Annotated in this window: 99 protein-coding genes and 1 riboswitch (1 of these 100 cut by a window edge); of the genes, 25 read left to right on the top strand and 74 right to left on the bottom strand. The window is 72.6% G+C overall.

Annotation, left to right across the window (positions count from 1 at the left end):
* Positions 1–1778, bottom strand: partial view of a nitrate- and nitrite sensing domain-containing protein gene (locus ACH4C6_RS24810; protein WP_398110773.1) — the 5' portion only. 1129 nt of this gene lie to the left of the window's left edge; 1778 of the gene's 2907 nt are visible here — the first part of the coding sequence; the start codon lies at positions 1776–1778; its stop codon lies beyond the left edge, outside the window.
* 418 nt (positions 1779–2196) lie between these two features.
* On the opposite strand from ACH4C6_RS24810, the gene ACH4C6_RS24805 reads away from it, so the two are divergent.
* Positions 2197–2763, top strand: a complete 567-nt coding sequence (locus tag ACH4C6_RS24805; RefSeq protein WP_398110772.1) for a hypothetical protein — start codon at positions 2197–2199, stop codon at positions 2761–2763.
* A 105-nt stretch (positions 2764–2868) separates the two neighbouring features.
* Here the strand turns inward: ACH4C6_RS24805 and ACH4C6_RS24800 are convergent, their stop codons facing one another.
* From ACH4C6_RS24800 to ACH4C6_RS24785, 4 genes are all read right to left on the bottom strand, one after another.
* Positions 2869–7506: a hypothetical protein gene (locus ACH4C6_RS24800; RefSeq protein WP_398110771.1), complete on the bottom strand. Its 4638-nt coding sequence runs from the start codon at positions 7504–7506 to the stop codon at positions 2869–2871.
* A 43-nt stretch (positions 7507–7549) separates the two neighbouring features.
* Positions 7550–8431 carry a hypothetical protein gene (locus tag ACH4C6_RS24795; protein WP_398110770.1) on the bottom strand — a complete coding sequence of 294 codons (882 nt, stop codon included), beginning with the start codon at positions 8429–8431 and terminating at the stop codon, positions 7550–7552.
* Positions 8432–8537: 106 nt separating this feature from the next.
* Positions 8538–10064 (bottom strand): hypothetical protein, encoded by a 1527-nt coding sequence (locus ACH4C6_RS24790; RefSeq protein ID WP_398110769.1) that lies wholly within the window; start codon positions 10062–10064, stop codon positions 8538–8540.
* A 78-nt stretch (positions 10065–10142) separates the two neighbouring features.
* Positions 10143–10838, bottom strand: coding sequence for a GntR family transcriptional regulator (locus ACH4C6_RS24785; RefSeq protein WP_398110768.1), 696 nt, complete (start codon positions 10836–10838; stop codon positions 10143–10145).
* A 170-nt stretch (positions 10839–11008) separates the two neighbouring features.
* Between ACH4C6_RS24785 and ACH4C6_RS24780 the strand changes: the two genes are divergently transcribed.
* From ACH4C6_RS24780 to ACH4C6_RS24760, 5 genes are read left to right on the top strand one after another with little or no spacing between them, the layout of a single operon-like run.
* Positions 11009–12310, top strand: a complete 1302-nt coding sequence (locus ACH4C6_RS24780) for an MFS transporter (protein WP_398110767.1) — start codon at positions 11009–11011, stop codon at positions 12308–12310.
* The gene (locus tag ACH4C6_RS24775) at positions 12307–13134 is read left to right on the top strand and encodes a putative hydro-lyase (RefSeq protein ID WP_398110766.1); all 828 of its coding nucleotides are present in this window, start codon (positions 12307–12309) and stop codon (positions 13132–13134) included. The genes ACH4C6_RS24780 and ACH4C6_RS24775 overlap by 4 nt, the downstream gene beginning before the upstream one ends.
* Positions 13135–13151: 17 nt before the next feature.
* Positions 13152–13910: a LamB/YcsF family protein gene (locus ACH4C6_RS24770; protein WP_398110765.1), complete on the top strand. Its 759-nt coding sequence runs from the start codon at positions 13152–13154 to the stop codon at positions 13908–13910.
* Positions 13907–14524: an allophanate hydrolase subunit 1 gene (locus ACH4C6_RS24765; protein ID WP_398110764.1), complete on the top strand. Its 618-nt coding sequence runs from the start codon at positions 13907–13909 to the stop codon at positions 14522–14524. The genes ACH4C6_RS24770 and ACH4C6_RS24765 overlap by 4 nt, the downstream gene beginning before the upstream one ends.
* Positions 14521–15390, top strand: a complete 870-nt coding sequence (locus ACH4C6_RS24760; protein ID WP_398110763.1) for a biotin-dependent carboxyltransferase family protein — start codon at positions 14521–14523, stop codon at positions 15388–15390. Before ACH4C6_RS24765 ends, ACH4C6_RS24760 begins: the two co-directional genes overlap by 4 nt.
* A 350-nt stretch (positions 15391–15740) precedes the next feature.
* Here ACH4C6_RS24760 and ACH4C6_RS24755 read toward each other — a convergent pair whose 3' ends face one another.
* Both ACH4C6_RS24755 and ACH4C6_RS24750 read right to left on the bottom strand, forming a co-directional pair.
* Positions 15741–17159 (bottom strand): HEAT repeat domain-containing protein, encoded by a 1419-nt coding sequence (locus ACH4C6_RS24755; RefSeq protein ID WP_398110762.1) that lies wholly within the window; start codon positions 17157–17159, stop codon positions 15741–15743.
* 300 nt (positions 17160–17459) lie between these two features.
* Positions 17460–17852: an ankyrin repeat domain-containing protein gene (locus ACH4C6_RS24750; protein ID WP_398110761.1), complete on the bottom strand. Its 393-nt coding sequence runs from the start codon at positions 17850–17852 to the stop codon at positions 17460–17462.
* A 299-nt stretch (positions 17853–18151) separates the two neighbouring features.
* On the opposite strand from ACH4C6_RS24750, the gene ACH4C6_RS24745 reads away from it, so the two are divergent.
* Both ACH4C6_RS24745 and ACH4C6_RS24740 read left to right on the top strand, forming a co-directional pair.
* Complete coding sequence (locus tag ACH4C6_RS24745) at positions 18152–18346, top strand: hypothetical protein (RefSeq protein ID WP_030843336.1); 195 nt, start codon at positions 18152–18154, stop codon at positions 18344–18346.
* A 52-nt stretch (positions 18347–18398) separates the two neighbouring features.
* Entirely contained in the window at positions 18399–20450 is a 2052-nt protein-coding gene (locus ACH4C6_RS24740; protein ID WP_398110760.1) for a hypothetical protein, read from the top strand.
* A gap of 59 nt (positions 20451–20509) precedes the next feature.
* Here ACH4C6_RS24740 and ACH4C6_RS24735 read toward each other — a convergent pair whose 3' ends face one another.
* A complete protein-coding gene (locus ACH4C6_RS24735; protein ID WP_398110759.1) occupies positions 20510–22009 on the bottom strand; it encodes a PLP-dependent aminotransferase family protein in 1500 nt (499 codons plus the stop codon).
* Positions 22010–22110: 101 nt separating this feature from the next.
* Between ACH4C6_RS24735 and ACH4C6_RS24730 the strand changes: the two genes are divergently transcribed.
* The 4 genes from ACH4C6_RS24730 (at position 22111) to ACH4C6_RS24715 (ending at position 25564) form a co-directional block, all read left to right on the top strand.
* Entirely contained in the window at positions 22111–22764 is a 654-nt protein-coding gene (locus ACH4C6_RS24730; RefSeq protein WP_398110758.1) for a YitT family protein, read from the top strand.
* On the top strand, positions 22761–23528 hold the full coding sequence (locus ACH4C6_RS24725; protein ID WP_398110757.1) for a glycerophosphodiester phosphodiesterase: 768 nt from the start codon (positions 22761–22763) through the stop codon (positions 23526–23528). The genes ACH4C6_RS24730 and ACH4C6_RS24725 overlap by 4 nt, the downstream gene beginning before the upstream one ends.
* 51 nt (positions 23529–23579) lie before the next feature.
* On the top strand, positions 23580–24923 hold the full coding sequence (locus tag ACH4C6_RS24720) for an MFS transporter (protein ID WP_398110756.1): 1344 nt from the start codon (positions 23580–23582) through the stop codon (positions 24921–24923).
* A gap of 266 nt (positions 24924–25189) precedes the next feature.
* Positions 25190–25564, top strand: a complete 375-nt coding sequence (locus ACH4C6_RS24715; RefSeq protein WP_003977404.1) for an RNA polymerase-binding protein RbpA — start codon at positions 25190–25192, stop codon at positions 25562–25564.
* A gap of 108 nt (positions 25565–25672) precedes the next feature.
* Here ACH4C6_RS24715 and fxsA read toward each other — a convergent pair whose 3' ends face one another.
* The 4 genes from fxsA to ACH4C6_RS24695 form a co-directional block, all read right to left on the bottom strand.
* Entirely contained in the window at positions 25673–26248 is a 576-nt protein-coding gene (fxsA, locus tag ACH4C6_RS24710; protein ID WP_398110755.1) for an FxsA family membrane protein, read from the bottom strand.
* 147 nt (positions 26249–26395) lie between these two features.
* Positions 26396–27199, bottom strand: coding sequence for a polyprenol monophosphomannose synthase (locus tag ACH4C6_RS24705; RefSeq protein ID WP_398110754.1), 804 nt, complete (start codon positions 27197–27199; stop codon positions 26396–26398).
* Between the two features lie 534 nt (positions 27200–27733).
* Positions 27734–29350: an amidohydrolase gene (locus ACH4C6_RS24700; RefSeq protein WP_398110753.1), complete on the bottom strand. Its 1617-nt coding sequence runs from the start codon at positions 29348–29350 to the stop codon at positions 27734–27736.
* Between the two features lie 117 nt (positions 29351–29467).
* Positions 29468–29908: an Lrp/AsnC family transcriptional regulator gene (locus ACH4C6_RS24695; RefSeq protein ID WP_004002750.1), complete on the bottom strand. Its 441-nt coding sequence runs from the start codon at positions 29906–29908 to the stop codon at positions 29468–29470.
* A gap of 268 nt (positions 29909–30176) precedes the next feature.
* Between ACH4C6_RS24695 and ACH4C6_RS24690 the strand changes: the two genes are divergently transcribed.
* Positions 30177–30608 carry a hypothetical protein gene (locus ACH4C6_RS24690; protein ID WP_398110752.1) on the top strand — a complete coding sequence of 144 codons (432 nt, stop codon included), beginning with the start codon at positions 30177–30179 and terminating at the stop codon, positions 30606–30608.
* A gap of 376 nt (positions 30609–30984) precedes the next feature.
* On the opposite strand, the gene ACH4C6_RS24685 is transcribed toward ACH4C6_RS24690, so the two are convergent.
* Entirely contained in the window at positions 30985–32157 is a 1173-nt protein-coding gene (locus ACH4C6_RS24685; RefSeq protein ID WP_398110751.1) for an acyl-CoA dehydrogenase family protein, read from the bottom strand.
* 330 nt (positions 32158–32487) lie between these two features.
* Between ACH4C6_RS24685 and ACH4C6_RS24680 the strand changes: the two genes are divergently transcribed.
* The gene (locus ACH4C6_RS24680) at positions 32488–33753 is read left to right on the top strand and encodes a glycoside hydrolase family 18 protein (protein ID WP_398110750.1); all 1266 of its coding nucleotides are present in this window, start codon (positions 32488–32490) and stop codon (positions 33751–33753) included.
* Between the two features lie 49 nt (positions 33754–33802).
* Here the strand turns inward: ACH4C6_RS24680 and ACH4C6_RS24675 are convergent, their stop codons facing one another.
* From ACH4C6_RS24675 to ACH4C6_RS24665, 3 genes are all read right to left on the bottom strand, one after another.
* A complete protein-coding gene (locus ACH4C6_RS24675; protein WP_398110749.1) occupies positions 33803–34459 on the bottom strand; it encodes a TetR/AcrR family transcriptional regulator in 657 nt (218 codons plus the stop codon).
* A gap of 75 nt (positions 34460–34534) precedes the next feature.
* Positions 34535–34687, bottom strand: coding sequence for an SCO1431 family membrane protein (locus tag ACH4C6_RS24670; protein ID WP_398110748.1), 153 nt, complete (start codon positions 34685–34687; stop codon positions 34535–34537).
* Positions 34688–34779: 92 nt separating this feature from the next.
* Positions 34780–36156, bottom strand: coding sequence for a peptidase C39 family protein (locus ACH4C6_RS24665; RefSeq protein WP_398110747.1), 1377 nt, complete (start codon positions 36154–36156; stop codon positions 34780–34782).
* A 195-nt stretch (positions 36157–36351) separates the two neighbouring features.
* On the opposite strand from ACH4C6_RS24665, the gene ACH4C6_RS24660 reads away from it, so the two are divergent.
* Together ACH4C6_RS24660 and ACH4C6_RS24655 are read left to right on the top strand one after the other, a co-directional pair.
* Positions 36352–37008, top strand: a complete 657-nt coding sequence (locus ACH4C6_RS24660; RefSeq protein WP_398110802.1) for a uridine kinase — start codon at positions 36352–36354, stop codon at positions 37006–37008.
* 430 nt (positions 37009–37438) lie between these two features.
* Positions 37439–39301, top strand: coding sequence for an AAA family ATPase (locus ACH4C6_RS24655; protein ID WP_398110746.1), 1863 nt, complete (start codon positions 37439–37441; stop codon positions 39299–39301).
* A gap of 54 nt (positions 39302–39355) precedes the next feature.
* On the opposite strand, the gene ACH4C6_RS24650 is transcribed toward ACH4C6_RS24655, so the two are convergent.
* The 10 genes from ACH4C6_RS24650 to ACH4C6_RS24605 form a co-directional block, all read right to left on the bottom strand.
* A complete protein-coding gene (locus ACH4C6_RS24650; protein ID WP_398110745.1) occupies positions 39356–40432 on the bottom strand; it encodes a hemolysin family protein in 1077 nt (358 codons plus the stop codon).
* Entirely contained in the window at positions 40429–41760 is a 1332-nt protein-coding gene (locus ACH4C6_RS24645; protein ID WP_398110744.1) for a hemolysin family protein, read from the bottom strand. Before ACH4C6_RS24645 ends, ACH4C6_RS24650 begins: the two co-directional genes overlap by 4 nt.
* Before the next feature lie 248 nt (positions 41761–42008).
* Positions 42009–42464, bottom strand: a complete 456-nt coding sequence (locus tag ACH4C6_RS24640) for a PH domain-containing protein (protein WP_398110743.1) — start codon at positions 42462–42464, stop codon at positions 42009–42011.
* Positions 42465–42477: 13 nt separating this feature from the next.
* On the bottom strand, positions 42478–43326 hold the full coding sequence (gene hisG, locus ACH4C6_RS24635; RefSeq protein WP_398110742.1) for an ATP phosphoribosyltransferase: 849 nt from the start codon (positions 43324–43326) through the stop codon (positions 42478–42480).
* A 45-nt stretch (positions 43327–43371) separates the two neighbouring features.
* A complete protein-coding gene (locus ACH4C6_RS24630; protein WP_028423093.1) occupies positions 43372–43644 on the bottom strand; it encodes a phosphoribosyl-ATP diphosphatase in 273 nt (90 codons plus the stop codon).
* A gap of 34 nt (positions 43645–43678) precedes the next feature.
* Entirely contained in the window at positions 43679–44164 is a 486-nt protein-coding gene (gene ribH, locus ACH4C6_RS24625) for a 6,7-dimethyl-8-ribityllumazine synthase (protein WP_398110741.1), read from the bottom strand.
* A 20-nt stretch (positions 44165–44184) separates the two neighbouring features.
* Complete coding sequence (locus ACH4C6_RS24620) at positions 44185–45477, bottom strand: bifunctional 3,4-dihydroxy-2-butanone-4-phosphate synthase/GTP cyclohydrolase II (RefSeq protein WP_398110740.1); 1293 nt, start codon at positions 45475–45477, stop codon at positions 44185–44187.
* Positions 45474–46115 carry a nicotinamide riboside transporter PnuC gene (locus ACH4C6_RS24615; RefSeq protein WP_398110739.1) on the bottom strand — a complete coding sequence of 214 codons (642 nt, stop codon included), beginning with the start codon at positions 46113–46115 and terminating at the stop codon, positions 45474–45476. The genes ACH4C6_RS24620 and ACH4C6_RS24615 overlap by 4 nt, the downstream gene beginning before the upstream one ends.
* Positions 46112–46720 (bottom strand): riboflavin synthase, encoded by a 609-nt coding sequence (locus ACH4C6_RS24610; protein WP_398110738.1) that lies wholly within the window; start codon positions 46718–46720, stop codon positions 46112–46114. Before ACH4C6_RS24610 ends, ACH4C6_RS24615 begins: the two co-directional genes overlap by 4 nt.
* 143 nt (positions 46721–46863) lie before the next feature.
* A riboswitch (FMN riboswitch) is annotated at positions 46864–46994 on the bottom strand.
* Positions 46995–47283: 289 nt separating this feature from the next.
* A complete protein-coding gene (locus ACH4C6_RS24605) occupies positions 47284–48537 on the bottom strand; it encodes an ROK family transcriptional regulator (protein ID WP_398110737.1) in 1254 nt (417 codons plus the stop codon).
* A gap of 133 nt (positions 48538–48670) precedes the next feature.
* Here ACH4C6_RS24605 and ACH4C6_RS24600 point away from each other — a divergent pair, with 133 nt between their 5' ends.
* From ACH4C6_RS24600 to ACH4C6_RS24590, 3 genes are all read left to right on the top strand, one after another.
* Positions 48671–49876, top strand: coding sequence for an MFS transporter (locus tag ACH4C6_RS24600; protein WP_398110736.1), 1206 nt, complete (start codon positions 48671–48673; stop codon positions 49874–49876).
* A 165-nt stretch (positions 49877–50041) separates the two neighbouring features.
* Positions 50042–51421: a uracil-xanthine permease family protein gene (locus ACH4C6_RS24595; protein ID WP_398110735.1), complete on the top strand. Its 1380-nt coding sequence runs from the start codon at positions 50042–50044 to the stop codon at positions 51419–51421.
* A gap of 99 nt (positions 51422–51520) precedes the next feature.
* On the top strand, positions 51521–52234 hold the full coding sequence (locus ACH4C6_RS24590) for a DUF5995 family protein (protein WP_398110734.1): 714 nt from the start codon (positions 51521–51523) through the stop codon (positions 52232–52234).
* Here the strand turns inward: ACH4C6_RS24590 and ACH4C6_RS24585 are convergent.
* Both ACH4C6_RS24585 and ACH4C6_RS24580 read right to left on the bottom strand, forming a co-directional pair.
* A complete protein-coding gene (locus tag ACH4C6_RS24585; RefSeq protein WP_398110733.1) occupies positions 52231–53928 on the bottom strand; it encodes a flavin monoamine oxidase family protein in 1698 nt (565 codons plus the stop codon). The genes ACH4C6_RS24590 and ACH4C6_RS24585 overlap by 4 nt on opposite strands.
* A gap of 47 nt (positions 53929–53975) precedes the next feature.
* Positions 53976–54764, bottom strand: a complete 789-nt coding sequence (locus ACH4C6_RS24580; RefSeq protein WP_398110732.1) for a carbon-nitrogen hydrolase family protein — start codon at positions 54762–54764, stop codon at positions 53976–53978.
* A gap of 319 nt (positions 54765–55083) precedes the next feature.
* Here ACH4C6_RS24580 and ACH4C6_RS24575 point away from each other — a divergent pair, with 319 nt between their 5' ends.
* The gene (locus ACH4C6_RS24575) at positions 55084–55620 is read left to right on the top strand and encodes a Repetin (RefSeq protein ID WP_398110731.1); all 537 of its coding nucleotides are present in this window, start codon (positions 55084–55086) and stop codon (positions 55618–55620) included.
* Here ACH4C6_RS24575 and ACH4C6_RS24570 read toward each other — a convergent pair.
* From ACH4C6_RS24570 to rpe, 7 genes are all read right to left on the bottom strand, one after another.
* A complete protein-coding gene (locus tag ACH4C6_RS24570; RefSeq protein ID WP_398110730.1) occupies positions 55589–56779 on the bottom strand; it encodes an MFS transporter in 1191 nt (396 codons plus the stop codon). The two genes, ACH4C6_RS24575 and ACH4C6_RS24570, sit on opposite strands and share 32 nt — an antisense overlap.
* Before the next feature lie 138 nt (positions 56780–56917).
* A complete protein-coding gene (locus ACH4C6_RS24565; protein ID WP_104778814.1) occupies positions 56918–57370 on the bottom strand; it encodes an Lrp/AsnC family transcriptional regulator in 453 nt (150 codons plus the stop codon).
* 10 nt (positions 57371–57380) lie between these two features.
* On the bottom strand, positions 57381–58850 hold the full coding sequence (locus ACH4C6_RS24560; protein WP_398110729.1) for an amino acid permease: 1470 nt from the start codon (positions 58848–58850) through the stop codon (positions 57381–57383).
* A gap of 340 nt (positions 58851–59190) precedes the next feature.
* Positions 59191–60633: a GuaB1 family IMP dehydrogenase-related protein gene (locus ACH4C6_RS24555; protein ID WP_398110728.1), complete on the bottom strand. Its 1443-nt coding sequence runs from the start codon at positions 60631–60633 to the stop codon at positions 59191–59193.
* Between the two features lie 108 nt (positions 60634–60741).
* The gene (locus ACH4C6_RS24550; RefSeq protein WP_398110801.1) at positions 60742–61095 is read right to left on the bottom strand and encodes a barstar family protein; all 354 of its coding nucleotides are present in this window, start codon (positions 61093–61095) and stop codon (positions 60742–60744) included.
* 21 nt (positions 61096–61116) lie between these two features.
* Positions 61117–62160 (bottom strand): sugar-binding transcriptional regulator, encoded by a 1044-nt coding sequence (locus tag ACH4C6_RS24545; protein WP_398110727.1) that lies wholly within the window; start codon positions 62158–62160, stop codon positions 61117–61119.
* A gap of 78 nt (positions 62161–62238) precedes the next feature.
* Positions 62239–62925 carry a ribulose-phosphate 3-epimerase gene (gene rpe, locus ACH4C6_RS24540; RefSeq protein WP_398110726.1) on the bottom strand — a complete coding sequence of 229 codons (687 nt, stop codon included), beginning with the start codon at positions 62923–62925 and terminating at the stop codon, positions 62239–62241.
* 155 nt (positions 62926–63080) lie between these two features.
* Between rpe and ACH4C6_RS24535 the strand changes: the two genes are divergently transcribed.
* On the top strand, positions 63081–65222 hold the full coding sequence (locus ACH4C6_RS24535; RefSeq protein WP_398110725.1) for an MMPL family transporter: 2142 nt from the start codon (positions 63081–63083) through the stop codon (positions 65220–65222).
* Positions 65223–65258: 36 nt separating this feature from the next.
* On the opposite strand, the gene ACH4C6_RS24530 is transcribed toward ACH4C6_RS24535, so the two are convergent.
* Both ACH4C6_RS24530 and fmt read right to left on the bottom strand, forming a co-directional pair.
* On the bottom strand, positions 65259–66677 hold the full coding sequence (locus ACH4C6_RS24530; protein WP_398110724.1) for an RsmB/NOP family class I SAM-dependent RNA methyltransferase: 1419 nt from the start codon (positions 66675–66677) through the stop codon (positions 65259–65261).
* A gap of 621 nt (positions 66678–67298) precedes the next feature.
* Entirely contained in the window at positions 67299–68231 is a 933-nt protein-coding gene (gene fmt / locus ACH4C6_RS24525) for a methionyl-tRNA formyltransferase (protein WP_398110723.1), read from the bottom strand.
* A 259-nt stretch (positions 68232–68490) separates the two neighbouring features.
* Here fmt and ACH4C6_RS24520 point away from each other — a divergent pair, with 259 nt between their 5' ends.
* A complete protein-coding gene (locus ACH4C6_RS24520; protein ID WP_398110722.1) occupies positions 68491–69036 on the top strand; it encodes a hypothetical protein in 546 nt (181 codons plus the stop codon).
* 241 nt (positions 69037–69277) lie between these two features.
* On the opposite strand, the gene ACH4C6_RS24515 is transcribed toward ACH4C6_RS24520, so the two are convergent.
* The 14 genes from ACH4C6_RS24515 to pyrR form a co-directional block, all read right to left on the bottom strand.
* Positions 69278–71431, bottom strand: a complete 2154-nt coding sequence (locus ACH4C6_RS24515; protein WP_398110721.1) for a primosomal protein N' — start codon at positions 71429–71431, stop codon at positions 69278–69280.
* A gap of 210 nt (positions 71432–71641) precedes the next feature.
* Positions 71642–72850, bottom strand: coding sequence for a methionine adenosyltransferase (gene metK, locus ACH4C6_RS24510; RefSeq protein WP_398110720.1), 1209 nt, complete (start codon positions 72848–72850; stop codon positions 71642–71644).
* A 238-nt stretch (positions 72851–73088) separates the two neighbouring features.
* Positions 73089–74291 carry a bifunctional phosphopantothenoylcysteine decarboxylase/phosphopantothenate--cysteine ligase CoaBC gene (gene coaBC / locus ACH4C6_RS24505; RefSeq protein ID WP_398110719.1) on the bottom strand — a complete coding sequence of 401 codons (1203 nt, stop codon included), beginning with the start codon at positions 74289–74291 and terminating at the stop codon, positions 73089–73091.
* 107 nt (positions 74292–74398) lie between these two features.
* Positions 74399–74671: a DNA-directed RNA polymerase subunit omega gene (gene rpoZ / locus ACH4C6_RS24500; RefSeq protein WP_003988945.1), complete on the bottom strand. Its 273-nt coding sequence runs from the start codon at positions 74669–74671 to the stop codon at positions 74399–74401.
* A gap of 70 nt (positions 74672–74741) precedes the next feature.
* Entirely contained in the window at positions 74742–75335 is a 594-nt protein-coding gene (gene gmk / locus ACH4C6_RS24495; RefSeq protein WP_398110718.1) for a guanylate kinase, read from the bottom strand.
* A 58-nt stretch (positions 75336–75393) separates the two neighbouring features.
* Positions 75394–75717: an integration host factor gene (locus ACH4C6_RS24490; RefSeq protein WP_003977346.1), complete on the bottom strand. Its 324-nt coding sequence runs from the start codon at positions 75715–75717 to the stop codon at positions 75394–75396.
* 276 nt (positions 75718–75993) lie between these two features.
* Complete coding sequence (pyrF, locus tag ACH4C6_RS24485; protein ID WP_398110717.1) at positions 75994–76839, bottom strand: orotidine-5'-phosphate decarboxylase; 846 nt, start codon at positions 76837–76839, stop codon at positions 75994–75996.
* Positions 76836–77942: a quinone-dependent dihydroorotate dehydrogenase gene (locus ACH4C6_RS24480; RefSeq protein ID WP_398110716.1), complete on the bottom strand. Its 1107-nt coding sequence runs from the start codon at positions 77940–77942 to the stop codon at positions 76836–76838. The genes pyrF and ACH4C6_RS24480 overlap by 4 nt, the downstream gene beginning before the upstream one ends.
* Before the next feature lie 70 nt (positions 77943–78012).
* Positions 78013–81321 (bottom strand): carbamoyl-phosphate synthase large subunit, encoded by a 3309-nt coding sequence (gene carB / locus ACH4C6_RS24475; protein ID WP_398110715.1) that lies wholly within the window; start codon positions 81319–81321, stop codon positions 78013–78015.
* Complete coding sequence (gene carA, locus ACH4C6_RS24470) at positions 81314–82453, bottom strand: glutamine-hydrolyzing carbamoyl-phosphate synthase small subunit (protein ID WP_398110714.1); 1140 nt, start codon at positions 82451–82453, stop codon at positions 81314–81316. The genes carB and carA overlap by 8 nt, the downstream gene beginning before the upstream one ends.
* Positions 82450–83019, bottom strand: coding sequence for a hypothetical protein (locus ACH4C6_RS24465; RefSeq protein ID WP_398110713.1), 570 nt, complete (start codon positions 83017–83019; stop codon positions 82450–82452). Before ACH4C6_RS24465 ends, carA begins: the two co-directional genes overlap by 4 nt.
* Positions 83016–84302: a dihydroorotase gene (locus ACH4C6_RS24460; protein WP_398110712.1), complete on the bottom strand. Its 1287-nt coding sequence runs from the start codon at positions 84300–84302 to the stop codon at positions 83016–83018. Before ACH4C6_RS24460 ends, ACH4C6_RS24465 begins: the two co-directional genes overlap by 4 nt.
* 5 nt (positions 84303–84307) lie before the next feature.
* Positions 84308–85285, bottom strand: coding sequence for an aspartate carbamoyltransferase catalytic subunit (locus ACH4C6_RS24455; protein WP_398110711.1), 978 nt, complete (start codon positions 85283–85285; stop codon positions 84308–84310).
* A gap of 103 nt (positions 85286–85388) precedes the next feature.
* Positions 85389–85955, bottom strand: a complete 567-nt coding sequence (gene pyrR / locus ACH4C6_RS24450; RefSeq protein WP_398110710.1) for a bifunctional pyr operon transcriptional regulator/uracil phosphoribosyltransferase PyrR — start codon at positions 85953–85955, stop codon at positions 85389–85391.
* 266 nt (positions 85956–86221) lie between these two features.
* On the opposite strand from pyrR, the gene bldD reads away from it, so the two are divergent.
* Positions 86222–86725, top strand: a complete 504-nt coding sequence (gene bldD, locus ACH4C6_RS24445) for a transcriptional regulator BldD (RefSeq protein WP_020938842.1) — start codon at positions 86222–86224, stop codon at positions 86723–86725.
* A 192-nt stretch (positions 86726–86917) separates the two neighbouring features.
* Here the strand turns inward: bldD and nusB are convergent, their stop codons facing one another.
* The 19 genes from nusB to ACH4C6_RS24350 form a co-directional block, all read right to left on the bottom strand.
* Positions 86918–87352 carry a transcription antitermination factor NusB gene (gene nusB, locus ACH4C6_RS24440; RefSeq protein WP_184981683.1) on the bottom strand — a complete coding sequence of 145 codons (435 nt, stop codon included), beginning with the start codon at positions 87350–87352 and terminating at the stop codon, positions 86918–86920.
* 2 nt (positions 87353–87354) lie between these two features.
* Positions 87355–87921 carry an elongation factor P gene (gene efp / locus ACH4C6_RS24435; protein WP_333937441.1) on the bottom strand — a complete coding sequence of 189 codons (567 nt, stop codon included), beginning with the start codon at positions 87919–87921 and terminating at the stop codon, positions 87355–87357.
* A 49-nt stretch (positions 87922–87970) separates the two neighbouring features.
* Positions 87971–89086, bottom strand: a complete 1116-nt coding sequence (locus ACH4C6_RS24430) for a M24 family metallopeptidase (RefSeq protein ID WP_398110709.1) — start codon at positions 89084–89086, stop codon at positions 87971–87973.
* Between the two features lie 100 nt (positions 89087–89186).
* The gene (locus tag ACH4C6_RS24425) at positions 89187–90071 is read right to left on the bottom strand and encodes a Pro-rich N-terminal domain-containing protein (RefSeq protein WP_398110708.1); all 885 of its coding nucleotides are present in this window, start codon (positions 90069–90071) and stop codon (positions 89187–89189) included.
* Between the two features lie 165 nt (positions 90072–90236).
* Positions 90237–91328, bottom strand: coding sequence for a 3-dehydroquinate synthase (aroB, locus tag ACH4C6_RS24420; RefSeq protein ID WP_398110707.1), 1092 nt, complete (start codon positions 91326–91328; stop codon positions 90237–90239).
* Complete coding sequence (locus ACH4C6_RS24415) at positions 91325–91840, bottom strand: shikimate kinase (protein ID WP_398110706.1); 516 nt, start codon at positions 91838–91840, stop codon at positions 91325–91327. Before ACH4C6_RS24415 ends, aroB begins: the two co-directional genes overlap by 4 nt.
* Positions 91837–93021: a chorismate synthase gene (aroC, locus tag ACH4C6_RS24410; RefSeq protein WP_398110705.1), complete on the bottom strand. Its 1185-nt coding sequence runs from the start codon at positions 93019–93021 to the stop codon at positions 91837–91839. The genes ACH4C6_RS24415 and aroC overlap by 4 nt, the downstream gene beginning before the upstream one ends.
* A gap of 142 nt (positions 93022–93163) precedes the next feature.
* Positions 93164–93505: a hypothetical protein gene (locus ACH4C6_RS24405; protein WP_398110704.1), complete on the bottom strand. Its 342-nt coding sequence runs from the start codon at positions 93503–93505 to the stop codon at positions 93164–93166.
* A 51-nt stretch (positions 93506–93556) separates the two neighbouring features.
* Positions 93557–94384: a shikimate dehydrogenase gene (locus ACH4C6_RS24400; RefSeq protein WP_398110703.1), complete on the bottom strand. Its 828-nt coding sequence runs from the start codon at positions 94382–94384 to the stop codon at positions 93557–93559.
* A gap of 10 nt (positions 94385–94394) precedes the next feature.
* A complete protein-coding gene (gene mltG, locus ACH4C6_RS24395) occupies positions 94395–96101 on the bottom strand; it encodes an endolytic transglycosylase MltG (protein WP_398110702.1) in 1707 nt (568 codons plus the stop codon).
* Positions 96102–96222: 121 nt separating this feature from the next.
* Positions 96223–96687 carry a Holliday junction resolvase RuvX gene (ruvX, locus tag ACH4C6_RS24390; RefSeq protein WP_398110701.1) on the bottom strand — a complete coding sequence of 155 codons (465 nt, stop codon included), beginning with the start codon at positions 96685–96687 and terminating at the stop codon, positions 96223–96225.
* A gap of 15 nt (positions 96688–96702) precedes the next feature.
* Entirely contained in the window at positions 96703–99375 is a 2673-nt protein-coding gene (gene alaS, locus ACH4C6_RS24385; RefSeq protein WP_398110700.1) for an alanine--tRNA ligase, read from the bottom strand.
* A complete protein-coding gene (locus tag ACH4C6_RS24380) occupies positions 99375–99728 on the bottom strand; it encodes a hypothetical protein (RefSeq protein WP_398110699.1) in 354 nt (117 codons plus the stop codon). Before ACH4C6_RS24380 ends, alaS begins: the two co-directional genes overlap by 1 nt.
* A gap of 9 nt (positions 99729–99737) precedes the next feature.
* Complete coding sequence (locus tag ACH4C6_RS24375) at positions 99738–100172, bottom strand: DUF948 domain-containing protein (protein WP_398110698.1); 435 nt, start codon at positions 100170–100172, stop codon at positions 99738–99740.
* Between the two features lie 185 nt (positions 100173–100357).
* The gene (gene rpsD / locus ACH4C6_RS24370; protein WP_010046470.1) at positions 100358–100972 is read right to left on the bottom strand and encodes a 30S ribosomal protein S4; all 615 of its coding nucleotides are present in this window, start codon (positions 100970–100972) and stop codon (positions 100358–100360) included.
* Positions 100973–101281: 309 nt separating this feature from the next.
* A complete protein-coding gene (locus ACH4C6_RS24365; RefSeq protein WP_398110697.1) occupies positions 101282–102634 on the bottom strand; it encodes a replication-associated recombination protein A in 1353 nt (450 codons plus the stop codon).
* 63 nt (positions 102635–102697) lie between these two features.
* Positions 102698–103354 carry a vitamin K epoxide reductase family protein gene (locus ACH4C6_RS24360; protein WP_398110696.1) on the bottom strand — a complete coding sequence of 219 codons (657 nt, stop codon included), beginning with the start codon at positions 103352–103354 and terminating at the stop codon, positions 102698–102700.
* Positions 103355–103609: 255 nt separating this feature from the next.
* Entirely contained in the window at positions 103610–104872 is a 1263-nt protein-coding gene (hisS, locus tag ACH4C6_RS24355) for a histidine--tRNA ligase (protein WP_398110695.1), read from the bottom strand.
* An 11-nt stretch (positions 104873–104883) separates the two neighbouring features.
* Positions 104884–105591 carry an MBL fold metallo-hydrolase gene (locus ACH4C6_RS24350; protein WP_398110694.1) on the bottom strand — a complete coding sequence of 236 codons (708 nt, stop codon included), beginning with the start codon at positions 105589–105591 and terminating at the stop codon, positions 104884–104886.
* Between the two features lie 167 nt (positions 105592–105758).
* Here ACH4C6_RS24350 and ACH4C6_RS24345 point away from each other — a divergent pair, with 167 nt between their 5' ends.
* Together ACH4C6_RS24345 and ACH4C6_RS24340 are read left to right on the top strand one after the other, a co-directional pair.
* Positions 105759–106604, top strand: coding sequence for a peptidylprolyl isomerase (locus ACH4C6_RS24345; RefSeq protein WP_398110693.1), 846 nt, complete (start codon positions 105759–105761; stop codon positions 106602–106604).
* A 136-nt stretch (positions 106605–106740) separates the two neighbouring features.
* On the top strand, positions 106741–107970 hold the full coding sequence (locus ACH4C6_RS24340) for a DUF349 domain-containing protein (RefSeq protein ID WP_398110692.1): 1230 nt from the start codon (positions 106741–106743) through the stop codon (positions 107968–107970).
* 88 nt (positions 107971–108058) lie between these two features.
* Here the strand turns inward: ACH4C6_RS24340 and relA are convergent, their stop codons facing one another.
* The 4 genes from relA to secD form a co-directional block, all read right to left on the bottom strand.
* Positions 108059–110575 (bottom strand): GTP pyrophosphokinase, encoded by a 2517-nt coding sequence (gene relA / locus ACH4C6_RS24335; protein WP_398110691.1) that lies wholly within the window; start codon positions 110573–110575, stop codon positions 108059–108061.
* A 195-nt stretch (positions 110576–110770) separates the two neighbouring features.
* The gene (locus ACH4C6_RS24330) at positions 110771–111310 is read right to left on the bottom strand and encodes an adenine phosphoribosyltransferase (RefSeq protein WP_398110690.1); all 540 of its coding nucleotides are present in this window, start codon (positions 111308–111310) and stop codon (positions 110771–110773) included.
* Positions 111307–112416, bottom strand: coding sequence for a protein translocase subunit SecF (gene secF, locus ACH4C6_RS24325; protein WP_398110689.1), 1110 nt, complete (start codon positions 112414–112416; stop codon positions 111307–111309). The genes ACH4C6_RS24330 and secF overlap by 4 nt, the downstream gene beginning before the upstream one ends.
* A gap of 1 nt (position 112417) precedes the next feature.
* The gene (gene secD, locus ACH4C6_RS24320) at positions 112418–114169 is read right to left on the bottom strand and encodes a protein translocase subunit SecD (protein ID WP_398110688.1); all 1752 of its coding nucleotides are present in this window, start codon (positions 114167–114169) and stop codon (positions 112418–112420) included.
* Between the last annotated feature and the right edge of the window lie 224 nt (positions 114170–114393).

The raw sequence follows: 114393 nt of genomic DNA, 5'->3' as shown, positions 1-114393 counted from the left end.
AACAGGCCGAGCCGGTCGGTGTCGGACAGTTCGAACTCGGGTGTCTCGGCGAGCCGGAGGTTGGCGTCCAGCAGCGCCTCGGCGGCCATGCCGAGGCCGCGGTCGTGGATCTCCAGGGTGAAGCCGTTGGCGACGCGCTCGCCGACCACCTGCACGGCGGTGTGCGGCGGGGAGAACACCGTGGCGTTCTCCAGGAGTTCCGCCACCAGGTGCGTGAGGTCGGCGACGGCCGGGCCGGTGACGGCGATCCGGGGCAGCCGGCGCACCTCGATGCGCTCGTAGTCCTCGACCTCGGCGACGGCGGCCCGGACGACGTCCATGAGCTGGACGGGCTTGCGCCACTGGCGGGAGGGCGCGGCGCCGGAGAGGATCACCAGGCCCTCGGCGTGCCGCCGCATGCGGGTCGTCAGGTGGTCCAGGCGGAACAGGTCGGCGAGTTCCTCGGTGTCCTCGGTGCGGCGCTCCATCGCGTCGAGCAGGGTGAGCTGCTTGTGCAGCAGGACCTGGCTGCGGCGGGCGAGGTTGACGAACACCTCGGAGACACCGGCGCGCAGTTCGGCCTGTTTGACGGCGGCCTCGACGGCGGCGCGCTGGAGGGTGTTGAGGGCCTGGCCGACCTCCCCCATCTCGTTCTTGTCGTACTCCAGGCGCGGCACTTCGGTCTCGACGTCGACCTGTTCGCCCGCCGAGAGGCGGCGCATCACGCTGGGCAGGCGCACGCCGGACGCCTCGTGCGCCTCCAGCCGGAGCTGGCGCAGGTCGCGGATGAGGGAGCGGCCGACGCGCACCGACAGGAACAGGGAGAGCAGCAGGGCGATCAGGCCGAGCGCGCCCGCGATGACGGCCTTGGCAATGACGCCCACGGCCACGGGGTGCACGCGGTCCTGATAGCGGTCGTTGGCCTGGTCGTTGAGGGTGGCGAGCTCGTCCAGCACGTGGCCGGCCGCGCTGTCCCAGCTCTTGGCGGTGACACCGCGGGGCGTTCCGGCGCCCGGTTCGAGGGCGGCTTCCTCCGCGACGCGCAGCGGGGCGGAGGAAGCGTTTTTCCAGAAGCGGTCGTAGCGGTCGCGTTCGGCGACCGGCAGCAGCTGGAGGTTGACGTCGTACATCAGGGCGCGCTGGGCGACGAGGTCGGAGACGTCGCGGCTCTCCGCGCGGGAGATCCGGCCGACGACGAGGGCGGAGCCGAGCAGGGCGTCCTCGCGGGAGAGCAGTTCGCGGGCGCGGGCGAGGTTGACCAGGGCGCGGTACTGCTTGTCGAGTTCGATGTTGTCGACGACGTGCAGATTGGTGAGCAGGACGTAGCAGGGGTCGACCAGCCGGTTGTAGAGGTCGAGGGCCTGCGCGCGGTCGACGGTGCCGTCCTCGACGCTGCGGCGCAGCGAGTCGATGCCCTCGAAGGCGTCCAGCACCGCGGTCAGCCGCTCGCGGGTGTCCGCGCCCATCGCGTCGCGCACGTCCGGGTCGCGGGCGTTGCCGCGGATGGCGGCGACGGCCTCGTCGGTCGCGGTGCGGCTGCGCCGCAGTGCGGCGAGCCCGTCGGAGGCCCGGGGGTCGGCCAGGTGGACCAGGGTCTGACGGCGTTCTTCCTGGAGGACGCGGACGGTGTCCTCGATCGGGTACCCGATCTCCTCCACCACGGTCGACACCTGGAACAGGTCGCTCGCCTCACGCCCCGTGAGGATCGTGGCGAAGGCCCAGATCGCGGTCAGGGACACCAGCGGCACGAGAAGCAGCGCCACGATCTTCCGGCGGATGGACTTCCCGCGAAAGCGCATGGCCTCCCCCAGCTCGGCCCCCGGGGCTACCGGGGGTACACGTGTGCGTCAACAAACGGCGCGAGCCTACTACCGCTGCGGCGGGAACTCGAAGACCGGCCCGGAGGCCGAAGTTCCCCACCCCGTGCCCGGCATGGGGAGTTGTCCGGCCATTGCGGGAGTTGTCTCCCCGGAAGCGGCGGCGACGGCGCGGGCCATCCCCCCACTCGGCCAAGGTGGTTGGCCGGAATTTTTCGGTTCCGGGAATCTTCGTGACGGGTCGTTCGTCCTTCTCTACGTGAATTGGGGACGGAATCGGCCGCTGAGGCCGCATCCCGGACCCGGGCGGCGTAATACAGCGCAAGCCGGGCAGCCACTGGGGAGTACGTGTCTTCGGATGCGGGTGAGAGGGCTGCCGGCGGTGGGGAGTGACACGGTGATGGGCACGGCGGAACGGCGCGAGGCGCCCGAGGTCGCAAGGGCGCAGGTGACGGGGCATCCGGACCCCGGACTGATCGATCGCGACGATCCGGTCACGGCTGCCGGGACGGCGGCGTCCGGCACCGGCACCCGTGCCGGGGAACGGACCCGGGAAGCACCCGGCCAGTCCGCCTACCGGCCGCTGTGGGTCGAGGAGCCGGCGCGGCGGCGCAGGTTGCCGGATCCGGTCCGCACGGCGGCCGTCCGGGCGGTGCTGCTCATAGCCGTGACGCTGCTTCAGGCCATGGTGGCGTTCCTGTGCACCATGGCCGGCTCCTGGCTCGCGTTCCCCATGGTGATCAGCAGTGTGGTCAGCACGATCGCGGCCACCTGGGGAGCCCTCGACGTGTGGGTGACGCGCCAGGTCTGGAACCAGCGCCACGGCGTGGTCTCCGTACCGAGCAGCACGGCACGGGCGCTGCGGCGGGAGCGGCGCCTGGCCCGGCGCCGGGCGCGCGTCGCCGAGCGGGCCCAGGGGCGGATACGCCGACGCGGTGCGGCGGCCGGGCAGTTGTCGCATTCGTGAACTGGCGGGCCGTCCACGGCCGGCTCCCCGCCGGTGTTTCGCACCCTCGGGGAGCCGTGCTTCGACCGCGCGACCGGCGGGGCCGGCCGCGCGGGTCCGGCCCCGCTAGGACGTCGTGGGCGCCGGCCGCTTGTACATGCGGGTCGCGGTGATCTCGCTGCGGACCGCCTCCCCCGCCTGGGGCTGCTGCGGCAGGCCCGGGCGGAGGTGTTCCTCGACGCTGATGTACTTCAGGCCCGCCCTGAGGTCGGCGTCGTTGCGCATCCGGATGACCAGCGGGAACTCGGCCAGCGCGGTCGTGTCGAACAGACCCGTGGTGTACAGCAGCTGCACGCCCAGGGCGTCCGACACCGCCCGCTGGAGCTCCAGCAGGTAGGTGGCGTTGGCACGGCCGATGGGGTTGTCGAGGAACAGCGTGCCCGCGTGCCGGTGCTTGTCGCGGCCGCGGTCGTTCGAACGCAGCGCGGCCATCGTGCAGTACAGGGCGATGGCGGCGGTCAGCAGCTGGCCGCCGGAGAAGACGTCGCCCATCTGCCCGACGGGGACGCGCTCGGCGCGCAGCACCGCGTCCGGCTTGAGGATCTCGACGGCGACGCCCTTGGGCTGCAGGGCCGCGGCGACACCCCGCAGCAGCAGCGACATGCCGTCGCGCCGCAGATCGGAGTTCTTCCGGACGGCGGCACGGGTCGCCTCGTCGACGACCTCGCCGAGCCGCTCGGTGAGGGTGGCCTGGTCGGGCTCCTCGAACCGGATGCGGAGGAACTCCTGGCCCGACCACTCGCCGAGCCCCTCCGGCAGCCGGGAGAGCCGCTGGGCGGAGCGCAGGGTGGCCAGCGCCGACTCGACCAGTCCGCGCAGCCGGTCCACGATCGACTCGCGGTTGCGTTCCAGCTGCTCCAGCTCGTCGGTGAGGACCCGCAGCCGGGGTGCGAAGGCGTCCGCCCACTTCTGGGCGTGCTCGGGCAGCGCGGACGCGGGCAGTTCGCGGATCTGCTGGCGGGCCGGGGTGCGGACCTGCTCGTAGCGCGTGGAGTTGGCGTGCCGGACGAGGACGTCACTGGCCTCCCGGACCGCGGCCTCGGCGGCCGAGAGGTCGGCGGCGCAGCCGCGCAGCGAGCGGCGGGCCTCGGCAGCGGACTGCCGGGCCTCCTCAAGGCTGCCCGGGTACGGTTCCGTCTCCTCCTGCTCCTCCTCGGTGCCGTGCTCGCGCAGCAGGTCGCGGAGCAGGGCGGCGAGCTCGTCGAAGCCGCTCGCCGCGTCCTCGGCGGCGCGGTGGGCGCCGAGGAGTTCGGCGTGGGCGTCGCGGGCGCGGTCCAGCGCCTCGGTGCGGGAGGCGAGTTCGGCCGTCGCCGTGCGCAGCAGGGTCTGGGCGTGCTCGGCGTCGCGCGGCTGGAGCTCCTCCGGCAGGTCGGTGTGGGTGTCGCCGTCCTGCGGGGCGAGGCGTTCGGCCTCTCCGCGCAGCCGGCCGAGCTGCTCGCTCGCGGTGGACATCCGCGTCTCCAGGAGCTGCACCAGCTCCTCGGCACGGGCGGCGGCGGCCTGGCGGCTGGGGCCGTCGGAGCCGTCGGGTGATTCGAGGAGCTGCTCCGCGCGCGTGCGGACCTTGTTGCTGAGCCGGTCGAGCTCCGCGCGGGCGGCGCTCTCGTCGCTCTCGGCGCGGGCCTGCTCGGCCCGCAGGTCGGCCCCGACACCGACCTTCTCGTACAGCTGGGAGGCGGCCCGGTAGGCCTCGCGCAGTGCGGGCAGGGACGCCTTCGGGGCGTGGGTGCCGTCCTCGGGCACGTCGTCCGGGGCGCCGGCGATCTCGGCGCGCTCGGCGCGCAGGGCGCGTGCGGTGCGGCGGGCGTCGTCGGCGGCGCGCTGGGCGCCGCGCCGGTCCTCGTCGGCGGCCCTCGCCCGGTCCAGGCAGGCCTGTGCGCCGGCTTCCGACTCGGCGGCCTCGTCGGCCAGTTCCCGCAGTTTCACCTGCCAGCCGGCGCGCTCGCGGAGCCGGAAGGCGAGACCGGCCAGGGCGTCGGCGGAGCGACGGGCCTTCTGGGCGGCCTCCTGCCGCTCGTCGCGGACCCGCGCGGCCTCCGCCGCGGCCTCGTCGGCCTCGGCCCGCACCGTGCGTGCCTCGGCCAGCTCGGCCTCCGACTCCTCGGCGAACGCGCGGGCGTCGTGCGCGGCGCGGGCCAGTTCGGCGAGTCGGCCGGCCGGGCAGCCGGTGCGCCAGGAGGCGAGCCGGGCGGCGAGCTCGCGGTCCTTGCCGAGCCGGGCGGCGAGCGTGCGGATCTCCTCGTCGCGCTCGGCCGCGCGGGCGCGCAGTGCCTGCCGTTCCTCGTCGGCGGCGTGCTCGTCGTGCATGGCGGGGTTCGGCGGGACGAGGAACACGCCACCGTCGTCGGTGTCCGGGGCGGGCGTCGGGGCGAGCAGGGCGGCGGCCGTGCCGACCGCGACGGCGGACCTCGGCAGGAGCGCCGCGTCGCCCAGGGCCTCCCGGGCGCGGGCGTGGGACCCCGGGTCGGTGATGATCACGCCGTCGACGAGTTCGGGGCGGGCGGCCAGGACGCGGGCGTGGTCCGCCGGGTCGACGGCCTGGGCCAGGTAGCGCCAGCCGGGCAGCGCGGGGATGCCGTGCTCGCCGAGGAACTCGACGGTGGCGAGCACGTCGGGGCCGGGCGGCAGCAGCCCGCCGTCACCGAGGGCGCCGAGGATGCGGGCGTCGTCGGCGGCGGCCGTCCGCAGGTCGAACAGCTGCCGTTCGGCGGAGGAGACGGCGTCGTCGAGCAGCTCGCGCAGGTCCTCGGCCGAGCGGTCGAGTTCCTCGGCGGTGAGGCCCTGCTCGCCCTGCGGAGCGGCGGGGGCGGGCTCGTGGTCGGCGCCGTGGCGGGGCTGCGGGATGCCCGGGCGGGCCTCGGGGGCCAGGCCGAGCAGGGCGGCGAGCCGCTCCTCCCCGGCCAGCGCCTCGGCGGTGCGGCGCTCGGCGTCGTAGGAGCGCTCCGCCGCGGTGGCCGCGTCGGCCGCGCGGGCGGCGGTCAGCTCCGCGCGGGACTCGGTGGCGGCGGCCTCGCGTGCGTGTTCGGCGGCGCGGCGGGCGGCCTCGCGGGCGGAGTCCCACGCGGCGACGGTGGTCTTCTCCGCGTCGCTGGCGGCGAGGGCCGCCCGGGCCGGGTCGGCGTCGGGCGCGCTGTCGTCGAGCCAGCCGGCCCGGACCGCCTCGGCGGTCTCCTGCTCGACCTCGGCGAGGCGCTGCTTGAGGTGCCCGATCTCGCTGCGGGCCCGCTGCGCCTGGGTGGCGGCGGCGGTGGAGTCGCGGTAGGCCGCGTCGCTGACCTCCTGGAGGGCCGCGGAGCGTCCCTCCTCCTCGTTGGCGAGGCCCTCGGCGCTCTCCGCGGCGGCGTGCAGGGCCCGTACGAGGTCGACGGCCGCCTTGGCGCGGGCAGCCAGCGCCGGGGCCGCGTCCCGCTCGGCCTCCTGGATCGCGGCGGACACGCGGGCGACGCGGTCGGAGGCCGCGCGGTGGCGCAGGACGGCTTCGGCGGCCTGCCATGCCGCGTACAGGGTGCGGGCGTCGGCCAGCTCGCGCTTCTGCGCGGCGGCGGACTTCTCGGCGGCGGCGAGCGCCAGGGAGGCGTGCCGGTAGGCGAGTTCGGCGGAGATCAGGGCGCTGCGTTCGCGGGCGGACTCGGCGTGCGTGACGGCGTACGCCGCGGCCGTGACGCGCTGGGCCAGGTCGGCGGCCCGGGCCCGTTCCCGTACGCCCCGGGCGGACAGCCGGCGGGCCAGGGTGCGCGTGCGGCGTTCGGCCCCGGCGTGGACGTCACGTGCGCGGGCGCGGGCGTCGGCGGCCTCGACGATCCGCCCGAGCAGGTCCACCGACCCGGCGGTGAAGTCCCGTTCGGCCATCAGCTCGGCGCGCCGGCCCAGCTTGTTGCCGAAGCCGCTGACCAGGTCGGCGAGGCCGTCGGTGTCGCGGGTGTCGGTGACGGCGCGCAGCAGCAGGTCGGTGAAGTCGGCGTCCTTCTTCACCGCGAAGAGGCCGGCGGCCTCGCCCTCGTCGGCGTTCATCTCCCGCTGGTAGCGGAACAGTTCGGGGTCGAGGCCGAGGTCGCCCAGGTGCTCGATCCAGCGGTCGTGGATCTCCTCCCAGTGCACCTCCAGGTGCGGGTAGGTCTTGCCGGCCTCGGTGAGGGCGTCGCGGAACCCCTTCATCGTGCGGCGCCGTCCGCGGGCGCCCGACTGGCCCTCGGCGGGGGCCCGTACGGCGGTGGACTCGGCGACGGGCAGGTTGTCCAGGCTCAGCCCCGGCCCGGGCCGGAAGGAGTACCAGGCCTCGGCGAACTTGCGCGGGTCGTTCGACACCTGCCGTCCGCGCCACTCGCTGACCTTGCCGACGACGACGCACTCGCCGGTCAGCACGTGCTGCCACTCCAGCGCGACGTGACCGCAGTCGTCGGCGAGGAGGAACTTGCGCAGCACGCCGGAGCTGGCGCCGCCCAGGGTGTTGCGGTGGCCCGGCAGCATCACGGAGAAGATCAGCTTGAGCAGTACGGACTTGCCGCCGCCGTTCTCCAGGAACAGCACGCCCGCGGGGGCGGGGCGGCGGGGCGGGCCGACGGGCTCCTCCTCGAAGAACTCCGCCTGCGTGGGCGCGGGGTCGGGCACGATGTCGCCCACGCCCCGCAGGTCGAGCACGGTGTCGGCGTACCGTGCGCCGGCGGGCCCGATGGAGTAGAGGCGGACCCGGGACAGCTCGTACATGGCGGACTCTCGTAAGTCTTCGTGAGTGGGGGGTGGGTGTCGGTCAGGAGGAGTGGAAGGGCAGTCCGGCGTCGGCGACCAGCTCCAGGTCGTCGCCCTCCTCGGGGGGCAGCAGCGTGGGGGTGCCGTCGGTGACGGGGACGATGCCCAGCTCCAGCAGTTCGGCGAGCGCGGCGCTGCCGGCCAGGTCGCGGACCTGGAGCTGGTAGCGGGCGGTGGTGCGGTAGGTGCCGCCGTTGTCGTCGCCGGTGCGCTGGAGGAAGCCCGAGTCGGTGAGGAACGCGACGGCCTTGGCGACGATGCCGGTGGTCGAGCCGGCGAGCCGGCGGGCGTCCTTGGTGGCGCCGGTGGCGCTGCGCCGGGCCCAGATCCGCCAGGCGGCCTCCAGGCCGGGCGCGTCGGTGACCGGGTCGGTGTTCTCGCCCTGCTCGGCGGCGCGTTCCTCCAGCCGGTGGCAGGCCTGGCGGACGAAGGCGTCGACGCCGTTGACGGTGACGCGGCCGATGTAGCCGTCGTCGGCGAGGTCCTCGGGACGCGGGAACGCCATGGCGGCGACGGCGAGATGGGCCAGTCCGTGCAGGAACCGGTCGCCGCCGTCGGCGGAGGTGCGACGCGCGTAGTCGCCCATGCGGACGGCGAACACCGAGTCCTCGGCGGCGGTCACGGCCATGCCGGCGCGCGGGGAGACCTCCAGCACGATGAGCCCGAGCCCGGTCGCCACGGCGTCGGCCAGCCGCGCGAACGGCGGGTCCTCGCGGTAGCGCCGCAGCAGGTCCGCGTACTCCTGGTCGCGGGCGGGCTGGAGCTTGGGCTGCAGTCCGAAGGACACGAGCCGCGCCGCGTCGGCGGCGTCGGCGGGGGTGACGGGGGCGGTGGCCGCGGGGGCCGGGCCGTCCGGCGCACTCCACTCGACGTGCTCGCTCACGGCGTGAACTCCTTGACCTGGTAGACGAGACGGGTTACGCCCTCAGGGGCGCGGCGAACTGCGCGGCCGGCCACGACGGCGCCGCGGCCGGCCACCGGGGGAGGCATCACGCGGCCTCCGTCCGGTCCGCCGCCATCCCCGCCGCGTCCAGCAGGGCGGTGCCGACGATCAGGTCCGCCCCGCCGAACTCCTCGTCCTCCAGCTCCGTGCCGTCGTCCACGGCGAACAGCAGCTTCTGCTCGCCCTGCCGGTAGGCGGTGCCGACCGGCGGGCTGGCCGCGTGCACGGCCAGCAGGGCGACCAGGTAGGGCAGGTCGGGGTCGCGGCGGCGGGCCTCGGCCAGCAGGCCCGACAGCCGGCGCGGCGCGTCGGCCGGCAGGTCGAGCAGCTCCTGCGCCGCTGCCATCTGCTCCTCGCTGAACCGGCTGTCGTCCGGGGTGGCGATGAGGTCCGGCTCGGGCATCTCGGCACCGAGGTGCTCCCGCTCGACGGGCGGCGTGAGCAGGATGTCGACCAGGTCGGTGACCCGGACGGACACGGGCGTGCGCAGCCCGGTGCCCCGGCCGAAGAAGGCGTCCGTGACCCGCACGGCCTGCTCCAGCGGCAGCGGCAGGACGGGCACGACGAGGTGCCCGTAGAGGTCCGTGCCGGATCCGGCCGCGGGCGTGGCGAAGGCCTGCCGGTCCTGCTCGGCGCGGAACAGGGGCCCGGCCTCCAGCAGCCGGGACTGCAGCTGGGTGTGGCGCCGGATGCAGTCCTTGACGATGTCGACGAGCTCGGCGGCGCGGCGCTTGTTCTCCGGGTCCTCGGACTCGTCCCGTGCCTTGCGGATGTTGGTGAGGATCGCGTTCTCGTGGCGGTAGCGGTCGGCGACGTGCTCCAGGGCCTCGGCGATCATGTCGGGCACGGCGGTGAGCCAGTCGACCGCGCGGACGTTGCGCCGGGTGGCCTCCAGGGCGCGGCGCAGGGTCTCGGAGTACTGCACGGTGCGGTAGCGGGCCTGCTCGGCGGCGAGCTGGGCGTCGGCGAGCCGGCCGCGGCTGATCAGCACCTCCAGCTTGACCTCGGCGGCGATCTGCGCGCTGGTGACGTCCGTGTCGAGGGCGCCGACGAGGACGTTGACCGCCTCGTCCGTCGTGCGGAGGTAGACGGTGCCGCCCGGGCCGGGGACCTCCTCGATCAGCTTGAAGTCGTAGTCGCGCCGCACGTACGTGCCGTCCGCGCCGAACGTGCCGTACACGGCGCGGAAGCCGCGGTCGACGCTGCCGACGTTGATCAGGTTCTCCAGGACCCAGCGGGCCACCCGCTCGTGTTCGGCGGCGGGACGCCGCGGGGCCTGCGCGGCGATGCGCGGGACGAGACGGGCGACGATCTGGTCGTGGTCGGCGCCGGTGTCGAAGTCCATGTTCAGGGTGACGAGGTCGATGGCCGCGAGGGCCACCTCCGCCATGCCGTACACCGAGTACTCACCCGCGAGGTTGGCCTTGCGCGCGTCCAGGTCGTGCAGGGGTGCGGTGCAGGCGAGCGCGCGCAGGCGCCGCGCCAGGCCCTCGTCGGCGGCCGGCCCCGGAGCGGGACGCGGCCCCGCGCTGAGCTGGGGCGGAACGCTGTCCGTCGATGCAGGCGAAGTCACGGTGCACAGACTAGGTCCTGTGTCTGACATCGGCCCAAACGACGCGGACGCCTCCCCTGCGGCCGGGGCGGCCGGGGCTCAGCCGTCGTCGCCGACCCGCCGCCGGTAGACCTCGACCACACGCCGGAGCGAGTCGTCGAGGTAACCGGCGAGGAGGCTCTCGGCCTTGTCGCGGTCGCCGTCCTGAAGTGCGCGCAGGATGGCGACATTTCGGGCGATGTACGGTTCGTGCAGGGGCTGCGGCTCGTCCACCACGTGGAAGGCCAGGCGCAGTTCGGCGAAGACGCTGCGCATCAGTTCGGCCGTGCGCTCGCTCCCCGACAGGGCGACCAGTTCCCGGTGGAAGTGGATGTTGGCCGTGCCCACCCCTTTCCAGTCACCCTCCCGGGCGGCGGCCTGCCCCTCCTCGACCGCGCCCGCGAGGCCGTCGAGGGGGTGGGGCGGGTCGCCGAGACCGCGCACGACGGCGCATTCGACGAGCCGGCGGGTGCGGTAGATGTCCTCGACGTCCTCCACGGTCAACACCCGGACGAAGACCCCCCGGTTCAACTCGTGGACGAGCAGGCGTTCGTGCGTGAGCAGCCGGAACGCCTCGCGCAGCGTGTTGCGCGAGACGCCGAGCGCGCCGCCGATGCTGTCCTCCGACAGCCGGGTGCCGGGCGGGAAGTAGCCCTCGGCGATGCGGCTCCTGAGGATGTCCGAGACGCGTTCCGCGGTGCTGGTGCGCCCAAGGAGGGCCCGGTCGTCGGCGAGGTCCTTCAACTGCTCTGCCATGCCGGAATTCAATCGCACATCCCAGGAACAACCAACATGGGTATTGAGGGATCGTTGAACAATCCTCTACGGTGCTCGACAAGGCGCCGCGGCCCCACCCCGGCGCCGACCGCTTCGCACGGCACGGCTCACTCCCGAAGCACCCTCCGTCCTCACTCTGCGAGGTGCCCATGAGCACGACCCCTCCACCGCAGGCACTGACCGACGACCCGCCCGGCAGGGCCGCCGGACCCGGCCCGGACGCCGGAGCGCTGGGCTGGCTGCGCGCCCTGGGCCCGCGCGGCCGCCGCGCCTTCGCCGGCGCCTTCGGCGGCTACGCCCTCGACTCGTACGACTACTTCACGCTCCCGCTGAGCATGGTCGCGCTGTCCGCGTACTTCGGCCTGGACAGCGGCCAGACGGGCCTGTTCACGACGGTCACCCTGGTCGTCTCGGCGGTCGGCGGCGCCCTCGCGGGCGTTCTCGCCGACCGGGTCGGCCGGGTCAAGGCGCTGATGATCACCGTGATCACGTACGCGGTGTTCACGGTCGCCTGCGGTTTCGCGCCCAACTACGAGACGCTGCTGGTCTTCCGCGCCCTGCAGGGCCTCGGCTTCGGCGGCGAGTGGGCGGTCGGCGCGATCCTGGTCGCCGAGTACGCGAGCGCCCGGAACCGGGGCCGCACGCTGGGTGCGGTGCAGAGCTCGTGGGCGGTGGGCTGGGGGCTCGCCGTGATCGTCTACACCGTGGTGTTCTCCCTGGCCGGTGACGACCTGGCCTGGCGGATCATGTTCTGGACCGGGGCGCTGCCGGCGTTGCTGGTGATCTGGCTGCGGCGCAGCGTCCACGACGCGCCCGAGGCGGCCGCCGCCCGTGAACAGAGCGCGGAGAAGGGGTCGTTCACGGCCATCTTCAAGCCGGGCCTGCTGCGGGTGACGCTGTTCGCGGGGCTGCTGTCGACCGGTGTGCAGGGCGGCTACTACACGCTGGCGACCTGGGTGCCGACGTACCTGAAGTCCGAGCGCGACCTGTCGGTCGTCGGTACCGGCGGCTATCTGACGTTCCTCATCTCCGGTGCCTTCATCGGCTACCTGACCGGTGGTTACCTCACGGACAAGCTGGGCCGGCGGCGCAACATCTGGCTCTTCGCGCTGCTGTCGGCGCTGTGCATCCTGGCGTACGCGAACATCCCCAGCGGCGCCAACACCCTGCTCCTGGTGCTGGGTTTCCCGCTCGGGTTCTGCATGTCGGCGATCTTCAGCGGCTTCGGCTCCTACCTGAGCGAGCTGTACCCGACGGCGGTGCGCGGTACCGGGCAGGGCTTCACGTACAACACCGGGCGCGCGGTGGGTGCCGTGTTCCCGACGACGGTGGGTTTCCTGGCGGACAGCTGGGGCGTGGGCGGCGCGCTGGTCTTCGGCGCGATCGGCTACGGCATCGCGGCACTGGCCCTGCTGGGCCTGCCGGAGACGCGCGGGACGGAGCTGACATGAACCGTGCGAGCACCGAGGACCGTCCCCTGCTCCTGGTCGACGAGCACGCGCGCGCGTGGAGCCCGGCAGCGGCCCGGGCCCGCTTCCGGGACGGCCTGACCGGGCCCACGGCCGGGGTCGCGGCGGGCCACACCCAGGTCAACCTGATCTCCGTGCCCGCCGACTGGGCCTACGACATGCTGCTGTTCTGCCAGCGCAACCCCAAGCCCTGCCCCGTCCTCGACGTCACCGACGCCGGCTCCTGGACGACCGTGCTGGCCGAGGGCGCCGATCTGCGCACGGACCTGCCGCGCTACCGGGTGTGGCGGGACGGCGAGCTGGTCGACGAGCCGACCGACGTGCGCGCCCACTGGCGGGACGATCTGGTGTCGTTCCTCATCGGGTGCAGCTTCACCTTCGAGGCGGCGCTGGGCGAGGCCGGCGTGCCGATCCGCCACGTCGAGCAGGGGCGCAACGTCCCGATGTACGTGACGAGCCGGCAGTGCCGGCCGGCGGGGCGGCTGCACGGCCCGCTGGTCGTGTCGATGCGGCCGGTGCCGCCGCGGCACCTGGCGGCGGCGATCCGGGAGACCAGCCTGCTGCCGGCGGTGCACGGCGCTCCCGTGCACTGCGGGGACCCCTCGGGGCTCGGCATCCGCGACGTGGGCCGTCCCGACTTCGGCGACCCGGTGGACGCGCAGCCGGACGACATCCCGGTGTTCTGGGCCTGCGGGGTGACCCCGCAGGCGGCCGTCATGGCCTCGCGCCCGCCGTTCGCCCTGACCCACGCCCCGGGGCAGATGTTCCTCACCGACGCCCGTGACGAGCAGTACCGCGTGCTCTGAGAGGAGACACTGGAACCATGGCCTGCATCGATCTGAACGCCGACCTGGGCGAGGGCTTCGGCCGCTGGCGGCTCACCGACGACGAAGGGCTGCTGTCCGTCGTCACCAGCGCCAACGTGGCCTGCGGCTTCCACGCCGGGGACCCGGTCACGATGCGCCGGGTGTGCGAGCTGGCGGCCGCGCGCGGGGTCCGGATCGGAGCGCAGGTCTCCTACCGGGACCTGGCCGGGTTCGGGCGGCGCGCGATGGACGTGCCGCCCGCCGAACTGGCCGCCGAAGTCGCCTACCAGATCGGCGCCCTGGAGGTGTTCGCCCGCGCGGCGGGCGCCCGCGTCGCCTACGTCAAACCGCACGGCGCGCTCTACAACAGGGTCGTGCACGACGAGGAGCAGGCCGCCGCCGTCGTCGACGGCGTGCTCCTCGCGGACGCCACCCTGCCGGTGCTGGGCCTGCCCGGTTCGCGCCTGCTGGACCTGGCCGCCAAGGCGGGACTCCCGGCCGTCACCGAGGCGTTCGCCGACCGCGCCTACACCGACGCCGGCACCCTGGTGCCGCGCACCGAGGAGGGTGCCGTGGTCAGCGACCCCGAGGAGGTCGTCGCGCGGTCGGTGGACCTGGCCCGGGCCGGCGGCGTCGTCGCCCGCTCGGGCACGCGCATCGAGGTACGCGCGCGTTCCCTCTGCCTGCACGGCGACACGCCCGGCGCGGTGGACCTGGCCCGTCGGGTCCGCCGGCGGCTGGAGGCGTCGGGGGTCGACGTGGAGGCCTTCGCATGAACGTGCTGCCCGCGGGCGAGGACGCCCTGCTCGTCGAGGTCTCCTCGGTCGACGAGGCCCAGGCCCTGCACGCCGAGCTGCTGCGCCGCCGCGCCGAGGGCTCGCTGTCCGCCCGCGAGATCGTGCCGGCGGCCCGTACGGTCCTGCTGGACGGCCTCGACTCCCCCGCCCGGCTGGCCGCCGAACTCACCGCCGCCGATCTGCCGCCCGCTCCCCCGCCCGCGCGCGAGGTGGTCCGCATCCCGGTGCGCTACGACGGCCCGGACCTGGCCGACGTCGCCGCGCACTGGGGCGTGCCCGAGGCGGAGGTCGCCCGCATCCACGCCGGGACGGAGTTCCGGGTCGCGTTCTGCGGTTTCGCCCCCGGCTTCGGCTACCTCACGGGGCTGCCGTCCCGCTACGACGTCCCGCGCCGCGCCACCCCGCGCACGGCCGTCCCGGCCGGGTCGGTGGCGCTGGCCGGGCCGTACACGGGCGTGTACCCGCGTTCCTCGCCCGGTGGCTGGCAGCTGATCGGCACCACCGACGCCGTGCTGTTCGACCACGCGCGCGTGCCGGCCGCGCTGCTCGCGCCGGGCACCCGCGTGCGGTTCGTCCCCGAGGCGGGGTCATGACCGACCGGGCGCTCGCCGTCGTACGGGCCGGGGCCCTCACGACCGTGCAGGACCTCGGCCGGCCCGGCCACGCCCACCTCGGCGTCCCGCGCTCCGGCGCCCTGGACCGTCCCGCGGCGGACCTCGTCAACCGGCTGACCGGGAACCCGCCCGGGGCGGCCGTGCTGGAGACGACCCTCGACGGCTGCGCGCTGCGGCCCCGCTCGGACGTCACCGTGGCCGTGGCCGGTGCGCCCTGCCGCGTCACGGTGGACGGCCGGCCCGCGGCCTGGGGCGCGCCGCTGCGCGTGCCCGCCGGCGCGCTGCTGGACATCGGCCGGGCCCTGACCGGCGTACGGACCTACGTGGGCGTCTGCGGGGGCGTCGCGGTCGAGCGCGTGCTCGGCAGCCGCTCGACCGACCTGCTGTCGGGGCTCGGTCCGCCGCCGCTCACGGACGGGGCGGTACTGCCCCTGGGACGGCCGACGGGCGTGCACGCGCGCGTGGACGTCGCCCCGCAGCCGGCGCCGCCGGCCGAACTGGTCCTCAGGGTGACGCCGGGGCCGCGCGACGACTGGTTCACGCCGCACGCCGTCCGCACCTTCCTCTCCCGCCCGTACCGGGTCTCCTCCGCGAGCAACCGCATCGGACTGCGCACGGAGGGGCCCGCCCTGGAGCATGCCCGGGCCGGGGAGCTGCCCAGCGAGGGGATGGTGCTGGGCGCCGTCCAGGTCCCGCCGGACGGCAGGCCGGTGGTGTTCCTGGCCGACCATCCGACCACGGGCGGCTACCCGGTGATCGCCGTGGTCCGCACGGCCGACCTCCCGGCCGCCGCCCAGGCGTCCCCCGGCACACCGGTCCGCTTCGTGGCGGTACGCCGCCGCTGAGTCGCCCGGGGCGAGGCCCGGCCCCCCGGGGTGGTCGAGGTCCTCACGGGGCGAGATGACCGACGGTCAACTCGTCATGAGCTCGGCGGCGCAGTGCCCGGCGAGGGCGTCCCGGACCTGCGGGGAGCCGGAGCGGTGCGGGGGCGACCGGGCACGACACGGGCGCGGGGGGGGGCCTGCCGCCGGACACGGGCCCGGGGCGACGCCACGGGAGGCGTTGCTGCGGTCGGCGGCGTGGCGTGTGATCGGGAGCGCGCAGGGGGCCGCGCCGTTCACATCAGGAGGGGCCAGGAAGCCACCGGACGGGCATCCGCGCGGCGTGCCGCGGCCCCGGTGTGGTGCTGGAGGGGCTACACCGTGGTCTCCCCGGGACCGATCCGGCTGCGGACGGCCGTCTGCACCTCGGCCTCCTCGGCCGGGTCGGCGGCGAGCCGGCGCAGGCGTTCCACGACGCGCGCGTCGCCGGTCTCGGCGTGCCGGGCGGCGAGTTCGCGGGTGGTCTCCTCGCAGTCCCACAGGCACTCGACGGCGAAGCCGGTGCCGAAGGCGGGGTCGGTGGCGGCGAGGGCCCGGGCGGCCCGGCCGCGCAGGTGGGAGGAGGCGGTCTCGCGGTAGATGTGCCGCAGCACGGGGGCGGCGCAGGCGATGCCGAGCCGTCCGGTGCCGTCGACGAGAGTCCACAGGGTGGGGGCGTCGGGGCCTTCGCCCCGTACGGCCTCGCGCAGTGCGGCGAGGACGAGGTCGCGGTCCCGGGCGCCGCCGCGGCAGGCGAGGACGCGCCCGGCGGCGGCGCCCAGCGCGTCGGGCCGCCGGGCCCAGCCGCGCGCCCGGTCGACGGCGACGGGCGTGCGCATGCGCTCGAAGGCGTCGACGGCGGCGTCGACGACCAGCGGTGTCCCGCAGGACACGGCCTTCTCGATCAGGTCGAGGGCGTCGGGGTCGCCCGTGTCGGCGAGGTAGCGCAGGGCCGTGCAGCGGGCCCCGTCGCCGCCGGCCTCCGCCGCCAGGAGGATCTCGGCACGGTCCTCGGGCCCCGCGACGGCGCTCAGGCAGCGGGCGGCCGGCACATGGAGTGCGGCGCCCCGGTCGATGCCCTGCTGGGCCCAGTCGAAGACGGCCTGCACGCTCCACCCGGGGCGTGGTCCCGTGGGCCGCAGCTGGCGCTGCCAGCGGTCGAAACTGCCGGCCTCGTGGGCGGCACGCACGCGTGCGGAGACGGACTCCCGGGGATCCTCGGCCCACAACCGCCAGGGGCGGGGCTCGAAGGCGTCCCGGACGGTGGCGGCCAGCTCGGCCTCGCCCTCCGGGTCGGTGGCGAAGCGGGCGAGGACGGGGGCGGCGAGGGCGCGCAGGCCCGCGTCGTCGTCCCTGAGGGCCAGCTCGTCGAGCGCCCAGGCCCAGTTGGAGCCGTGGGCGGCGTACCGGCGCAGCAGGTGGAGCGCGTCGCGCCGGCCGTAGGAGGCGAGGTGCCCGAGGACGGCGAGGGCGAGCCCGGTGCGGGACTCGTCGGTGTCCAGGACGTCCTCGGCACCGAAGAGGTGCGCCTCGATCTCGTCCAGTTCGCCGTTCAGGTCGAGGTAGAGGCGGGCGTAGTAGAGGGAGCGGTTCTCCACCTGCCAGTCGTGGCGGGGATCGCGCAGCACGCAGTGGTCCAGTGCCGCGAGCGCCTCGGGGCGCGGGGCGGTGAGCGCGTGCAGTGTGCCGTCGCCGCGGCCCCGCTGGAGCAGGCCGAGCAGCGTACCGCTGGGCGCTATGACCGGATCGAACATGGGAAACAGCCTCACATCAAGCGTCGACGCAACCGGGGACGTGTACTACCTGGCCGCGCGACAACACGTCGGAGTGTCCGCCGTTTCCTGCTTGCTGTAAGCCATCTTCCTCTGCCTCTCGTCGGTGGCCCCTGCGGGCCGCGTCACGGCCCGCGCGGTGCGGCAACTCCTGCCCAGCCATCACGTCCGTGAACCACGTCGTCATGATGACCCGGCGCTTCCGTCCGCCGCGACCGAAATTTCGGCGGCCCCGTACCGCCTCCCCCGTTTTCCGTGTCGTTCCAGGTCAGACCGGTCGCGTCACAGCTCGCCGAACAGTTCGAGCAGTTCCGTCCGGCCGAACATGCGCGCGGTGTCGACCGCCGAAGGGGTGCCGGCGGACGGGTCGGCTCCGCCTTCGAGGAGGGCCTTGACGACGTCCGTCTCCCCCTTGAAGGCCGCTCCGGCGAGCGGTGTCTGGCCCCGGTCGTTGATCCGGTCCGCGTCGGCGCCGCGCCCGAGCAGGGCGCGCACGGCGTCGGAGTGGCCGTGGTAGGCGGCGAGCATCACGAGCGAGTCGCCGCGGTCGTTGGTGAGGTTGGCCGGGACGCCCGCGTCGACGTACGCCACGAGTTCCTCGGTCCGTCCCCGCCGGGCCAGATCGAAGATCTTGGTCGCCAGCTCCACGACCTCGGGGTCGGGGACTTCGGTCATCGGCCGGACCGCCTCTCCACTACGCGTCACATCGGGTGCGTACGCCTGCGCGTGCCGCAGCCGTACGAGTGAATCGCCAGGGTACTGGCTCGCGCGGCACATGACCCGATGTGCCCGAGGTAAAGATCACCGCAGACGGCGGGCGGCGCAACAGCCCGGCTCGCCCGCGCCCGAGGACCACTCCGCCGACCGGGGGAAATAGTCCAGTTTTCACCCAGTTGCACCTTTTATCGTATGGATACATGCTGTGAGCCTGGAAGTACTCATGGTGACTGTCCCCGCGAACCAGGAGAACTCACATGATCCTCTCGATCTCAGGCGTGGTCCTGCTCGGCATCGTCGTCTTCATCTTCTTCCGCAAGGACGGACTGAAGGCGTCACACGCCGTGGTGGCCATGCTCTTCGGCTTCTACCTCGCCAGCACGGCCATCGCGCCGAGCATCAAGGCGGGCGGCGAGAGCCTGGCGAGCCTCCTCGGCGGAATCAAGTTCTGACGACCCCGCTCCCCGTACGCATCCTGCCCGTACGCACCCACTGGAGGCAGTAGTGGCCCGGCGCCCCCTCCCCCGCATCCTGAGCAACGGCGGCGCGCAGCTCGCCCGCAGCCGGGAGCTGGCCCGGACGGCCGCCGACAGCGCCACGGACGTCCTCCATCCGCTGATCACGATCGCGCGCGGTCTGCGCCGGCTGGCCGGAGCCGGGCGGCGCAGGTGGGCGCAGACACCCAAGGAGAGACGGGGAGCGCTGCTGTTCCTCGTCGCCTCGGTCGTCCTGGTCGTGGCGCTGGTGCCGTACGGGCCGCTGCTGGCCGCCATCACCCTGATGGCGGCCGCGGCCTGGCAGGGCAGGGACCGCACACCGGCGGCACCCGACGGGCCCGACGAGTCGCAGACCCAGCGCCTGAAGTCGCTGTACGAGGCGCTGGTGCCGTACTTCTCCACCGCCGAGGACCCCGAGCCGCTGTACGCGCACGGCGGGGCGTGGGACAAGGCCTTCCCCACCTACGCCTTCGACGGCGCGGGCCGCGTCTCCCAGTTGGTGGTGCGCTACCCGGCGTACTTCACCGACGGCGAGGCCGAGTCACGGGCGCGCATCGAGCACCTCCTCGCGGCCAAGTCCGGCCGGGGCCGCGAGTACCACTTCACGTGGGACGAGGAGGGCAACCAGCTGACGCTCGGGGTGCTGCCGCCGCTCCCCGTCGACATCACCGCCCAGCGCTTCGTCACCGCGCCCGGCGAGACCGTCCTCGGTTTCACCGACTCCGCGCAGGTGCGGCGCACCCTTCCCGTCGGTTCCGGCGAGCGGCAGCGCGACGTCCCCCCGGTGGTCTGGCGCACCGGCCTGCGCTCCACCGAGCCGCATCTGCTGGTCCTCGGCCAGCCCGGCAGCGGCACCTCCACGCTGCTGCGGTCCATCGCCCTGCAGGCCCTCCAGCACGGTGACGTGGTGATCGTGGACGGCGGCGGCACCGGCGAGTACGCCTGCCTGACCGGCCGCGACGGCGTGCTGGCCGTCGAATGCGGACTGGCCGGCGCCACGGCGAGCCTGGAGTGGGCCGCGACCGAGACGGAACGCCGTCTCATCGCCGCCAACCGGGCCCACCAGGCGGGGCACCCGCCGCCCGAGGACACCAGGCGGCCGCTGTGGGTCCTCGTCGACCGCCCCACCGCCTTCACCCACCTGGCCGCGGCCGACGACCGCAAGGATCCGCAGACCCTGCTCCAGGTCCCCCTGCGCCACGGCCGGCCGGCGAACGTGACGGTGGTGGTCGCCGACCAGCTCGACGCGCTGGACGCCCTGGCCGAACCGGTCCGCCAGCACACCCGTGCCCGCATGGTCCTCGGCCCGGCGACGGCCGACCAGTTGCAGACGGCCCTGGGCGCCCCGCCCCGATCCACCCCCGTCGACCAGGCCCCGCCCGGCCGCGGCTACGCCCGCCTCGGCAGCGGCCCCGTCCACCGCCTCCAGGTCCCCGCGACGCCGAACCCCTTCGACGACGCGGCCCCCGAGGCGCACCGCGAGGCGGTGCTCGCCCTCCTGCCGCCCCGGACGACTCCGGCGGACGGGGAGACGGTCCCCGAGCCGGACGGGGCGGACGGCACACCGGAGCCGCTGCCCGCGGACCTGGACGAGAAGCCGGTGGCGGCACCAGTCGAGACCGCGCAGCGGAAGGGCGATCCCGTGGCCGTGCCGGCGAAGGAGCCCGCGCCGGCTCCGGTCCGGCTGATGACCAAGGGCCCGGCACCGACCCCGGTGCAGGTGTTGGCGAAGGGCCCCCTGCCGACGGCCGTCCAGGTGATGACGAAGGGGGCCGTACCGGCAGCGCTCCCCGCACGGACGGGCGCGGCCACCTCGGACGCCGCCCCGGACGCCACCCCGGCGGAGGCCACCCCCGCCTCCCCGGACCCCGCTCCCACGGACGCGGGACGCCCCACTCCCGCTCCTGCTCCCGCCCAGGACGCACCCTCCGCGCCGGTCCCGGCGCACGCCCCGTCCGGTGAGGAGCCCGGGCCCGCTCCCGCACCGGTCGCGGCCCGGGAGCCGCTGACGAATCCGGTCCCCGCGCTGGCGCAGCCGGAGCAGCCGGACCGCCCGTAGCCGCCCGCAGGCAGGCCGAGAGCGGTTCCTCCTCGAGGGAGGAACCGCTCTCGGCGTCGTCAGGCCACGAACGTGCGCGGCGGCTCCGCGCCGCCGGCCCCGCCCGACTCCACCAGCGCGGCCGCCGCGGCGAGTCGTACCGCCGCTTCCTCGGCCACCGCGCCGCCGACGGTGAACGGCAGCCGCACATACCCCTCGAACGCGCCGTCCACGCCGAACCGCGGCCCGGACGGCACCCGTACGCCGACCCGCTCCCCCGCCTCGGCGAGCCTCGATCCCGAGAGCCCGCCGGTGCGCACCCACAGCGTCAGCCCGCCCTGCGGGACGTCGAACTCCCACCCGGGCAGCTCGCGTCGCACGGCGGCCACCAGCTCGTCCCGGTTCGACCGGGCCTGCTCGCGCCGCACCTGTACCGCCTGCTCCCAGCCGCCCGTGCCGAAGAGCCAGTTGACGGCGAGCTGCTCCAGCACCGGGGTGCCGAGGTCGGCGTAGGCCCGCGCCGCCACGAGGCTGCGGATGACGTCCGGCGCGGCGCGCACCCAGCCGATCCGCATGCCGGCCCAGAACGCCTTGCTGGCCGAGCCGACCGTGATCACCGTGGACCCGGCCGGATCGAACGCGCACACCGGCCGTGGCATCTCCACGCCGGGGTCGAGCCACAGCTCGCTCATCGTCTCGTCGGCGATCAGCACGGTCCCCGCGGACCGGGCCGAGTCGACGAGCCGCCGGCGCTGGTCCTCGCCGGCGAGCGCCCCGGTGGGGTTGTGGAAGTCGGCCACGACGTAGGCGATGCGCGGCGCCGCGTCCCGCAGCACCTGCCGCCAGCGGTCCATGTCCCAGCCGGAGAGCCCTTCGCCCATCGCCACCGGCACCAGCCTGGCGCCCGCCTCGCGCATCAGCTGGAGGATGTTGGCGTAGGACGGCGACTCGACGGCGATGCGCTCGCCGCGGCCGCCGAACAGGTGGCAGATCGCGTCGATCGCGCCCATGGCGCCGGTCGTCACCATGATCTGCTCGGGCATGGTGGGAATGCCGCGCGCGGTGTAGCGCTCGGCGATCATGGACCGGAGGGCCGGGAGCCCGGCGGGGTAGTCGCCGTGCGTGTGCGCGTAGGGCGGCAGTTCCTCCAGGGCGCCCTGCACGGCCCGGGTGAGCCACGGCTCCGGCGCGGGCAGCGCGGCGCAGCCGAGGTCGATCACCGAGCCGAGCGCCTCCGGCGGCAGCGGCTCCAGTCCCCGGGCGGGCAGCGGGTTCCCGGCGGGCACGGCGGTCCAGCTGCCCGCGCCGCGCCGGGACTCCAGGAACCCTTCGCTGCGCAACGCCTCGTAGGCCGCGGCCACCGTCGTCCGGCTGACGGACAGCGCCAGGGCCAGTTCCCGCTCGGCGGGCAGCCGGGCGGCGACCGGGACGCGGCCCTCCAGCACCAGCAGGCGGATGCCGTCGGCGAGGGCGCGGTAGGCCGGGGGGCGGCGGGTGCCGGGCCCCGCGGGGCGGTCCTGCTGCGAGTTGAGCAGCCGGGCGAGCTGCGCCGCCCCTACGGCCGAGGTCCACTGTGCCATCGGAATCAGTCCACCTTCCCCGGATTGGCCCTGGATCGCCACTCCATCCTCGCCACAGGGTGTCATGTGCCAGTCCATTACCACCACCAGGGGGGCACATCATGGCCACGCGGGGGCATCTCACCCGGCGGCTCGTCCAGCTCTACGCCGGGCTCGCGCTGTACGGCGGGAGTTCGGCGCTGCTCGTCCGCTCCGGGCTGGGTCTGGAACCGTGGAACGTGCTGCACCAGGGCCTCGCGGAGCTCACCGGGCTGTCGATCGGCGTCGTCCTCACGATCGTGGGCGCCGCGGTGCTGCTCGCGTGGATCCCGCTGCGTCAGCGCCCGGGCCTGGGCACGGTGTCGAACGTCCTCGTGATCGGCATGGCCATGGACGCGACCCTGGCCCTGGTGCCCGACGCGAACGGCTGGGCGCTGCGGGTGGGCCTGATGGTGGGGGGCATCGTCCTGAACGGGGCGGCGACCGGCCTCTACATCGCGGCCCGGTTCGGCCCGGGCCCGCGCGACGGTCTGATGACCGGGCTGCACCAGCGCACGGGCGTCTCGATCCGCCTGGTGCGCACGGGCATCGAGCTCACCGTCGTGGCGACCGGCTTCGCCCTCGGCGGCACCGTCGGGATCGGGACCCTGCTGTACGCCCTGGCGATCGGCCCGCTGGCGCAGGTGTTCCTGCGGGTGTTCGCCGTCCCCGAGGCACCCGCCGGCAGCACGGTCGTTGCCACCGGTCGACCCCGGCGGGCGATACTGCGTCCGTGACCCCGCGGATACACCACCCCTACCTCGACCATCCCGGCCCGATCGCCTTCGCCCACCGCGGCGGGGCGGCGGACGGCCTGGAGAACACCGTGCGCCAGTTCCGGTGCGCCGTCGAGGCGGGCTACCGGTACATCGAGACCGACGTCCACACCACCCGGGACGGCAAGGTCGTCGCCTTCCACGACGCGACCCTGGACCGGATGACGGACGGCGCGGGCCGGATCGCCGACCTGCCCTGGCAGGAGGTACGGCAGGCCCGGGTGGCGGGCGCGGAACCCCTCCCCCTCTTCGAGGACCTGCTGGAGACCTTCCCCGACGTGCGCTGGAACGTGGACGTGAAGTCGGAGGCCGCCCTGCTGCCCTTCCTCGACCTGGTCGGTCGCACGGACTGCTGGGACCGGATGTGCCTCGGCTCGTTCTCCGAGGCGCGCGTGGTGCGCGCCCAGCGACTGGCCGGCCCGCGCCTGGCCACCTCGTACGGCACCCGGGGGGTGCTCGGTCTGCGGCTGCGCTCCTGGGGACTGCCCGCGTCGGTGCGCCGGTCGGCGGTCGCCGCGCAGGTGCCGGAGATGCAGTCCGGCATCCAGGTCGTGGACGGCCGCTTCGTGCGCGCGGCCCACGCGCGCGGGCTCCAGGTGCACGTGTGGACCGTGAACGAACCGGAGAGCATGCACCGGCTTCTGGACCTCGGTGTGGATGGCATCATGACCGATCACATCGACACACTGCGCAAGGTCATGGAGGACCGCGGCGTCTGGGTCTGAGACCCCGGGCTCGGCCGGCTGCGCGCGTCTCACGGGGAAGCGAGGGCACCGGTGGGTACGGACACCGTGCGGACACCGCCGGCCGACGGGGCGGGGCTCCGGCGCGAGCAGCGCGGCTGGTACTTCTACGACTGGGCGTGCTCGGTCTACTCCACCAGCGTGCTCACCGTCTTCCTCGGTCCGTATCTCACGTCGGTGGCCGAGTCGGCCGCCGACGCCGACGGCTACGTCCACCCGCTGGGCATCCCGGTGCGCGCCGGGTCGTTCTTCGCCTACTCGGTGTCGCTGTCGGTGATCGTGGCGGTGCTGGTGATGCCGCTGGTGGGTGCCGCCGCCGACCGCACGGGCCGCAAGAAGCCCCTGCTCGCGGCCGCCGCCTACACCGGTGCCGGGGCGACGACGGCCATGTTCCTCCTGGACGGCGACCGCTATCTGCTCGGCGGCGCGCTGCTGGTGGTGGCCAACGCGGCGCAGTCGGTGGCGATGATGCTGTACAACTCCTACCTGCCGCAGATCGCCCCGCCGGAGCAGCGGGACGCGGTGTCCTCCCGGGGCTGGGCCTTCGGCTACGCGGCCGGCTCCCTCGTCCTGGTCGCCAACCTGGTCCTCTACACAGGACACGAGCGCTTCGGCGTCTCCGAGAGCACGGCGGTGCGCATCTGCCTGGCGTCGGCGGGCCTGTGGTGGGGTGCCTTCGCCCTGATCCCGCTGACACGGCTGCGGGATCGCGCCACGGCCCGGAGCGAGGCGGCGCTGCCGGGCTTCCGGCAACTCGCGGCGACCGTCCGCGACATGCGCCGCCACCCGCTGACCCTCGCCTTCCTGCTCGCCTACCTCGTCTACAACGACGGCGTCCAGACGGTGATCTCCCAGGCCTCGGTCTACGGCTCGAAGGAACTGGGCCTCGGGCAGTCGACCCTCATCGGCGCGGTCCTCCTGGTGCAGGTGCTGGCGGTGGCCGGGGCGCTGGCGATGGGCCGGCTGGCCCGCAGCTACGGTGCCAAACGGACGATCCTCGGCTCATTGATCGCCTGGACGCTCACGCTGGCGGCCGGATACTTCCTGCCCGCCGGGGCGCCCGTGTGGTTCTTCGTCCTGGCCGGCGGGATCGGGCTGGTCCTCGGCGGCAGCCAGGCGCTGTCCCGTTCCCTCTTCTCCCATCTGGTCCCGCCCGGCAAGGAGGCCGAGTACTTCTCCGCGTACGAGGTGAGCGATCGCGGCATGAGCTGGCTGGGGCCGCTGCTGTTCGGGTTGACCTACCAGCTCACGGGCAGTTACCGGGACGCGATCATCTCCCTGGTGGCCTTCTTCGTGCTCGGGTTCGTGCTGCTCGCACGGGTCCCGGTGCGGCGTGCGATCGAGGAAGCGGGGAACCCGGTTCCGGACCGGATTTAGCACTGAGCGCGAAAGGGCGGTAGTGTACGCGTTTGGCCTGCCAGGCGTACCGTTACTGCGCGTCAAAGATGTCGAAACGCTGGGTTACATCTGGTATCAGATGTGACAAACCGGGCGCTGGTGGGTACAACAAGGGCGGCTACGACGGCGACGCATGACCCGGAACGGGACTCGGAACGGGAATCTTTACCGCCGACCGGACGTTGACCGGATGACGACGACAGCGACACCTGTCCTGTGGGCGACAAGCCCGGGAGGCACGATTCATGAGTGAGCGAGCTCTTCGCGGCACGCGCCTCGTGGTGACCAGCTACGAGACGGACCGCGGCATCGACCTGGCCCCGCGCCAGGCCGTGGAGTACGCATGCGAGAAGGGGCACCGCTTCGAGATGCCCTTCTCGGTCGAGGCGGAGATCCCGCCGGAGTGGGAGTGCAAGGTCTGCGGGGCCCAGGCACTCCTGGTGGACGGCGACGGCCCGGAAGAGAAGAAGGCCAAGCCCGCGCGTACGCATTGGGACATGCTGATGGAGCGGCGCACCCGCGAGGAGCTCGAAGAGGTCCTCGAGGAGCGTCTGGCGGTACTGCGCTCCGGTGCGATGAACATCGCCGTTCATCCCCGGGACAGCCGCAAGTCGGCCTGACCCGACCCGGCCTGGTCGGATTGATCAGCGCACATCGGTAACCGAGGGCGCCGTACGGTTCGTACGGCGCCCTCGGTTTTGCGTGCCCTCAGTGCGTCAGCGGGGGGACTAGTGCGTCAGCGGGGGACGCTGCTGCTGCGGGGCGTCGCCGCCCGGCTCCTCGCGGATGACCTCGCCCTGGACGACCTTGCCGTCGGGCTGATGGATGCGCGCCTGCCGGAAGACCCCGCCCAGCGTCCCGGGGTCGGCCTCGCGGAGCTTGCGCTCGAAGGTGCGCTCGGCGGAGCGGCTCACGGCCTTCTGCACCGGCGGCAGCAGCAGGAGCAGACCGGCGGCGTCCGACAGCAGCCCGGGGATGATCAGCAGCAGGCCGCCCAGCATCATCAGGCCGTTGCCCTCACTGGCCGGCCGGGCCGCCGCGGGCGCCGTCCCGCTCTGCTGCTGTTGCAGCGTCTCGGAGAGGTTGCGGAACGCGCGCCGCCCCGCCCGCTTGATCACCACCGAGCCGGCGACGAGTCCGGCGAGCAGGACGAGGAGCACCACCAACGCGCTCGACGCCCCGGCGACCAGCGTGAGCAGCCAGATCTCCAGCACGAGCCACACGGCGACGCCCAGCGGCAGGAACGTGCGCAGCCGGGAGCGCCGGGGCCGGGCGGAGTGGGGGGTCTGAGCGCCAGTCGTCATGCCTCCAGTGTGCCTGGCCCCGGCTCAGCACGGGATAAGCGCCCGATCAGGCATCCTGTGCGGGGCGGGCCCCACCCGGACGTCTCCACCCGCGGCCGGCCGCCGAGCCCGCCTGGGCACCGCAGTGCTCCGGTCGTACCGCAGCCGCTAGGGCTTCGCGGGCTTGCCGCCGCGGCCCGTGACCTTGCCGACCCTCTCCCCCACGCCCCACGCCGTGACCCGCCACAGTGCCTCGACGAGGATGTCCCGGCTCATCTTGGAGTCACCGAGCTCGCGCTCGACGAAGGTGATCGGCACCTCGACGACGTGGTAGCCGGCCTTGACCGCACGGCGGGCCAGGTCGACCTGGAAGCAGTAGCCCTGGGAGGCCACCTCGTCGAGGCCGAGGCCCTCCAGGGTCTCGCGGCGGAAGGCCCGGTAGCCGCCGGTGATGTCGCGCAGCGGCAGATCGAGCGCCAGGCGGGAGTAGAGGCTGCCGCCCCGGGAGATGACCTCACGGGAGCGGGGCCAGTTCACCACCCGGCCGCCGGGGACCCAGCGCGAGCCCAGCACCAGGTCGGCGCCCTTGAGGGCGGTGAGCAGCCGGGGCAGTTCCTCGGGCTGGTGGGAGCCGTCGGCGTCCATCTCGACCAGCACGCCGTAGCCGTGTTCCAGACCCCAGCGGAAGCCCGCGAGGTAGGCGGCGCCGAGGCCCTCCTTGCCCTTGCGGTGCAGCACGTGGACGTGGTCGTCCTCGACGGTCAGCTCGTCGGCCAGCTTGCCCGTGCCGTCCGGGCTGTTGTCGTCGGCCACGAGCACGTGCGCCTCGGGGACGGCCCTGCGCACCCGGCCGACGATGCTCTTGATGTTCTCCGCCTCGTTGTAGGTCGGGATGATCACCAAGGCCGTGCCGAGCGGCCCGAACTTCCTCCCCTGGGCTCCTGCCGCGAGGGTTCCGTCGCCGTCGTTCACTGATGCCCCTTCATGTCCATATGCAGGGGTCCACCATAGTGCGCCCGGCCTGCGCTGACGTGACCGGACGTTCGAATCGTGGTGTTGCACCCGCGGGACGGGGGCGGGAAGGCCCCTTCCGGAGGTCGTGTACGGCGGATGGGGGCCCGGCGCCCTTCGGGCCGGCCCGGGATCCGCCGGCTGCGGATCGACCGGAAGCCGTTGTCTACTGAGCGCCCGGGCCCCACCCGGGTCACACCTCCCCGACCCGCCGGAACGTTCCCTCGGCGCTGCTCCGGCCTGAGCCTGGCTCCCAGTGGCGGTGCCCCGGTGCGGCACACCGTCCCTGACCCGGCGGTGCCGCGGCGAGTGCTCGGACGTTCCCCGGTCGGGCGTCCGGTGGTGGACTCCGCAGAACCTACCGGCACGCTGCGGCTGCCTGTCAACAGTCGCCCGACCTGCCCGTTCCGCTTCGCGGCCCTGGTCAGGACCGAGGACGCGCAGGTCGCGCGCCGGGGGTGCGGCGCACGGTTTCCCGCGCGCCACTCCCGTAGATCACTCGCCCGGCCGTACGAAGACCGTGCGTCCGCCGACGACGGTGCGCAGGCATACCGGCAGCTCACGACCGGGGGTCAGGTCGGGCAGACCCGGGGTGCCGGAGCGCGGGTCGGTGGACCAGCGGGCGACCCGGTCGTCCGGCGCCTGCACCACCAGCTCGCCGGTGCGCCACACGGCGTAGTCGGCGGGCGCGCCCGGGACCAGGACGCCGGCGTCGTCGCGGCCCACCGCCCGCCAGCCGCCGCGCGTGTGCGCCGTGAACGCGGCGCGCACGGAGACGCGGTGCTCGGGAGTGCGGTGGAAGGCGGCCGCACGGACCGTGCCCCACGGGTCGAGCGGGGTGACCGGGCTGTCGGACCCGAAGGCGAGCGGTACTCCGGCGCGCAGCAGGGCCGCGAACGGGTTCAGCGTCCTGGCGCGCTCCGCTCCGAGCCGCTGGGCGTACATGCCCTCGTCGCCGCCCCACAGGGCGTCGAAGGCGGGCTGGACGGAGGCGGTGAGACCGAGTTCGGCGAAGGCCGCGACGGCCTCCGGGGTGAGCATCTCGGCGTGCTCGACGCGGTGCCGGGCGGCGCGGACACGCGCCGGGCCGAGCTTCTCCGCGGCGGCGCGCACGCCCTCGACCACGGCGTCCACGGCCGCGTCGCCGATGGCGTGGAAGCCGGCCTGCAGGCCCGCCTCGGTGCACGCCACGACGTGCGCGGCGACCGCGGCGGCGTCGAGGTACGCCCGGCCGGTGTGCGCGGCGTCGGCGTACGGCTCGTGCAGGTAGGCGGTGTGCGAGCCGAGGGCGCCGTCGACGAACAGGTCACCCGCGGCTCCCACCGCGCCCAGTTCCCGTGCCTTGGCGACGTCCTGCTCGGCCCAGTAGCCCACGACACGCGGGCCGCTCTCCCGGGCGGCGAGGCCCAGCAGGCCGGTGAAGTCCTCCTCCGAGGAGATCTGCGGTCCGGCGCACTCGTGGACGGTGCCGATGCCGAGGGACACGGCGTGCGCCAGCGCGGCCCGCTGCGCCTCGGTGCGCTGCCGCTCGGTGACGGCGCCGAACGCGGCGGCCCGGACGGCGTGGTGGGCGTCGGCCGTGAGCGGTCCGTCCCCCTGGAGGCCGTCCTGCTGTCCGGCCGACGGGACTAGGTCGAGCAGGGCCGTGGTGACGACCGCCGAGTGCACGTCGATCCGGCTGAGGTAGAGGGGGCGGTGCCCGGTGGCGTCGTCGAGTTCGGCGCGCGTCGGGGGCCGGCCGCCGGGCCAGCGGGCGGCGTCCCAGCCGTGCCCCAGCAGCACCCGGTCGTCCGGCCGGGCGGCGGCGAACTCGCGCACCCGGGCGAGGGCGGCTTCGAGGGAGGGTGCGTCCGACAGGTCGAGCCCGGTCAGGGCGAGGCCGGTGGCGGTGGTGTGCACGTGTGCGTCGGTGAAGGCGGGGGTGACCAACGCGCCGTCGAGGTCGACCACTTCGTCGACCCCGTCGGCGAAGGCGTCGGCGGCGCCCTCCGAACCCACCCAGGCGACCTGCCCGCGCTCCACCACCATGGCGGTGGCGAAGGGATCGGCGGGGCTGTGGACCTCTCCACGACGGAGCAGGACGGTCTTCGGCGACACGGGGGACTCACTCATGGACAACAGTGTCACAGGGGAGCGGTCCGCCGGGTCGGTCAGGGGCCGCACGAGCAGGGGCGCGCAAGGGGGCGCCCCGCCTTCTCCCGCGTGGCGGGCGAAGTGGGAACCGGCGGGTCAGATCCTGGGCGGACGCGCCTCGTACGGCGTCGACAGGACCACCGTCGTACGGGTGGACACCCCGGCCAGGGACCGCAGCCGGGCGAGGAGTTCCTCCAGCTCGTGCGGCGTGGCGACCCGGACCTTGAGGATGTAGTTCTCGTCGCCGGCGACGCTGTGGCACGCCTCGATCTCCGGCACTCCGGCCAGCCGGTCCGCGATGTCGTCCGGCGCGCTGGGGTCGAACGGCTTCACGGAGATGAACGCCGTCATCGGCAGCCCCACCGCCTCGGGGTCGACGACCGCCGCGTAGCCCCGGATGACACCCCGCTGCTCCAGCCGCCGCACCCGCTGGTGCACGGCCGAGGTGGACAGGCCGGTGGCCTTGCCCAGGTCGGTGTAGCTCATCCGCCCGTCCTTGACGAGCAGCTGCACGATCTGTCGGTCCAGCTCCTCCATGGCGCTAGAACCTACAGGGCGGTTGATCTCCTCGGATACCCGAGGAGTCGAGGTCATGGCCGGTTCGCGCCGCGCGGGAAGCGCGGGGTCCCCCTTCCGGGGGACAAATGCGCCGCAGCGGACACCCCGACCATGGATGTGACGAACGCCACATCACTCGAACAGTCTCCGTGATGTTCCCGTGATTACCGGGCGGGGGCGACGGGAAGTGCTTGCTGTGGTCGAGGCCGCAGTGCCTGATACGGCCCAGCCCGAGGGGGAGTACCCAATGCAGAGTCTCAAGCGCCCTGGTCGCACCGCGCCCAAGCGGCAGCAGCCCGTCGTCGAGCCCGAGCCGGAGGGCGTCGAACCCGACGCCTTCGACGACGAACTCGACGCCTACGACACGTTCGAGATGTTCCGGGTCGTCTGCCCGGACTGTGCGCAGCCCATCGCCCTGCTGGCGGACGAAGAGGTGCTGCCGGAGCACGCGCTGTGCGCCTCGCCGTGGAACCCGTTCGGGCTCACGGTCTGCGCCGGAACCGGCCGCCGGGCCTCCGACGCCCGCCCCGCCGACGAGTCGGTGGAGCCCCAGGAGCAGGACACGGCCCTGCTGCTGACGCTCCCTCAGGGACTGGACTGGCGGATGCAGCCGTTCTCGCACGTCGGCGGCCCGGGCTCGCGCCCGATGCGCGTCCCCGTCATGCGCCGCGCGGCCTGAGCACGGGCCCTTCCCGCCCGCTCGCTCCCGTTCAGCGACCGCCCCGCACCACGGCACCGGTACGACCGCCGTGGTGCGGGGCGAGGGCGTCTCGCGGACGCGGCTGAACGCACGCCCGAATCCGTGCCCCGGTGACCTGTCCGGCCTCCGCCGCGTTGCCCTGGTATGACCCCCATCTCCTCAGCGACCGGGCGTCAGCGCCTCCTGTACGTCCCGCCGCCCGCGCAATCGCTTCGGCCCGTCGCGCCGCGCTACCAGGACCCGCCGATCTTCCGCGAGCTGATGCGGACCTGGGCCGAGGGCGGTCGCACCCTGCCGGGCCGGCACGACCCGGAGTGGATGCGGCTCGCGGCCCCCTGGCGGGGACTCGACCAGTTCAGCGTTCCTCTGGACCCACGAGATGGCGGCCGATGACCATCCGCTGGATCTGGTTGGTGCCCTCGACGATCTGCAGCACCTTGGCCTCGCGCATGTAGCGCTCGGCCGGGAAGTCGGCGGTGTAGCCGTAGCCGCCGAGGATCTGCACGGCGTCGGTGGTGACCCGCATCGCCGTGTCGGTGCAGAACAGCTTGGCCATGGCCGCCTGCCGGGCGAACGGCCGGCCCGCGTCCCTGAGCCGCGCCGCCGCGAGGTAGAGCGCGCGGCCCGCCTCGATCTGCGTCGCCATGTCGGCGAGCATGAAGCGCAGCCCCTGGAAGTCGGCGATCGGCCTGCCGAACTGGCGGCGCCCGGTCGCGTAGGCCGCCGCCTCGTCGAGCGCGGCCTGGGCGACGCCGATGGCGCACGCGGAGATCCCGAGGCGCCCCGAGTCCAGGGACGACAGCGCGATGGCGAAGCCCTGCCCCTCCTCGCCGATGCGCCGGTCGTCGGAGACCCGGACACCGTCGAAGTGCACCTGGGCGGTGGGCGAGCCCTTCATGCCCATCTTCTTCTCGGGCGCCGCCGCGCTCACGCCCTCGGCGTCGCCCGGCACCAGAAAGGCCGTGATCCCGCGCGGGCCCTCCTGGCCGGTGCGGGCCATGACCGTGTAGAAGTCGGCGACACCCCCGTGGGTGATCCAGGCCTTGGTCCCGGTGATCACCCAGTCGTCACCGTCGCGCACGGCCCTGGTGCGCAGGGCCGCCGCGTCCGATCCGGACTGCGGCTCGGACAGGCAGTAGGCGCCCAGCAGACCGCCGCCGAGCATCGCGGGCAGATGCTCGACCTGCTGTTCCTTGGTGCCGTAGGCGGCGAGGGCGTAGGAGGCCAGGGAATGCACGCTGACTCCGAGGCCGACGGTGAGGCGGGCCGCGGCCAGCTCCTCCAGGACCTGGAGGTACACCTCGTAGGGCTGGTCGCCGCCGCCGTACTCCGCGTCGTACGGCAGGCCCAGCAGGCCGGAGCGGGAGAGCAGGGTGAACAGCTCGCGCGGGAAGCGGCCGGCGTCCTCCTCCTCGGCCGCCTTGGGGACGATCTCCTGCGCCGCGATGTCGCGGACGAGTGAGATGAGGTCCCGGGCCTCCTCCGTGGGCAGTGGCCGGTCCACCGGCTGCGGGGCGCGGTCGGGCATGGCGACGCTCTCCTCCCTGTCGGGCACTGGCGGACGGGCCCAAGGGTGGGGGCGGCGCCGCCTGGTCGATCTGGTGCCTGGCCGATGCTTGCAGTCCCGGGTCGCGGACGCTGCTGACCAGCGGCTGTGCGCTGTGAGTATGCCCGATCGGAGGCATCCCGTCACCAGTTAACGACCGCTTACTTCAAGAAAGGGCCGGGCGTCGGCCGCGCGGTGAAATTGGTCCGCACCATTGACCCAACTGGTCTAGTCCTCCTACTGTTTCGCTCCACCGACTCACCGCGTTCATGCCAATGAGCGCGTGTTCCTCTCCCCCACGAGGAGACACGGATGCACACCCCCCACCCCTCCCGCTTCCGGGCGATCGTGTCCGCGGCCTGTTGCGCCGTCCTGGGCGCCGGTCTGCTGGCCGGCGCGGGCACCTCCGCCACCGCGGCGACCTCGGCTCAGGAGGCCGCCGCCGGCTCGCAGGCCACTCCCCGGGCGGAGGCCGCCGGTTCCAAGGTCCTCGGGTACTTCACCGAATGGGGCACCTACGACCGCAAGTACTACGTCAAGAACATCGAGACGTCCGGCTCGGGCGCCAAGCTCACGCACATCAACTACGCGTTCGGCAACGTCACCGGCGGCAAGTGCGCCATGGGCGACGCCTACGCCGCCACCGACCGGGCCTACACCGCCGCCGAGTCGGTCGACGGCAAGGCGGACACCTGGGACCAGCCGCTGCGCGGCAACTTCAACCAGCTGCGCAAGCTGAAGCAGAAGCACCCGAACCTCAAGGTGCTGTGGTCCTTCGGCGGCTGGACCTGGTCGGCCGGGTTCGGCGAGGCCGCGAAGAACCCCGCCGCCTTCGCCCAGTCCTGCTACGACCTGGTCGAGAACTCCAAGTGGGCCGACGTCTTCGACGGCATCGACATCGACTGGGAGTACCCGAACGCCTGCGGCGCCACCTGCGACACCAGCGGCAAGGCGGCCTTCAGGAACGTGATGCAGGCGCTGCGCGCCAAGTTCGGCTCCAGGAACCTGGTCACCGCGGCGATCACCGCCGACGCCACCCCCGGCGGCAAGATCGACGCCGCCGACTACGCGGGTGCCGCTCAGTACGTCGACTGGTACAACCCGATGACCTACGACTTCTTCGGTGCCTGGGACGCCGCCGGACCGACGGCGCCGCACTCGCCGCTGACCTCGTACGCCGGCATCCCCAAGGCGGACAACCACAGTTCGGCGACCATCGCCAAGCTCAAGGGACTCGGCGTCCCCGCCTCCAAGCTGCTGCTCGGCATCGGCTTCTACGGCCGCGGCTGGACCGGCGTCACCCAGGCGGCTCCCGGCGGCACCGCCACGGGCCCGGCGGCGGGCACGTACGAGCCGGGCATCGAGGACTACAAGGTGCTCAAGACTAAGTGCCCGGCGACGGGGACGGTGGCCGGCACGGCGTACGCCAAGTGCGGCAGCGACTGGTGGAGTTACGACACCCCGGCGACCATCGCGACCAAGATGAATTACAAGAACCAGCAGGGTCTGGGCGGCACGTTCTTCTGGGAGCTGAGCGGCGACACCGCCAACGGTGAGCTGATCAAGGCCATCAAGTAGGGCCGGGGGCAAGGGGCGGAGGGGTCGTGGCGGACCCTCCGCCCCTTGCTCATGCCCCGCGGCGGGCCGGCTGCGGGGCGGGGTGCGCGGAGTCGAGTTCCTCGATCGCGCGCAGGGCACCGCCCAGGGTCTTCACGAGCAGCTCGCGCATGGTCGCGCGGGCCAGTTCGGGCCGGTCGATCCACTCCAGGGTGGCGCCCTCGACGCTGCACACCCAGGCCAGCAGCGCCATGCGGGCCAGCGGACTGATGTCGGCGCGGCCGTAGGCGCCCTCGGCGATCGTCGTCACGACGGACTCGCGCACCCCGTCGCGCAGGGCGTGCACCTCGGTGTCGAAGCCGACGCCGCCGCTGACGATCGTGCGGTAGGCGGCCTGGTTGTGCTCGGCGTAGCGCAGGTAGCTGTCGATGGTGCGCTGGACCCGGTCGACCGGGGGCAGTTCGAGGCCGCCGGCCGCCAGGGTGAGCAACTCGGTGACGGAGTCCTGGATGATGGCCAGGTAGTAGCCGCGTTTGGACTGGAAGTAGTAGTAGATCAGCCCCTTGGCGACGTGCGCCTGGCGGGCGATGTCGTCCATCGACAGGGCGTCGTAGGAGGTGTCGGCGAACAACCTCCGCCCGATGGCGATGAGTTCGGCACGACGGGCCGTCGAGCGCTCGGTCCCGCGGGCTCGCGGGCGCGCGGCGGGCTGGGGGCTGATGTTCACGGTCGACCCTGGTCTCACGGGCGGGGGTGGGACCTCCGCAGTATGGCAGGCCCCACACGCCCTCCGTGGGTCAGGTCACAGCAGGCCGAGCTGGGTCACGAGCATCGCGACGACCACGACCAGGGCCCAGCCCATGACATGCTCGACGATCTTCGGTCCGTCCTCCCGCGGGCCGCCGGTGCGGGCGCGCGGGGCGGAGGTGGAGGCGGTGGCGGAGTGCGCGGTCATGGTGTCTCGCTGGTTCGCTGGTGCGGTCGGACATCCCCCCCGAGCTGCGTCCACCTTGCCACCTTGAGCGGCTTTTGCCGCCGAGACCTTGGTCACACGCGGACGCCCACGGCGTTCAGCGCCTTGCGCTGGGCGGTGGTCGGACGCGCCGGGAAGTACAGGTAGCAGACGCCGCCGGTGCCCGAGGCGACCTTGCCCGAGGCGTTGTAGCGCTTGGTCCGCAGCCAGATGTTCTCGAACTCGCGCCGCCGGTAGACGCGCCGCACGGCCTCGTTGCTCTCCGACGCGGGGTCGTTGGCGATCACGTCGCCGTCCGCGGTGAAGCCGATGACCGTCATCAGGTGCCCGGCGGTGCCGTACCCGGCCCCGGTCAGCTCCTCCTTCAGGAAGGACTGTGACGTCATGGCCGGGACCCCGGCCGCGATCAGGGTCTCCAGGTCGGTCAGCGAGACGAGCCGTGTGACGAGGCCCCGGAGGTCCTTGAACGTGGCGGCGTAGGCGGCGTTGAAGGGCCAGTTGCCGCAGCCCGCGTACTGGTGGTCGTAGGTGTACCTGGCCGCGTGGCAGACCTGCGGATCGGCGAAGGACGGGTCCACCCACGCCAGTTGGGCCGGGGTGAGCCGGCCGCCCCAGTACTCGATGATCATCTGCGAGGACGTGGGGCTGCACCAGGCCTCGCCGCCGTTGTCGTACTCCGGGTACTGGCCCTTGTGGATCTCCTGCGAGTACCGGGGGACGGCCAGCTCCCTCGCGAGCCCGGGCGTGGAGGCCGGGACGGTGAACCGGTCGGGCACGTCGGAGCCCATGGTGGCGAGCCGCCACACGGTGGGCGTGGCCGTGCCGCCCGGCTTGCGGTACAGGGTCAGGCGGAGCCGGTAGGCGGTCAGGCGCAGGCCCGTGGACGGGTCGTCGACGGCCAGGGTGTCGGTCCAGACGGTGCTGCGGCCGTCGCTCTGGTCGTCGACCGAGGTGCGCCGGATGTCCCGGTCGCCGGCGGCCCAGCGGCCCATCACGTACCAGGGGGTGCTGGTGCCGTCGGAGTAGGTGCCCTTGAGCTCGGCCTGGATCCAGGTGCCGGCCGGGGTGCGGGCGTTCCAGGAGACGATCGCCTCGGTCGCGGGGACGGTGAGCCGGTGTGTGGGCGAGGTCCAGGTGCCGTACTCCCAGCGGGCGGTGACGCCCGTGTGCGGGTCGGTGTAGGAGGTGGTCCCGGCCGGCTTCGCGATCTCCACGCCGGGGTGGGTGCCCGCGACGGCCCGGGTGCCCTTGGCCGTGCCGCTGCTCCAGTCCCGGTGGGAGAACCAGGCCCGGTTGTCGACGGTGCCCGGGACCGCCCGGGTGGGTTCGGCTGTGTCGGTCGTCATGCCGTTCTCGGGGTCGGCGGACGCCGGGCCCGTGCTCGCCGCGACGGCGGCGGCGACCGCGGCGGCCAGGACGGTCCTGCGGGACGGATGTTCGGCTCTGCTCATGGCGGGGACCCCCGGATGTCGGAGTCGGGCAGGAGAGGGCAGGTCCGTGGCACGGTCGGTGAACACACGTGTGTGGGCCACATAGGAGCACAGCACGCCGGACACTGCCAGCACTTCGACGCGCGCCGCGCCCACCAATATTGGCGTCGACCAGTGGCGCCCGCCCCGGACCGCGTCGCTAGAGTGCTGCGCGAGATGAACGCCTCCTCCCGCCCCGCGCCCGGGCCCGAAGTCCGGCACCTGGCCGCCCGGATCGCCCGCCTGTCCCCCTCCTGCGGCCCGGTCCGGCTGGTCGGCGTCGACGGGCACGCCGGCTCCGGGAAGACCACGTTCGCCGGGCACGTGGCGGCGGCCCTCGGCGGGGCCCCGGTCCTGCGCCTGGACGACATCGCCAGCCACGAGGAGCTGTTCGCCTGGACGGAGCGCCTGCACCGGCAGGTGATCGAGCCGCTCGCCCAGGGCCGGACCGCCCACTACGCCCCCTACGACTGGCGGGCCCGCCGCTTCGGGCCGGTGCGCCCCCTGCCCCCGGCACCGGTGGTGCTCCTGGAGGGCGTCGGCGCGGGACGCCGTGCCGTGCGGCCGCATCTGGCGCTGCTGCTGTGGATGGACGTGCCGCGCGAGGAGGCCTGGGCCCGGGGACGCTCGCGGGACGGGGAGGAGCAGCGCGCGTTCTGGGACGGGTGGGTCCCGGCGGAGCAGGAGCATTTCGCCCAGGACCCCTCGCGGCCCTTCGCCGACCTCCTGGTGCGCGGGCGGGAGACGGGATACGAGGTACGCAAGGGGCCCGCGGCAAGACCTGGACCGGACCAGTTTTTCACAGAGGGTGACGGACCACCCGCTGTGTGCTGAACTTGTGAAGAGCCTTGCGATGCAACTTCCCGGAGTGCCTCAACTCGGCTTGACCGGGGGGCCGTACAGGTCTTACGTTCTCAATGTGCGGCCCAGCGGGCCGCCCGCAGACGCGAAGCCCCCGGTTGTTCCCCCGTGATCGGGGGCTTCGTTCTGCCCTCTCCCGGTTTCCGGGCCCCCCGCGACGCGTTCGACGCTCACCCTCGGTCACCGTCCGCGCGGCAGGCGCAGCGGCTCCCACCTCGCCGGAAGCGCCCTCGAGGCCCTCTACGGACGCGCGTCCCCCGACGGTACGATGCCCTCGTCGCGACCTGCGGACGGTCGCTTCGCACGGCGCAACTCCGGTCCGTGGCACAGGGGTTCGAGTGGGCAGCCGGCCGGGGGACGGCTCGTTGGCAAACCGACGGGGGCACGGTTCGTGGGGGACGGGATGGACTTCGGCACGCGGGGCCCTCAGGCCCCGGCCGACCTCGCCTGGCTGCGAGGCGTGGACGCCTGCACGATGGGTGCCTATCCGCAGGCCGAGGAGGAGTTCCGCGCCGCCGTGCGCATGGACCCGGGGATGGCCGACGGCTGGCTCGGGCTGCACGCGCTGCGCGTCGACACCTCGACGGCCCTGCTGCGGATGTTCCGCCATCGCGAGCGCTTCGGCGAGCAACGCGCACGCTACCGGCGCGCCCTCAACTCCTGGTACTGGCTCGGCTGGTGGGTGCAGCCGGTGCTGGAGAGCCCGCGCGATCTGCTGCTCGCGCACGCCTCCCACTGGCTGGACGGCCGGCACGTCCCCGAACTGGACCGGGCACTGGCGGGGCTGCCGCCCGTGGACACCGACCACCAGGTCCGCTTCCTGCACGCCTGCCGCGCCTACCTGGTCAAGGACTGGGAGCAGCTGGTCCGTCACACCGACCCGCTCCTGGACGACTCCCTGCTCGGCGTGGAGGCCGGCTTGTTCGGCGGCATGGCGCGGGTCAGGCTGGAGATGTACGGCCAGGCCGAACCGCTGCTGTCCGCCGCGCTGATGCGCTGCCGCAGCGAGCAGCCGCAGCGCAAGGAACTGCGCTACTGGCTGGCCCGGGCGCACGAGGGCACCGGCCGCAGCGCCGCCGCACTCCCCCTGTACCGGGCCGTGCACCGCGTGGACCCGGCGTTCATGGACACCTCGGCCCGGCTCGCCGCCATCGCCGAGGGCGACGGATTCGACGAGTCCGCCGACTTCGCGGCGATCACCCTCACCGGCACGGGACAGGACAGCGTGGACGGGCCGGACGGGTTCGACGCGTTCTTCGGCACGGAGGGGCGCGACCTGCGGCTGCCCGACCCCGAGCCGCCCCTGTCCGTGCCCCTGCCGCCGGTGACGGGGCCGTCGGTCCGCGAGCGGACCGGGCCGGCTCCGTCCCTGCCCACCGGCCCCACCGATCCCGCCCTGCTGGAGGAGGCCCTGGCGCAGCTCGAGCGCATGGTGGGTCTGGAGCCGGTCAAGCGCCAGGTCAAGGCGTTGTCCGCGCAGCTCAACATGGCCCGGCTGCGGGCCGGCCAGGGCCTTCCGGTGCAGCCGCCGAAACGCCACTTCGTCTTCTCCGGCCCCTCCGGCACCGGCAAGACCACCGTCGCCCGCATCCTGGGCCGGGTCTTCTACGCCCTCGGACTGCTCGGCGGCGACCACCTGGTGGAGGCGCAGCGCGCGGATCTGGTCGGCGAGTACCTCGGGCAGACGGCCGTGAAGGCCAACGAGCTGATCGACTCCGCCCTCGGCGGGGTGCTCTTCGTCGACGAGGCCTACGCGCTGTCCAACTCGGGCTACGGCAAGGGCGACGCATACGGCGACGAGGCGCTTCAGGTGCTGCTGAAGCGGGCGGAGGACAACCGGGACCACCTGGTGGTGATCCTGGCCGGCTACCCCGAGGGCATGGACCGCCTGCTCGCCGCGAACCCCGGGCTGTCGTCCCGGTTCACCACCCGCGTCGACTTCCCGTCCTACCGGCCGCTGGAACTCACCGAGATCGGCAAGGTGCTCGCGGCGGAGAACGGGGACGTGTGGGACGAGGAGGCCCTCGACGAACTGCGCTCCATCGCCGGGCACGTGGTGGACCAGGGCTGGATCGACGAGCTGGGCAACGGGCGGTTCCTGCGGACGCTGTACGAGAAGAGCTGTGCGTACCGCGACCTGCGGCTGTCGGTGTATCCCGGTGTCCTGGGCCGTGAGGACCTGGCGACCCTGAGGCTGCCGGACCTGATGCAGGCGTACGGGGAGGTGCTGTCCGGGCGAGGGCCGCAGGATCCGCCCGGACCGTGACGGTCCCCGTGCGGCGTCGAGGCCGAGGCCCGACGCCGCACAGGACGCCGGGCGCTAGGTGGCCAGGACCTCCTCGCCCGACCTGGGTTCGGTCAGCCGGACCTCGCGGACCTGGCGGTGTGCGGGGTCGCGCACCTCCCCCACGAGGAGTTCCAGTACGTCCTCCAGGGCGACCAGGCCCAGGACCCTGCCCGACCTGTCGGCCACCTGGGCCAGATGGGTCGCGGCCCGGCGCATCACCGTCAGGGCGTCGTCCAGCGGCAGTTCCGGCCGCAGGGTCGTCATGGGCCGCCACAGCTGCTGCGGCACGGCCCGGTCGGAGTCCTCCAGGTCGAGGACGTCCTTGACGTGCAGATAGCCCATGAAGGCGCCCGTGTCCGCGGCGACCGGGAACCGCGAGTAGCCGGTGCGGGCCGTCAGCTCGACGATGCGGCCGGGCGTGACCGACGGGCTGACCGTGACCAGGGACTCGCGCCTCAGCAGGACGTCCGTCACCGGGCGGGAACCCAGCTCCAGGGCGTCCTCCAGGCGCTCGGCCTCCTCCGGGTCGAGCAGGCCGGCCTGGCCGGCGTCCTCCACCAGCCGGTTGAGCTGCTCGCTGGTGAAGACGGCCTCGACCTCGTCCTTGGGCTCGACGCGGAAGAGCCGCAGGATCCCCTGCGACACCGCGCCGAGGGCGAAGGTGATGGGCTTGCAGAAACGGGCGAACCACACCAGGCCCGGGCTGAGCCACAGGGCGGCCTTCTCGGGGGCCGCCATGGCCAGGTTCTTCGGCACCATCTCGCCGATGACGAGGTGGAAGAAGACCACCGTCGCCAGGGCGATGACGTACCCGAGCGGGTGGATCATCGCGTGCGGCAGGTGGATCCAGGCGAAGACCGGCTCCAGCAGGTGCGCCACCGTCGGTTCGGCGACCGCGCCCAGGGTGAGGGAGCAGATCGTGATGCCGAACTGCGCCGCGGCCATCATCTGCGGCAGCCGCTCCAGGCCGTGCAGGACCTGCCGGGAGCGGGCGGTGCCGAGCGGTTCGATCTGGCTCCGCCGTACGGAGACGAGCGCGAACTCGGCGCCGACGAAGAAGCCGTTGGCGAGCACGAGGAGGCCCGCGAAGGCCAGTTGCAGCACGCTCATCGCACGACCTCCGCCACGGCGACGGGGGCGTGCCTGACCAGCCGCACCCGCTCGGCGCGGTAGTGGCCGACCTGCCGCACGGACAGCCGCCAGCCCGGCAGCTCGGCCTTGTCACCGACGGCCGGGATCCGGCCCAGCAGGTCGGCGATCAGGCCCGCGACCGTCTCGTACGGGCCCTCGGGCACGTCGAGGCCGATGCGCCGCAGGACGTCGACCCGGCAGCTGCCGTCGACATCCCAGGCGGGCCTGCCGTCCTCGGGGGGTGCGGAGGCCAGCTCGGGCAGGTCGTGCCCGTCGTGCTCGTCGCGGACCTCGCCGACGATCTCCTCGACGATGTCCTCCAGCGTGACGACGCCGGCGGTGCCGCCGTACTCGTCGACGACGACCGCGATGGGCTGCTCGCTGCGCAGCCGGGTCAGCAGCGGCCGGACCGGCAGCGTCTCGGGGACGAGCAGCGCGGGGCGGGCGATGCGGCCGACGGGGGTGCGCAGGCGGTCCTGGACGCCGACGGCCAGGGCGTCCTTGAGGTGGACCATGCCGACGACCTCGTCGATCCGTTCCCGGTAGACGGGGAAGCGGGACAGGCCGGTGGCGCGGGTGAGGTTGACGACGTCCTCGGCGGTGGCCGAGGACTGCAGGGCGCTCACCTTCACGCGCGGGGTCATCACGTGCTGCGCGGTCAGCTCGCCCAGGGACAGGGTGCGCACGAACAGGTCGGCGGTGTCCTGCTCCAGGGCTCCGGCCCGGGCCGAGTGGCGGGCCAGGGAGACGAGCTCCCCCGGGGTGCGGGCGGAGGCCAGCTCCTCGGTGGGTTCGATGCCCAGGGCGCGCACGAGCCGGTTGGCGACGGCGTTGAGGCCGGCGATGACCGGGCGGAACAGCCGGGCGAACACATGCTGCGGGCCCGCGACGAACCGCGCGACCTGAAGCGGCCGGGACACCGCCCAGTTCTTGGGCAGGAGTTCGCCGATCACCATCTGCACGGCGGAGGCCAGCAGCATGCCGACGACGACCGTGACACCGGAGACGGCCCCCTCGGGGATGCCGATGGAGGTGAACGGTCCGTGCAGCAGCTCGGCCAGCGCCGGTTCGGCGAGCATGCCGACGACGAGGGAGGTGATGGTGATGCCGAGCTGGGTGCCGGAGAGCTGGAAGGACAGTTCCTTGAGCGATTCGACGACGCGGTGGGCGCGCCGGTCGCCCTCGGCGGCGGCCTTCTCGGCCTCGGGCCGTTCGACCGTGACGAGTCCGAACTCGGCCGCCACGAAGAATCCGTTGGCGAGAATCAGCAGGAACGCGGCTGCCAGGAGCAGCAGAGGGGTGGTCATGATGCCGCCGCCCGGGCACGGTCGCGGACACGGTCCGCGCTAGGTCGGCTGGGGGCGGCGCAGGTACTGCAGGACGATCCGTCCATCGCCGGAGGGAGTCACTCCTCGGTTAGCAGGAGCCCTCTGCGCACCGGTCGGGGCAGCAGGGGCGAAGGCGCGTGGGTCGCGCCTTCGCCACCAGGTTAAACAAGACACGGGCCGGTGCGGCAGTGGCGGCCGGCGTGACAATCATCCGGGTCTGCTCGGGTTCAGCCCCGGAAGGGCTCGCCGTCCGCGGTGGAGCGGGCCTCGACCAGCGCCCGCAGGGCCCGCGCGTCGGCGATGGCGCGCTGCCGGGCCAGGCCCGGCTGGATGCCGAGGGCGGGCAGGCTGGTGCCGTCGCTGAGGTTGAGGAACACCCACGCGTCGCCGGGCCGGAGGGTCACCTGGAGGATCTCGGCCCACTCCAGCCGGCGCTTGTTCGTGAGGTTCACCACGGTGACGCCGTCCTCGTCGGCGACGACCTTGGGCCGCGCCAGGAGCAGCAGGACGGCGTCCAGCAGCAGGGCCGTGACGACGAAGCTGAGCCGCTCGGCGGGGCTGAGCTGCTTCAGCAGCATCGCGACGGCGGTGATCACCACGAAGATCGCCACGGCGGCGGTGAGCAGCACGGCACGGGTGCTGCCCGGCCGGAAGGTGACCGGGAGGGCGGGAAGCTCGGACATGGAGGTACGCCCCTCAGAGACGGCAGGCGTGGATGGCCGTGGTCAGGATGGCCCGGGCGCCGATGTCGTACAGGTCGTCCATGATCCGCTGGGCGTCCTTGGCGGGGACCATGGCCCGGACGGCGACCCAGCCCTCGTTGTGCAGCGGGGAGACGGTCGGCGACTCCAGGCCCGGGGTGAGGGCGACGGCCTTCTCCAGCTGCTCGACGCGGCAGTCGTAGTCCATCATCACGTAGGTCCGGGCGACCAGGACGCCCTGGAGGCGGCGCAGGAACTGCTGGACCTTGGGGTCGTCGGCGTCCGCGCCGGTGCGGCGGATCACCACGGCCTCGGACTGCATGATCGGCTCGCCGGCGATCTCCAGGCCCGCGTTGCGCAGCGAGGTGCCGGTCTCGACGACGTCGGCGATGACCTGGGCGACGCCGAGCTGGATGGCGGTCTCGACGGCGCCGTCGAGGTGGACGACGGAGGCGTCGATGCCGTGCTCGGCGAGGTGGCCGGCGACGATCCCCTCGTAGGAGGTGGCGACGGTCTTGCCGGCCAGGTCGGCCAGGCCGCTCATGGTGCCGGGCTTGGCGGCGTAGTGGAAGGTGGAGCGGGCGAAGCCGAGGGGGAGGATCTCCTCGGCCTGGGCGCCGGAGTCGATCAGCAGGTCCCGGCCGGTGAGGCCGATGTCCAGCTGGCCGGAGGCGACGTAGATCGCGATGTCGCGGGGGCGGAGGTAGAAGAACTCGACGTCGTTGGCCGGGTCGACGATCCGCAGTTCCTTGGACTCGCGGCGCTGCCGGTAGCCGGCCTCATGCAGCATCTCCGCCGCAGGTCCTGAGAGGGAACCCTTGTTGGGGACGGCGATGCGCAGCATGAGGTCGGCTTCCTTCGTGTGGGGTCGGGCGGGGACGGGTGCGGCTTACAGGTGGGCGTAGACGTCGTCGAGGCTGATGCCGCGGGCGACCATCATCACCTGGACGTGGTACAGCAGCTGCGAGATCTCCTCGGCGGCCGCCTCCTTGCCCTCGTACTCGGCGGCCATCCACACCTCGGCGGCCTCTTCGACGACCTTCTTGCCGATGGCGTGGACGCCCTTCCCGACGAGCTCGGCGGTGCGGGAGGAGGCGGGGTCGCCGTGGGCGGCCTTGTGCTGGAGCTCGGTGAACAGCTCCTCGAACGTCTTCTTGGACATGGTGACGCTCAGCCTATGCCACAGGTGCCCTTCGTCAGCGCCAGGGTTCGGATACTGAACGCAGGGTGGCCGCGGTGGCCACCGCGGCCGTGACCGCCTCGTGCCCCTTGTCCTCGCTGGAGCCCTCGATCCCGGCGCGGTCCAGGGCCTGCTCCTCGGTGTCGCAGGTGAGCACGCCGAAGCCGACGGGGACGCCGGTGTCGACGGACACCTGGGTGAGGCCCTGCGTCACGCCCTGGCACACGAAATCGAAGTGGGGGGTGCCGCCGCGGATGACGACGCCGAGGGCGACGATCGCGTCGTAACCGCGGCCCGCGAGGACCTTGGCGACGACCGGGAGCTCCCAGCTGCCGGGGACCCTGAGCAGGGTCGGTTCGTCGATGCCCAAGTCGTGCAGGGCGCGCAGGGCGCCGTCGACCAGACCGTCCATCACCTTCTCGTGCCACTGCGCCGCGACGACGGCGACCCGCAGGTCCCCCACGTTGCGTACGGACAGTTCCGGTGCACCCTTGCCGCTCACGTCTCTCCCTGTGTGCTCTGTTACTGGTTGCCGCAGGCCGGCACGGTGGTCGTGTCGAGCCAGGGCAGGTCGTGGCCCATCCGGTCCCGCTTGGTGCGCAGGTAGCGGAGGTTGTGCTCACCGGCGCTGACCGGCATCGGCACGCGCGCCCTGACGACGATGCCGTGCCGGGTGAGCGCGTCGGTCTTGTCCGGGTTGTTGGTCAGCAGCCGGACGCTGCGCACGCCGAGGTCGGCGAGGATCCGCGCGCCCGCGCCGTAGTCCCGCGCGTCGGCGGGCAGACCGAGTTCGAGGTTGGCGTCGAGGGTGTCGCGGCCGCGCTCCTGCAGCTCGTAGGCGCGCAGCTTGGACATCAGGCCGATGCCGCGGCCCTCGTGTCCGCGCAGGTAGACCACCACTCCGCGGCCCTCGTCCTGGATGCGGGCCAGGGAGGCGTCGAGCTGGGGGCCGCAGTCGCAGCGGGCCGAGCCGAAGACGTCGCCGGTGAGGCACTCGGAGTGGACGCGGACGAGGACGTCCTGGCCGTCGCCGATCTCGCCGTGCACCAGGGCGACGTGCTCGACGCCGTCCGCCGTGGAGCGGTAGCCGTGCGCCGTGAAGGTGCCGTGGGCGGTGGGCAGCCGGGTGGTGGCCTCGCGGCGGACGGTGGGCTCGCTGTCGCGGCGGTAGGCGATCAGGTCCTCGATGGAGATGATCGTCAGGCCGTGCTTGCGGGCGAAGGGGACCAGTTCGGGAAGGCGCAGCATGCGGCCGTCCTCGCCGGCGATCTCGACGATGGCGCCGGCCGGGCGCAGTCCCGCGAGGCGGGCCAGGTCGACGGCGGCCTCGGTGTGGCCGTTGCGGGTGAGGACGCCGCCGGGCCGGGCGCGCAGCGGGAAGATGTGGCCGGGGCGGACGAAGTCGCCGGGGCCGGACACGCCGTCGGCGAGCAGCCGGAGGGTGGTGGCGCGGTCGGCGGCGGAGATGCCGGTGCTCACGCCGTGGGCGGCGGACGCGTCGACGGAGACCGTGAACGCGGTCTTCATCGACTCGGTGTTGTCCTCGACCATCTGCGGGAGTTGGAGCCGGTCCAGTTCGTCGCCCTCCATGGGGGCGCAGATCAGGCCGCGGCACTCGCTCATCATGAAGGCGACGATCTCGGGGGTCGCCTTCTCGGCCGCGATGACGAGGTCGCCCTCGTTCTCCCGGTCCTCGTCGTCGACGACCACGACGGGGCGGCCCGCGGCGATGTCGGCCACGGCCTGCTCGACGGGGTCGAGCGCGAGGTCCTCGAACTCGCCGTCGGCGCTGTACAGGATCGGTGCCGTGCTCATGCCGGCGCTCCTTCCAGGGTGGGCCGCGCGGCCTGACGCGAGCGCAGCCACCAGTCGCGCATGCCCCACAGGACGAGCGCGCCGTAGATGACGTAGACGAAGCCGGAGAAGGCATAGCCGTTGGCGAAGTTGAGGGGCACGCCGACGAGGTCGACGAGCAGCCAGGCGAACCAGAACTCGACCATGCCGCGTGCCTGGGCGTACATGGCGACGACGGTGCCGACGAAGATGTAGGCGTCCGGCCAGGGGTCCCACGACAGGGTCGGGTACGCGGTGAACAGCAGCGCCACCGCGACGGTGCCGGCGGCGGCCGCCGCGGCCATCGCGCCGCGCTCGCGCCAGGTGGCGAACCGTACGGCGATGTGGCCGTCCTCGCCCTGTCCCCTGCCGCGCTGCCACTGCCACCAGCCGTACAGGGCGACGATCATGACGACCGCCTGCTTGCCCGCGCTTCCGGTGAGGTGGCCGAAGAACGCGCCGAAGAGGATGAGGCCGGCCAGGAACTGCACGGGCCAGGTCCAGAGGGAGCGCCGCCAGCCGAGGGCGAGGGCCGCGAGGCCGAAGAGGTTGCCGATCATGTCGGACCAGAGGATGTGCTGGCCGAGGAGGGCGAACGCCTCGGTGTTCAGGGTGTTCACGCGGCTGCCCCCCGGGCGCGGTCGCCGAGCATCCGCTCGACGTACTTGGCGATGACGTCGACCTCGAGGTTGACCGGGTCGCCGGGCTGCTTGTGGCCGAGCGTGGTCAGGTCGAGGGTGGTCGGGATGAGGCTGACCGTGAAGTGGTCGGGGGCGGCGTCGACGACGGTGAGGCTGATGCCGTCGACGGTGATGGAGCCCTTCTCGACGACGTACCGGGTGAGGTCGGCGGGCAGGGAGATCTTCACGATCTCCCAGTTCTCCGAGGGCCTGCGCTCCAGGATCTCGCCGGTGCCGTCGACGTGGCCCTGCACGATGTGGCCTCCGAGGCGGTCCCCGACGGCCATGGGGCGTTCGAGGTTGACGCGGGAACCGGGCCGCAGGGCCCCGAGGCTGGAGCGGTTCAGGGTCTCGGCCATGACGTCGGCCGTGAACTCGTCGCCCTCGTGGTCGACGACCGTGAGGCAGACGCCGTTGACGGCGATGGAGTCCCCGTGCTTGGCGCCTTGGGTGACGAGGGGGCCGCGCAGGCGGAAGCGACAGGCGTCGTCGAGGGTCTCGACGGCGGTGACCTCGCCCAGCTCTTCGACGATTCCGGTGAACACTTCCCGGGTCCTCCTGCCTCTTCGGGCACGGACTCCGGGGCTGTCGATGACGACAGATGACACGAACGAACACCGGGGACGACGCCGGACGGAGTCCGCCCTCAGGACGGACTGCTCGGGCGGCGCGCACGGATGCCCGCTCGCCGCGCACTGCCTCCCATCCGGACTTTAACCGTCGGTCCAGGAATTTCACCTGGTCAACCGGTCGCTGGAAGCGATCGGGTCGCGGACTGTAACCGCCGGTTCGGACTTTCACCGACCCCGGAGTGCGCTGCTGTTGATACAGGGCCAGTGTGCCACGCCCGATCGGCGTCCAGAGGGGTGAGGGGTGTGGGCTGCCTCACAGAGCGTGCCGGCCCTCTTCCCTGGCGCGACGGGCGCCGCAACTCCCGCGCCGCTCAGGGCTCTTGACGGGCCCGCCGACCCGCACCTATTGACGCAATGGTCTAGTCCTTTCTAGGGTCGTCGCAGGGTCGGCACTCCCCCACGAACCGGCCCGGCGGCGGTGACGACGGCCCTTGCCCGCCGTCGGGCCTTCCCAAGCCCTCTCGCGGACCCGTAGGTCACCGCCGAGGGGTGAACAGTTCCTCCTGGGCGCGGTCGCGGGCCGTCAGCAGGGCGCCGCGGAGGACCGCGGCGCCGCCCAGCGTGGTGGGCCGGACCTCCGTCCGCAGCGGCGTCATTCGGGCGAGCCGGTTCTGCACGCGGGCGGCGAGCGCCTCACCGCCGGCCTGGCCGATCTCACCGCCCAGCACCACGCAGCCGGGGTCCAGGACCGCCACGACCGAGGCGGCTCCGACGGCGATCCGGTCGGCCAGGGCGTCGAGGAACCGCGCGGAGGCGGCCGGACCCGACCGCTTCCCCGTGACCGCGCCCCCGGCCTCGGCCCCCTCGTGCCGTACGTCCTCCACCGCCGCGCGCACCAGGTCCGCCGCGGTCCGCGCCATCTCCGCGGACGGCTCCTTCCGCTCCGGCCCGGGCGGCACCCCCTGCTCCGCCGCCAGCCGCACCACCGCCGCCGACGAGGCCAGGGAGTGGAAGCCGCCCTCGCAGTCGGTCGACGACGGCAGGGCGTCGGTGCCCGGCACCGGGAGGAAGCCGATCTCACCGGTGCCGCCGGAGGCACCGCGGCGCAGGGCTCCGTCGAGGACGACGGCCGCACCCGTCCCGTGGCCCAGCCAGAGCAGCACGAAGGTGTCCCGGTCCCGGGCGGCGCCGTCGCGCTGCTCGGCCAGGGCCGCGAGGTTGGTCTCGTTCTCCACGCTGACGCGGGTCTCGGGCAGCCGCTCCTGGAGGGCGGCGGCCAGGCGGCGGTGCCACGCCGGCAACCCGGTGGAATCGCGCAGTTCGCCACTGGCCGGGTCGATCAGACCGGGCGCGCCGATCCCGACGGTGTGCAGACGCTCCGCCCCGGCCTCCTTCACCACGCGCTCCACGAGCGAGACGGCCTGCTCCACGGCGGGCCCCGTCCCCGTGTCGCCCCCGATGGGCACCGCGGCCTCGGCCAGGACCCGCCCGAGCAGGTCCGCGACCGTCACGGCGACGCCCCCGGTGCGGACGTCGAGCGCGGCCAGGTGGGCCCGGTCGGCGACGATGCCGTAGACCCTGGCGTTGGGCCCGCGGCGCTGCTCCCCCGCCTCGCCCACGACCGAGATCAGCCCGGCGGCGGTGAGGCGTTCGACGAGGTCGGCGACGGTCGGCCGGGACAGGCCGGTCAGCTGCTTCAACTGCCCTGCCGTCAACGGGCCTTCCTGCTGCAGCAGGCGCAGCGCGAGCCGGTCGTTGATGGCCCGGGCGGTGCTCGGGGATGCGGGCATGCCGGGGATCCTCCCAGATCGGCGGCGCCCGTCGGCCGGGTGCGCCGGAGACCCTCTTATTATCAGGCAGGGTTCCTGATAGTTTACGCCTCCACGACACGAGCACGGCAGCGAGCCGGAGGGGGACCGCAGAATGGGCAACGTGGTCGACGAACTGCGCGAGGTGAAGCGGTCCCGGTACGCCGTGGCCGCGGTCTTCGCCGTGCACGGCGCCGTCACCGGTTCGTTCGCCACCCGCGTGCCGTGGATCCAGGACCACGCCGGGGTGAGCGCCGGGCAGCTGGGCATCGCGCTCGCCTTCCCCGCGCTGGGCGCCTCGGTCGCGATGCCGCTGGCGGGCAGCATCAGTCACCGCTTCGGCGCCCGCAACGCGCTGCGCGGGCTGATCGCCCTGTGGACGATGGCGCTGGTCCTGCCGTCCCTCGCCCCGAACCTGCTGACGCTGTGTCTGGCCCTGTTCGTGTACGGCGCCACGGCGGGCATGGCCGACGTGGCGATGAACGCGCTGGGCGTCGAGGTCGAGAACCGTCTCGGCCGGTCCATCATGTCCGGCCTGCACGGCATGTGGAGCGCGGGTGCCCTGGTGGGTTCGGCGGCCGGCACGCTGGCCGCGCACCTCGGTTCGGACGCCCGGCTGCACCACGTCCTGGCCGCCGCGGTCCTCACCGCCGCCGGTGTGCTGTCCTGCCAGTGGGTGCTCGACCTCCAGCCCGCCGAGGACGAGGAGCCGCCGCCGCGGTTCGCCCTGCCGCCCCGTTCCGCCCTGCTCATCGGCGCGATCGGCTTCTGCGCGGTGTTCGCCGAGGGCGCGAGCCTGGACTGGTCGGCGGTGTACCTGCGGGAGCAGCTGGAGACCTCGGCCGGCCTGGCCGCCGCGTGCACCACGGGCTTCACGCTCACCATGGCGGTGGCCCGCATCGCCGGCGACAAGGTCGTGGACCGCTTCGGGGCCGTGCGGACCGTGCGGGCGAGCGGTGTGTTCGCCGTGCTGGGCGGGCTGCTGATCGTGGTGGCCGACCACCCGGCGGTGGCGATGGGCGGGTTCGCGCTGATGGGGCTGGGCATCGCCGTCGTCGTGCCGCTGTGCTTCGCGGCGGCGGGCCGCAGCGGCTCCAACCCGAGCCTGGCCATCGCCGGCGTCGCGACCATCACGTACACCTCGGGGCTCATCGCACCGAGCGCGATCGGCATGCTGGCCCAGGCGACCAGCTTGATGGTGTCGTTCTGCCTGGTGACGGCGCTGTCGTGCGGCCTGGTGGCGTTCGCGGGGGTGCTGCGCCCCGGTGAGCGGACCAAGGTCGGACGGCGGGAGACGGCAGTGCCGGACCCGCGCCCCTGACCCGGCGGGCCTGCACGGCACGGCCCCACCGGGTCAAGCCGGCCGCAGGCGCCCACCGGCCGGTACCGGCACGGACCGCCCCTGTCAGCCCCGGTCACGACCGCTCCCCGCGCACCCCGACAATGGTCCGGACACTCGCACGCACGACGAAAGCGAAACCGCACCATGGATCTCGGCGTCCGCTGGAAAGTTCACGGCGACGGCAAAGTACCGGCGCCCGGCGCCGTGGTCCGCCCCGACGAGCGGCTCTCCTGGCCCCGCACGGCCGGGCTGGGCGCCCAGCACGTGGTGGCCATGTTCGGGGCGTCGTTCGTGGCCCCGGTCCTGATGGGCCTGGACCCCAACCTCGCGATCATGATGTCGGGCGTCGCGACCGCGGTGTTCCTGCTGGCCACCCGCGGCCGGGTGCCCAGCTACCTCGGGTGCTCGCTGTCCTTCGTCGGTGTGGCGGCCGTGATCCGCGCGCAGGGCGGCAGCAGCGCCACCGTCACCGGCGCGGTCTTCGTGGTGGGCGGCGCGCTGTTCCTGGTGGGCCTCGCCGTGCGGAGGTTCGGTGCGCGCATCATCCACGTGGCGATGCCGCCCATCGTCACGGGCGCGGTGGTCATGCTGATCGGCTTCAACCTGGCCCCGGTGACCGCGTCGACGTACTGGCCGCAGGACCAGTGGACGGCGCTGCTGGTCATGCTGTTCACCGGCCTCGCGGTCGTCTGTCTGCGCGGCTTCTGGTCCCGCATCGCGATCTTCCTCGGGCTGGTCTTCGGATACGCCGTCTCCTGGGTCTTCGACCTGGTCTTCGGGAAGATCCACTCGGCGGACGGCAGCGGCAAGGTCACCGACCACTGGCGGCTGGACCTGTCCGGCGTGGGCCAGGCCGACTGGATCGGGCTGCCGACGCTGCACGGACCGTCCTTCGAGTGGTCGGCGATCCTGGTCGCGCTGCCGGTCGTCATCGCCCTGGTCGCCGAGAACGCCGGGCACGTGAAGGCGGTCGGCGAGATGACCGGCGACTCGCTGGACGACAAGCTGGGCACGGCGATCGCGGCCGACGGCGTCGGCTCGATGCTGTCGACCGCGGTCGGCGGCCCGCCCACCACCACCTACTCCGAGAACATCGGTGTGATGGCCGCGACCCGCGTCTACTCGACGGCCGCGTACTGGGCCGCCGCCGGCTTCGCCCTGCTGTTCGGCCTGTGCCCCAAGTTCGGCGCGGTCGTGGCGGCGATCCCGGGCGGGGTGCTGGGGGGCATCACCGTCATCCTGTACGGCATGATCGGCCTGCTCGGCGCGCAGATCTGGATCAACGCCGAGGTGGATCTGCGCAATCCGCTGAACCTCGTCCCGGCGGCGGCGGGCATCATCATCGGCGTCGGCAACGTGTCGCTGAAGTTCACGGACACGTTCTCGCTGAGCGGCATCGCGCTCGGCACCCTCGTGGTGATCACCGGCTACCACGCCCTGCGGGCCTTCGCCCCGGCCCACCTCAAGACGCAGCCGCCCCTGCTCGACGAGGGCACGTCCTCCTACGGCGACGCCAAGTCCTAGACCGCCGAGGTCGCGTGGCGCCCGGCCGCGTTCCCCCGTTTCGGGGAAGCGCCGGGCCCGCCGGTACTGCCGCCGGCCCGGAGCTGGGACTCTGCCCGCATGCCGCGATGCGAACCACTCCCCCCAGCCGTGGACACCCCGGTCGACGCCGTCATCCACCGGATGCGCGCCCTCGACGCGGCCCTGCACCCGCGCGACGGCGTGGCGGTCTTCAACCGCGTCTACCTCGCCGTGACGCAGGAGGTCGACCGCCACGTCGAGGCCGGACGGTTCACCGACCCGCACGCGGCGGTCACGCTGGACGTGCGGTTCGCGCGGCGCTACCTCGACGCCGTCGAGGCGGCCCTGGACGAGCGGCGCCCACCGGCCTGCTGGCGGCCGCTGTTCCAGTTCCGCCGCCATCCCGGGGTGCGGCCGCTGCAGTTCGCGCTGGCGGGCATCAACGCGCACATCGGCCACGACCTCGCGCTGGCCGTCGTGGACACCTGCCGTGCGCTCGGCTGCGCCCCGGCCGAGCTGGAGGACGAGTTCGAGGCGGTGGGCGATCTTCTCGTCTCGCTGGAGGAGCGCATCCGCGAGGACCTGATGCCGGGCCCCGACCTCCTCCAGATCGCCGACCCGCTGACGCACCTGCTCGGCTCCTGGAGCCTGGACCGTGCGCGGGACGCCACCTGGACGGCGGCCCGCGCCCTGTGGGCCCTGCGTGGACTCCCCGACGTGGCCGGGGAGTTCACCGAACGCCTGGACACGGCGGTGGGCTTCGCGGGGCGCATGCTGCTCACGCCCCTCGACCTGCCCGCGCGGTGGTGCTAGTCCTCCGGCAGTTCCACGGGCGCGATCTCGTCGTAGAGGTCGCCGGGGCCCGGGTTGGTCGGGTCGGTCTCGCCGCCGAAGTGGTGCATGACGCCCCAGACCGCGTTGAGGGCGGTCTGGATCGCGCCCTCGGCCCAGCCGGCCGTCCAGGAGATGTCGTCGCCGGCGAGGAAGATGCCGCGCTTGTCCTCGGGCAGCCGGTCCTGCATGAAGTGCGTGAACAGGCGCCGCTGGTAGCGGTAGTGGCCGGGCAGGTTGGCCTTGAACGCGCCCATGAAGTAGGGCTCGTTCTCCCAGGAGACCGTCACCGGGTTGCCGATGATGTGCTTCCTGATGTCGACCTTGGGATAGATCTCGCCGAGGGACTTCAGCATGACCTCCATCCGCTCGTTCGCGGACAGCGGCAGCCACTTCAGGCTGTCGTCGCACCAGGTGTACGACAGGCAGATGACGGCGGGCTTGTCGGGGCCGTCGTCCAGCAGGTAGGTGCCGCGGGTCATGCGGTCGGTGAGCGTCATCGACATGACGTCCCGGCCGGTCTCCTCGTCCTTGTCCAGCCAGAACGGGCGGTCCACCGGCACGAACAGCTTGGAGCTCTCCATGTAGTGGGTGCGCTCGATCGCGGTCCAGTGGTCGATCGGGAAGAGCGAGTCGTCGCACTGGATCTTCGACAGCAGCATCCAGGACTGGGCGGTGAAGATCGCCGCCTGGTAGGTGCGGATGTCGCCGCGGGCGTCCGTCACCGTGATCCGGTTGCCGGCCGTGCGGTGCAGCCGGGTGACGGCCGGGCGCGGCTCGCCGCCCTCGTGCAGGGTCGCCAGCGAGGTGCCGAGCGGCCAGTGGACGATCTTCTGCGGCTCGCGCTCCCACAGGCGCAGCGGCAGCTGCTGGGAGCCGCCCACGATGCCGCGGTGGTGGTCGTCGGCCTCGGTGTAGACGACGCGCAGGATCTCCAGGATGGAGTTGGGGAAGTCGGTGTCCCAGCCGCCCGTTCCGAAGCCGACCTGGCCGAAGATCTCCCGGTGCCGGAAGGACTTGAACGCCTCGGAGTCGCACAGGAAGCCGTAGAAGGTCTGGTTGTCGAGCTTCTCGACGAGCTGGGACCAGATCTCGCGGATGCGCGGCACGTCCCGCTCGCGCAGGGCGCGGTTCATGTCGGAGAAGTCGGCGCCCTCCTCCAGGCACCGGCCCCAGGCCTCGGCGACGTCCCGGTAGACCTGCGGCAGGTCGTCGATGGTCTCGGCGTAGTGCGCCTCGCCCTTGAGGTCGACGACGGTCGAGGGGGTCGTCTCGGCCAGCGGGTTGGGGAACGGACGCGTCTGCAGGCCCACGAGGTCGATGTAGTGCTGGAGGGCCGTCGAGGACGGCGGGAAGCGCATGGCGCCCATCTCCGCGGTGAGCGACTCGTCGCACCCCTCGAAGCCGACGGTGCGCAGCCGCCCGCCGATCTGGTCGGCCTCGTACACCACCGGCTTGAGGCCCATCTTCATCAGCTCGTACGCGGCGACGATGCCGGACAGCCCGCCGCCGATGACCGCGACCTCGGTGCCGTGCTCGGTCGCGGGTATCTGCCCGAGTCCGGCCGGGTGGGCGAGGTAGTCGTCGTACGCGTACGGGAAGTCCGGGCCGAACATGGTGATCGGCGGCTGCTGCGCGTCTGCGTGCTCGACGGCGTTGGGCACGGTGGACGTCATGGGGTACGGACTCCTTGCACGGGTACGGACGGGTGGTTCGGGGGGGATCAGACGAGCGGCCGGTACAGGCCGGGCCGCCGGTCGCTCAGATACGGGTTGGCCTCGCGGGAGGCGGCGACGAAGGCGGGGTCGACGTCGGCGAGGACGAGGTCCTCACCGCGGCCGGCCCGGGTGCGGGCGATCCCGTCGGGGCCGGCGAGCGTCGACAGGCCCACGAACTCGAACTCGCCCTCACGGCCGACCCGGTTGACGTACGCGACGTACATCTGGTTCTCGAAGGCCCGCACCGGGATCATCGACTCGGCGACGAACTGGAACGGGTGCATCTGCGCGGTCGGGACGATCAGCAGGTCGGTGCCGGCCAGGGCGTGGGCGCGGACGTTCTCCGGGAACTCCACGTCGTAGCAGATGAGGATGCCGACGCGCACGCCGTCGATCTCGGCCTGGACGACCGGCTGCTCACCGGGCGTGAAGTGGTCGCGCTCGAAGCAGCCGAAGAGGTGGGTCTTGCGGTAGTTGGCGAGCCGGGTGCCGTCGGCGGAGATCAGCTGGGCGGAGTTGAACACCGTGTCGCCGGCCCGCTCGGGGTAGCCGTAGGCGATGGCCAGGCCGTGGTGCGTGGCGATCTCCGCGATCGCGTCCGCGCAGTCGCCGTCGGCGGGTTCGGCGAGCCGGCCGATGTCGTCGCCGATCGCGTAGCCGGTCAGGAACATCTCCGCCGTGACGAGCAGCCCGGCGCCCGCGGCGGCGGCCCGGCCCGCGGCCTCGTCGAGGACCTTGAGGTTCTCGACGGTCGAGCCGGGGCGGCCGGAGCTCTGGAGCAGGGCGGTGCGCATGCGTGTTCCTCACGGGGCGGAGGGGTGGTCGAAGGGCCCACGAGGTCGTTGAAGGGGCCACGTAGACGGTACGGGCGGCTGACCAGGGGGGACAAGAAGGAGCCGTTGCGCGCTGCCGAACGGTTCGTTGCGTGCCTCCGGGGCCGGGCGGCGATTCGTTGCGCGACCCGAGGAGGAGCCCGGGTCGTCCTGGAAGGCGGGGTCCGTCCCGTCCGCCCCGCCGCGCGGCGGAGACGGGGTCCCGCCCCGGGCGCGACGACCTGGCGGGCACGGGCCGGGAGAGTGGAGACCGTCCACACGACCTGCGGAAAGGACCGCAATGAAGCGCCGTACGAAGATCGTCGTGCTCGGTTCCGCACTGCTGCTCACCGCCGGGGCGGCCTCCGCCGCGACGGCCTCCGGCACGCCCCGGCAGCGGGAGGCCGCCGCGCTCACCGGCACCGCCAAGCTGTATCGCTCGGCCGGGGACGACATCACGTTCACGTTCGACGCGCACCTGGCAGCGGCGGACGGGGCCGACCCGACGAAAGCCACCGGAACCTTCACGTTCAGCCACTATCGGGACGGCTCCGGGGCCCGGGCCGAGGTGGAGGTCGACTGCCTGGTGACGGGGGGCAGGGTGGCCGTCGTCTCCGGCGTCGTGACCGAGTCCGACCTGCCGGGCGCCGAGGGCAAACGGGTCGGCGTCACCGTCCACGACCTGGGCCGCCACGACCGGCTCGGCTACAGCTGGGCCGCCACGGGCAGCCCCGCCGAGACGGACGGGCTGCCCAAGTGCGTGAGCTCCGCCCCCTTCGAGAAGGTCAGGAAGGGGACGGGCGACTTCACGGTCGTGCCGTGGCGGCCCGCGCTCTGACCAGCGCCAGGGCGGTGACCAGGTAGGGAATCGCCAGGAGGGCGAAGACGGTGGCGTGCGCAAGCTCCGTGCCGAGCAGCGCGTACACGCCGAACGTGATGACCGTCGCCAGTTCGGTGCCCAGGCCGGCGACGGAGGTGAGCGTGGCCCGGCGCGACTCGTCGATCCGGTGCTGGAGCCGGACGTCGGCGAGCACCTCCGCCAGCTGGAACGCCGCGAAGGCGAGGGCGACCGGCACGATCCCGGCGAGCGACCGGGCCGCGGCGCCCACGGCGAGGGCGAGCGCGCCGATCGCCAGCAGGGCTGCGAGCCCGGCCGTGCCGAGTCGCTCGGCCGGTCCGGTCAGCAGGCTGCCGGCGGTGACGCCCGCCCAGATCAGCATGAGCAGCCAGGGCACGGTGGCGTCGGCAACGCCGATGTCCCGGACCAGCAGGGGGGTGTACTCGTCGAGGGCGCCCCACACCGCGGCCACGGCCGGGACGAGCAGCAGCGCGCCGCGCACCGCGCGGTCCCCGCGGACCCCGGCGAGCCCGGACCGCAGGGTCGCCGCCCAGCCGTTGCCGCCGCCTCCCGGCCGGGACCGGTGCTCCGGGAACCGGGTCGCGGTCAGGGCGGCCAGCAGGCAGGCCAGGACGCTCGCGGCACCGACGGCCGGGTAGCCGCCCCGGGCGAACACGGGCGCCGCGAGGCCGATGGAGGCGACCGTGCCCAGCAGCCGGGCCGCCCGGGCCCGGCCCATGACCCGCGCGTAGGCACCGGCGGCGCCCTGGTGGTCCAGCTCGTCGTAGACCAGCGCCTCCAGGGCGCCGGACCCGAGGGCACCACCGGCCCCCCACAGGACGAAACCGGCGGCGAAGGCCGCGTACGAGGGGACGGCCACCCACAGCGCGAAGCCGAGGGCGGTGAGCAGCGGGCCGATCCACAGCAGTGCGCGGCGCGACACCGCGTCCGCCCAGGCGCCGGAGGGCACTTCCAGCACCACCGAGGTCAGCGACCACAGCGCGAAGAGGGACGAGATCTGCCACAGCGGCAGGCCGGTGTCGGCGAACAGCAGCGCGTACAGCGGGTAGAGCAGGACGAAGTCGTCGAGGAACGCGTAGCCGTACAGCGTGCGCGTCAGCCGGCGGACGCCGGGCGCGCGCGGGGGCGTGAGTGTCATGGGGCCTTCCCGTCAGGACCGATCGGACGCCGGGGGTACGGCGTCCGGGGCGGTCCCCGGGAGGCACGGCAGGTGGATCAATGTCGCCGGTTCATGGCACCCAGGCTAGGCCGGTCGGCCCGCGAGGGGCCACGGGTATTACGTCGGCGACCCGGACGAGAAGCGCCGCAGCAGCGGCGAGAGGACGAGCACGGACTTGGTGCGCTCGACGAACGGCTCGCCGGCGATCCGCTCCAGGACCCGTTCGAAGTGGCGCATGTCGGAGGCGAAGACCTGGGCGATCGCGTCCGCGTCCCCGGTGACCGTCGAGGCGGCCACGACCTCCTGGTAGCGCTCCAGACCGCGCTGGATGGTCTCCGGGGAGGTGTTGCCGCGGCAGTAGATCTCGACGAACCCCTCGGTCTCCCAGCCGAGGGCGCCCGGGTCCACCCGTACGGTGAAGCCGGTGATGGCCCCGGTCGCCCGCAGCCGGTCCACGCGCCGCTTCACGGCGGGCGCGGACAGGCCGACGAGCGAGCCGATGTCGGCGTAGGAGCGGCGGGCGTCCTCGGCGAGGGCGTGCACGATGCGTTCGTCGAGATCGTTCAGCACTGTGGGTCGATCACTTCTCGGATGGTGCGAGTCGGGAGCGGCGGTAGCCGTACACGAAGTAGAACACGAGCCCGGCCGCCATCCAGACACCGAAGACCACCCAGGTCACAGTGGACAGGCTGCCCATCATCCAGACGCAGAAGCCGAAGCCGAGCGCCGGCAGCACCGGCGAGAGCGGCACCCGGAAGGTGCGGGGCAGGTCCGGCTTGGTCCGGCGCAGCACCACGACGGCGATGTTGACCAGCGCGAAGGCGAACAGGGTGCCGATGCTGGTGGCGTCGGCGAGCTGCCCGAGCGGGATCGCGGCGGCCAGGACGCCGCAGAACAGCGACACGATCAGGGTGTTGGCGCGCGGCGCGCCGGTCTTCGGGTGGACCCGGGCGAACACCTTGGGGACCAGTCCGTCGCGGGACATGGCGAACAGGATGCGGGTCTGGCCGTAGAGCACGGTCAGCACCACGCTGGCGATGGCGATGACGGCGCAGAAGGCGAGGAGCGTGCCCCAGAAGCTCTGCCCGGTGACCTCGCGCATGATCTGGGCGAGGGCGGCCTCGGAGTCGGTGAAGCCCTTCCAGGGCTTGGCGCCGACGGCGACGGCCGCGACCAGCACGTACAGCGCGGTGACGATGACCAGCGACAGCATGATCGCGCGGGGCAGGTCGCGCTGGGCGTTCTTGGCCTCCTCACCGGCGGTGGAGGCGGCGTCGAAGCCGATGTAGGAGAAGAACAGCGTGGCACCGGCGGCACTGACCCCGGCCATGCCGAGCGGCATGAAGTTGTCGTAGTTGCCGGAGCGGAAGCCCTGGACGCCGATGGCGCAGAACAGCACCAGCGCGGCGATCTTCACGACGACCATGACGGTGTTGGCGCGGGCCGACTCGCGGGCACCGCCCAGCAGGAACGCCATGGCGAGCAGGACGACGATCAGCGCGGGCAGGTTGAACACGCCGCCGTCACCGGGCGGCGCGGACAGGGCCGCCGGGATGGTGACGCCTATGGTCCCGTCGAGCAGCTCGTTGAGGTACTCGCCCCAGCCGACGGCCACGGCGGCGACGGACACGCCGTACTCCAGCACCAGGCACCAGCCGCAGACCCAGGCGATCAGCTCGCCCATCGTTGCGTACGCATACGAGTAGGAGGAGCCGGAGACGGGGATGGTGCCGGCCAGCTCGGCGTAGGACAGGGCCGAGAACAGGGCGGTCAGACCGGCGATGACGAAGGAGAGCGTGACGGCCGGGCCCGCCTTGGGGACGGCCTCGCCGAGGACCACGAAGATGCCGGTGCCGAGGGTGGCACCGATGCTGATCATGGTGAGCTGCCACAGCCCCAGGGAGCGGCGCAGCGATCCTCCCTCGCCCTGCCCACCCTCCGCGACCAGGCGTTCGACCGGCTTGCGACGCATGAGGCGCGCGCCGATGCCGGGGGACGCGGGGGCGGCTGTCTGGCCTGGGTTGTGCGGGGGTGCGCCTTGGTCGAGCACGCGCTGGCTCCTTTTCGCTGCCGGTCAGGGCGGCAGGGACCGCGGGCACCCTTGAGCAGGGACCCACCGAGCGGAGTCCCCGCCACGCCACGTACGAGGCGACAGCCTACGAGGATCGGCGTTGCTCCCGAAATGCAGCAACCTTGCGCATACCCGCAAGATCATTGCGTTGACGGGGGCGCCGTGAGCGTTCGTTGCAGGGCGGCTGTCGACTGTTGCACCGGCCCGCGTCACGGGGGCTCCGGCGGGGTCCCCGCCCGCTCGGCGGCCGGCACGCGGAACGGCCCCCGCCGTCCCGCTGGGCGGGTCGGCAGGGGCCGTTCAGGAAGGTGGCGGGCGGTCAGCTCCAACTCGCGTGCAGGGGCTTGCCCTCGGCGTAGCCGGCGGCGCTCTGGACGCCGATGACGGCCTTCTCGGCGAACTCGGCCAGGGAGCCGGCGCCGGCGTAGGTGCAGGAGGAGCGGACGCCCGCGATGATCGAGTCGATCAGGTCCTCCACGCCGGGGCGGGCCGGGTCGAGGAACATGCGGGAGGTGGAGATGCCCTCCTCGAACAGCGCCTTGCGGGCGCGGTCGTACGCCGACTCCTCGGAGGTGCGGTTGCGCACGGCGCGGGCGGAGGCCATGCCGAAGGACTCCTTGTAGGCCCGGCCCTGGGCGTCGTGCTGGAGGTCGCCCGGGGACTCGTAGGTGCCGGCGAACCAGGAGCCGATCATCACGTTGGACGCGCCGGCAGCGAGGGCCATGGCGACGTCACGGGGGTGGCGGACGCCGCCGTCGGCCCACACGTGCTTGCCGTACTTCGCCGCCTCGGCGGCGCACTCCAGGACGGCGGAGAACTGCGGCCGGCCCACGCCGGTCATCATGCGCGTGGTGCACATGGCGCCGGGGCCGACACCGACCTTGACGATGTCCGCGCCGGCCTCGATCAGGTCGCGCACGCCCGCGGCCGCCACGACGTTGCCCGCCACGATCGGCACCTGCGGGTCGAGGTCGCGCACCAGCTTCAGGGCGCTGATCATCGACTCCTGGTGGCCGTGCGCGGTGTCGATGACGAGCGTGTCGACACCGGCCTTCAGCAGCTGCTCGGCCTTGCCCGCGACGTCGCCGTTGATGCCGACGGCCGCCGCGACGCGCAGCCGGCCGCGGTCGTCGGTGGCCGGGGTGTAGAGCGTGGCGCGCAGGGCGCCCTTGCGGGTCAGGATGCCGGCGAGCGTGCCGTCGGGGTGGACCGCGGGGGCGTAGCGGCGGTTGGCGTGGTCGAGGACGCCGAAGGCCTCGCCCGGGTCCTTGTCGGCGTCGATGAGCAGCAGGTCCCGGGACATGACCTCGGAGAGCTGCGTGAAGCGGTCCACGCCGGAGAGGTCGGCGTCGGTGACCACGCCGACGGGCCGGTGATGCTCGTCGACGACGACACCGGCGTCGTGCGCCCGCTTGGGCAGCAGCCCCAGCGCGTCGGCGACGGTCTGGTGCGGGGACAGGATGATCGGGGTGTCCAGCACCAGGTGCCGGCTCTTGACCCAGGCCACGACGTCGGTGACCACGTCGATCGGGATGTCCTGCGGGATCACCACCAGGCCGCCGCGGCGGGCCACGGTCTCGGCCATGCGGCGCCCGGCGATGGCGGTCATGTTGGCGACGACGAGCGGGATGGTGGTGCCCGTGCCGTCCGGGGAGCTGAGGTCGACGGCCTGCCGCGAGCCCACCGAGGAGCGGCTCGGCACCATGAAGACGTCGTCGTACGTCAGGTCGTACCCGGGCTGGATGTCATTGAGGAAACGCACGTGCTGCACATCCCAGTCGATCAGAGGTGACCCCCGGACCGGCCGGCCAGGGGGAAAGAGCACGTACTTCATTGTCCCATGACACCGGCGCTCCCGACCCCGGGCGAATCATCCAGGCTGGTCAGGGCCCCCTTCGGAGGATGCTCCAAGGCCGAGGGTCACGAACAGGCCTGGGCCGCGGTCCGTGGCCTCGGCGAAGATCTCCTCGGCGACCTGCCACTCCTCGGGCCGGGCCTCGGCGTAGCCGCGCCAGCCGCGCACGACGACCAGCAGACCCCGCTCCACGGCCCCCTCGGGCCACAGGGCGGGGTCGGACAGGCAGTCGGCGAGGGCGTCCCAGTTGCGGCCGAACCAGTCGGGCAGCGCCAGGTCGCGGGCGCAGCGGTCCATCAGGCCGGCCTTGTCCGTGACCCCGTCGAGGTCGAGGACGCGCACGATCCGGCCCGCCGGGTCGTGCGGCAGGGGCACCTGGCCGGCCATGGGTCAGGCCCCGTCCGGGTCGGCGCGGTTGAGCGCGGGCTTCGGGGCCGGGCCCGCGGTCATCAGGTAGTCGGCTGCCGAGGTGTCCGTCACCAGGCTGGTGACCAGCCCGGAGCGCAGCACGGCGTCGATCGCCGGCCCCTTGCGCTGCCCGCCCGCTATGGCGACGACCTCGGGGATGCGGCGCAGCTGGTCGGCCTTGACGGTGATGCACCGCTCGCCCAGGTCCCGGCCGACCCGGCGCCCCTCCGCGTCGAAGAGGTGCGCGGACATCTCGGCGGCGACACCGAGCGAGGCGTAGTGCGCGCGCTCCTCGTCGCTGAGCATGTCGTGCACCGTGGAGATGCCCGGCTCCCAGGACCCGATGGAGACGCAGGCGACGGTGACCTTGTCGAAGTGCTCGAAGGCCCGGGCGATGCCCGTCTGGTTGCGCAGCGCCGTGGCCGTGGCGGCGTCGGGCAGCAGCATGGGGGCGTAGATGGGGTGGGCGTCGCCTCCGGAGACCTGGGCGGCCCGCCGCACGGCCTCGACCGAGCCGCGTTCGGCGGTCCCGGCGTCGTACACGCCGGTCAGCTGCACCACCGTGCACGGCGGCAGCCGGTCGAGCGCCGCCGCCATGTGGATGGTGGAGCGGCCCCAGGCGAGGCCCAGGACGTCGCCCTCGTCGACCAGTTCGCCGAGCAGGTCGGCGGCCACCTCTCCCAGGTTCTCCGGGTCGGGCGTCTCCTCGGCCTCGGCCGGCGACTCGACCACGACGGCGTGCCGGAGGCCGTACCGGGCGCGGAGCGCGTCCGAGCGGTCGGCGTCCAGTTCCGCGGGCACCCTGATCTCGATGCGTACGAGGTCCCGTTCGAGGGCGGTCTCCAGGACCCGGGCCACCTTGAAGCGGCTGACGCCGAACTCCTCGGCGATCTGGATCTTGGACTTGCCCTCGAGGTAGAAGCGGCGGGCCATGGCCGCCGCCTGCACCAGCTCAGCGGGTCCCATCCGCATGGCTGACCGGCCCGCCGACATACCCGACACGGCGATCTCCTCACTGCTGTTCACACTCTGGATTCGCCGTTCATCCTTGCAGATCCGGCGCGGATGATCAGCCCTGATGAGAGCCGTTCACTTTGCTGTGGCTCAGTGGCCGCACGCCCATGTGGCCTTCGCGGTCGTCGCCTCGGCCTGGGTGCGTAGTGCACGTACCGCTTCTGCCGGGTCGTTCGCCCCGTAGACCGCCGATCCGGCCACGAAGACGTCGGCTCCGGCCTCCGCGCAGCGCTCGATCGTGGAAGCGGAGACTCCGCCGTCGACCTGGAGCCAGAGCTCCAGCCCGTGCTTGCTGATCAACTCGCGGGTCCGGCGGATCTTCGGAAGCATGATGTCGAGGAAGGCCTGTCCCCCGAAGCCCGGCTCGACCGTCATGATCAGCAGCATGTCGAGCTCGGGGAGCAGGTCCTCGTACGGCTCGACGGGAGTCGCGGGCTTCAGCGCCATCGAGGCGCGGGCGCCCTTGGCGCGGATCTCCCGGGCGAGCCGGACCGGCGCGGCGGCGGCCTCGACGTGAAAGGTGACCGAACCGGCCCCCGCCTCCACGTAGTGGGGCGCCCACCGATCGGGGGCCTCGATCATCAGATGGCAGTCCAGCGGAGTGTCCGTCGCACGGGCGAGCGACTCTACGACCGGCACCCCGAGCGTGAGGTTCGGGACGAAATGGTTGTCCATGACGTCGACGTGGAGCCAGTCGGCTCCCTGCACGGCCTGCGCCTCGTCCGCGAGGCGGGCGAAGTCGGCGGACAGGATGCTGGGGTTGATCTGCACGGCCATGTCCTAAGACTGCCATGCCCCGCGGGGGTTGTGGGCACCGGACCCAGCTGGTCCGCCGGCCGCGGGAATCACCTGGCTCGTCGCGCCCGCGCGGCGGAGCCGCACGTGTCACGGCCTCGCGCCTCTCGCGGGGCGTCTCCATGGAGGGGGACGACATGAAGCAGGGCGTCGCGCACCTCGTCTGCGGACGGCGGGCCAAGTGGCTCGTGCTGGTGTTCTGGGTGGTCGTGCTGCTCGTCGCCGCCCCGTTCGCCATGAAGCTGACCGACGCCCAGGACAACGACGCGGCGTCGTGGCTGCCCGGGTCCGCCGAGTCGACCCAGGTGCTTCAGGAGTCGGAGGACTTCCGGCCGGAGCAGATCCCGGCGGTGGTGATCTACGCGCGGGACGGCGGGCTGACGCCCCAGGACCGGGCGCGGATCGCTCAGGACGTGCGCGAGCTGAAGGAGTTGCGCGACCACGGCATCCGGGGCGCGCAGACGCGCGGGCCGGTCCTCGACCGGGCCACCGATCCCCGGGCCGCGCAGGTGTTCGTGCCGATCACCATAGACGAGAAGGGCTGGGAGCGGATCTCCCCCGCGGTGGAGTCCATCCGCGACGACGTCGGCGGGAGCGGGGGCGGCCTGGCCGTGCACGTCACGGGCCCGGGCGGTACGGCGGCCGACTCGGCGGAGGCCTTCGAGGGCATCGACTCCACGCTGCTGTTCGCGGCGATGACCGTCGTGATCGTCATGCTGCTCATCACCTACCGCAGCCTCACCCTGCTGGTGGTGCCCCTGATCTCGGTGGTGTGCGCCCTGTTCACCGCCCAGGCGCTGATCTACGCCCTGGCCGCGCACGCGGGCCTGACGGTCAACGGGCAGAGCGCCGGCATCCTCACGGTGCTCGTCTTCGGCGCGGGGACGGACTACGCCCTGCTGCTGGTCGCCCGCTACCGGGAGGAGCTGCGCCGGCACGAGGACCGGCACGAGGCCATGGCCCTGGCCCTGCACCGGGCGGGACCGGCCGTGCTCGCCTCGGGGGCGACCGTGGTGCTGAGCATGCTGGTGCTGCTGGCCGCCGAGATGAACTCCACCAGGGGCCTCGGACCGGTCGCCGCGATCGGCGTCGCCGTCGCCCTGCTGGCGATGATGAGCCTGTTCCCCGCTCTGCTGGTCGTCTGCGGCCGGTGGATCTTCTGGCCGGTGATCCCGCACCTGGGCTCCGCCGAGCCGACCGAGCGGGGCTTCTGGGCGCGCACGGGCCGCCGGATCGCCCGCCGGCCGCGCACCACCTGGGCCGTCACCGCGCTCGCGCTGGCGGTCTGCTCCCTGGGCCTGATCCAGTTGCGGGCCGAGGGCATCCCCAACGCGGACGCCTTCACGGGCGAGCCGGACTCCATCACGGGCCAGCAGGTGTCGGCCCGCTACTTCCCGGCGGGCAGCGGCGACCCGCTCGTCGTGGTCAGCGACCGGGAGCAGGCCGTCGACGTGGGCCGGGCGGTCGCGCGGACCCCGGGCGTGGTGCCGCAGTCCCTCGGGCTGCCGCCGGGCACCAGACCCGGCTTCGAGGGCAGGGTCCTCTTCGAGGCGACGATGACGGCCCCGGCGGACAGCGAGGCCGCGAAGCAGACGGTCGAGCGGGTCCGCGACGCCGTGCACGCGGTGCCGGACGCGGACGCCCGGGTGGGCGGCGGCACGGCGGCCCTGCTGGACATGGACGAGGCGACCACGCACGACAACGTGCTGATCATCCCGCTGGTGCTGGTGGTCGTCCTGCTGATCCTCTGCGCCCTGCTGCGGGCCCTGGTCGCCCCACTGCTGCTGATCGGCACGGTGATCCTGTCGTTCACGGCGGCCCTGGGCATCAGCGCGCTCGCGTTCCGGTACGTCTTCGACTACGCGGGCGAGGCGACCGACTTCCCGCTGTTCGTGTTCGTGTTCCTGGTGGCCCTGGGCATCGACTACAACATCTTCCTGACCACCCGGATCCGCGAGGAGGCGGCCCGTCAGGGCACCAGGACGGGCGTGGTCACGGGCCTCGCCGCCACCGGCGCGGTGATCACCTCCGCCGGTCTGGTCCTGGCCGGGACGTTCGCCGCGCTCGGCACCCTGCCGCTGGTCGCCTTCGCCGAGATCGGCTTCACGGTCGCCCTCGGCGTCCTCATCGACACGTTCATCGTGCGCTCGGTGCTGGTGACGTCCCTGTTCCTGGACATCGGCCCGAAGGTGTGGTGGCCGCACCGGCTGGCCCGGGAGGACGGCAGGGCCCCGGCCGGGGAGCCCGCCGGAGCAGCGACCGGCCGCCCCGGCGGGTGACACGCGCCGGGGCGGGCGCCCGCCGGCCCGCGGGGGTCAGCCGGTCCGGCGGATGAGCGCCAGGTACATCGCGTCGGTGCCGTGCAGATGCGGCCAGAGCTGCACGTCCGGCCCGTCCCCCAGGTCCGGCACGTCCGGCAGCAGCCCGCGGGCGTCGATGAGATCGGTGTCCGGGAACTGCTTCAGCACGTCGGCGACCACGGCCCGGGTCTCGGCGAGGTGCGGCGAGCAGGTCGCGTAGCCCACGACACCGCCGACGCGCACCGACTCCAGGGCGGTGCGGAGCAGGCCGCGCTGGAGCGGCGCGAACCCCTCCAGGTCCTCCGGGCGGCGGCGCCAGCGCGCCTCGGGACGGCGGCGCAGGGCGCCCAGACCGGTGCAGGGCACGTCGACCAGCACCCGGTCGAAGCTGCCGGGCCGCCACGCCGGGCGGGTCCCGTCCGCGGCGATCACCTGGTACGGCCCGGGATTGCCGTCCAGGGCCCGCGCCACCAGCCCGGCCCGGTGGGTCTGCTTCTCGGAGGCGACCAGCAGGGCTCCCCGCTGCGCGGCCAGGGCACCCAGCAGTGCGGCCTTGCCGCCCGGTCCGGCGCACCCGTCCAGCCACCGCCGGTCGGGCCCTTCCACCGGCGCGTTGGCCAGGGCGATCGCGACGAGCTGGCTGCCCTCGTCCTGCACTCCCGCCCGCCCGTCGCGCACGGCGGCGACGGCACCCGGCTCCCCGCCCTCGGTCAGCCGCACCGCGTACGGCGACCAGCGTCCCGGCACGGCGGCATCCTCGTCGAGCAGTTCCTCGGCGCCGGAGCGGCCGGGCCGGGCCACCAGGGTCACCTCGGGCCGCTCGTTGTCGGCGCGCAGCAGCTCCTCGATGCCGGCGCGGCCGCCGCCCAGGGAGTCCCACAGTGCGGACACGACCCACCGCGGGTGCGAGTGCACCACGGCGAGATGGTCCTCGGGGTCGTCTTCGTAGGGCGGCGCCACCCGTTCCAGCCAGCCGTCCAGGTCGTGCTGGGCGACCTTGCGCAGCACGGCGTTGACGAACTTCGCCCGCCCGTCGCCCAGCACCACCCGCGCCAGTTCGACGGTGGCGGAGACGGCCGCGTGCGTGGGGATGCGGGTGCCGAGCAGCTGGTGCGCCCCCAGGCTCAGCACGTCCAGCACGGGCGGGTCGACCTCCCCGAGCGGCCGGTCCACGCAGGCCGCCAGCACCGCGTCGTACGTCCCCTGCCGCCGCAGCGTCCCGTACACCAGCTCGGTGGCCAGCGCCGCGTCCCGGGCGTCGAAGTCGCCCTGCTCACGGGCCTTTCGCAGCAGGGGCGGCAGGACGAGGTTGGCGTAGGCGTCGCGCTCGTCCACGGCCCTGAGCGCCTCGAAGGCGAGGATGCGGACGGGGTCCTTCTTGGGCCGGCGGTAGGGCTTGCCGGACGTGCGGGGCCGGCGGGGCTGTTCACTCACGAAAAAGGTGCTCCGGGTGTGAGAAGAGGTGCGCGCCCCAGCCTACGCCGGGTGCCGTCCGGCGGTGGGGCGGAGGGCACGTGCGGCACACTGCCGGGTCGGCGGGGCGGGGCCGGTGCGGGGATCTCCGGCGCAGGGCCGGACAGCAGGCCCGGAGGGTACGCACGGCGCACCGCCGGACGGCGGGGCCGCAGCGCAGGACGCGGGCAGCACACCGCCTGACGGCGACGCCGGTGCGGGGATCTCCGGCGCACCGGACAACAAGCCCGGAGGGTATGTGCGGCGCACCGCCGGACGGCAAAGCCGCAGCGCAGAACGCGGGCGGCACACCGCCGGACGGCGACGCCGGTGCCGGGTTTCCGGCGTAGCGCCGGACGGCTGGCCCGCAGCGGAGGGTACGCGCGGCGGACCGCCGGACGGCGACGCCGATGCCGGGGTTCCGGCGTAGCGCCGGACGGCTGGCCCACAGCGCAGGGCAGGCGCGGCGCACCGCCGGGCGGCAGGGCCGGGGCAGGGTTCTCCGGCGCAGGGCCGGGCGGGATGGGCCTCAGCGGGTGCTCGGCCGGTGCCGGACAGCGGACCCGGCGGCGCTGACCTGCCCGGCGAGCCGCCGGGTGGGCGTCAGCTTCCGAGCCGCTCCTCTTCCCCGATCCGCACCCCGCGCGCCCAGTCCGCGGCCCGCATCGGCTTCTTGCCCTGGGCCTGCACCCACAGCAGCTCCACCGCGTACGAGCCCGTACCCACATGCACGCTGTTCTTCCCGGCGGCGATCTCCCCCGGGGCGAGGTCTGTGCGGTCGGGCACCGGCGTGACCTGGATGAGCTTGAGCCGCTCGCCGCGGAACGTGGTCCAGGCACCGGGCGCCGGGGTGCAGCCCCGCACCACCCGGTCCACGCGCAGTGCGGGCGCGGACCAGTCCAGGTGCGCGTCCTCCACGTTGACCTTCGGCGCCAGGCTGACGCCCTCGGCGGGCTGCGGCACCGCCTTGAGCGTGCCGTCCTCGATCCCGTCCATGGTCGCCGCGAGCAGCCCGGCCCCGGCGAACGCGAGCCGCGTCAGCAGGTCACCGCTGGTGTCGGTGGGCCGGATCTCCTCGGTCACCGTCCCGTACACCGGGCCCGAGTCGAGCCCCTCCTCGATGAGGAAGGTCGACGCCCCGGTGATCTCGTCCCCGGCCATGATGGCGTGCTGCACGGGCGCGGCACCCCGCCAGGCGGGCAGCAGCGAGAAGTGCAGGTTCACCCAGCCGTGCGCGGGGACGTCGAGGGCGACCCGGGGCAACAGCGCACCGTAGGCGACGACGGGACAGCAGTCGGGCGCGATCTCCCGGAGCCGCTCCAGGAACTCGGGGTCCTTCGGCTTCACCGGCTTCAGCACCTCGATCCCGGCCTCCGCCGCCCGCTCGGCGACGGGCGACGCGACGAGCCTGCGCCCCCGCCCGGCCGGAGCGTCGGGCCGCGTGACGACGGCGGCCACCTCGTGCCGTCCGGAGGCGAGAAGAGCGTCCAGGGCGGGAACGGCGACCTCGGGTGTACCGGCGAAGACGAGCTTCATGGGGTGGTGGGGGCCTCTCGGGGCGGGGGCGGGTGACGGGCGACGCCCCAGTCTATGAGCCGGACGCGGGAAGCCGCCGACAGCGGCCGGCGAACGCCGGGGGTGAGGCGCACGCCCCGCGCAAACAGGCGCACGCATATGCCCCTACGCCCCTGCACCGTGACCAGCGGAGCGAATCCGCGTTGGTCAAGACAGAGTTGACCACAGAGGGCCGCAGTCGCGGCCCGTTCCTTTCAACGCCGGTTCGAGAGGCTTGTTCATGGCCGACCACGCAACCCACGACGCCCAGGCTCGGGCCAGCCTGCACTTGCTGGTGCGGGACATCGAGCGGGTCCGCCGGCAGGTGGACGCACTGCGCACCCTCACCGCCCAGCTGGGCAACGTCTACCGCCCGCGCCGCTCCGGCCCGTCCACGGGCTTCGTCGTCTACGGACGCGCGCCCGCCCCGACGGTACGTCTCGCCCAGGAGCTGCGGGACAGCGTCGAGACCCTGGTGACGGCGGCCGTGGACTTCGACCGCTCCCTCGGCTTCTCGTGGGACGCCGTCGGTTCCGCGCTGGGTGTCACCAAGCAGGCCGTGCACCGCCGGTACGGCGCCCGCCGGGCGGCGGCGCAGACGGTCACGGCCGAGCCGGAGCGCACCCCGGAGCCGTCCGGCACGCGCACGGTCAACGTGCCGGCCGGACTCCCCACGATGCCGACGGTCCCCGCGGCCCGCTCCATGCCGACGCAGCCCACCGCCGGGAGCCCGGCGCTGCGCGAAGAGGTCCGGCCGACGGCCTTCCCCGGCCCCCGCAACGGCTGACACGCAACGGCTGACACGCGACGGCTCCCCGCCTCACACTCCTGCCCTCCCGGCCCCCTCCGGGAGGGCAGCCGCGTATCCAGGCCAACGCGCCCACCCAGGCGGCACACCCTCGACAGCCACCAGCCGTAGGGCGGCACCCTCCCCCAGCCGCGCCCGTCCCACCGAACAGCCCGCTCCCGCCCAAGCCCCCACCGGATCCGCCCGGGCTCCCTCCAGCCCCAGGTCCGGGCCCGACGGGTCAGCCGATGTCGGCCGGGTCGATCCGCACCCACACACCCGTCCCCTGACCACTCCCCCGGGCCGTCCTCGCCGCCTGCGCGGCCTTCAGCGCTGCCGCCAGGGCCGCGCCCCGGCCGGGCGGCACGCGCAGCAGAGCCCGCTCCCACTGCTCCCCGGGCGGCGGAGCCCCGGCCCGGCGCGGTCGTCCCGCGGGGGGCACCGGCAGGGGCACCGGCCCCAGCACCTCGGCCTCGGACGGCAGTTCGGCCGTCCGGAGGAAGTCGGCCACCGCCTCGGGCGGGCCCGACACGGCGGCCATCCGGGACACCGGCGGAAATCCCAGCTCGGCCCGCTCGGCGAGCTCCCGCACCGCGTGCCCGACGGGGTCCCAGCGCACCAGCGCCTGCACCGGTCGCAGTGTCGGCTCGGCCACGACCACCACCGTGCCGCCGGCCGACTGCGGCCGGACCAGGGCCGCGGCGGCGATCCACCGCCGCAGCGCGTCCTCCCCGGCCCGCAGATCGGGCCGCCCGAGCATGGCCCAGCCGTCCAGCAGCAGCGCGGCCGCGTAGCCGCCCTCGGCGACGGGCTCCGCCCCCGGTGTGCTGACGACGAGCGCGGGCGCACCCGGCACCGTGTCCAGCACGTGCTCCCGCCCCGAGGTCCGCACCGGGACCGCCGGGAACGCCCGGCCCAGTTCCTCGGCCGTCCGCCGCGCTCCCACGACCGAGGCGCGCAACCGGAACCCCCCGCACTCCGGGCAGTGCCAGGCGCCCTCCTCACGGCCGCACCAGCCGCAGCACAGTGCCCCGCCGTCCCGTGTCTCCAAGGGCCCCGAGCAGTGCCGGCACCGCGCGGGCGCCCGGCACTGGGCACAGGCCATGCGCGGCACGTAGCCCCGCCGGGGCACCTGCACGAGCACCGGCCCTTGCTTCAGACCCTCCCTGACGGCCTGCCAGGCGAGCGTGGGGAGCCGGGCGGCCCGGGCGGCCTCGTCCCGGGCGAGGTCCATGTCCCCGACGGTCCGTACCAGAGGGGCCGCGGCGCGCACCTGGTCCCGGCCGGCGACGAGCGGGCGCGCCCAGCCGGTCTCGACGAGCTGCGCGGCCTCCACCGTGCAGGCCCAGCCGCCCAGCAGGAAGCCGCAGCGGTCCTGCGCGGCGCGCAGCAGCAGCACCTCGCGGGCGTGCGGCTGCGGGGCGTGCTGCTCGCTGTGGCTGTCGTCGCCGTCGTCCCAGAGGGCGACCAGGCCCAGGTCCTGGACGGGCGCGAACATCGCGGCCCGGGTGCCGACCACGGCCCGCACGGAACCGCGCCGTACCGCGAGCCACTGGGCGTAGCGCTTCTCGGGGCCGGCGTCGGCGGTGAGGACCGCGTGCCTCCCCTCACCGAGCAGGGCGGTGAGCGCGGCGTCGGCCCGGGCGACCGCCCGGCCGTCGGGCAGGACCACCAGGGCGCCCCGCCCGGACGCCAGCGTCGCCGCGACGGCGCGGGCGAGCTCCTCGCTCCACTGCGGACCCGGCAGCGCGTTCCACACGGCCCGGGGCGCGCCGCCCGAGGCGAGGGACTGGAGGAAGGCCGCCCCGCGCTCGTAGCGCTGCCAGGAGCCCGGTTCGGGGGTTTCGGGCGGCGGCAGCGGCTCGGGAGAGGGACGCTGCTCGGCCCGGGCGTTGCGCGGCGGCACGGCCAGTTGCAGCACGTCGGCGAGGCTGCCCGCGTACCGGTCGGCGACCGCCCGGGCCAGTGCGAGCAACTCCTCGCTCAGCACCTGCTCGGGCGAGACAACCTGGGCCAGGGCGGCCAGCGGACCGGAGTAGTCGGACTCGGGCAGCCGCTCGACGAGGAAGCCGTCGATCAGTCCGCCGCCCTCGCGGCGTCCGTCCCGCACCCGGTTCCGCCCGGCCCCGAAGCGCACCCGGACCCGGACGCCCGGCCGGGCCTGCTCGTCCAGCTCCTCGGGCACGGCGTAGTCGAAGTAGCGGTCGAGGTGGAGCACGCCCTTGTCGACGAGGACACGGGCGACCGGCAGCTCCTTGGCGAGCGCGGCTCCACGCCAGGTCCGCGGCTTGGCCCGGGGCGTCTTCGCCTTGCGCACGCTCTCGCGGATGAGCGCGAGCTGCTCGGGCGGGGCGCCCTGCGCCTCACCGTCCGCCTGCTCGTTCTCGCTGCTCACGCCTGCATTCCTACCAAACACCACTGACACCCGACGGCTGCCGGGTCCCCCGCGGGCGCGACACCCGGCACCCCGCCCTGGCGTTCCGCCGCCCGGACGCGACGGAACCGGCCGCGTCGGAACCCGACGCGACGGGGCCCGACGCGACGGGGCCCGGCCCCCCGCAGGGTGCCGGGCCCCGTCACACAGGTGCCGTATGTACGGTCGGGACTACAGCCCCGCCGCCTTGCGCAGCGCGTCCACGCGGTCGGTGCGCTCCCACGTGAAGTCCGGCAGCTCACGGCCGAAGTGGCCGTACGCGGCGGTCTGGGAGTAGATCGGGCGGAGCAGGTCCAGGTCGCGGATGATGGCGGCCGGGCGCAGGTCGAAGACCTCGTCGATCGCCTTCTCGATCCGGTCCGTGTCGACCTTGGCGGTGCCGAAGGTCTCGACGAACAGACCGACCGGCTCGGCCTTGCCGATCGCGTACGCGACCTGCACCTCGCAGCGCGTGGCCAGGCCGGCGGCCACCACGTTCTTGGCGACCCAGCGCATCGCGTACGCCGCGGAGCGGTCGACCTTGGACGGGTCCTTGCCGGAGAAGGCACCGCCGCCGTGCCGGGCCATGCCGCCGTAGGTGTCGATGATGATCTTGCGGCCGGTCAGGCCGGCGTCGCCCATCGGGCCGCCGATCTCGAAGCGGCCGGTCGGGTTGACCAGGAGGCGGTAGTTCTCCGTGTCGAGCTTGATGCCCTCGTCCAGCAGCGCCTTCAGCTCGGGCTCGACCACGAACTCCTTGATGTCCGGAGCGAGCAGCGACTCCAGGTCGATGTCGGAGGCGTGCTGGGACGACACCACCACCGTGTCCAGACGGACCGCCTTGTCACCGTCGTACTCGATGGTGACCTGCGTCTTGCCGTCCGGGCGGAGGTAGGGGATGGTCCCGTTCTTGCGCACCTCGGACAGGCGCCTGGACAGGCGGTGGGCGAGGAAGATGGGCAGCGGCATCAGCGTCGGCGTCTCGTCCGTCGCGTAGCCGAACATCAGGCCCTGGTCGCCGGCGCCCTGCTTGTCGAGCTCGTCGTCGTCACCCTCGACACGGGTCTCGTACGCCGTGTCCACGCCCTGGGCGATGTCCGGGGACTGCGCGCCGATGGACACCGACACGCCGCAGGAGGCGCCGTCGAAGCCCTTCTTGCTGGAGTCGTAGCCGATCTCGAGGATCTTGTTCCGGACCAGCGTCGCGATGTCCGCGTACGTCTTGGTCGTGACCTCGCCGGCCACGTGCACCAGGCCGGTCGTGATCAGGGTCTCGACGGCGACGCGCGAGGAGGGGTCCTCGCGCAGGAGCGCGTCGAGAATGGTGTCGCTGATCTGGTCAGCGATCTTGTCGGGGTGACCCTCGGTCACGGACTCCGAGGTGAACAGGCGACGGGACACAACGCTCCCTGGGGTTGCAGCGGCTGCTGGCTGATCAGTGGCGGACGGCGGGGGCTGCACCCGGCGCCGTCCGTGGAACAGTTTACGGGTCACGCTTCGGCCACGGCCCCCCTGTCTCGTCCCTCGGGAGCGCTGTGACCTGCGGCACGGGCATTCTGCCCAATTCCGAGCGGCATTGGCCAGAGGCGCCACGCCCCGATCCACCCGGTTTCGAGCGGCGCTGAGGCTGGAGGCAGCTTCAGGCCAGTCGTTCGGCCACGAGATCCCACACGATTTCGGCCAGCGCCTCCTTGGGGCCGTGCGCGACGGCGGTCTCGCTGCCGTCGGCACCGAGCACGACCGCCTCGTTCTCCTCGGAACCGAAGGTCTTGCGCTCCCCCACCTCGTTCACGACCAGCAGATCGCAGCCCTTGCGCTTGAGCTTGGCGCGGCCGTTGGCCAGGACGTCGTCGGTCTCCGCGGCGAAGCCGACGATCACCTGTTCCGGACGCGGGCGGTCGGCGGAGATCTCGGCGAGGATGTCCGGATTCCGCACCAGGGTGATCGGCTCGGGTTCCCGGTCGTCCTTCTTCTTGATCTTTCCGGTGGCGTAGGCCGCGGGGCGGAAGTCGGCGACGGCCGCCGCCATGACCACGGCGTCGGCCCCGGCGGCGGCCGCGAGGACCGCCTCCCGCAGCTGCACGGCCGTGCCGACCGGGACCACGTCCACGCCGGCCGGGTCCGGGAGGGTGCTGTTGGCGGCGACGAGCGTGACGCGGGCACCGCGGGCGGCGGCGGTGCGGGCGAGGGCGTAGCCCTGCTTGCCGGAGGAGCGGTTGCCGAGGAAGCGGACCGGGTCGAGGGGCTCCCGGGTGCCGCCGGCGCTGATCACGACGTGCCGCCCGGTGAGGTCGGGCTCGCGCACACCGCGGGCCAGCACCCGGCGGCAGACCTCGAAGATCTCGGCCGGGTCGGGGAAGCGGCCCTTGCCGGTGTCGACGCCGGTGAGGCGGCCCACGGCGGGCTCGACGACCAGGGCGCCGCGGCGGCGCAGCGTCGCCACGTTCTCCTGGGTGGCCGGGTGCTCCCACATCTCCGTGTGCATCGCGGGGGCGAAGACGACGGGGCAGCGGGCGGTGAGCAGGGTGTTGGTGAGCAGGTCGTCGGCGAGGCCGTGGGCCGCCTTGGCGAGCATGTCCGCGGTGGCCGGGGCGACGACGACCAGGTCGGCGTGCTGCCCGATGCGGACGTGCGGGACCTCGTGGACGTCGTCCCAGACCTCGGTGGAGACCGGGTTGCCGGACAGGGCGGACCAGGTGGCGGCCCCGACGAAATGCAGGGCGGAGGCGGTGGGCACCACGCGCACGTCATGACCCGACTCGGTCAGCCGCCGCAGCAGCTCACAGGCCTTGTACGCGGCGATGCCGCCGCTGACCCCCAGCACGACCTTCGGCTTGTCCACTGTCTCTCCCCGGACCTCGGCGACCAACACGTCCCATCACACACCACAGGCCCGGCAGTCGGCCTGCCGGGCCTGTGGACAAGTCAGCGTCAAGCTGCAGATCGTACTTACTGCGCCGGGCCCTCGACGGCCTCGGACGTCAGGAGCCCCGCGTTGATCTCGCGGAGGGCGATCGAGAGCGGCTTCTCGTGGACGTGCGTGTCGACGAGGGGACCGACGTACTCGAGGAGACCCTCGCCGAGCTGCGAGTAGTACGCGTTGATCTGGCGGGCCCGCTTGGCCGCGTAGATCACGAGGCTGTACTTCGAGTCGGTGGCCTCGAGGAGCTCGTCGATCGGCGGGTTGATGATGCCCTCGGGCGCGGAGATGGAAGAGGACACGCTCTACCTTCCGATGGATGGGAAAGAATCTGTCGGGGTGATCAGCGAGGACCGGATCGATCAGCGATGGTCACACGACGTCCATCAAGGCTAGCAGCTCGCGCGCCACGTCCTCGACGGAGGTGTTGACCAGGGTGGTGTCGAACTCCGGTTCCGCGGCCAGTTCGGTCTTGGCCGCCTCGAGCCTGCGCTCGATGACCTCGGGCGGTTCGGTGCCGCGACCGGTGAGCCGGCGCACCAGCTCCTCCCAGGAGGGAGGGGCCAGGAACACCAGCTGGGCCTCGGGCATCGACTCCCGGACCAGACGGGCGCCCTGGAGGTCGATCTCGAGGAGGACCGGCTCCCCCTTCTCCAGGCGCTCCTGCACGGCCGCGCGCGGCGTGCCGTAGCGGTTGCCGGCGAACTCGGCCCACTCCAGCAGCTCGCCGTTGGCGATCAGCTTGTCCATCTCGTCGTCGGTGACGAAGAAGTAGTGGACTCCGTGCTGCTCGCCGGGACGGGGCCTGCGGGTCGTCGCCGACACCGAGAGCCAGACCTCGGGGTGTTGCTTGCGCATATGAGCGACGACCGTGCTCTTGCCGACCCCGGAGGGGCCGGAGAGCACGGTCAGCCGCGGACGTGCGTCCGGGGGTACGGGGGACGTCCCCCGGGGTGTTACAGCCATGCAGCGATTATCCAGCAATCCCGGAGTGCCCGGGACTCGCTTCCGCGGAGTGAGCGGTTCAGGAGCCGGTGCTGCCGAACTCGCGCTCCAGGGAGGCGATCTGGTTGGAGCCGAGACCCCGCACGCGGCGGCTCTCGGAGATGCCGAGTCGCTCCATGATCTGCTTGGCGCGGACCTTGCCCACGCCCGGCAGCGACTCGAGGAGGGCGGAGACCTTCATCTTGCCGATGACGTCGTTCTCCTGGCCCTGCTTGATGACCTCGTGAAGGGAGGCGCCGGAGTGCTTGAGTCGATTCTTGACCTCGGCCCGCTCCCGGCGAGCCGCGGCGGCCTTTTCGAGCGCGGCTGCGCGCTGTTCAGGGGTAAGGGGCGGAAGAGCCACGCCTACGTCACCTCGGATGTCGAACTGTCGGATACGGACCGGTGAGGAACCTAGTCGCCCCACACCTGGGGAGGTACGAGCAACACACGCTTGCCCGTTCTCTCGTCGGAGACTAGCGGGCAAGTCCGCCGGAGTCAGCGAGAACAGCGGAAAAGTCCTGGTCAGCCTTCAGGTGAACGGACATTTAGGACATACTGCCCTGGATTTGAGGATGTATTCAGATTCAACGGCCCCCCGGACCGCCCACCCGAGGTCCCGCCGATGGTCCAGACCGCCTCAGGAGGACGTCACGGCCTGACGGATCTCCTCCGCGAAGCGTTCCGAGGCGTCACGCAGAGCGACCGCGTCGGGGCCGTGGCGCAGCACTCCCCGGCTGACGTTCGGCACGACGTTGCGCACGGCCGGTCCGAAGACCCGGGGAAGATCGGCCGGTGTGGCTCCCTGGGCCCCGATGCCGGGTGCGAGGAGCGGACCGTTGATGTCCAGGTCGTACGTCGACAGGTCACCGAGCGTGGCGCCGACGACCGCGCCGAAGGAGCCCAGGGGCTGCTCGCCGGCGTTCTCGGCGGCCAGGTGCGCGAGCATGGTCGTCCCGACGTTCCGCCCGTCGGAGCGCACGGCGTGCTGGACCTCGCCGCCCTCCGGGTTGGAGGTGAGCGCCAGCACGAACAGTCCGGCGCCGCTCTCGCGGGCCAGTTCCACGGCCGGGGCGAGGGAGCCGTAGCCCAGGTAGGGCGAGACCGTGAGCGCGTCGGAGAACAGCGGTGCGTCCTTGTGCAGGAAGGACTCGGCGTAGGCGGCCATGGTGGAGCCGATGTCGCCGCGCTTGGCGTCCATCACGACCAGCGCGCCCGCCGCCCGCGCCTCGGCGACCGACGCCTCCAGGACGGCGACGCCCCGGGAGCCGAAGCGCTCGAAGAACGCGCTCTGCGGCTTGAGCACGGCGACCCGGTCGGCCACCGCCTCGACGACCGTGCGGCTGAACCGCTCCAGGCCCGCGACGTCGTCGTTCAGGCCCCACTCGGCCAGCAGGGACGCGTGCGGGTCGATGCCCACGCACAGCGGGCCGCGCTCGTCCATCGCCCGGCGCAGGCGCGCGCCGAAGGGTTCCAGGGCACTCATGCCGTCTTCCTCACGTCGGCGCCCACCGCGTCGGCGAGCGTGGCGTAGGGGCTGGTCGCCAGGCGGGCGGCGAGCCCCTTGTGGATCGAGCGGGCGTAGAAGGGCCCCTCGTAGATGAAGGCGCTGTAGCCCTGGACGAGCGTGGCGCCGGCCAGGATGCGCTGCCAGGCGTCCTCGGCGTTCTCGATGCCGCCGACGCCCACCAGGGTGATCCGGTCGCCCACGCGCGCGTAGAGGCGCCGCAGGACCTCCAGGGACCGCTCCTTCAGCGGCGCCCCGGACAGGCCGCCGGTCTCCTTCACCAGGCCGGGCGCGGACCTCAGCCCGAGGCCCTCGCGGGCGATGGTGGTGTTGGTGGCGATGATGCCGTCCAGGCCGAGCTCGACGGCGAGGTCGGCGACGGCGTCGACGTCCTCGTCGGCGAGGTCCGGCGCGATCTTGACCAGCAGCGGGACGCGGCGGGCGGAGACCGTGCGGTCGGCGGCCTCGCGGACGGCGCTCAGCAGGGGGCGCAGGGCCTCGGTGGCCTGGAGGTTGCGCAGGCCGGGCGTGTTCGGCGAGGAGACGTTGACGACCAGGTAGTCGGCGTAGGGCGCGAGGCGCTCCGCGGACTTCACGTAGTCGGCGACGGCGTCCTCCTCGGGGACGACCTTGGTCTTGCCGATGTTGACGCCGACGACCGGCTTGAAGACCGGCGTGCGGGAGGCCAGGCGGGCGGCCACGCGGAGCGAGCCGTCGTTGTTGAAGCCCATGCGGTTGATCAGCGCGCGGTCCTCCACCAGGCGGAACAGCCGCTGCTGGGGATTGCCCGGCTGGGGTTCGCCGGTCACCGTGCCGATCTCGACGTGGTCGAAGCCCAGCATGGCCATGCCGTCGATGCCGACGGCGTTCTTGTCGAAGCCGGCCGCGAGCCCGAAGGGGCCGTGCATGCGCAGCCCGAGGGCCTCGGTGCGCAGCTCCTTGTAGCGGGGCGCGAGGGCGGCCGCGAGGAAGGTGCGCAGCACGGGCACGCGGGCGGCCAGGCGGACCCAGCGGAAGGCGAGGTGGTGCGCCTGCTCCGGGTCCAGCCGCTTGAAGACGAGACGGAAGAAGATCTTGTACATGGTGTCCTCACCAGGACGTGACGTCCTCACGAAGAGGGGGACACCGTTTCCGGTGTCCCCCTCGGGGCTGCTAGTCGCGGGCCGCGGTCAGGTGTTCCGCGTGTTCCTGGAGCGAGCGGACGCCCACGTCGCCGCGGTTGAGGGCGTCGATGCCCTGCACCGCCGCCGCCAGCGCCTGGACCGTCGTCAGGCAGGGCACCGAGCGGGCCACCGCCGCCGTGCGGATGTCGTAGCCGTCGAGGCGGCCGCCCGTGCCGTACGGGGTGTTGACGATGAGGTCGACCTCGCCGTCGTGGATGAGCTGGACGATGGTCTTCTCGCCGTTCGGGCCCACGCCCTCGGACTGCTTGCGCACGACCGTGGCGTTGATGCCGTTGCGCTTGAGGACCTCGGCGGTGCCGGAGGTGGCGAGCAGCTCGAAGCCGTGCGCGACGAGCTCGCGGGCCGGGAAGATCATCGAGCGCTTGTCGCGGTTGGCGACCGAGATGAACGCGCGGCCCTTGGTGGGCAGCGGCCCGTAGGCACCCGCCTGCGACTTGGCGTACGCCGTGCCGAAGACGGAGTCGATGCCCATGACCTCGCCGGTGGAGCGCATCTCCGGGCCGAGGATCGTGTCGACGCCGCGGCCGTGGATGTCGCGGAAGCGCGACCACGGCATGACCGCCTCCTTGACGGAGATCGGCGCGTCCAGCGGCAGCTCCCCGCCGTCGCCGGTGGCCGGGAGCAGGCCCTCGGCGCGCAGCTCGGCGACGGTGGCGCCCAGCGAGATGCGGGCGGCGGCCTTGGCCAGCGGCACCGCCGTCGCCTTCGAGGTGAAGGGGACGGTGCGCGAGGCGCGCGGGTTGGCCTCCAGCACGTAGAGGATGTCGCCGGCCATCGCGAACTGGATGTTGATCAGGCCGCGCACGCCCACGCCCTTGGCGATGGCCTCGGTGGAGGCGCGCAGGCGCTTGATGTCGAAGCCGCCGAGGGTGATCGGGGGCAGGGCGCACGCCGAGTCGCCGGAGTGGATGCCGGCCTCCTCGATGTGCTCCATGACGCCGCCGAGGTACAGCTCCTCGCCGTCGTAGAGGGCGTCGACGTCGATCTCGATGGCGTCGTCGAGGAACCGGTCGACCAGGACCGGCCGGGACGGGCTGATCTCGGTCGACTCGGCGATGTACGCCTCCAGGCGCGTCTCGTCGTAGACGATCTCCATGCCGCGCCCGCCGAGGACGTAGGACGGGCGCACCAGGACCGGGTAGCCGATCTCGTCGGCGATGGCCTTGGCCTCGGCGAAGGTGGTGGCCGTGCCGTGCTTCGGGGCCGGCAGGCCGGCCTCGGCGAGGACCCGGCCGAAGGCGCCGCGGTCCTCGGCGGCGTGGATGGCCTCCGGGGAAGTGCCGACGATCGGCACGCCGTTGTCCTTCAGCGCCTGCGACAGGCCCAGCGGGGTCTGGCCGCCGAGCTGGACGACGACGCCCGCGACCGGTCCGGCCTGCCGCTCGGCGTGCACGATCTCCAGCACGTCCTCGAGCGTGAGCGGCTCGAAGTACAGGCGGTCGGAGGTGTCGTAGTCGGTGGAGACGGTCTCCGGGTTGCAGTTGACCATCACCGTCTCGTAGCCCGCGTCGCTCAGCGCGAAGGAGGCGTGGACGCAGGAGTAGTCGAACTCGATGCCCTGGCCGATGCGGTTCGGGCCGGAGCCCAGGATGATGACGGCCGGCTTGGTCCGGGGCGCGACCTCGCTCTCCTCGTCGTAGGAGGAGTAGAAGTACGGCGTCCTCGCGGCGAACTCGGCGGCGCAGGTGTCGACCGTCTTGTAGACCGGGCGGATGCCGAGCGCGTGCCGGACCTCGCGGACGACGTCCTCGCGCAGGCCGCGGATCTCGCCGATCTGCGTGTCGGAGAAGCCGTGCCGCTTGGCCTCGGCCAGCAGGTCGGCGGTGAGCTCGGGGGCCTCGGCCAGCTCGTCGGCGATCTCCTTGATCAGGAAGAGCTGGTCGACGAACCAGGGGTCGATCTTCGTGTAGTCGAAGACCTCCTCGGGCGTGGCGCCCGCGCGGATGGCCTGCATGACGGTGTTGATGCGGCCGTCGGTGGGGCGCACCGCCTGCTCCAGGAGCTGGAGCTTGTCACCGGGCTCGCCGACGAAGGTGAACTGGCTGCCCTTCTTCTCCAGCGAGCGCAGCGCCTTCTGGAAGGCCTCGGTGAAGTTGCGGCCGATGGCCATGGCCTCGCCGACCGACTTCATGGTGGTGGTGAGGGTGGAGTCGGCGCTGGGGAACTTCTCGAAGGCGAACCGGGGGGCCTTCACGACCACGTAGTCGAGCGTGGGCTCGAAGGAGGCCGGGGTCTCCTGCGTGATGTCGTTGGGGATCTCGTCCAGCGTGTAGCCGACGGCGAGCTTGGCCGCGATCTTGGCGATCGGGAAGCCGGTCGCCTTGGAGGCGAGGGCCGAGGAGCGGGAGACGCGCGGGTTCATCTCGATGACGATGACGCGGCCGTCCTCGGGGTTCACCGCGAACTGGATGTTGCAGCCGCCGGTGTCGACGCCGACCTCGCGGATCACGGCGATGCCGATGTCGCGCAGGATCTGGTACTCGCGGTCGGTGAGGGTCATCGCCGGGGCGACGGTGATGGAGTCGCCGGTGTGCACGCCCATCGGGTCGAAGTTCTCGATGGAGCAGACGACCACGACGTTGTCGTGCTTGTCGCGCATCAGCTCCAGCTCGTACTCCTTCCAGCCGAGGATGGACTCCTCCAGGAGCACCTCGGTGGTCGGCGAGAGGGTGAGGCCGGTGCCCGCGATGCGGCGCAGCTCCTCCTCGTCGTGGGCGAAGCCGGAGCCGGCGCCGCCCATGGTGAAGGAGGGACGGACCACGACCGGGTAGCCGCCGAGCTCCTCGACGCCCTTGAGGACGTCGTCCATGGAGTGGCAGATGTAGGACCGGGCGGACTCGCCGTGGCCGATCTTCTTGCGGACCTCCTCCACGACCACCTTGAACTGGTCGCGGTCCTCGCCCTTGTGGATGGCCTCGACGTTGGCGCCGATCAGCTCGACGCCGTGCTTGTCGAGGACGCCGTTCTCGTGGAGCGAGATCGCGGTGTTGAGGGCCGTCTGGCCGCCCAGGGTGGGCAGCAGCGCGTCGGGCCGCTCCTTGGCGATGATCTTCTCGACGAACTCGGGGGTGATCGGCTCGACGTAGGTGGCGTCGGCGATCTCCGGGTCGGTCATGATCGTCGCCGGGTTGGAGTTCACGAGGATGACCCGCAGGCCCTCGGACTTCAGCACGCGGCACGCCTGGGTGCCGGAGTAGTCGAACTCGGCGGCCTGACCGATGACGATCGGGCCGGAGCCGATGACCAGGACGGACTGGATATCGGTGCGCTTAGGCACGCTGGCCCTCCATCAGGGAGACGAAGCGGTCGAACAGGTAGGCGGCGTCGTGGGGGCCCGCTGCCGCTTCGGGGTGGTACTGGACGCTGAAGGCGGGGCGGTCGAGGAGCTGGAGCCCCTCCACCACGTTGTCGTTCAGGCAGACGTGCGACACCTCGGCACGGCCGAACGGGGTGTCGGCGACCTCGTCGAGCGGGGCGTCGACGGCGAAGCCGTGGTTGTGCGCGGTGACCTCGACCTTGCCGGTCGTGCGGTCCTGCACCGGCTGGTTGATGCCGCGGTGGCCGTACTTCAGCTTGTAGGTGCCGAAGCCGAGGGCGCGGCCGAGGATCTGGTTGCCGAAGCAGATGCCGAACAGCGGGGTGCCCCGCTCCAGGACCCCCTGCATGACGGAGACGGGGTGGTCGGCGGTGGCCGGGTCGCCCGGGCCGTTGGAGAAGAACACGCCGTCCGGGTTCACGGCGTAGACGTCCTCGACGCTCGCGGTGGCCGGCAGGACGTGCACCTCGATGCCGCGCTCGGCCATGCGGTACGGGGTCATGCCCTTGATGCCGAGGTCCACGGCGGCGACGGTGAACTTCTTCGCGCCCTGGGCCGCGACGACGTACGCCTCGGTGGTGGCGACCTCGGCGGAGAGGTCGGCGCCCTTCATCTGCGGGGCCTCCTGCACGCGCGCGAGGAGCGTCGCGTCGTCCCGCACGGCGTCGCCGCTGAAGATGCCGACGCGCATGGCGCCGCGCTCGCGCAGGTGGCGGGTGAGGGCGCGGGTGTCGACGCCGGAGATCCCGACGACGCCCTGCGCGTCCAGCTCCTCGTCGAGGGTGCGCCGGGAGCGCCAGCTGGACGGCACGCGCGCGGGGTCGCGCACGACGTAGCCGGAGACCCAGATGCGCCGGGACTCGGCGTCCTCGTCGTTCACGCCGGTGTTGCCGACGTGCGGGGCGGTCATCACCACGACCTGGCGGTGGTAGGAGGGGTCGGTGAGGGTCTCCTGGTAGCCGGTCATGCCGGTGGAGAACACCGCTTCGCCGAAGGTCTCCCCCACGGCCCCGTAGGCGCGGCCCCGGAAGATCCGGCCGTCCTCCAGGACGAGCACGGCGGGAGTCTTGGCTCCCCTGGTGGAGGTGGTCATCGTTCGGCGCCTTCCCTGGTGTTCTTCTCGATCATGGCGTTGATGGTGTCGACCCACTCGCGGTGCCCGGCCGCGTGGTCGGAGCGGAAGCCGGAGTCGATCAGCCGGTCCCCGTGCTCCCAGGTGACGACGAGCAGGCCGCCCTCGGTGAGCACCTTGCCGGCGATGCCCTTGTCGAGCCGGGCCTCGCGCAGCCGGGCCACCGGCACGAAGAAGTCGCTCGCCCCGGGGCGTACGACGTCCAGGCCGGCGTCCGTCAGCGTCAGCTCGGCGCGGCTGCGGGCGCCCAGGCCCCGGGCGACGATGCGGTCGAGCCACTGCCCGGCGGTGGTGGAGCCGTGGTAGCGGCCGGTCGTGGTCAGGCGGGCCGGGCCCGGCTCGTCCGGGGCGGTGGGCAGCTCGGGCAGGTCGCCCTGGAGCGTGCCGCGCCACTTCCAGCCCTCGCGCATCAGCCAGTAGACGAGCGCGACGAACAGGGCGAGGCCGACGACCCAGCCGATGCGGGCGGCCCAGTCGGTCACTTCCGCCGATTCCTTCTCGGCGGCCAGCAGGAGTACAGGTGTCACGTGAGCTTCCCGTCGACGAGCGTGGCCTTGCCCCGCAGCCACGTGTGCGTCACACGGCCCGGCAGCTCACGGCCCTCGTAGGGGGTGTTGCGGCTGCGCGAGGCGAAGCCCGCGGGGTCCACCAGCCCACGGTATGCCGTGTCGACCAGGGTGAGGTTGGCGGGCTCACCTGCCGAGACGGGACGGCCCTGGCCGGCGGCCTGTCCGATCTGCGCGGGCTTGACGGACATCCGGTCGGCGACGCCGGCCCAGTCCAGCAGGCCCGTGTCCACCATGGTCTCCTGCACCACCGACAGCGCGGTCTCCAGCCCGACCATGCCCATGGCGGCCGCGGCCCACTCGCAGTCCTTGTCCTCGTGCGGGTGCGGGGCGTGGTCGGTGGCGACGATGTCGATCGTGCCGTCGGCGAGGGCCTCGCGCAGGGCCATCACGTCGCGCTCGGTGCGCAGCGGCGGGTTGACCTTGTAGACGGGGTTGTACGAGCGGACCAGCTCGTCGGTGAGGAGCAGGTGGTGCGGGGTGACCTCGGCGGTGACCTGGATGCCGCGGGACTTGGCCCAGCGGACGATCTCGACGGACCCGGCGGTGGACAAGTGGCAGATGTGGACGCGGGAGCCGACGTGGTCGGCGAGCAGGACGTCCCGGGCGATGATCGACTCCTCGGCCACCGCGGGCCAGCCGCCGAGACCCAGCTCGGCGGAGACGACGCCCTCGTTCATCTCGGCGCCCTCGGTCAGCCGCGGCTCCTGCGCGTGCTGGGCGACGACACCGCCGAAGGCCTTCACGTACTCCAGGGCCCGGCGCATGATCACGGCGTCGTGGACGCACTTGCCGTCGTCGGAGAAGACGGTGACGCCGGCGGCCGACTCGTGCATGGCGCCCAGCTCGGCGAGCTTCCTGCCCTCCAGGCCGACGGTGACGGCGCCGATGGGCTGCACGTCGCAGTAGCCGTGCTCCTTGCCGAGCCGCCAGACCTGCTCGACGACGCCGGCGGTGTCGGCGACCGGGAAGGTGTTGGCCATGGCGAAGACGGTGGTGAAACCGCCGGAGGCGGCGGCGCGGGTGCCGGTGAGGACGGTCTCGGAGTCCTCGCGGCCGGGCTCGCGCAGATGGGTGTGCAGGTCGACCAGGCCGGGCAGCAGCACCTTGCCCTCGGCCTCGACGACCTCCGCGCCCTCGGCGCTCAGGCCGGTCCCCACCTCGGCGATGGTCCCGCCGTCGATCAGGACGTCCTGGGGGGCACCGCCGAGTACCTTCGCACCACGGATCAGGATCTTGCTCATCTGTCTTACTTCTCCTCGGTGCGGGGGTTGGTGACGGCGGGCTCGTTGCCACCGAGCAGCAGGTACAGGACGGCCATCCGGATGGACACTCCGTTCGCGACCTGCTCGACGACGGTGCAGCGGTCGGAGTCGGCGACCTCGGCGGTGATCTCCATGCCGCGGACCATCGGCCCGGGGTGCATCACGATGGCGTGCTCGGGCATCCGCGCCATGCGGTCGCCGTCGAGTCCGTAGCGCCGCGAGTACTCCCGCTCGGTGGGGAAGAAGGCGGCGTTCATGCGCTCGCGCTGGACGCGCAGCATCATCACCGCGTCCGACTTGGTCAGGGTGCTGTCGAGGTCGTAGGAGACCTCGCAGGGCCAGGTGTCGATGCCGACGGGCAGCAGGGTCGGCGGGGCGACGAGGGTGACCTCGGCGCCCAGGGTGTGCAGCAGGTCGACGTTGGAGCGGGCGACCCGGCTGTGCAGCACGTCGCCGACGATGGTGATGCGCCTGCCGCCGAGGTCCTGGCCGAGCCCGGCGTCGGGCCCGATCAGGCGGCGGCGCATGGTGAAGGCGTCCAGCAGGGCCTGGGTGGGGTGCTGGTGGGTGCCGTCGCCGGCGTTGACGACGGCGGCGTCGATCCAGCCGGAGTTCGCCAGGCGGTAGGGGGCTCCGGAGGCGCCGTGCCGGATGACCACGGCGTCGACGCCCATGGCCTCCAAGGTCTGGGCGGTGTCCTTCAGGGACTCGCCCTTGGACACGCTGGAGCCCTTGGCGGAGAAGTTGATGACGTCCGCGGACAGCCGCTTCTCGGCGGCCTCGAAGGAGATCCGGGTCCGGGTGGAGTCCTCGAAGAAGAGGTTGACGATCGTGCGGCCGCGCAGGGTCGGCAGCTTCTTGATCGGCCGGTCGGCGACCCGGGCCATCTCCTCGGCGGTGTCGAGGATCAGGACGGCGTCGTCGCGGGTGAGGTCGGCGGCCGAGATGAGATGACGCTGCATCTGTCAGGCTCCGTAAGGCAGTTCAAAACGGGAGGTTCGGGGCAGACGGGCGCGCGGGCACGCGCACTGAACCGGCGTACGGCGGCGGCGTACGCCCGGAGTGCTACTGGGCGGCCGGCTTGGCACCGAGCAGCACGGTGTCGCGACCGTCCTCCTCGGCGAGCTGGACCTTGACCGTCTCCCGCAACGACGTGGGGAGGTTCTTGCCGACGTAGTCGGCACGGATGGGCAGTTCACGGTGGCCGCGGTCGACGAGGACCGCCAGCTGCACCGCGCGCGGGCGCCCGATGTCGTTCAGGGCGTCGAGGGCGGCGCGGATCGTGCGGCCGGAGAAGAGCACGTCGTCGACGAGGACGACCAGCTTGCCGTCGACGCCGTCACCGGGGATCTCGGTGCGGGCCAGCGCACGCGGCGGGTGCATGCGCAGGTCGTCGCGGTACATGGTGATGTCGAGCGAGCCGCACGGAACCTTGCGCTCGGTGATCTGCTCGAGCTTGTCGGCGAGCCTGCGGGCGAGGAAGACGCCCCGGGTCGGAATGCCGAGGAGCACCACGTCGTCGGCGCCCTTGGCGCGTTCGACGATCTCGTGGGCGATACGGGTCAGCACCCGTGCGATGTCGGGCCCTTCCAGAACGGGCCGGGCATCGGACTGCGAGTCGTGCGTGTCCATACGAAACGGACCTCCTTCTCCGCCTCACGGGACGGACCTTAAAGGACGTCGGGATTGCGCCATCCACGGTAGCAGGTCCCCGCCGTCACCCGAACGGGCCCCATGGATCACCCATCCGGCGCAATGCACGGCTGCTACCACGGAAGAGTCGGTGCGGACCATTCGGCTTGACGCGGCAGAGTAACGCTGCGTAACCTCACAGTGAGTTACCAGCCGCGCGGGCTGGCACCCACGCCAGACGCGTCGACACAGTGCCGGGGAGCTATATGTCCAGCGAATACGCCAAACAGCTCGGGGCCAAGCTCCGGGCGATCCGCACCCAGCAGGGCCTTTCCCTCCACGGTGTCGAGGAGAAGTCCCAGGGCCGCTGGAAGGCGGTCGTGGTCGGTTCGTACGAGCGCGGCGACCGTGCCGTGACCGTGCAGCGCCTTGCCGAGCTGGCGGATTTCTACGGCGTTCCGGTGCAGGAGCTGCTGCCGGGCACCACCCCGGGCGGCGCCGCCGAGCCGCCGCCGAAGCTGGTCCTGGACCTGGAGCGGCTGGCCACGGTCCCCGCCGAGAAGGCGGGCCCGCTCCAGCGCTACGCGGCCACGATCCAGTCGCAGCGCGGTGACTACAACGGCAAGGTGCTCTCGATCCGCCAGGACGACCTGCGCACACTCGCCGTCATCTACGACCAGTCCCCCTCGGTCCTCACCGAGCAGCTGATCAGCTGGGGCGTGCTGGACGCGGACGCGCGCCGCGCCGTGGCGACCCACGAGGACGCCTGACCCCTCCCCGGGGCAGCGGACCCGACCACAGCAGAAACGTGCCGCCGGGGTGGCCGGAACCAGATGGTTCGCGGCCACCCCGGCGGTGTCGTACGGGGCCGCGGAGCCGTCCGGGACGACAGGACGGGCCGAGGAACGCCGGAGGGCCCGCAGCGTCACCGCTGCGGGCCCTCCGGCGTGGGTGCTCGGTCCTCAGACTTCGTCGCGGCGGAGCGACGGCTTGAGCTCCTTGAGCCGGCCGAGGAGGCCGTTGACGAACGAGGGCGACTCGTCCGTCGAGAACTCCTTCGCCAGCTGCACCATCTCGTCGAGCACGACGGCGTCCGGGGTCCCGTCGACCCAGATCAGCTCGTAGGCGCCGAGCCGCAGGATGTTGCGGTCGACGACCGGCATGCGGTCGAGCGTCCAGCCCACCGAGTACTGGGCGATCAGCTCGTCGATGCGCTTCGCGTGCTCGGCGTAGCCCTCGACGAGCTCCATCGTGTACTCGCTGACCGGCGGCTGCCGGGTGTCCGCCCGGGAGAGCCGCACCCAGTCCGCGAGGACCGTCAGGACGTCGGCGCCGCGCTGGTCACCCTCGAAGAGGATCTGGAAGGCGCGCTTACGGGCCGTGTTGCGGGCAGCCACGGTTAGCTGTTCACCCGGCCGAGGTAGTCGCTGGAGCGGGTGTCGACCTTGATCTTCTCACCGGTGGTGATGAAGAGGGGGACCTGGATCTGGTGGCCGGTCTCCAGGGTGGCGGGCTTGGTGCCACCGGTGGAGCGGTCGCCCTGGACGCCCGGCTCGGTCTCCTGCACGGTCAGCTCGACGGCGGCCGGCAGCTCGACGAAGAGCACCTCGCCCTCGTGCTGGGCGACCGTGGCGGTGAAGCCCTCGATCAGGAAGTTGGCGGCGTCGCCGACGGCCTTGCGGTCGACGTGCAGCTGGTCGTACGTCTCCATGTCCATGAAGACGAAGTACTCGCCGTCCATGTAGGAGAACTGCATGTCCCGCTTGTCGACGGTGGCCGTTTCGACCTTGACGCCGGCGTTGAAGGTCTTGTCGACGACCTTGCCGGAGAGCACGTTCTTGAGCTTGGTGCGCACGAAGGCCGGGCCCTTGCCGGGCTTGACGTGCTGGAACTCGACGACGGACCAGAGCTGGCCGCCTTCGAGCTTGAGCACCATGCCGTTCTTGAGGTCGTTCGTGGAAGCCACGGTTGCGGAATCTCCTGGACTGACGTACGACCCCGGGGCACGCACCTGCCTACAGGGCGAGCAGCTCCTTGGTCGTGATGGTGAGTAGCTCGGGTCCGCCGTCCGCCTCGGGGCGGACGACGAGCGTGTCATCGATCCGGACACCACCCCGGCCCGGGAGGTGGACCCCAGGTTCGACGGTGACCGGCACGCAAGCGTCCAGTTTACCCATGGCCGCGGGACTCAATTGAGGGTCCTCGTCGATTTCGAGCCCCACGCCGTGTCCGGTCAGGGCCGTGAGGCCCTCGGAGTACCCGGCGGAGTCCAGCACCTGGCGGGCCGCGCGGTCCACGTCCCGGCAGGCGGCGCCGGGGACGAGACTCTCCCGGCCGGCCCGCTGGGCTGCGAAGACCAGGTCGTACAGCTCGATCTGCCAGTCGGCGGGCGCGGTGCCGATCACGAACGTGCGGCCGATCTCGCACCGGTAGCCGCGGTACGTCGCGCCGAGGCACACGGAGAGGAAGTCGCCCTCCTCCACCCGGCGGTCGGTGGGCCGGTGACCCGGGCGGCCCGAGTGGGGGCCGGTGCCCACCGAGGTGGGGAAGGCCGGACCGTCCGCCCCGTGGTCGACCAGGCGCCTCTCCAGCTCGAGGGCGAGGTGGCGCTCGGTGCGGCCGACCAGGATGGACTCCAGGAGTTCGCCGAGGGCCTGGTCGGCGATCTCCGCGGCGATGCGGAGGGAGGAGATCTCCTCCTCGTCCTTGACGACCCGGAGCTGCTCGACCGCACCGCCGAGGTCGGCCAGGCGCAGGGCGGGGGCGGCCGAGCCGAGGGCCCGGTGCCGGGCCACGGTGAGGTGGTGCTCCTCGACGGCCAGCGAGTCGGTGCCGTGCTCCGCGGCGACGCCGGCCGCGGCGGCGGCCGGATCGCCCGGGGCTGCTCCCGGCAGGGTCCGCACGCGCAGCGCCTCGTCGGGGCGCTCCTGGGTGGGGCGGTCGGCCGTCGGGCCGGCACAGACCAGGAGGTCCTCCTGCGGGGTCCGCCCCAGCAGCAGGGCGGCACCGGGCGGGGCGGCACCCGCGAGGTAGCGCACATTGGCGGGGCGGGAGACGAGCGCCGCCGCGCTGCCGCCCGCGTTGCAGATTTCCCTCAGACGCGTCCGGCGGGCCGCGTACACCTCTGACATGAACCGAGCGTATGAGCTTCGGGCGCCGGGCGCCGTTCGGGAGAGGCCGAGTGGGGCAGCGCGGTGGGTGCCGCCCGCACGGCTCCGCCCCGCGGTGGCGCTACCACTGGGGCGGGCTCGCTATGGACCGGGCGAGGACCTCGTCCAGCACCCGGGCCGTCTCCGGCACGTCCATCTGGGAGTTGTCGATGATCGGCAGGCCCGATCCGTACCAGCCGGCCATGCGGCCGTGGATGCGGGCGACCTCCTCGTCCGACAGGCGGCGGTTGCCGGAGCGCTCCGCGTTGCGCTCCAGGACGATGTCCAGCCCGGGCAGGAGCACCACGGGCAGCAGGCCCGGGCCGACGTGGCGCTTCCAGCCGCCGAGACCGACGACCGGGCGGTCGGGGAAGACGGCGTCGTCGAGGATGCACGAGATGCCGTTGGCCAGGAAGTTGCGCGCGGCGAATCCGCAGGTGCGGCGGGCGAGGCGGTACTGGGCCTCGGAGTTGTCGTTCCACCCGGACTGCGGGTCGGCGAAGCCGGAACGGACCCATTCGCGCACGTCGTCGAGGCTGATGTGCGCCGTGGGGACCCGGCGGTGGTCCGCCCAGTACTTGGCGACGCTGGTCTTGCCCGCGCCCGCCGGGCCGATCAGCAGCACCGCGAGGGTCGTGCCCGCCGGGTCGGGGGCCGCCGCGGCGGGCGGGGCGCTCGGCACGGCGACGGGCCCGCCGGGCGGCAGCCGCACATGGCCGGTGGTCTCCGGCACCACCGGCGCGGAGGCCTGCGCAGGAGGCGCGGCCGGACCGACAGGCGGCGCGGCCGGACCAGGAGGCGGCGCGGGGTAGCCCGGCGCCGGGGGCGGCGGGGGTACGGGCGCGGGGCCCTGCTGCGCGCCGGGGTGCTGCGGCCCCGGGTGATGTGCGGCCGGGGACCAGCCGACGGCCGGTCCGTGCCCCGGCTGAGGGGGCGGCGGCAGCGGAGAACCCACTGCGTGCTGCATCCGGTGCCACTCCGTCTCGTACAGGCGATGGGCGCTGACAGCGGGGGCGGTACCCGCTGCTACCGAACGGTACCGCCCCCGGTCGTCCCTGTGTGAACGGCCGGGGGCGGTCCGAAGTGCCCGGACGCGCACGGCGCTTCGGGGCGGGCAGGCGCGCCGGAGGACTTACTGGCCGACTTCGCCGTACGCGGCGAGCAGGACGGCCGGGTCGGGCCCTTCCAGGACCGTGGGCTTGGCCAGCCCGTCGAGGACGATGAAGCGCAGCAGGTCGCCGCGGGACTTCTTGTCGACCTTCATGGTCTCCAGCAGCTTGGGCCACTGGTCGTAGCGGTAGTGCAGGGGCAGCCCGACCGCTTCGAGGACGGTGCGGTGCCGGTCGGCCGTCGCGTCGTCCAGCCGGCCCGCGAGGCGGCCCAGTTCGGCGGCGAAGTGCATACCGACGGAGACGGCCGCGCCGTGGCGCCACTTGTAGCGCTCGTTCTTCTCGATGGCGTGGCCGAGCGTGTGCCCGTAGTTGAGGATCTCCCGCAGGCCCGACTCCTTCAGGTCCGAGGAGACCACGTCGGCCTTGACCCGGATGGAGCGCTCGATCAGCTCGGCGGTGTGCGGTCCGGCCGGGGTGCGGGCGGCCTCGGGGTCGGACTCGATCAGGTCGAGGATCACGGGGTCGGCGATGAAGCCGGCCTTGATGACCTCGGCGAGCCCCGAGACGTAGTCGTTGACGGACAGCGACTCCAGCGCGGCCAGGTCGCACAGGACTCCGGCGGGCGGGTGGAAGGCGCCGACGAGGTTCTTGCCCTCGGCGGTGTTGATCCCGGTCTTGCCGCCGACGGCCGCGTCGACCATGGCCAGCACGGTGGTCGGGACGGCGATCCAGCGCACCCCGCGCAGCCAGGTGGCGGCCACGAACCCGGCGAGGTCCGTGGTGGCGCCGCCGCCGACGCCCACGACGACGTCGGTGCGGGTGAAGCCGGACTGGCCGAGCGCCTTCCAGCAGTAGGCGGCGACCTCGGCGGTCTTGGCCTCCTCGGCGTTGGGCACCTGGATGGCGACGGCCTCGTAGCCCTGCCCGGCGAGGTCGGCCCGCAGGGCGTCGCCGGTCTCGGCGAGCGCCTCGGGGTGGATGACCGCGACCCGCTTGGCCCGGTCGCCGATCAGCGCGCCGAGTTCGTCCAGCAGCTGACGGCCCACCAGGACCTCGTAGGGCTCGGTGCCCGCGGTGCCGGCGACCTGGATGCGGGTGACTGCCTCGCTCATGCCTTCTTCAACTCCAGTGCGTCCAGGGCGGCTTCGGTGACCCCTTCGGGCGTACGGCCGTCCGTGGCGATCACGGCGGTGGCGACCTCCTCGTAGAGGTGCCGGCGGGCCTCCATCAGCTCGCGCCACTGCTTGCGCGGGTTGACCGCGAGCAGCGGGCGGGCCGTGTTGAGGCCGGTGCGCTTGACGGCCTCCTCGACGTCCATCGACAGGTACGCCACGCGCTGCCCGGCGAGCAGCGCGCGCGTGTCCTCGTCGAGGACGGCGCCGCCGCCCAGCGCGAGCACGCCGTCGTGCTCGGCGACGGCGCGCCGCACGGCCGCCTTCTCCATCGTCCGGAAGGCGGCCTCGCCCTCGTCGACGAAGATCTCGGCGATGGTCCGGCCCTGCCCGGCGACGATGTCGTCGTCGGTGTCCCGGTAGGCGACCCCGAGCCGCCCGGCCAGCAGCCGGCCGACGGTGGACTTGCCCACGCCCATCGGGCCGACCAGCACGACCAGCGGCCCGCTCATCGGATGGCGAGGTGGTCGAGGTACGCGGTGACGTTGCGGCGGGTCTCGGTCACCGAGTCGCCGCCGAACTTCTCGGCCACCGCGTCGGCCAGGACCAGCGCCACCATGGCCTCGGCCACGATCCCGGCCGCCGGGACGGCGGAGACGTCCGAGCGCTGGTGGTGGGCCTGGGCGGCCTCGCCCGTGGTGACGTCCACGGTCTGGAGGGCGCGCGGGACGGTCGCGATCGGCTTCATCGCCGCCCGCACCCGCAGCAGCTCGCCGGTGCTCAGCCCGCCCTCGGTGCCGCCGGAGCGGCCCGAGGTGCGCCGGATGCCCTCGCCGGTGTTCACGATCTCGTCGTGCGCCTGCGAGCCCGGCACCCGCGCCAGCTCGAAGCCGTCGCCGACCTCGACACCCTTGATGGCCTGGATCCCCATGAGCGCGCCGGCCAGCCGGGCGTCCAGCTTGCGGTCCCAGTGCACGTGCGAACCCAGGCCCACGGGCACGCCGTAGGCCAGGATCTCCACCACACCGCCCAGGGTGTCGCCGTCCTTGTGGGCCTGGTCGATCTCGGCGACCATCGCCTTCGACGCGTCCGCGTCCAGGCAGCGCACCGGGTCGGCGTCCAGCCGCTCCACGTCGGCCGGGGCCGGGTAGACGCCCTTGGGCGCCTTCGCCGACGCCAGTTCCACCACGTGGGAGACGATCTCGACCCCGGTGGTCTCCTTCAGGTAGGAGCGGGCCACCGCGCCCAGCGCCACCCGGGCCGCGGTCTCCCGCGCCGAGGCGCGCTCCAGGATCGGCCGGGCCTCGTCGAAGCCGTACTTCTGCATGCCCGCGAGGTCGGCGTGACCGGGCCGGGGGCGGGTCAGCGGCGCGTTGCGGGCCAGCCCCGCCAGCACCTCCGGGTCGACCGGGTCGGCCGCCATGACCTGCTCCCACTTGGGCCACTCGGTGTTGCCCACCATGATCGCCACCGGGGAGCCGAGCGTGAGGCCGTGCCGGACACCGCCGAGGAAGGTGACCTCGTCCCGCTCGAACTTCATCCGTGCACCGCGCCCATAGCCCAGGCGCCGCCTCGCGAGATGGTCCGCCACCATGTCCGTGGTGATCGGCACGCCGGCGGGAAGGCCCTCCAGCGTCGCGACGAGTGCGGGACCGTGGGACTCCCCCGCGGTCAGCCAGCGCAACCTGCTCAACGGTGCTCCTCAGTGCTCGCGCCCTGGTACTGCCTTGCGTACGCACGTCCTCGCGTACGGCGACGGCCTGACCGGCTGCGCGGCTCCGGTCCGCCACCTCCGATCCTCCCACGCCCGGGCCCGGTGTCCGGCCGCCGGTCCATCAGGCGGACGCGCTGTCGCCCTCGCGGCGCTGCGGGGCGTAGGCCCCCAGGAAGTCGGCGCCGGATTCCTGCCGGGGCGGCGCGGGCGTCTGCTGCGGCGCGTACTGCCCGAGGAAGTCGGCGCCGCGCCCCTGCCCGTACTGGGCGGCGGCGTGCACCGGCCGGCCGGTGCGGACGGCACGGCGGTAGGCGATCTTGCGCGTGATCTTGACGGCCCAGGACGCCACGAGGGCGAGCACGATCAGGGCGAGCACCGTGAACTGCACCCAGTCGGGCAGGAAGCGCAGCACGACCTCGAACATCTCGGACTTCGCGGACGCCTGCGGCAGGCTTGCGGACATGACGGACGTTCCCCTCCCCTTGTTCCGCCCCCTGCGGAACGAGAGCGGATCTTAGCGGCCCGTGAGGGCCCGCTCGCCCGCTTTTCGCATGGCGTCCAGGGGCGCGGGGGCACGTCCCGTCATCTGCTCGACCTGGAGCACCGCCTGGTGCACCAGCAGGTCGAGTCCGCTGACGACGGCTCCGCCGTACGCCGACCAGCGGGCGGCGAGGTCGGTCGGCCAGGGGTCGTAGAGGACGTCGAAGAGGGCCGCGGGCCGTTCCGGCACCGACCGGGCGAGCGCGTCGGTGACCCCGGCGGGCGTGGTGCTGATCACCAGCGGGGCGCGCAGGGCCTGCTCGGCGTCCGCCCAGTCGGCGATGCGCACGGTGACCTCCAGCCGCTCCGCCCACTGCCGCATCTCGGCGGCCCGGGCCTCGCTGCGCACGTACACGGCGATCTCGCCCGGGCAGATGCGGGACAGTGCGGCCAGCGCGGAGGAGGCGGTGGCGCCCGCACCGAGGATCGCGGCGGAGTCGGTCTGCTCGATGCCGTGTTCGCGCAGGGCGGCGACCATGCCGGGGATGTCGGTGTTGTCGCCGGTGCGGCGGCCGTCCTCCGTGACGACGACGGTGTTGACGGCGTCGACCGAGGCCGCGGTGTCGCTGATCCGGTCGAGCAGCGGGATCACGGCCCGCTTGAGCGGCATGGTCAGCGACAGCCCGGCCCACTCGGGTCCCAGCGTCTCGAGGAACGCGGGCAGCCCGGCCTCGTCGACCTCGAACCGGTCGTACGTCCAGCCGTCCAGGCCCAGTTCCCGGTAGGCGGTGCGGTGCAGGACCGGGGAGAGCGAGTGCGCGATCGGGGAGCCGAGTACGGCGGCCCGGCGGGGTGCGGCCATGGAGGGTTCCTCAGTTGTTGCGCGAGGCGTTGAACTTGTCGACCAGCTTCTGGTGTTCGGCGTTCGTCTTCGTGAACTTGCTGGTCTTGCCGTCGAGCGAGATGAAGTAGTACCAGCCGTCGTCCGTCGGGGCGAGCGCGCCCTTGAGCGCGTCCTCGCCCGGGTTGTCGATGGGACCCGGCGGCAGGCCCTTGTGGAAGTACGTGTTGTAGGGGTTGTCGTAGTTCCGCAGCTCGCTCAGGCTGAGGTCGATCTTGCTCTGGTTCTTGATGTAGTTGTAGGTGGAGTCGAACTCCAGCATCCCGTTGGTCTGGGGGTTGCCGGGCTTCATGCGGTTGTAGACGACCTCGGCCATCTTGCGGAAGTCGTCGTGGCTGGTGCCCTCGGCCTGGACGAGGCTGGCGACCGTGATCAGCTGCCACGGGTCCTCGAGCCCGAGGCTCGCGGCCTTCTTCTCGACGCCGAGCTTGTCGTAGGTCTCGGTGGCCCGCCCGACCATCTGCTTCAGCACGTCCGCGGGCTTCTGCCCCTCGGTCACGCCGTAGCTCGACGGGTAGAGGAACCCTTCCAGCGGGTCCTTGACCTGGGGGTGGTTCTGCGCCCAGGCGGGCAGACCGAGCTTGCGGAAGTCCTTCTCGGCGACCGCGGCCGTGGTGCCCTCCTTGACCTCCAGCCGCTTGTCGATGAGGCGGTAGATGTCGGCGTTGCGCTTGCCCTCGGCGATGATCAGGTTGTCGCGGCTCTCGGGGCTCAGCATCAGCTCGACCGCGCTGGCGGCCGACATCTGCTTCCGCATCGTGTAGACGCCGGCCTGGATGTTGCGGCCCTCCGGGTCGGACGCCTGGGCCGAGACGAAGGCGTCGACGCTCTTGACGACCCCGGCGGCCTTCAGCGCCCGGCCGATCGCGTAGCCGTTCGCGCCCTCGGGGATCTCGACGGACACCTTCTGGCCGGTTCCCTCGCCCGCGAAGTCCGGGGCGTCGCCGAAACGATCCTGGTAGAACTGGTAGCCGAAGTAGCCGGCACCGGCCACGCCGCCGCCGAGGATCACGACGACCAGCAGGCAGGCCATGCCGTTGCGGCGCTTCTTCGGTTTGCCGCCGCGTCCGCGTTTGTCGCCGCCCTTGCCGCGCCGGTCGCGCGGATCGTCGCCGTCGCCACCGTCGTCCTCGTCGTCCCCGCCCGCGAAGAAGGCGTGTTCACCCTGGTCGGGGCCCGGGTCCCAGTCCGTCTCGGCCTCGGGTTCCGGGCTCCGCCCGGTGTTTCGCGGGGCCGGCTGCTCGGCGGGCGGGTAGGCGTCGGGGGTGCCGTAGGACTCCTGCGGGCCCGTCCCGTAGGTGTCGCTCTGCTGCCCGTAGGGATCACCCGGGTACGAGACCTGCTGGTGGGCGCCGGTGTCCCAGCCGCCGTTGCCGTAGGGCTGCTGCTGGTACGGGTCCTGCGGCTGGCCCTGACCGGGGTACTGCTGCTGTCCGTGGGCCTGGGCCGCGTACTGCTGCTGGTCGTACGGGTACTGCTGGTGCGCGTGACCGTAGCCGGGGTACTCGCCGCTGCCCCAGTCGCCCTGCTGCGGCTGCTGCGGGTAGTGCTGCGGCTGGCCTCCGTAGGGGGACGGGTGACCCTGCTGGGCCTGCGGGCCGCCGAATCCGCCGTCCCCGTACAACGGGTCCTCCGGATGCCACGGTTCGGAGCCTTGGCCCCGGCCATACTCAGTCATCGATCCCCTAGAGCCGCGAGGCGGCGGTCGCGCGGCTTCCGGCCCGGCTCCCGTCCCGCCTCTTGCTGTGCGGCGGCTGTTCGAACGCCGCCGCATCGCGCGGAACGTTACCGTATCGCGATCAGATGACCACTTCGACGCCTTCACCGGGTGCTTTGCCTGACACCCGTTCGGATTCGAGGGCCTGCTGGAGGATGATCACGGCGGCCGCCTGGTCGATGACGGACCGGCCCTTCTTGGACTTCACGCCCGAGGCGCGCAGTCCCTGACTGGCCGTCACCGTCGTCATCCGTTCGTCGACGAGCCTCACCGGCACCGGGGCGATCATGCGGGCCAGCTCCTGGGCGAAGCCCCGGACCTTGACCGCGGCGGGGCCTTCGCCGCCCTTGAGGGAGCGCGGCAGGCCGATCACCACCTCGATGGGCTCGTACTCCTCGACGAGCTGCCCCAGCCGTCGCCGGGCTGCCGGGATGTCGCGCCCGGGGACCGTCTCCACCGGGGTGGCGAGGATCCCGTCGGGGTCGCACGAGGCGACCCCGATGCGGGCGTCCCCGACGTCGATCGCGAGCCGACGTCCTCTGCGCATGGTCCGGCCCGTCCCCTACTTGGCCGTCTCGGCGACGAGGCGCTCGACGGCGTCCACGGCGTCACCGACGGCGGCCGGGTTCTGGCCGCCGCCCTGGGCGACGTCCGGCTTGCCGCCACCGCCGCCGCCGAGGGTCTTGGCGGCGGCGCGGACCAGGTCACCGGCCTTCAGACCGCGTTCGCGGGCGGCCTCGTTGGTGGCGATCACCGTGAGTGGCTTGCCGTTGACGACCGTGAACAGGGCGACGACGGCGGCCCGGCCGCCCTGGATGCGCCCGCGCACGTCGAGGACCAGCTTGCGCAGGTCGTCGGCGGTCGTGCCGTCCGGGACCTGGCCGGTCACGACGGCGACGCCTCGGACGTCCTTGGCGGACTCGGCGAGACCGGCGGCGGCCTGGAGCACCTTCTCGGCGCGGAACTTCTCGATCTCCTTCTCGGCGTCCTTCAGCTTGCCGAGCATGGCGGAGACCTTCTCCGGGAGCTCCTCCGGGCGGCCCTTGATCAGCTCCTGGAGCTGGGCGACGACCGTGTGCTCCCGGGCGAGGAAGTTGTAGGCGTCCACGCCGACCAGCGCCTCGATACGCCGCACGCCGGAGCCGATGGAGGACTCGCCGAGCAGCTTCACCAGGCCCAGCTGGGCGGTGTTGTGCACGTGCGTGCCGCCGCACAGCTCCTTGGAGAAGTCGCCGATGGTCACCACGCGCACGCGCTCGCCGTACTTCTCGCCGAACTCGGCGATGGCGCCCTGCTTCTTGGCCTCGTCGATGCCCATGACGTCGGCCCGGACGTCCAGGTCGCGGGCGAGCACCTCGTTGATCTTCTGCTCGACGTCGGTCATCACGGCCGTCGGGACGGCGGACGGGGAGCCGAAGTCGAAGCGGAAGCGGCCGGGCTGGTTCTCCGAACCGGCCTGGGCGGCCGTCGGGCCGAGGGCGTCGCGCAGGGCCTGGTGGGTCAGGTGGGTGGCCGAGTGGGCGCGGGCGATGGCCTTGCGGCGGCGGTCGTCGATGGCGGCGTGGGCCTTGGCGCCGACCGTGACCTCGCCGACCTGGACGACGCCCTTGTGGACGTAGACGCCCGGGACGGGCTTCTGGCAGTCGCGGATCTCGATGACGGCACCGGTGTCGACCTTGATGCGGCCGGTGTCGCCGATCTGGCCGCCGCCCTCGGCGTAGAAGGGCGTGCGGTCCAGGACGATCTCGACCTCGTCGCCCTCGGTGGCGGCCGGGGAGGAGGCGCCGTCGACGAGGATGCCGACGATCGTGGACTCGCTCTCGGTGTCGGTGTAGCCGATGAAGTCGGTGGCACCGGCCTGGTCGGCGATCTCGCGGTAGGCGCCGGCACCGGCGTGCCCGGTCTTCTTGGCCTGGGCGTCGGCCTTGGCGCGCTCCCGCTGCTCCTTCATCAGGCGCCGGAAGCCGTCCTCGTCCACGGACAGGCCCTGCTCGGCGGCCATTTCCAGGGTGAGGTCGATCGGGAAGCCCCAGGTGTCGTGGAGCAGGAAGGCCTTGTCGCCGGGCAGGACGGTGCCGCCGGCGGCCTTGGTGTCGGTGACGGCCGTGTCGAGGATGTTGGTGCCGGCCTTCAGCGTCTTGAGGAAGGCGTTCTCCTCGGCGAGGGCCACCTTCTCGATGCGCTCGCGGTCGGTGACGAGCTCGGGGTACTGCCGGCCCATCATCTCGATCACGGTGTCGATCAGGTCCTTGACGACCGGGCCGGTGGCACCGAGCAGGCGCATGTTGCGGATGGCGCGGCGCATGATGCGGCGCAGCACGTAGCCGCGGCCCTCGTTGCCGGGGGTGACGCCGTCGCCGATCAGCATCACGGACGTGCGCATGTGGTCGGTGACCACGCGCAGGGAGACGTCCGAGGCCTGGGCGTCGCCGTAGCGGACGCCGGTCAGCTCGGTGGCCTTGTCGATGACGGCCATCGAGGTGTCGATCTCGTACATGTTCTGCACGCCCTGCAGAATCATGGCGAGGCGCTCGAGCCCGAGGCCGGTGTCGATGTTCTTGCTGGGCAGTTCGCCGAGGATCTCGAAGTTGTCCTTGCCGATGCCCTCGCCCCGCTCGTACTGCATGAAGACGAGGTTCCAGATCTCCACGTACCGCTCGTCGTTGACGGCGGGACCGCCCTCGGCGCCGAACTCGGGGCCGCGGTCGTAGTTGATCTCGGAGCAGGGGCCGCAGGGGCCGGGGACGCCCATGGACCAGTAGTTGTCCTTCATGCCGAGGCGCTGGATGCGCTCCTTCGGCACGCCGACGACCTCGTGCCAGATGCGCTCGGCCTCGTCGTCGTCCTTGTAGACGGTGATCCACAGGCGCTCGGGGTCGAGGCCGTAACCGCCCTCGTCCTGCGAGCCGGTGAGCAGCTCCCAGGCGAGCTTGATGGCGCCTTCCTTGAAGTAGTCGCCGAAGGAGAAGTTGCCGCACATCTGGAAGAACGTGCCGTGCCGGGTGGTCTTGCCGACCTCCTCGATGTCCGGCGTGCGCACGCACTTCTGCACGCTGGTGGCGCGGGCGAAGGGCGGCTTGACCTCACCGAGGAAGTAGGGCTTGAAGGGCACCATGCCGGCCGGGACGAGGAGCAGAGTCGGGTCGTCCGCGATGAGCGACGCCGAAGGGACGACGGTGTGACCGCGCTCCTCGAAGAAGCTCAACCAGCGGCGGCGAATCTCAGCCGACTCCATCAGTGGTCCTCATTCCGGTTGTACGGGTACGTCGGGTACGTCGAACCCTCGACGTACGTCGGGTTGTTGCGGTTCTCGATGGCGGCGTGCCGCCGGGGCGCCGGGAGTTCCGGGTTCTCGTCGATGCCGAGTGCCTCGCCGAGCTCGGCCTCCCGCGCGGCCATGTTGTCCCGGACGTCGAGCGCGAAGCCCACCGCCCGGTCCTTGATGCGGTGGCCCGCCTCGATCGCCTTGTTCCCGGCGGTCTTCGCGAGGCTCTCGGGGGTCAGCTGCCTGAGCTTGCGGTTGACCTTGGTGGTGGCCCACACACCGGCGGCGACGCCCGTGCTGAACCAGAAGGTACGGCGGAACATCGCTGGCTCTCAGTCCCTCTTGTCTCGGGCGCTGCGCCGGGAGACCGTCCGGCCCACGATCACGGTACGCCTCGGTGCCTTGGCGGGCGGCGCGTCGTCCCTGCGGCCGCCCAGGGCCCGGCGCACGCCGTAGCCGAAGGCGGCGACCTTGACCAGGGGGCCGCCGAAGGTGGAGGCGACGGTGGTCGACAGTGCCGAGGCGTTCGACGTGACCTCCTGGACGTCGGAGGCGATCGCGTCGACCCGGTCGATCTGGGTCTGCGCGGAGCGCACCGCCGCGGAGGCGTCGGCCAGCAGCGGGACGGCCTGGTCGGTCACGTCCGCCACGAGCTTGGTGGTCGCCCTGAGCGTCTGGGCCAGCCTCGCCAGTGCGACGGCGAGGAAGGACACCAGGATCGCCCAGAAGACGGCCACCAGGATCCCGGCAACCTCTCCACCGGACACTGTGCACCCGCTCCCTGAAACGCGCCTGAACTTCGAAAAAGTCGTACGCCGAGCCTATCGCGCCGGGGGTGGGGCTCCGTACCGGATTACCGCCCGGGCGTGGGGGAAGCGCGAAAGCCCGCCGCCCCGCCCGCCGGTGAGGGCGGGCGGGGCGGCGGGCTGACGTACCGCGTGCCTGCTGGGGATCAGCGGGCGTAGTACTCGACGACGAGCTGCTCGTCGCAGATCACCGGGATCTCCTTGCGGTTCGGCTCGCGGTCCAGGCGGAACGCCAGGGCCTTGAGGTTCACCTGGAGGTAGCGCGGGGTCTCGCCGTCGGGGGCGAAGCCACCCTCACGGGCGATCGTGAAGAGGGTCTTCTCCTTGGAGCGCTCACGCACCTGCACGACGTCGTCCGGACGGACGCGGAAGGACGGCTTGTCGACCTTCTTGCCGTTGACGGCGATGTGGCCGTGGACGACCATCTGGCGGGCCTGGTAGATCGTGCGGGCGATGCCCGAACGCAGCACCAGGGCGTCGAGACGGCGCTCGAGCTCGATGATCAGGGCCTCACCGGTCTTGCCCTGGACCTTGGAGGCACGCTCGTAGGCGCGGACGAGCTGGCGCTCGGACACGTCGTACTGCGCGCGCAGACGCTGCTTCTCGAGCAGACGGACCTTGTAGTCCGAGTTCTGCTTGCGGCCGCGGCCGTGCTCACCCGGCGGGTAGGGGCGGGCCTCGAAGTACTTGACGGCCTTCGGGGTCAGCGCGATGCCGAGGGCACGCGACTTCTTGACCTTGGGGCGGGACTGGTTCGCCACTGCTTCTCATTTCCTTGATTCGGCTCGTCAGGGTTGTGGGAGGTCGCATCCGCAGCCGGGGAAACCCGCCTCGGTCCGATGGGACCTCGGTGGGCAGCCGCTCCCCTGGTCTGGGCACATACGTGCAGCACGCGAGTGGCCCACCGACCGGTCCCGTCCGTGACGGGGGGTGGTGGGCTGCCCGCGACACCGTTCGACGGTGCGCGACGCTCCTGGAGCCGTTCCGGGGACGTATCCCCGGCGGGCTCCGGCCGACTGCCCCGTTCTGACTGCACGGGACGCGGCGCTCCGGACGAGTTTACAGGGTGCTCAGGACCGCTTGCGACCGAGGTTCTTCCGGGTCCACTCGACCGCGTCCGCGTACCGGGCCTCCGCTCCGTGCCGGGTCGGCTCGTAGTACTCGCGGTCCTTCAGGGCGTCCGGGGCGTACTGCTGGGCGGCGATGCCCTCGGCCAGGTCGTGCGGGTAGACGTAGCCCTGGCCGTGGCCCAAGTCGGTCGCGCCCTTGTAGTGGCTGTCGCGCAGATGGGCGGGGACCGGCCCGGCGAGGCCCTTGCGCACGTCCTCCAGAGCCGCGCCGATCGCGGTCGTCGCGGCGTTGGACTTGGGGGCGAGCGCCAGGGCGATGGTGGCGTGGCTGAGGGTGAGGGACGCCTCCGGAAAGCCGATCATCGCGACGGCCTGGGCGGCGGCGACCGCGATCTGCAGGGCGTTCGGATCGGCGAGGCCGATGTCCTCGCTGGCCGAGATCATCAGGCGCCGGGCGATGAAGCGGGGGTCCTCGCCGGCCTCGATCATCCGGGCCAGGTAGTGCAGGGCGGCGTCGACGTCCGAGCCGCGGATGGACTTGATCAGGGCGCTGGCGACGTCGTAGTGCTGGTCTCCGTCGCGGTCGTACTTCACGGCGGCCCGGTCGACCGTCTCCTCCAGCGTGGTCAGCGCGATCTCGGACTCGCCCTGGTCCAGGGCGGCTCCGGCGGCGGCCTCCAGGGCCGTCAGGGCGCGTCGGGCGTCGCCGCCGGCGATGCGCAGGAGGTGGTCCTCGGTCTCCTCGGGGAGGGTGACGGCGCCCTTGAGACCGCGCTCGTCGGTGAGGGCCCGGCGCAGCAGGCCGCGGATGTCGTCGTCCGTGAGCGGTTCGAGGGTGAGCAGCAGGGAGCGGGACAGCAGCGGCGAGATCACCGAGAAGTACGGGTTCTCCGTCGTCGCGGCGATGAGCGTGACCCAGCGGTTCTCCACGGCCGGCAGGAGGGAGTCCTGCTGGGCCTTGCTGAAGCGGTGGATCTCGTCGAGGAAGAGGACCGTCTCCTTGCCGTAGCCGCCGGCGGCGCGGCGGGCTCCGTCGATGACGGCGCGGACCTCCTTGACGCCGGCGGTGATCGCCGACAGTTCGACGAAGCGGGCGTCGGTGGCCTTGGAGACGACGTAGGCGAGGGTGGTCTTGCCGGTGCCGGGCGGGCCCCACAGGAGCACCGAGGAGGGTCCGGCCGGTCCGGAGGCCTCCCCGACCAGTCTGCGCAGGGGCGAGCCCGGCTTCAGCAGGTGCCGCTGGCCCACGACCTCGTCGAGGGTGCGCGGGCGCATGCGCACGGCCAGGGGGCTGCTGGACGGCTCCTTCTCCTGGCGTTCTTCTGCTGCGGCGGTGAACAGGTCGGGCTCCACGTCCGAAACCCTAATTCACGGCACCGACAGTCGGTCGGGGCCCGGGTCGGGGCCCGGCCGGACTCAGCTGAGCCAGAAGTCCCACCAGCGGGTCAGGATCAGCATGCCGATGATGCCGATGTGCAGCACCGGCATGACCCAGGTGAACTCGCCGAAGAAGCTCTTGAGCCAGCCCGGGGCGGGCAGGAAGCCCTTGCGGATGTTGAACGAGGTCACGTACCAGAACATGACGATCGTGGCGACCCAGGCCAGGCAGCACCACAGGCACAGGGCGTTGATCCGGTACAGGGACTGGAACATCAGCCAGGCGCAGAAGCTCACGCCGAAGAGGCAGCCGGCGTTGAAGGTGAGCCAGTACCAACGCGGGAAGCGGGCGCGGGCGAGCAGGCTCACGCCGACCAGGATCACGACGGCGTAGGCGGCGATGCCGAGCATCGGGTTGGGGAAGCCGAAGACGGCGGCCTGCTTGCTCTCCATGACGCTGCCGCAGGAGACCACCGGGTTGAAGCTGCACCCGGGTGTGAACGTCTTGCCCTCGACCTTGGCTTCCAGGATCTTGAACTTGTCGAGGGTGATGACCCAGGCGGCGAGCAGTCCTGCCGCGCCGGTGATCATCAGCAGCAGGGCGAAGGCCCGGCTGCCGCCCTCCACGCGGGGCGCGGTCTCGGCGCGCTCCGGCTCGGGCTCCGTGGAGACGTCCCTGACTGTCGTCTTGCTCATCACGCCGATTCCGTCACTCGAGACCTGAACCTCTTCGGGCACGGCCATTGTGCCGCACGGTCCTGTGTGCGCACCGTTCGCTGGGGATAAGGATGCCCGCGGGGTCGTCCCTGAGGGTTGTGTTTCGGCCGACGTGCGTTCGCCCGGGCGCACAGGGGTGCGAAGGCGCCGCGCAACGGCGCAGGCGCCGGGCACCTCGTCGGTGCCCGGCGCCTGCGCGGGGTGCTGCGGCCTCAGCGGCCTCTGCGGATACCGCTAGCCGAGCCGCGCTTCCAGTTCCGCCACGATCTCGTTCACGCCGACGGCCGTCTGCTCGCCGGACTCCATGTCCTTGAGCTGGACGACGCCCTCGGCGAGGTCGCGCTCGCCGGCGACGATCGCGTAGCGGGCGCCGCTGCGGTTGGCGTTCTTCATGGCGCCCTTGAGGCCCTTGCCGCCGTAGGAGAAGTCGGCCGCGATGCCGTTCTTGCGCAGCTCGGCGACCTTGCCGAACAGCAGGCGGCGCGCCTCCTCGCCGAGCGGCACGGCGTAGACGCTGGTGGTGGCGGGGATCTCGAGCTCCACGCCCTCCGCCTCCAGCGCCAGGACCGTGCGGTCGACGCCGAGGGCCCAGCCGACGGACGGCAGCGCGGGGCCGCCGATCATTTCGGACAGGCCGTCGTAGCGGCCGCCGCCGCCCACCGCGGACTGGGAGCCGAGGCCGTCGTGGACGAACTCGAAGGTGGTTCGGGTGTAGTAGTCCAGGCCGCGCACCAGCTTCGGGTCGTCCTCGAAGAAGACGCCCGCGGCCGTGATCAGCTCACGGACCTCCTCGTGGTACGCCTTGCACGCGTCGCACAGGTAGTCGCGCAGCAGCGGGGCCTCGGTCAGCTGCTTCTGGACCTCCGGACGCTTGTCGTCCAGGACGCGCAGCGGGTTGATGTCCGCGCGGCGCAGGGTGTCCTCGTCCAAATCCAGACCGCGCAGGAACTCCTGGAGCGCCGCCCGGTACACGGGACGGCACTCCTTGTCCCCCAGGCTGTTGAGCAGGATCCGGAACTCGCTCAGCCCGAGCGAGCGGTAGGCCTGGTCGGCCAGGATGATCAGTTCGGCGTCCAGCGCGGGGTCCTCCGCGCCGATCGCCTCGGCACCGACCTGGGAGAAGTGGCGGTAGCGGCCCTTCTGCGGGCGTTCGTAGCGGTAGTACGAACCGGAGTACCAGAGCTTGACCGGGAGATTTCCGGTCTTGTGGAGGTTGGCCTCCAGCGCGGCGCGCAGCACCGAGGCCGTGCCCTCGGGACGCAGGGCGAGCTGGTCACCGCCCTTGGTCTCGAACGCGTACATCTCCTTGGTGACGATGTCGGTGGACTCACCGACCCCGCGTGCGAACAGTTCCACGCTTTCGAAGCCCGGCGTCTCGATGTAGCCGTAGCCGGAGTTGCGCAGCGGGGCGGCGATCGCCTCACGGACGGCCAGGTACGTGGCGCTGTCCGGCGGGATCAGGTCGTAGGTGCCCTTGGGGGCCTTGAAGGTGCTCACGGAAGGTCTCGTCACATTCCTCGTCGGGGAGCGGGCTGGGCTCCCTGGCCGGCCGCCACCTGCCGCAGATACGGGTTGGTGGCGCGCTCCTGGCCGATGGTCGTCTGGGGGCCGTGTCCGGACAGCACCACGGTCGAGTCGTCGAGGGGCAGGCACACGCGGGCCAGCGAGTCGAGCATCTCGGCCATGTCACCGCCGGGCAGGTCGGTGCGTCCGATGGAGCCGGCGAACAGCAGGTCGCCCGAGAACAGGATCGGCGGGATGTCCGCCGCCTCGGGCATGCCGAAGGTCACCGACCCCTTGGTATGGCCAGGGGCGTGCGCGACGGACAGCTCCAGGCCGGCCAGTTCCAGCTTCGAGCCGTCGGCCAGCTCCCTGACGTCGTCCGGCTCCCCCACGGTCAGCTCCCCCATCAGCGGCATCCCGATGGAGCGGCCGAGCGCCTTCTCGGGGTCGCTCATCATGTACCGGTCGTCGGGGTGGATCCAGGCCGGCACGTCGTGCGCGCCGCAGACCGGGACGACCGAGGCCACGTGGTCGATGTGGCCGTGGGTGAGGACGACGGCGACGGGCTTGAGCCGGTGCTTGGCGATCGCCTCGGCGACGCCGTCGGCGGCCTGGTGGCCGGGGTCGATGATCACGCACTCCTCGCCGGCGGCGGGGGCGACGAGGTAGCAATTCGTCCCCCAGGCCCCGGCGGGGAACCCGGCAATGAGCACGATCGTCCTTCGTTGTGTCGATACGGGCGGCTACAACTGCTCACAGAGCCTACCGGCGCTGCCGATTCCTCAGCGAACCCATATACGGTACGGGGCACACGCAGGCGGTCGGCACAGGACGCCACGCGTACCGGTCGGCGTTTTTGGACCCAGGAGGAGAGAACCCGGTGGTCAGCCAGGAACAGCGGCGGCGTCAGCTCGCCCGGGAGAAGTTCTTGCGGCAGCAGCAGCGACGCACGGACGCGCGACGCAAGGCCCGTATGCGCAACTCGGTGATCGCCTCGGTCCTCGGCGTGGTCGTGGTGCTGTCCGTGACGGTCTTCCTCACCAAGCCGTTCGAGGACGACGGCAAGAAGGAGAACGCGGGCGCGGAGGTCACGCCGAGCGCCTCGCCCAGCAAGGCGCCGGACCCCTGCGAGAAGCCCGCCCCGGGCAAGGTCAAGTCGCAGACCTGGAAGAAGGAACCGTCGATGGCCATCGACGAGTCGGCGAAGTACGCGATGAAGCTGGACACGACCTGCGGCGAGATCGGTGTCGCGCTGAAGGCGTCGGCGGCCCCGCACACGGTCAACTCGTTCAAGTTCCTCGTCGACAAGGGGTACCTGGACCACACCAAGTGCCACCGCCTCACCAGCCAGGGCATCTACGTCCTGCAGTGCGGCGACCCGCAGGGCACCGGCATGGGCGGCCCCGGCTACACGATCCCGGACGAGAACCTGAAGGACAAGAGCCTCAAGGGCGGGGTGTACCCGGCGGGCACCGTCGCGATGGCGAACCAGTACAACGCGCAGACCAAGCAGGGCCGCGACAGCGGCGGCAGCCAGTTCTTCCTCGTCTACCAGGACAGCCAGCTGCCGCCCGACTACACACCGTTCGGTACGGTGTCCGAGGCCGGCATGAAGGTCCTGCAGAAGATCGCCAAGGCCGGGGCGCAGGCTCCCGACCCCCAGACGGGCAACACCGCGCCCAACGCGACGGTCGTGATCAACAAGGCCACGATCAGCGAATCTTGACCCTCAACTGCGTAATTTCGGTCGCGCGGGATGCGGACAGGCCCCCCGCCGGTCGCCTATGTTGGCCGTGACGAAACTGTGGACGATGCCCGGGGGTGCCACAGGCCCCCCGCAGGCATCATGTGGAGGAGGCGCTGTGAGCAGCGACCCGTGGGGCCGCGTCGACGAGACGGGGACCGTGTACGTGCGTACGGCCGACGGCGAGCAGGTCGTCGGTTCCTGGCAGGCAGGCTCCCCCGACGAGGCGCTGGCCTACTTCGAGCGCAAGTACGAGGGCCTGGTTGTCGAGATCGGCCTCCTCGAGAAGCGAGTGAAGACCACCGACCTGTCGGCCAAGGACGCCCAGGCCGCCATCGACCACATCCGGGAGCAGGTCGACGCCCATCACGTGGTGGGCGACCTGGACGCCCTGCGGGTCCGGCTGGACAAGCTCGTGGAGCTGGTGGAGGCGCGTCGCGAGGAGCGCAAGGCGCAGCGGGCGAAGCAGTCCGACGAGGCGCGCCACGCCAAGGAGGCGCTGGTCGCCGAGGCGGAGGAGCTGTCGCAGTCGGAGCAGTGGCGTGCGGCCGGTGAGCGGCTGCGGGCCCTGGTGGACACCTGGAAGGGCCTGCCGCGACTGGACCGCAAGTCCGACGACGAGCTGTGGCACCGCTTCTCGCACGCCCGGTCGGCGTTCTCCAAGCGGCGCAAGCAGCACTTCGCGCAGCTGGACGCCCAGCGCGAGGAGGCCCGCCGCACCAAGGAGCGGCTGGTCGCCGAGGCCGAGGCGCTGTCGAACTCGACGGACTGGGGTGCGACGGCCGCCCGCTACCGCGAGCTGATGTCCGAGTGGAAGGCCGCGGGCCGTGCGCAGCGCGAGCACGAGGACGACCTGTGGAACCGCTTCCGCGGCGCCCAGGACGTCTTCTTCGCGGCGCGCAGCTCGGTCTTCGCCGAGCGGGACGCCGAGCAGGCGGAGAACCTCAAGCTCAAGGAGGAGCTGGCCGAGGAGGCCGAGAAGCTCCTGCCGATCACCGATCTGAAGGCGGCCCGGGCCGCGTTCCGCAACGTGAACGAGCGCTGGGAGGCCATCGGCCACGTCCCGCGCGACGCCCGGCCCAAGGTCGAGGGCCGCATGCACGCCGTCGAGCGGGCCATCCAGGAGGCCGAGGAGGCCGAGTGGCGCCGGACGAACCCGGAGGCACGCGCGCGTGCCGCGGGTCTGACCGGGCAGCTCCAGGCGGCGGTGGACAAGCTGCGGGGCCAGATCGAGCAGGCCCGCGCCCAGGGCAACGACGCCAAGGCGGACAAGCTCCAGCGTGAGCTGGACGGCCGCCAGGCGCTGCTCGACCAGGCGCTGAAGGGCCTGCAGGAGTTCGGCGGCTGAGCCGGCCGAGGCCACGTGAAGGGGGCTTCCGTACACCTCGTACGGAAGCCCCCTTCTTGCGTGGGCCGCCGCGGGCCGACGTGCGCCGCTACGACCTGCTGCGCGCCGAGGTCACCCGGTACACGTCGTAGACGCCCTCCACGCCGCGGACCGCCTTCAGCACATGGCCGAGATGCTTCGGGTCGCCCATCTCGAAGGTGAAGCGGGACGTGGCGACGCGGTCGCGGGAGGTCTGGACGGCCGCGGAGAGGATGTTGACGTGCTGGTCGGACAGCACGCGGGTGACGTCCGAGAGCAGCCGGGACCGGTCGAGGGCCTCCACCTGGATGGCGACCAGGAAGACCGAGGACTGCGTGGGTGCCCACTCGACGTCGAGGATGCGCTCGGGCTCCCGGGAGAGCGACTCCACGTTCACGCAGTCGTTGCGGTGCACGGACACGCCGCTGCCGCGGGTGACGAAACCGATGATCGGGTCGCCGGGGACGGGGGTGCAGCAGCGGGCCAGCTTGACCCACACGTCCTCGACGCCCTTGACGACGACGCCGGGGTCGGCGCTGGAGCGGCGCTTGCGGCTGCGTCCGCGGGCCGGCGGGACCGACTCGTCGATCTCCTCGGTGGCCGCCTCCTCGCCGCCGAGGGCCTGGACCAGCTTCTGCACGATGTTCTGCGCGGAGACGTGGCCCTCACCGATCGCCGCGTACAGGGCGGAGATGTCGGCGTAGCGCATCTCGTGCGCCAGGGTCACCAGGGAGTCGCCGGTCAGGATGCGCTGGATCGGCAGGTTCTGCTTGCGCATGGCGCGGACGATGGCGTCCTTGCCCTGCTCGATCGCCTCGTCGCGGCGCTCCTTGGAGAACCAGGCCCGGATCTTGTTGCGGGCGCGCGGTGACTTGACGAAGCCCAGCCAGTCGCGCGAGGGCCCGGCGCCGGCCGCCTTGGAGGTGAAGACCTCCACCAGGTCACCGTTGTCGAGGGTGGACTCCAGCGGCACCAGGCGGCCGTTGACGCGGGCGCCTATCGTGCGGTGCCCGACCTCGGTGTGCACCGCGTAGGCGAAGTCGACCGGGGTCGCCCCGGCGGGGAGCGCGATGACGTCGCCCTTGGGGGTGAAGACGAAGACCTCGTTGCGGGAGAGGTCGAAGCGCAGCGACTCCAGGAACTCGCCGGGGTCCTCGGTCTCCTTCTGCCAGTCGAGGAGCTGGCGCAGCCACGCCATGTCGTTGAGGTGGTCGTCCTTGCTCTTGCCGGACGACTTGGGGGCGTCGGTGCGCACCTTGGACGCGCCGGCGACGGCCTCCTGCTTGTACTTCCAGTGCGCGGCGATGCCGTACTCGGCGCGGCGGTGCATGTCGAACGTGCGGATCTGCAGCTCGACGGGCTTGCCGCCGGGGCCGATGACCGTCGTGTGCAGCGACTGGTACATGTTGAACTTGGGCATCGCGATGTAGTCCTTGAACCGGCCGGGGACCGGATTCCATCGCGCGTGGACGGTGCCGAGGGCCGCGTAGCAGTCGCGGACGGTGTCCACGAGGACGCGGATGCCCACCAGGTCGTAGATCTCCGCGAAGTCCCGGCCGCGGACGATCATCTTCTGGTAGACGCTGTAGTAGTGCTTGGGGCGGCCGGTGACGGTGGCCTTGATGCGGGCGGCGCGCAGGTCCTGCTGGACCTCGTCGGTGACGATGGCCAGGTACTCGTCGCGCTTGGGCGCCCGCTCGGCGACCAGCCGGACGATCTCGTCGTACATCTTGGGGTAGAGGATCGCGAAGGCGAGGTCCTCCAGCTCCCACTTGATGGTGTTCATGCCCAGGCGGTGGGCGAGCGGCGCGTAGATCTCCAGGGTCTCGCGCGCCTTCTTCTCCTGCTTCTCGCGCTTGAGGTAGCGCATGGTGCGCATGTTGTGCAGGCGGTCGGCGAGCTTGATGACCAGGACGCGGGGGTCCTTGGCCATGGCGACGACCATCTTGCGCACGGTCTCGGCCTGGGCGGCCTCGCCGAACTTGACCTTGTCCAGCTTGGTGACGCCGTCGACGAGGAGGGTGACGACGTCGCCGAAGTCGCGGCGCAGGTCCTCCAGGCCGTACTCGGTGTCCTCGACCGTGTCGTGCAGCAGGCCGGCCATGAGCGTGGCCGGATCCATGCCCAGCTCGGCGAGGATGGTGGTGACGGCGAGGGGGTGCGTGATGTACGGGTCGCCGCTCTTGCGCTTCTGGCCGCGGTGCCAGCGCTCCGCGACCTGGTAGGCGCGCTCGATCTGGCGGAGCGTGGCCGTCTCGATCTTGGGGTCGTTGCTGCGCACTATCCGCAGCAGCGGTTCCAGCACCGGGTTGTACGGGTTGGCGCGCTGCACGCCGAGCCGGGCCAGGCGGGCGCGGACGCGGTTGGAGGAGCCGCTGCGGGCCGGCTGGCCCGAGGCCTGGCGCACCGGCGGCGCGGGCTTGGGACGGGCCTGCTCGGCGGGCTTGTCGACCGGCGCCGACTGGGCGTGCTCGACCGGCCCGCGGGTGTCGTTCTTCGCGTGGGGCGCGGTCGGCGCGGGCTTCGCCGCGGCTGCCGAGGCGGACTCGGGCTTGGCGGCGGTCAGGTGCTGGGCCTCGTCTGGCAAGAGGACTCCTCGTGCGCGATCCGGGTCCCCCGGTCAGGCTCCGGAGACCCCATGGTAGCGATCCTGAGCTCCGGGATCGCCTTCAGGCCGATGTGAGAGCCGTCTACCCGCAAACGCGGAAGGCGGACCCCGAAATTCCGCGGGGTCCGCCTTCGCGGTGTCGTACCTCGGCTCGCCGAGCTGTCCGGCGAGCCGCTAGACGGTGAGCAGGACCTCCAGCGGGGCGCCGGCCAGAGCGGGCTCCAGGCGGGCGCGGCCGCTGAGGAACCCGAGCTCCATGAGAACGGCGAGACCGGCCACCTCGGCGCCGGCCCGGCGGATGAGCTGGATCGACGCCTCGGCGGTGCCGCCGGTGGCGAGGACGTCGTCGACGATCAGGACGCGGTCGTCCCCACCGAGGTCCTCGGCGTGGACCTCGATCTCCGCCGAGCCGTACTCCAGGTCGTACGCCTGGGCGAGGGTGGCTCCGGGGAGCTTGCCCGCCTTGCGCACGGGGATGAAGCCGAGACCGGCGCGGACGGCGACCGGGGCGCCCAGGATGAAGCCGCGGGCCTCCAGGCCGACGACCTTGGTGGCGCCGGTGCGCTCCGCGATCTCCGACAGGGCGTCGGTGAGCGCGGTGAACGCCGCCGGGTCCGCGAGCAGCGGGGTGATGTCCTTGAACATCACGCCCGGCTCCGGGTAGTCGGCCACGTCCCGGATGCGGCTGAGCAACAGCTCCTGGATGTCGGTCACCGGCGCTTCCCCGAGGGGCGACCACGTCCGCGGGTGCGGGACGCCGGCTGGTTGCGGGGACCGACGACGGCGGGCGTGGCGTCCTCGGGCTCACCCGCGTACGCCTCGTCGTGGACCTCGGTCTCGCCCTTGGCGGCGGCCTGGGCCCGCTTGGCGAGCACCCGCTTCTTCAGGGCCTTCATCGCCGGCTCGCGCTCCTTGAGGTCGGCGACGAGCGGGGTGGCGATGAAGATCGAGGAGTACGCACCGGCCGCGAGGCCGACGAACAGCGACAGCGAGATGTCGTTCAGCATGCCGGCGCCGAGGACACCGCCACCGATGAACAGCAGGCCCGCCACCGGCAGCAGCGCGACCACCGTGGTGTTGATGGAGCGCACCAGGGTGCTGTTGATCGAGCGGTTGGCGATGTCGCTGTAGGTCCAGCGGGTCTGTTTGGTGATGTCCCTGGTCTGTTCCTTCAAGCTGTCGAACACCACGACCGTGTCGTAGAGCGAGTAGCCGAGGATGGTGAGGAGGCCGATCACCGTGCCCGGGGTGACTTCGAAGCCGACCAGGGCATAGATGCCGACCGTGATGGTGATGTCGTGGATCAGCGCGACGAACGCGGCGACGGCCATGCGCCACTCGAAGGCGATCGCCAGGTAGATCACCACGAGCACCATGAAGATGCCGAGGCCCTGCCAGGCCTTGTTGGCGATCTGGTCACCCCAGCTGGGGCCGACGAGCTCGGCGTTGATCTCCTCCGCGTCGAGCTTCAGATCGTCGGAGAGCTGGGTCTTGATCTTGTCCGCGGCGCCGGTGTCGATGCCGGCGACCTGGATGCGCAGGGTGCCGTCACCGAGCTTCTGGACGATCGCGTCGTGACCCGAGGCGTCCTCCGCGTAGCCCTCGGCCTGGGACACCGAGGCGCTGACGTTCTTCGGGGTGGTGAAGACGGCGCCGCCCTGGAACTCGATGCCCATGTGCAGGCCGCGGACCGCCAGGCCCACGATGGCCGTGATGGTGATCAGGATCGACAGGCCGTACCAGATCTTGCGGTTCTTGACGAAGTCGTAGCCGATCTCGCCACGGTGCAGTCGAGCGCCGAGGTTGCCGAGTTTCGACATCTCAGGCCTCCTTGGTGTCGACGGGGACGGCGGGGCGGCGGGTGCGGCGCAGCGGCGGCTGCGCACCCAGGCTCTTCGGGTCGAGGCCGGACCACTTGTGGCCGTTCGCGAAGAACGGGCGGCGGGCCATCAGGGTCAGCAGCGGCTTGGTGAAGAGGAACACCACGACCACGTCGAGCAGGGTGGTCAGGCCGAGCGTGAACGCGAAGCCCTGGACCTTGCCGACGGTGACGATGAACAGCACCGCGGCGGCGAGGAAGGACACGAAGTCGGAGACCAGGATGGTGCGCCGCGCGCGCGGCCAGGCGCGCTCGACGGCGGGGCGCAGCGAGCGGCCCTCCCGGATCTCGTCGCGGACACGCTCGAAGTAGACGATGAACGAGTCCGCCGTGATGCCGATGGCGACGATGGCGCCGCAGACGGCCGGCAGGTTCAGCGCGAAGCCGATGGTCGGGCCGAGCAGCGACATGATCGTGTAGGTCAGCGCGGCCGAGACCAGCAGGGACAGGATCGCGATGAACGACAGGCCGCGGTAGTAGACCAGCAGGTAGATGACGACCAGCGCGAGGCCGATCGCACCGGCGATGAGTCCGGCCTCCAGCTGCTCGCCGCCGAGGGCGGCGGTCACGGTGGTGACGCTGTCCTCCTCGAAGGTCAGCGGCAGGGCGCCGTAGGACAGCATGTTGGCGAGGCTCTTGGCCTCCTCCTGGGTGAAGCTGCCGGAGATCTGCGCGTTGCCGCCGCTGATGGTGGTCTGGACGAACGGGTGGGAGACCACCTCGTCGTCCAGGACGATCGCGAACTCGTTCTGCGGGGTGGCCTGCTGGGCCAGCTTGGCGGTGGTCGCGGCGAACTTCTTGGTGCCCGCGGAGTTGAAGGTCATGTCGACCTGCCAGCCGCCGGCGCCCTGGGTGTTGAGGCTCGCCTGGGCCTTCTTGATCTCGGTGCCGTCGACGTCGACCGGGCCCAGCAGGAACTTGCTCCAGACCTTGCCGTCCTGCCCGCAGGCGACGGTGGGCTGGTCGTTCTTGGCCGCCTTGCCGGCGGTGGCGCGCTGCTTCGGGTCGGAGCAGTCGAGGGCGGCGTACTGCTTCTCCAGCGCGCCGGACGCGGCGTTGCCGGTGCTGGACGGCGACGGGCTGCCGGAGGCCTTGGGGCTGCCGCTCGCGGACGGGGTGGCGTCGGCCTTGAGCGAGTCGGTGACGGCACGGCCCTGGGTCGTGGCGGAGGCCGACGGGCTCGGGGAGCCGGAGGTCGCGGACTCCTTGGGCTTGCCGGAGCCGGAAGGGCTCGGGGAGGCGCTGCCGCCGGAGGTGCCGCTCGGGGTGGGCTCGGCCTCACCGGGGGCGGCCTCGCGCTGCAGGACCGGGCGGAAGTAGAGCTTGGCGGTGGTGCCGACCTGATCCCGGGCTTCCTCGGAGTTGGTGCCCTTGGGGATGTTGACGATGATGTTCCGGCTGCCCTGGGTCTGCACCTCGGACTCCGAGACGCCCAGACCATTGACACGGCGTTCCATGATCTCGACCGCGGTGTCCATGTTGGTCTTGTTGATGGCGTTCTCCTGGCCCGGCTCGGAGACGGCGCGGAGCGTGATGCTCGTACCGCCGGCCAGGTCGATGCCGAGACGCGGCTTCGTGTGTCCCGAGGCGAACATTCCACCGGTGAGCGCCGCGATGGCGATCAGGATCAGGGCCAGCGAGCGCCCCGGCTTGCTCTGGGCGCTCGCGCTCCGGCCCTTTTTAGGTGTGGCCACCTTCTCGTACTCCCTCTCGGGCCGCCTCCGTCCGGATCGGCGGACGGGCGGCCATGCCAATGTGTCGGGACTCCGTGCGAGCCGGTCGTGTGCCGGGGTGGGGGGGGGGGGGCCCCCCCCCCCCCCCCCCCCCACAAAAACCGGCGGGGGGGCCGCCGGCCTAGGTGGGGGAGACGGCCGCCCCGCCCCCGCCGCCCCCCGCCACCCCCCCCCGGGCCCCCGCC

This window comes from Streptomyces sp. NPDC017943 (assembly GCF_044328425.1).
Classification (GTDB): domain Bacteria; phylum Actinomycetota; class Actinomycetes; order Streptomycetales; family Streptomycetaceae; genus Streptomyces; species Streptomyces djakartensis_A.
This window is presented reverse-complemented; position numbering and strand designations above follow the sequence as displayed.

Bases quoted from the DNA above. Each gene is read 5' to 3' on its own strand.
- ACH4C6_RS24805 (WP_398110772.1), top strand. From the start codon at position 2,197: ATGGGCACGGCGGAACGGCGCGAGGCGCCCGAGGTCGCAAGGGCGCAG.
- ACH4C6_RS24800 (WP_398110771.1), bottom strand. From the start codon at position 7,506: ATGTACGAGCTGTCCCGGGTCCGCCTCTACTCCATCGGGCCCGCCGGC.
- ACH4C6_RS24785 (WP_398110768.1), bottom strand. From the start codon at position 10,838: ATGGCAGAGCAGTTGAAGGACCTCGCCGACGACCGGGCCCTCCTTGGG.
- ACH4C6_RS24780 (WP_398110767.1), top strand. From the start codon at position 11,009: ATGAGCACGACCCCTCCACCGCAGGCACTGACCGACGACCCGCCCGGC.
- ACH4C6_RS24775 (WP_398110766.1), top strand. From the start codon at position 12,307: ATGAACCGTGCGAGCACCGAGGACCGTCCCCTGCTCCTGGTCGACGAG.
- ACH4C6_RS24770 (WP_398110765.1), top strand. From the start codon at position 13,152: ATGGCCTGCATCGATCTGAACGCCGACCTGGGCGAGGGCTTCGGCCGC.
- ACH4C6_RS24765 (WP_398110764.1), top strand. From the start codon at position 13,907: ATGAACGTGCTGCCCGCGGGCGAGGACGCCCTGCTCGTCGAGGTCTCC.
- ACH4C6_RS24760 (WP_398110763.1), top strand. From the start codon at position 14,521: ATGACCGACCGGGCGCTCGCCGTCGTACGGGCCGGGGCCCTCACGACC.
- ACH4C6_RS24755 (WP_398110762.1), bottom strand. From the start codon at position 17,159: ATGTTCGATCCGGTCATAGCGCCCAGCGGTACGCTGCTCGGCCTGCTC.
- ACH4C6_RS24750 (WP_398110761.1), bottom strand. From the start codon at position 17,852: ATGACCGAAGTCCCCGACCCCGAGGTCGTGGAGCTGGCGACCAAGATC.
- ACH4C6_RS24745 (WP_030843336.1), top strand. From the start codon at position 18,152: ATGATCCTCTCGATCTCAGGCGTGGTCCTGCTCGGCATCGTCGTCTTC.
- ACH4C6_RS24735 (WP_398110759.1), bottom strand. From the start codon at position 22,009: ATGGCACAGTGGACCTCGGCCGTAGGGGCGGCGCAGCTCGCCCGGCTG.
- ACH4C6_RS24730 (WP_398110758.1), top strand. From the start codon at position 22,111: ATGGCCACGCGGGGGCATCTCACCCGGCGGCTCGTCCAGCTCTACGCC.
- ACH4C6_RS24715 (WP_003977404.1), top strand. From the start codon at position 25,190: ATGAGTGAGCGAGCTCTTCGCGGCACGCGCCTCGTGGTGACCAGCTAC.
- fxsA (WP_398110755.1), bottom strand. From the start codon at position 26,248: ATGACGACTGGCGCTCAGACCCCCCACTCCGCCCGGCCCCGGCGCTCC.
- ACH4C6_RS24700 (WP_398110753.1), bottom strand. From the start codon at position 29,350: ATGAGTGAGTCCCCCGTGTCGCCGAAGACCGTCCTGCTCCGTCGTGGA.
- ACH4C6_RS24695 (WP_004002750.1), bottom strand. From the start codon at position 29,908: ATGGAGGAGCTGGACCGACAGATCGTGCAGCTGCTCGTCAAGGACGGG.
- ACH4C6_RS24690 (WP_398110752.1), top strand. From the start codon at position 30,177: ATGCAGAGTCTCAAGCGCCCTGGTCGCACCGCGCCCAAGCGGCAGCAG.
- ACH4C6_RS24685 (WP_398110751.1), bottom strand. From the start codon at position 32,157: ATGCCCGACCGCGCCCCGCAGCCGGTGGACCGGCCACTGCCCACGGAG.
- ACH4C6_RS24680 (WP_398110750.1), top strand. From the start codon at position 32,488: ATGCACACCCCCCACCCCTCCCGCTTCCGGGCGATCGTGTCCGCGGCC.
- ACH4C6_RS24670 (WP_398110748.1), bottom strand. From the start codon at position 34,687: ATGACCGCGCACTCCGCCACCGCCTCCACCTCCGCCCCGCGCGCCCGC.
- ACH4C6_RS24665 (WP_398110747.1), bottom strand. From the start codon at position 36,156: ATGAGCAGAGCCGAACATCCGTCCCGCAGGACCGTCCTGGCCGCCGCG.
- ACH4C6_RS24660 (WP_398110802.1), top strand. From the start codon at position 36,352: ATGAACGCCTCCTCCCGCCCCGCGCCCGGGCCCGAAGTCCGGCACCTG.
- ACH4C6_RS24655 (WP_398110746.1), top strand. From the start codon at position 37,439: ATGGACTTCGGCACGCGGGGCCCTCAGGCCCCGGCCGACCTCGCCTGG.
- ACH4C6_RS24650 (WP_398110745.1), bottom strand. From the start codon at position 40,432: ATGAGCGTGCTGCAACTGGCCTTCGCGGGCCTCCTCGTGCTCGCCAAC.
- ACH4C6_RS24645 (WP_398110744.1), bottom strand. From the start codon at position 41,760: ATGACCACCCCTCTGCTGCTCCTGGCAGCCGCGTTCCTGCTGATTCTC.
- ACH4C6_RS24640 (WP_398110743.1), bottom strand. From the start codon at position 42,464: ATGTCCGAGCTTCCCGCCCTCCCGGTCACCTTCCGGCCGGGCAGCACC.
- hisG (WP_398110742.1), bottom strand. From the start codon at position 43,326: ATGCTGCGCATCGCCGTCCCCAACAAGGGTTCCCTCTCAGGACCTGCG.
- ACH4C6_RS24630 (WP_028423093.1), bottom strand. From the start codon at position 43,644: ATGTCCAAGAAGACGTTCGAGGAGCTGTTCACCGAGCTCCAGCACAAG.
- ACH4C6_RS24620 (WP_398110740.1), bottom strand. From the start codon at position 45,477: ATGAGCACGGCACCGATCCTGTACAGCGCCGACGGCGAGTTCGAGGAC.
- ACH4C6_RS24605 (WP_398110737.1), bottom strand. From the start codon at position 48,537: ATGCCCGCATCCCCGAGCACCGCCCGGGCCATCAACGACCGGCTCGCG.
- ACH4C6_RS24600 (WP_398110736.1), top strand. From the start codon at position 48,671: ATGGGCAACGTGGTCGACGAACTGCGCGAGGTGAAGCGGTCCCGGTAC.
- ACH4C6_RS24595 (WP_398110735.1), top strand. From the start codon at position 50,042: ATGGATCTCGGCGTCCGCTGGAAAGTTCACGGCGACGGCAAAGTACCG.
- ACH4C6_RS24590 (WP_398110734.1), top strand. From the start codon at position 51,521: ATGCCGCGATGCGAACCACTCCCCCCAGCCGTGGACACCCCGGTCGAC.
- ACH4C6_RS24585 (WP_398110733.1), bottom strand. From the start codon at position 53,928: ATGACGTCCACCGTGCCCAACGCCGTCGAGCACGCAGACGCGCAGCAG.
- ACH4C6_RS24580 (WP_398110732.1), bottom strand. From the start codon at position 54,764: ATGCGCACCGCCCTGCTCCAGAGCTCCGGCCGCCCCGGCTCGACCGTC.
- ACH4C6_RS24575 (WP_398110731.1), top strand. From the start codon at position 55,084: ATGAAGCGCCGTACGAAGATCGTCGTGCTCGGTTCCGCACTGCTGCTC.
- ACH4C6_RS24570 (WP_398110730.1), bottom strand. From the start codon at position 56,779: ATGACACTCACGCCCCCGCGCGCGCCCGGCGTCCGCCGGCTGACGCGC.
- rpe (WP_398110726.1), bottom strand. From the start codon at position 62,925: ATGGCCGTGCAGATCAACCCCAGCATCCTGTCCGCCGACTTCGCCCGC.
- ACH4C6_RS24535 (WP_398110725.1), top strand. From the start codon at position 63,081: ATGAAGCAGGGCGTCGCGCACCTCGTCTGCGGACGGCGGGCCAAGTGG.
- fmt (WP_398110723.1), bottom strand. From the start codon at position 68,231: ATGAAGCTCGTCTTCGCCGGTACACCCGAGGTCGCCGTTCCCGCCCTG.
- ACH4C6_RS24520 (WP_398110722.1), top strand. From the start codon at position 68,491: ATGGCCGACCACGCAACCCACGACGCCCAGGCTCGGGCCAGCCTGCAC.
- gmk (WP_398110718.1), bottom strand. From the start codon at position 75,335: ATGGCTGTAACACCCCGGGGGACGTCCCCCGTACCCCCGGACGCACGT.
- pyrF (WP_398110717.1), bottom strand. From the start codon at position 76,839: ATGAGTGCCCTGGAACCCTTCGGCGCGCGCCTGCGCCGGGCGATGGAC.
- ACH4C6_RS24480 (WP_398110716.1), bottom strand. From the start codon at position 77,942: ATGTACAAGATCTTCTTCCGTCTCGTCTTCAAGCGGCTGGACCCGGAG.
- carA (WP_398110714.1), bottom strand. From the start codon at position 82,453: ATGACCACCTCCACCAGGGGAGCCAAGACTCCCGCCGTGCTCGTCCTG.
- ACH4C6_RS24460 (WP_398110712.1), bottom strand. From the start codon at position 84,302: ATGAGCAAGATCCTGATCCGTGGTGCGAAGGTACTCGGCGGTGCCCCC.
- ACH4C6_RS24455 (WP_398110711.1), bottom strand. From the start codon at position 85,285: ATGCAGCGTCATCTCATCTCGGCCGCCGACCTCACCCGCGACGACGCC.
- pyrR (WP_398110710.1), bottom strand. From the start codon at position 85,955: ATGGACACGCACGACTCGCAGTCCGATGCCCGGCCCGTTCTGGAAGGG.
- bldD (WP_020938842.1), top strand. From the start codon at position 86,222: ATGTCCAGCGAATACGCCAAACAGCTCGGGGCCAAGCTCCGGGCGATC.
- ACH4C6_RS24430 (WP_398110709.1), bottom strand. From the start codon at position 89,086: ATGTCAGAGGTGTACGCGGCCCGCCGGACGCGTCTGAGGGAAATCTGC.
- ACH4C6_RS24425 (WP_398110708.1), bottom strand. From the start codon at position 90,071: ATGCAGCACGCAGTGGGTTCTCCGCTGCCGCCGCCCCCTCAGCCGGGG.
- aroB (WP_398110707.1), bottom strand. From the start codon at position 91,328: ATGAGCGAGGCAGTCACCCGCATCCAGGTCGCCGGCACCGCGGGCACC.
- ACH4C6_RS24415 (WP_398110706.1), bottom strand. From the start codon at position 91,840: ATGAGCGGGCCGCTGGTCGTGCTGGTCGGCCCGATGGGCGTGGGCAAG.
- ACH4C6_RS24405 (WP_398110704.1), bottom strand. From the start codon at position 93,505: ATGTCCGCAAGCCTGCCGCAGGCGTCCGCGAAGTCCGAGATGTTCGAG.
- ACH4C6_RS24400 (WP_398110703.1), bottom strand. From the start codon at position 94,384: ATGGCCGCACCCCGCCGGGCCGCCGTACTCGGCTCCCCGATCGCGCAC.
- mltG (WP_398110702.1), bottom strand. From the start codon at position 96,101: ATGACTGAGTATGGCCGGGGCCAAGGCTCCGAACCGTGGCATCCGGAG.
- ruvX (WP_398110701.1), bottom strand. From the start codon at position 96,687: ATGCGCAGAGGACGTCGGCTCGCGATCGACGTCGGGGACGCCCGCATC.
- alaS (WP_398110700.1), bottom strand. From the start codon at position 99,375: ATGGAGTCGGCTGAGATTCGCCGCCGCTGGTTGAGCTTCTTCGAGGAG.
- ACH4C6_RS24380 (WP_398110699.1), bottom strand. From the start codon at position 99,728: ATGTTCCGCCGTACCTTCTGGTTCAGCACGGGCGTCGCCGCCGGTGTG.
- ACH4C6_RS24360 (WP_398110696.1), bottom strand. From the start codon at position 103,354: ATGAGCAAGACGACAGTCAGGGACGTCTCCACGGAGCCCGAGCCGGAG.
- secF (WP_398110689.1), bottom strand. From the start codon at position 112,416: ATGTCGAAACTCGGCAACCTCGGCGCTCGACTGCACCGTGGCGAGATC.